The organism is Haemophilus sputorum CCUG 13788 (genome assembly GCF_000238795.1).
Classification (GTDB): domain Bacteria; phylum Pseudomonadota; class Gammaproteobacteria; order Enterobacterales; family Pasteurellaceae; genus Haemophilus_A; species Haemophilus_A sputorum.
Window position 1 is genome coordinate 1 of record NZ_AFNK01000003.1, and the last position, 86,057, is coordinate 86,057.

At 38.5% G+C, this 86,057-nt stretch carries 72 protein-coding genes, 3 tRNA genes and 1 pseudogene; 54 read left to right on the top strand and 22 right to left on the bottom strand.

Annotated elements, in window-relative coordinates:
* Positions 1-49 precede the first annotated feature (49 nt).
* From HSP_RS0100530 to HSP_RS0100545, 4 genes are all read left to right on the top strand, one after another.
* Positions 50-125: transfer RNA gene (locus HSP_RS0100530), tRNA-Val, on the top strand.
* A gap of 64 nt (positions 126-189) precedes the next feature.
* Complete coding sequence (locus HSP_RS0100535) at positions 190-807, top strand: HI_0552 family protein (protein WP_010128144.1); 618 nt, start codon at positions 190-192, stop codon at positions 805-807.
* Positions 808-936: 129 nt separating this feature from the next.
* A tRNA-Leu gene (locus HSP_RS0100540) sits at positions 937-1,023 on the top strand.
* 17 nt (positions 1,024-1,040) lie between these two features.
* Positions 1,041-1,116: transfer RNA gene (locus HSP_RS0100545), tRNA-Gly, on the top strand.
* A gap of 110 nt (positions 1,117-1,226) precedes the next feature.
* Here HSP_RS0100545 and HSP_RS0100550 read toward each other — a convergent pair.
* Positions 1,227-2,087 (bottom strand): phosphoribosylaminoimidazolesuccinocarboxamide synthase, encoded by an 861-nt coding sequence (locus tag HSP_RS0100550; RefSeq protein WP_196794385.1) that lies wholly within the window; start codon positions 2,085-2,087, stop codon positions 1,227-1,229.
* A 231-nt stretch (positions 2,088-2,318) separates the two neighbouring features.
* On the opposite strand from HSP_RS0100550, the gene HSP_RS0100555 reads away from it, so the two are divergent.
* From HSP_RS0100555 to HSP_RS0100575, 5 genes are all read left to right on the top strand, one after another.
* Entirely contained in the window at positions 2,319-3,914 is a 1,596-nt protein-coding gene (locus HSP_RS0100555) for a lactate permease LctP family transporter (RefSeq protein WP_007522941.1), read from the top strand.
* Between the two features lie 156 nt (positions 3,915-4,070).
* Complete coding sequence (locus HSP_RS0100560; RefSeq protein WP_007522949.1) at positions 4,071-4,808, top strand: (Fe-S)-binding protein; 738 nt, start codon at positions 4,071-4,073, stop codon at positions 4,806-4,808.
* Positions 4,808-6,217, top strand: coding sequence for a LutB/LldF family L-lactate oxidation iron-sulfur protein (locus HSP_RS0100565; RefSeq protein WP_007522943.1), 1,410 nt, complete (start codon positions 4,808-4,810; stop codon positions 6,215-6,217). The genes HSP_RS0100560 and HSP_RS0100565 overlap by 1 nt, the downstream gene beginning before the upstream one ends.
* 23 nt (positions 6,218-6,240) lie before the next feature.
* Entirely contained in the window at positions 6,241-6,939 is a 699-nt protein-coding gene (locus tag HSP_RS0100570) for a LutC/YkgG family protein (protein WP_007522936.1), read from the top strand.
* Positions 6,940-7,004: 65 nt separating this feature from the next.
* Entirely contained in the window at positions 7,005-7,664 is a 660-nt protein-coding gene (locus HSP_RS0100575) for an MOSC domain-containing protein (protein ID WP_007522917.1), read from the top strand.
* On the opposite strand, the gene HSP_RS0100580 is transcribed toward HSP_RS0100575, so the two are convergent.
* The 3 genes from HSP_RS0100580 to prfC all read right to left on the bottom strand — a co-directional run bounded on the left by HSP_RS0100580 (position 7,661) and on the right by prfC (position 11,374).
* Positions 7,661-9,289 (bottom strand): DNA recombination protein RmuC, encoded by a 1,629-nt coding sequence (locus HSP_RS0100580; protein WP_007522950.1) that lies wholly within the window; start codon positions 9,287-9,289, stop codon positions 7,661-7,663. The two genes, HSP_RS0100575 and HSP_RS0100580, sit on opposite strands and share 4 nt — an antisense overlap.
* Position 9,290: 1 nt before the next feature.
* The gene (gene psiE, locus HSP_RS0100585) at positions 9,291-9,710 is read right to left on the bottom strand and encodes a phosphate-starvation-inducible protein PsiE (protein WP_081466967.1); all 420 of its coding nucleotides are present in this window, start codon (positions 9,708-9,710) and stop codon (positions 9,291-9,293) included.
* Between the two features lie 74 nt (positions 9,711-9,784).
* On the bottom strand, positions 9,785-11,374 hold the full coding sequence (gene prfC, locus HSP_RS0100590) for a peptide chain release factor 3 (RefSeq protein WP_010128149.1): 1,590 nt from the start codon (positions 11,372-11,374) through the stop codon (positions 9,785-9,787).
* A gap of 303 nt (positions 11,375-11,677) precedes the next feature.
* Here prfC and HSP_RS0100595 point away from each other — a divergent pair, with 303 nt between their 5' ends.
* Both HSP_RS0100595 and HSP_RS0100600 read left to right on the top strand, forming a co-directional pair.
* Positions 11,678-12,268 (top strand): DUF805 domain-containing protein, encoded by a 591-nt coding sequence (locus tag HSP_RS0100595; RefSeq protein WP_010128151.1) that lies wholly within the window; start codon positions 11,678-11,680, stop codon positions 12,266-12,268.
* Between the two features lie 27 nt (positions 12,269-12,295).
* Complete coding sequence (locus HSP_RS0100600) at positions 12,296-12,943, top strand: DUF805 domain-containing protein (protein ID WP_007522931.1); 648 nt, start codon at positions 12,296-12,298, stop codon at positions 12,941-12,943.
* Between the two features lie 90 nt (positions 12,944-13,033).
* On the opposite strand, the gene HSP_RS0100605 is transcribed toward HSP_RS0100600, so the two are convergent.
* On the bottom strand, positions 13,034-15,328 hold the full coding sequence (locus tag HSP_RS0100605) for a TonB-dependent hemoglobin/transferrin/lactoferrin family receptor (protein WP_010128152.1): 2,295 nt from the start codon (positions 15,326-15,328) through the stop codon (positions 13,034-13,036).
* Between the two features lie 155 nt (positions 15,329-15,483).
* On the opposite strand from HSP_RS0100605, the gene HSP_RS0100610 reads away from it, so the two are divergent.
* The 4 genes from HSP_RS0100610 to asd all read left to right on the top strand — a co-directional run bounded on the left by HSP_RS0100610 (position 15,484) and on the right by asd (position 18,546).
* A complete protein-coding gene (locus tag HSP_RS0100610; protein WP_010128153.1) occupies positions 15,484-16,473 on the top strand; it encodes a transferrin-binding protein-like solute binding protein in 990 nt (329 codons plus the stop codon).
* A gap of 24 nt (positions 16,474-16,497) precedes the next feature.
* The gene (gene hutX / locus HSP_RS0100615; RefSeq protein ID WP_007522906.1) at positions 16,498-16,992 is read left to right on the top strand and encodes a heme utilization cystosolic carrier protein HutX; all 495 of its coding nucleotides are present in this window, start codon (positions 16,498-16,500) and stop codon (positions 16,990-16,992) included.
* Between the two features lie 20 nt (positions 16,993-17,012).
* Positions 17,013-17,540, top strand: a complete 528-nt coding sequence (gene hutZ, locus HSP_RS0100620) for a heme utilization protein HutZ (protein ID WP_007522908.1) — start codon at positions 17,013-17,015, stop codon at positions 17,538-17,540.
* Positions 17,541-17,652: 112 nt separating this feature from the next.
* Entirely contained in the window at positions 17,653-18,546 is an 894-nt protein-coding gene (gene asd / locus HSP_RS0100625) for an archaetidylserine decarboxylase (protein ID WP_007522944.1), read from the top strand.
* A 45-nt stretch (positions 18,547-18,591) separates the two neighbouring features.
* Here asd and HSP_RS0100630 read toward each other — a convergent pair whose 3' ends face one another.
* The gene (locus tag HSP_RS0100630; protein WP_010128155.1) at positions 18,592-19,440 is read right to left on the bottom strand and encodes an alpha/beta hydrolase; all 849 of its coding nucleotides are present in this window, start codon (positions 19,438-19,440) and stop codon (positions 18,592-18,594) included.
* A gap of 55 nt (positions 19,441-19,495) precedes the next feature.
* Positions 19,496-21,577 (bottom strand): TonB-dependent receptor domain-containing protein, encoded by a 2,082-nt coding sequence (locus HSP_RS0100635; RefSeq protein ID WP_007522933.1) that lies wholly within the window; start codon positions 21,575-21,577, stop codon positions 19,496-19,498.
* Positions 21,578-21,800: 223 nt separating this feature from the next.
* Between HSP_RS0100635 and gshAB the strand changes: the two genes are divergently transcribed.
* The 3 genes from gshAB (at position 21,801) to HSP_RS0100650 (ending at position 25,354) form a co-directional block, all read left to right on the top strand.
* Entirely contained in the window at positions 21,801-24,074 is a 2,274-nt protein-coding gene (gene gshAB, locus HSP_RS0100640; RefSeq protein WP_010128156.1) for a bifunctional glutamate--cysteine ligase GshA/glutathione synthetase GshB, read from the top strand.
* A 102-nt stretch (positions 24,075-24,176) separates the two neighbouring features.
* Complete coding sequence (locus tag HSP_RS0100645; RefSeq protein ID WP_010128157.1) at positions 24,177-24,551, top strand: transposase; 375 nt, start codon at positions 24,177-24,179, stop codon at positions 24,549-24,551.
* Positions 24,548-25,354, top strand: a complete 807-nt coding sequence (locus tag HSP_RS0100650; RefSeq protein WP_167535273.1) for an IS3 family transposase — start codon at positions 24,548-24,550, stop codon at positions 25,352-25,354. The genes HSP_RS0100645 and HSP_RS0100650 overlap by 4 nt, the downstream gene beginning before the upstream one ends.
* Positions 25,355-25,394: 40 nt before the next feature.
* Here the strand turns inward: HSP_RS0100650 and HSP_RS0100655 are convergent, their stop codons facing one another.
* From HSP_RS0100655 to HSP_RS0100665, 3 genes are all read right to left on the bottom strand, one after another.
* Entirely contained in the window at positions 25,395-27,350 is a 1,956-nt protein-coding gene (locus tag HSP_RS0100655; RefSeq protein WP_010128159.1) for a site-specific recombinase, read from the bottom strand.
* 115 nt (positions 27,351-27,465) lie between these two features.
* Positions 27,466-30,039: a GDYXXLXY domain-containing protein gene (locus tag HSP_RS0100660; RefSeq protein WP_482793275.1), complete on the bottom strand. Its 2,574-nt coding sequence runs from the start codon at positions 30,037-30,039 to the stop codon at positions 27,466-27,468.
* Positions 30,006-33,464: an acyl-[ACP]--phospholipid O-acyltransferase gene (locus tag HSP_RS0100665; protein ID WP_007523326.1), complete on the bottom strand. Its 3,459-nt coding sequence runs from the start codon at positions 33,462-33,464 to the stop codon at positions 30,006-30,008. The genes HSP_RS0100660 and HSP_RS0100665 overlap by 34 nt, the downstream gene beginning before the upstream one ends.
* 301 nt (positions 33,465-33,765) lie before the next feature.
* Here HSP_RS0100665 and metE point away from each other — a divergent pair, with 301 nt between their 5' ends.
* Together metE and metF are read left to right on the top strand one after the other, a co-directional pair.
* Positions 33,766-36,048: a 5-methyltetrahydropteroyltriglutamate--homocysteine S-methyltransferase gene (gene metE / locus HSP_RS0100670; RefSeq protein ID WP_007523333.1), complete on the top strand. Its 2,283-nt coding sequence runs from the start codon at positions 33,766-33,768 to the stop codon at positions 36,046-36,048.
* A gap of 219 nt (positions 36,049-36,267) precedes the next feature.
* Positions 36,268-37,146: a methylenetetrahydrofolate reductase gene (gene metF / locus HSP_RS0100675; protein WP_007523366.1), complete on the top strand. Its 879-nt coding sequence runs from the start codon at positions 36,268-36,270 to the stop codon at positions 37,144-37,146.
* A gap of 55 nt (positions 37,147-37,201) precedes the next feature.
* On the opposite strand, the gene HSP_RS0100680 is transcribed toward metF, so the two are convergent.
* Positions 37,202-37,846, bottom strand: a complete 645-nt coding sequence (locus tag HSP_RS0100680; protein ID WP_010128166.1) for a MerR family transcriptional regulator — start codon at positions 37,844-37,846, stop codon at positions 37,202-37,204.
* A gap of 166 nt (positions 37,847-38,012) precedes the next feature.
* On the opposite strand from HSP_RS0100680, the gene HSP_RS0100685 reads away from it, so the two are divergent.
* The 3 genes from HSP_RS0100685 (at position 38,013) to HSP_RS0100695 (ending at position 40,835) form a co-directional block, all read left to right on the top strand.
* Entirely contained in the window at positions 38,013-39,215 is a 1,203-nt protein-coding gene (locus tag HSP_RS0100685) for an aromatic amino acid transporter (protein ID WP_007523390.1), read from the top strand.
* A gap of 77 nt (positions 39,216-39,292) precedes the next feature.
* Positions 39,293-39,790, top strand: coding sequence for a ribonuclease E activity regulator RraA (gene rraA / locus HSP_RS0100690; RefSeq protein WP_007523353.1), 498 nt, complete (start codon positions 39,293-39,295; stop codon positions 39,788-39,790).
* A 157-nt stretch (positions 39,791-39,947) separates the two neighbouring features.
* Positions 39,948-40,835 carry a DUF4189 domain-containing protein gene (locus HSP_RS0100695; RefSeq protein ID WP_007523323.1) on the top strand — a complete coding sequence of 296 codons (888 nt, stop codon included), beginning with the start codon at positions 39,948-39,950 and terminating at the stop codon, positions 40,833-40,835.
* 269 nt (positions 40,836-41,104) lie between these two features.
* Here HSP_RS0100695 and znuA read toward each other — a convergent pair whose 3' ends face one another.
* Positions 41,105-42,043, bottom strand: a complete 939-nt coding sequence (gene znuA, locus HSP_RS0100700) for a zinc ABC transporter substrate-binding protein ZnuA (RefSeq protein WP_010128169.1) — start codon at positions 42,041-42,043, stop codon at positions 41,105-41,107.
* Positions 42,044-42,187: 144 nt separating this feature from the next.
* Positions 42,188-43,171, bottom strand: coding sequence for a DUF3298 domain-containing protein (locus HSP_RS0100705; RefSeq protein WP_010128170.1), 984 nt, complete (start codon positions 43,169-43,171; stop codon positions 42,188-42,190).
* A 384-nt stretch (positions 43,172-43,555) separates the two neighbouring features.
* Here HSP_RS0100705 and rne point away from each other — a divergent pair, with 384 nt between their 5' ends.
* Both rne and HSP_RS0100715 read left to right on the top strand, forming a co-directional pair.
* Positions 43,556-46,540 carry a ribonuclease E gene (rne, locus tag HSP_RS0100710; RefSeq protein ID WP_010128171.1) on the top strand — a complete coding sequence of 995 codons (2,985 nt, stop codon included), beginning with the start codon at positions 43,556-43,558 and terminating at the stop codon, positions 46,538-46,540.
* Between the two features lie 104 nt (positions 46,541-46,644).
* Positions 46,645-47,139 (top strand): hypothetical protein, encoded by a 495-nt coding sequence (locus tag HSP_RS0100715; protein WP_010128172.1) that lies wholly within the window; start codon positions 46,645-46,647, stop codon positions 47,137-47,139.
* A gap of 69 nt (positions 47,140-47,208) precedes the next feature.
* On the opposite strand, the gene HSP_RS0100720 is transcribed toward HSP_RS0100715, so the two are convergent.
* Entirely contained in the window at positions 47,209-48,927 is a 1,719-nt protein-coding gene (locus HSP_RS0100720) for a protein-disulfide reductase DsbD (protein WP_007523374.1), read from the bottom strand.
* Positions 48,928-49,164: 237 nt separating this feature from the next.
* Here HSP_RS0100720 and artP point away from each other — a divergent pair, with 237 nt between their 5' ends.
* From artP to artM, 4 genes are read left to right on the top strand one after another with little or no spacing between them, the layout of a single operon-like run.
* Positions 49,165-49,899, top strand: coding sequence for an arginine ABC transporter ATP-binding protein ArtP (gene artP, locus HSP_RS0100725; RefSeq protein ID WP_007523332.1), 735 nt, complete (start codon positions 49,165-49,167; stop codon positions 49,897-49,899).
* A 29-nt stretch (positions 49,900-49,928) separates the two neighbouring features.
* Positions 49,929-50,654 (top strand): lysine/arginine/ornithine ABC transporter substrate-binding protein, encoded by a 726-nt coding sequence (locus HSP_RS0100730; RefSeq protein ID WP_007523403.1) that lies wholly within the window; start codon positions 49,929-49,931, stop codon positions 50,652-50,654.
* Between the two features lies 1 nt (position 50,655).
* Positions 50,656-51,330 (top strand): arginine ABC transporter permease ArtQ, encoded by a 675-nt coding sequence (gene artQ / locus HSP_RS0100735; RefSeq protein WP_007523367.1) that lies wholly within the window; start codon positions 50,656-50,658, stop codon positions 51,328-51,330.
* Positions 51,330-52,013, top strand: a complete 684-nt coding sequence (gene artM, locus HSP_RS0100740) for an arginine ABC transporter permease ArtM (RefSeq protein ID WP_007523348.1) — start codon at positions 51,330-51,332, stop codon at positions 52,011-52,013. The genes artQ and artM overlap by 1 nt, the downstream gene beginning before the upstream one ends.
* A gap of 49 nt (positions 52,014-52,062) precedes the next feature.
* Here artM and nagA read toward each other — a convergent pair whose 3' ends face one another.
* Entirely contained in the window at positions 52,063-53,205 is a 1,143-nt protein-coding gene (nagA, locus tag HSP_RS0100745) for an N-acetylglucosamine-6-phosphate deacetylase (RefSeq protein ID WP_007523330.1), read from the bottom strand.
* 181 nt (positions 53,206-53,386) lie between these two features.
* On the opposite strand from nagA, the gene pth reads away from it, so the two are divergent.
* On the top strand, positions 53,387-53,971 hold the full coding sequence (pth, locus tag HSP_RS0100750) for an aminoacyl-tRNA hydrolase (RefSeq protein ID WP_007523345.1): 585 nt from the start codon (positions 53,387-53,389) through the stop codon (positions 53,969-53,971).
* 35 nt (positions 53,972-54,006) lie between these two features.
* The gene (gene ychF / locus HSP_RS0100755) at positions 54,007-55,098 is read left to right on the top strand and encodes a redox-regulated ATPase YchF (RefSeq protein ID WP_007523369.1); all 1,092 of its coding nucleotides are present in this window, start codon (positions 54,007-54,009) and stop codon (positions 55,096-55,098) included.
* Between the two features lie 71 nt (positions 55,099-55,169).
* On the opposite strand, the gene erpA is transcribed toward ychF, so the two are convergent.
* Positions 55,170-55,511, bottom strand: coding sequence for an iron-sulfur cluster insertion protein ErpA (erpA, locus tag HSP_RS0100760; RefSeq protein WP_007523309.1), 342 nt, complete (start codon positions 55,509-55,511; stop codon positions 55,170-55,172).
* A 156-nt stretch (positions 55,512-55,667) separates the two neighbouring features.
* Between erpA and HSP_RS0100765 the strand changes: the two genes are divergently transcribed.
* The 12 genes and pseudogenes from HSP_RS0100765 (at position 55,668) to HSP_RS11395 (ending at position 68,645) form a co-directional block, all read left to right on the top strand.
* On the top strand, positions 55,668-56,456 hold the full coding sequence (locus HSP_RS0100765; protein ID WP_007523399.1) for an ABC transporter permease: 789 nt from the start codon (positions 55,668-55,670) through the stop codon (positions 56,454-56,456).
* Complete coding sequence (locus HSP_RS0100770) at positions 56,456-57,187, top strand: ABC transporter ATP-binding protein (protein WP_007523306.1); 732 nt, start codon at positions 56,456-56,458, stop codon at positions 57,185-57,187. The genes HSP_RS0100765 and HSP_RS0100770 overlap by 1 nt, the downstream gene beginning before the upstream one ends.
* Positions 57,188-57,235: 48 nt before the next feature.
* Complete coding sequence (locus HSP_RS0100775) at positions 57,236-58,990, top strand: glycosyltransferase (protein WP_010128174.1); 1,755 nt, start codon at positions 57,236-57,238, stop codon at positions 58,988-58,990.
* Between the two features lie 13 nt (positions 58,991-59,003).
* A complete protein-coding gene (gene glf / locus HSP_RS0100780) occupies positions 59,004-60,149 on the top strand; it encodes a UDP-galactopyranose mutase (RefSeq protein WP_007523343.1) in 1,146 nt (381 codons plus the stop codon).
* Positions 60,150-60,221: 72 nt separating this feature from the next.
* Positions 60,222-61,148 (top strand): glycosyltransferase family 2 protein, encoded by a 927-nt coding sequence (locus tag HSP_RS0100785; protein ID WP_007523335.1) that lies wholly within the window; start codon positions 60,222-60,224, stop codon positions 61,146-61,148.
* A 1-nt stretch (position 61,149) separates the two neighbouring features.
* On the top strand, positions 61,150-61,920 hold the full coding sequence (locus HSP_RS0100790) for a DUF4422 domain-containing protein (protein ID WP_007523382.1): 771 nt from the start codon (positions 61,150-61,152) through the stop codon (positions 61,918-61,920).
* An 11-nt stretch (positions 61,921-61,931) separates the two neighbouring features.
* Positions 61,932-62,999, top strand: coding sequence for a dTDP-glucose 4,6-dehydratase (rfbB, locus tag HSP_RS0100795; protein WP_007523351.1), 1,068 nt, complete (start codon positions 61,932-61,934; stop codon positions 62,997-62,999).
* 84 nt (positions 63,000-63,083) lie between these two features.
* Positions 63,084-64,502 carry an undecaprenyl-phosphate galactose phosphotransferase WbaP gene (gene wbaP / locus HSP_RS0100800; RefSeq protein WP_007523321.1) on the top strand — a complete coding sequence of 473 codons (1,419 nt, stop codon included), beginning with the start codon at positions 63,084-63,086 and terminating at the stop codon, positions 64,500-64,502.
* 163 nt (positions 64,503-64,665) lie between these two features.
* Positions 64,666-66,513 carry a translational GTPase TypA gene (gene typA, locus HSP_RS0100805; RefSeq protein ID WP_007523319.1) on the top strand — a complete coding sequence of 616 codons (1,848 nt, stop codon included), beginning with the start codon at positions 64,666-64,668 and terminating at the stop codon, positions 66,511-66,513.
* A gap of 60 nt (positions 66,514-66,573) precedes the next feature.
* Positions 66,574-67,449, top strand: a pseudogene (locus HSP_RS0100815) (DMT family transporter).
* Between the two features lie 102 nt (positions 67,450-67,551).
* On the top strand, positions 67,552-68,370 hold the full coding sequence (locus HSP_RS0100820; RefSeq protein ID WP_007523384.1) for a transferrin-binding protein-like solute binding protein: 819 nt from the start codon (positions 67,552-67,554) through the stop codon (positions 68,368-68,370).
* A 131-nt stretch (positions 68,371-68,501) separates the two neighbouring features.
* Positions 68,502-68,645, top strand: a complete 144-nt coding sequence (locus tag HSP_RS11395) for a hypothetical protein (protein ID WP_007523388.1) — start codon at positions 68,502-68,504, stop codon at positions 68,643-68,645.
* 64 nt (positions 68,646-68,709) lie between these two features.
* Here HSP_RS11395 and cysK read toward each other — a convergent pair whose 3' ends face one another.
* Positions 68,710-69,657 (bottom strand): cysteine synthase A, encoded by a 948-nt coding sequence (cysK, locus tag HSP_RS0100830; protein ID WP_007523329.1) that lies wholly within the window; start codon positions 69,655-69,657, stop codon positions 68,710-68,712.
* A 189-nt stretch (positions 69,658-69,846) separates the two neighbouring features.
* The gene (gene tyrS, locus HSP_RS0100835; RefSeq protein WP_007523328.1) at positions 69,847-71,037 is read right to left on the bottom strand and encodes a tyrosine--tRNA ligase; all 1,191 of its coding nucleotides are present in this window, start codon (positions 71,035-71,037) and stop codon (positions 69,847-69,849) included.
* A 209-nt stretch (positions 71,038-71,246) separates the two neighbouring features.
* On the opposite strand from tyrS, the gene ilvG reads away from it, so the two are divergent.
* From ilvG to HSP_RS0100885, 10 genes are all read left to right on the top strand, one after another.
* Positions 71,247-72,902 carry an acetolactate synthase 2 catalytic subunit gene (gene ilvG, locus HSP_RS0100840; RefSeq protein ID WP_007523385.1) on the top strand — a complete coding sequence of 552 codons (1,656 nt, stop codon included), beginning with the start codon at positions 71,247-71,249 and terminating at the stop codon, positions 72,900-72,902.
* A gap of 1 nt (position 72,903) precedes the next feature.
* Positions 72,904-73,122 (top strand): acetolactate synthase 2 small subunit, encoded by a 219-nt coding sequence (gene ilvM, locus HSP_RS0100845; RefSeq protein WP_007523401.1) that lies wholly within the window; start codon positions 72,904-72,906, stop codon positions 73,120-73,122.
* A 470-nt stretch (positions 73,123-73,592) separates the two neighbouring features.
* Positions 73,593-73,829, top strand: a complete 237-nt coding sequence (locus HSP_RS0100850) for a hypothetical protein (protein WP_007523376.1) — start codon at positions 73,593-73,595, stop codon at positions 73,827-73,829.
* A gap of 68 nt (positions 73,830-73,897) precedes the next feature.
* Complete coding sequence (locus HSP_RS0100855; RefSeq protein WP_007523341.1) at positions 73,898-74,503, top strand: hypothetical protein; 606 nt, start codon at positions 73,898-73,900, stop codon at positions 74,501-74,503.
* Positions 74,504-74,642: 139 nt separating this feature from the next.
* The gene (locus tag HSP_RS0100860; RefSeq protein ID WP_010128177.1) at positions 74,643-75,365 is read left to right on the top strand and encodes a hypothetical protein; all 723 of its coding nucleotides are present in this window, start codon (positions 74,643-74,645) and stop codon (positions 75,363-75,365) included.
* Between the two features lie 68 nt (positions 75,366-75,433).
* A complete protein-coding gene (locus tag HSP_RS0100865; protein WP_007523339.1) occupies positions 75,434-75,931 on the top strand; it encodes a hypothetical protein in 498 nt (165 codons plus the stop codon).
* Between the two features lie 183 nt (positions 75,932-76,114).
* Positions 76,115-77,953, top strand: a complete 1,839-nt coding sequence (ilvD, locus tag HSP_RS0100870) for a dihydroxy-acid dehydratase (protein ID WP_007523334.1) — start codon at positions 76,115-76,117, stop codon at positions 77,951-77,953.
* A 93-nt stretch (positions 77,954-78,046) separates the two neighbouring features.
* The gene (locus HSP_RS0100875) at positions 78,047-78,382 is read left to right on the top strand and encodes a glycosyltransferase family 25 protein (protein ID WP_007523357.1); all 336 of its coding nucleotides are present in this window, start codon (positions 78,047-78,049) and stop codon (positions 78,380-78,382) included.
* Between the two features lie 62 nt (positions 78,383-78,444).
* A complete protein-coding gene (locus HSP_RS11310; protein ID WP_029494962.1) occupies positions 78,445-78,765 on the top strand; it encodes a hypothetical protein in 321 nt (106 codons plus the stop codon).
* Between the two features lie 38 nt (positions 78,766-78,803).
* Entirely contained in the window at positions 78,804-80,039 is a 1,236-nt protein-coding gene (locus tag HSP_RS0100885) for a tetratricopeptide repeat protein (protein WP_007523364.1), read from the top strand.
* A 58-nt stretch (positions 80,040-80,097) separates the two neighbouring features.
* Here the strand turns inward: HSP_RS0100885 and ligA are convergent, their stop codons facing one another.
* Entirely contained in the window at positions 80,098-82,125 is a 2,028-nt protein-coding gene (ligA, locus tag HSP_RS0100890; RefSeq protein ID WP_007523337.1) for an NAD-dependent DNA ligase LigA, read from the bottom strand.
* Between the two features lie 63 nt (positions 82,126-82,188).
* Positions 82,189-83,088 carry a cell division protein ZipA gene (gene zipA, locus HSP_RS0100895; protein WP_007523392.1) on the bottom strand — a complete coding sequence of 300 codons (900 nt, stop codon included), beginning with the start codon at positions 83,086-83,088 and terminating at the stop codon, positions 82,189-82,191.
* Between the two features lie 109 nt (positions 83,089-83,197).
* On the opposite strand from zipA, the gene cysZ reads away from it, so the two are divergent.
* On the top strand, positions 83,198-84,070 hold the full coding sequence (cysZ, locus tag HSP_RS0100900; RefSeq protein ID WP_007523317.1) for a sulfate transporter CysZ: 873 nt from the start codon (positions 83,198-83,200) through the stop codon (positions 84,068-84,070).
* A 40-nt stretch (positions 84,071-84,110) separates the two neighbouring features.
* Here the strand turns inward: cysZ and HSP_RS0100905 are convergent, their stop codons facing one another.
* Positions 84,111-84,959, bottom strand: a complete 849-nt coding sequence (locus HSP_RS0100905; protein WP_007523362.1) for a DNA ligase — start codon at positions 84,957-84,959, stop codon at positions 84,111-84,113.
* A gap of 109 nt (positions 84,960-85,068) precedes the next feature.
* Positions 85,069-85,905: a DUF5718 family protein gene (locus HSP_RS0100910; RefSeq protein WP_007523324.1), complete on the bottom strand. Its 837-nt coding sequence runs from the start codon at positions 85,903-85,905 to the stop codon at positions 85,069-85,071.
* Positions 85,906-86,057 lie beyond the last annotated feature (152 nt).

Consider the following 86,057-nt stretch of genomic DNA (forward strand, 5'->3'; position numbering starts at 1 on the left):
TTAAGACTTATTCATAAACTTCAAATTATAGCCACTTGCTATATCAGAAGGGCGATTAGCTCAGTTGGGAGAGCACCTCCCTTACAAGGAGGGGGTCACTGGTTCGAGACCGGTATCGCCCACCACTTATTTCTATTTTCTCCTATTTAAATTTAGCTTATCATTATTTCTTATTTAAGGAGAAAATTGATGTTAACTGCTAAAAGCTGTGAATTATTTGATATTCCATTTTTCCAATTTGCACAATTAAAAAAATATTGCCCTGAAGAAATTCCTCGTATTAAAGCCGATTACAAGCATAATTGGGAAATTTGGAAAAAGCTTCATTTAGACGTTTCTCGTATGTTAGGAAATCCATTTGCCCCACCGCATATTGAAAAATGGTGCAATGGATGGCAAGTGCGGGCACATTTCTTTGCTTATTATAAGTATGAGTTTAATCGAGATTCTGCAGCAATTCTGTCTGTTTTATTAAATCGTCGTCGCTTACAAGTTTCACTTGATTGGCATTGCTATCGTGCAGATCGTTCTCAAATTAAATTGCCTCAATATAACCAATGGTTATCGGCTTTAGATCGTAAACAATATCAGGATTTTGATATTTGGCATGGTCAAGAGAGTGAATATGCAGATTTTCAAAGTGTGAAGTCATTCGGACAAAATGAATTTTTGCTAAATAATGAAGAAGATTTTTACTGTATTGGCAAAAATATAGAGAAATCTTCATTAGCTGATATTGATGCACCAGAGTTTATTTATCAGACTATTCGCCAATTATTACCGCTTTATGAGGCTTGTCATCGTTAAAATGAATCGAATTCCAACAAAGTGAATCAAAAATAGTCAATTAACTTTAAAAAAGCAATTTTTGTTTGACGAGTTCTGAAAAATCCTTATAATGCGCTCTCGTTGATTAAGCAAAATCAATAATGTGTTGCCCGAGTGGCGGAATCGGTAGACGCAAGGGATTTAAAATCCCTCGCCTTTCGGGGCGTGCCAGTTCAAGTCTGGCCTCGGGCACCATTTAAATTACCAAATATGCGGGAATAGCTCAGTTGGTAGAGCACGACCTTGCCAAGGTCGGGGTCGCGAGTTCGAGCCTCGTTTCCCGCTCCATTTTAAAAGATAGCACCATGAGGTGCTTTTTTTATATCTAAAATTTCCTAACCAATCTTTCAAAGAATGATAAAAAAATAGGCTAACCATTCATGATTAGCCTGCTGCTATTATTTAGTGAGTAAATTCAATGCTTCTTGGTATTTTTCTACCGTTTTCTTGATGACTTCGTCTGGAATTTTAGGCGCTGGTGCTTGTTTATTCCAACCGCTTTGTTCTAGCCAATCACGAATAAACTGTTTATCGAATGAAGGTGGTGTGGTACCTTCTTGATAAGTATTCACAGACCAAAAACGACTAGAATCTGGCGTTAATACTTCATCCATTAAGGTTAATGTCCCATTTTCATCTAAACCGAACTCAAATTTTGTATCACAAATAATGATGCCTTTAGTTAGAGCATATTTAGCTGCTTCAGTATAAAGTGCTAATGCAGATTCTTTAACTTTCGCAGCAAGCGCAGCACCAATTTGTTGTTCACATTCAGCATAAGAGATGTTGATATCGTGATCACCCACTTCAGCTTTGCTTGACGGGGTAAAAATGGGCTCAGGTAATTTGCTTGCTTCCACCAATCCTTTTGGTAATTCGAGACCGCAGATGGTGCCAGTTTTTTGATAATCTTTTAAACCAGAACCCGTTAAATAACCTCGTACAATGGATTCAATTTTCACAGGTGTTAAGCGTTTGCAAACTACAGCGCGATGTTTAATCGCTTTTGCTTCTTCTTCAGGTAAAACATCAAAAACGGAATCGCCAGTAAAATGATTTGGCATGATATGAGAAAGTTTGTTAAACCAGAAATTAGAAATTTGAGTCAGGATTTCACCTTTATGTGGAATGGGGTCATCTAAAATGACATCAAAAGCAGACAGACGATCACTTGCCACCATGAGCATTCTTTTGTCATCAATTTCATATAGGTCACGTACCTTGCCAGAATAAATTTTTTTTAAGCTGATTTGCATAATCAAATTCCTATTTGGTAAAAGATTTTCCAAATTATACCGCTTGTTTACCCTCTTGCGCAAACGATTGCGTAACTTTATTGGGCTTGTTCAAAAAAAATTTATTACTACTTTAGAAGTAAATAGTGTGACAGGGATCACAAATCGTTAACATTTTTCTATCTTTTTTTAGAAAACTCCCTAGAATGCGAGGCTCAATTTTGGAATTTTTTTTCATTTATTTTGAGGTCGTCTATGGCGCTGTTTCTTAGTATTTTTCCAATTGTTTTACTAATCTATTTAATGGTAAAACGTAATGCACTTCCATCTTATGTTGCGCTTCCTTGGATTGCAGCAGTAGTGCTTATTATTCATCTTATTTTCTTCGCAACTGATGTGACAATTATCAGTGCGAAAATTGCTTCAGCTGTTATTGATGTGTTAACACCAGTAACTGTTATTTTCGGCGCGATTCTCTTCAACCGTTTCTCAGAAGTTTCTGGTGTAACCAACACTTTACGTAAATGGTTAGGTAACATTAACCCGAACCCAGTTGCACAATTGATGATCATCGGTTGGGCGTTTGCGTTCATGATTGAAGGTGCGAGTGGTTTCGGTACACCGGCAGCGATTGCAGCGCCAATCTTAGTTGGTTTAGGTTTTAACCCAATTCGTGTAGCGATTCTTGCGTTAATTATGAACTCAGTACCAGTTTCATTCGGTGCGGTAGGTACGCCAACCTGGTTCGGTTTTGGCCCATTAAACCTTCCAGAAGATAAAATCTTAGAGATTGGTTCTATGACAGCAACTATTCACTCGATTGCGGCATTTATCATTCCTGTGATTGCGTTAAGTTTTATCGTAACGTGGAAAGAAATTCGTCAAAATATTGTTTTCATCTATTTAAGCGTATTAGCTTGCGTAGCACCTTATTTCTTACTTGCTCAAGTAAACTACGAATTCCCATCATTAGTAGGTGGTGCAATTGGTATGTTCTTATCAATCTTCTTAGCAAATAAAGGCATTGGTTTAGCGAAAGTAGAAAATACTTTAGATAACACCGCCGTAACAGGTAAAGAAGTTGCAAAAGCATTGTTACCAACAGGTTTATTAATTGTTTTCTTAATCTTAACTCGTGTTAAACAATTACCATTCAAAGCAATGATGAACGATGCAACAGAGTGGTTCGGTGCACAATTAGGTTCATTAGGTCACTTTGAAATTAGTAATGGTTTAATCTTCAGCTTGAAAAACATCTTCGGAACAGGCATGAATGCAAGCTATAAATTGCTTTATGTACCAGCGTTAATTCCGTTTGTAATCACTGTATTAATTGCAATTCCTGTATTCTCAATGTCTGCAAGCAATGTGAAAGGTATCTTCTCAACTAGTTTCAAACAAGTTCGTAACCCATTCGTCGCATTGATTGGTGCGTTAATCATGGTGAACTTAATGTTAGTGGGTGGTGATGAATCAATGGTTAAAATCATCGGTCGTAGCTTTGCACATGCAACAGGTGAATACTGGACTGTGTTTGCTTCATACTTAGGTGCAGTAGGTGCGTTCTTCTCAGGTTCAAATACAGTATCTAACTTAACTTTCGGTAGTGTTCAATTATCAACCGCTGAAATTACGGGTATCTCTGCATCATTAGTACTTGCGTTACAATCAGCAGGTGGTGCAATGGGTAACATGGTATGTATCAACAATATCGTGGCAGTAAACTCAGTATTAGGTATTGAAAACCAAGAAGGTGCAATCATTAAGAAAACTGTCGTGCCAATGTTTATCTATGGTGTGATTGCTGCAGTGGTTGCTTTAACTGTGATTCCATTATTCTTTAATGTATAATTTGGTAAATTCTCAAGCGGTCTGATTTGGTCAAAGTTTTGCAAAAAATGACCGCTTGCAAAGTCATTTAAAAAGGAAGCGATAAGCTTCCTTTTGTCATTTATGGCTTTTTAAATACGATTATTTCTTATTTTTATTTAGACGTGGGATATTCCAATGAACGTAAATTTTTATGTAACCTGTATCGCTGATATTGCAAAAAGCAATGTGGCAAAAAACAGTGTTTTACTGCTTGAAAAACTCGGTTGTAATGTAATCTTCCTTGAAAAACAAGGTTGTTGTGGACAACCTGCAATTAACAGTGGCTATGCAAAAGAAGCTGTTGCAGGGATGAAATCTTTAGTTGAAACCTTTGAAGTGAATGATTACCCAATCGTGGCGCCAGCAGGTTCTTGTGTTTATGCAATTAAAAACTATCCGGAATACTTTACCCGTTTCGGTGAGCCTGAATGGGCAAAACGTGCTGAAAAAGTGGCAGCGCGTTTCTGTGATTTAACGGATTTTATTGTTAACAAATTAGGTAAAACAGATGTGGGTGCGCGCTTAAAAGGTAAAGCGGTTTATCACCCATCTTGCAGCTTAACCCGTAAATTAGGGGTTGTTGATGAGCCTTTAGCGCTATTAAAAAATGTAAAAGGCTTAGAGTTAATGCCAATTCACAACCAAAATACTTGCTGTGGTTTCGGTGGAACATTCTCTGTCAAAATGGCTGAAATTTCAGGTGAAATGGTAACAGAAAAAGTAGTTAACATTTCTGAAGTTGATCCAGATTATCTTGTAGGTGCAGACGTAAGCTGCTTGTTAAATATTGCAGGCCGTTTAAGCCGTGAAGGCAAAAATGTGAAAGTTATGCATATTGCTGAAGTATTAATGCAAGAAGAAGGAGAAGCCTAATGTCGCATTTACAAACCAGTAATTTACCGTTTAAACAGCGTGTAGAACAACAAGTTAATAACGAAATTATGCGTAAAGCGGTGGTAAAAGCACAAGAAACCATCGGCGCAAACCGTCAAAAAATGGTTGATGAGTTAGGTAACTGGGAAGAATGGCGTGATCTTTCTAAACAGTTCCGTAACCACGTATTAGCAAACTTAGATGCTTACCTTTATCAATTAAGCGAAAAAGTCACGCAAAACGGTGGTCATGTTTATTTTGCAGAAACTGCAGAAGAAGCGACCGCTTACATTCGTAAAGTCGCACTTGAGAAAAAGGCGAAAACCATCGTGAAATCTAAATCAATGGTAACCGAAGAAATCGGTATGAACCATGTTTTAGAAGCAGAAGGCATTAAAGTCGTTGAAACCGACTTAGGGGAATATTTACTACAAATCGTAGGCGATAAACCATCTCACATCGTTGTGCCGGCAATTCATAAAGATCGTCATCGTATCCGTAAAGAATTACATGAAGTATTAGGCTATGAAGGAACAGAACAGCCAGAAGAAATGAATGCTTTTGTGCGTAAAACCTTACGTAAAGATTTCTTAGAAGCAGATATTGGTATCTCAGGTTGTAACTTTGCCGTGCCAGAAACTGGATCAGTTTGTTTAGTGACTAACGAAGGTAACTTACGTTTAGCAACTACTGTGCCAAAAACGCATATTGCAGTCATGGGAATGGAGCGTTTAGCCCCAACGTTTAAAGAAGTGGATGCTTTAATTACAATGCTTTGCCGTAGTGCAGTAGGCGCGAAATTAACAGCTTATAACACTTGGTTAACCGGCCCGCGCTTAGAAGGCGAAGTGGATGGTCCTGAAGATTTCCATTTAGTTATCGTAGATAATGGTCGTTCAAAAATTTTAGAAAGCGAGTTTGAAGAAGTTTTACGTTGTATCCGTTGTGGTGCATGCTTAAATATTTGCCCAGCGTATCGCCAAATTGGTGGTCATGGTTATGGTTCAATTTATCCGGGCCCAATTGGTGCAGTTATCTCGCCATTATTAGGTGGTTATGATGAGTTCAAAGAGTTACCGTATGCCTGTTCATTATGTAATGCGTGTAACAGCGTATGCCCAGTGAAAATTCCACTTGCGCAGCTTATCTTAAAACACCGTGAGAAAATGGTGGAAGCAGGCATTACACCTAAATCAGAGCAACTTGCAATTAAAGGCTTTACCTTCGCAAATGCTCGCCCTTCAGTTTGGAATGCAAGTGTGAAGATCGGTGCGAAATTAGCAGGTAAGTTCATTAAAAACGGTAAAGCACCTATTCATTTCGGTGCATTAGGCGAATGGACAAAAGCACGTGATTTACCTTCAATAGAAGGCGAAAGTTTCCGTGAATGGTTCAAAAACCGTAAATAATGGCAAGCAAAAAGGATAAAACAATGGATCAACAAAACAGAGAAAATTTCTTAAATAAACTTGCCGCAAAAATGGGGCGTGCGCGTAAATTAGTGCCAGACCAAATGGAAGAGCAAGTTAACCACCATCCAACGACGCGTTTAACACACTTATCGCAAAATGAACTTTGTAACGAGTTTATGAGCTTTGCGAAAGTATTGTTAGTTGATGTGGTAGAAACAAAAGAAGCTGATGTGGCGCAAGCAGTGTTAGATGTTTGCGAAAAATATGGTGGCGGTAACATCGTATTAAACAACGATGATCGTTTAAACCAATTAGGTATTACTGATGCAGTAAAAGCGAAATATGATAGTTTCGTTTGGGATTTCAACCTAGATCGTGAAAACATTGCAAAATCAGCGGAAGCAAACATAGGTATTGTTCATGCAGAATATGGTTTAGCTGAGTCTGGCGGTATTGTGTTATATGCAACTAAAGACAATGGCCGTTCAACCAGCTTATTACCAACAACATCTGTGGTGGTTGTGCGTAAGAGCAAAGTATTGCCACGCGTGGCACAACTTGCGCAAGTGTTACATGAGAAAGCACAAGCAGGCGAAAGAATGCCATCTTGTATTAACATTATCTCAGGCCCTAGTGCAACTGCAGATATCGAGTTAATCAAGGTTGTTGGGGTTCATGGTCCAGTGTCTAAAATTTACGTTGTGATTGACGACCTATAATTTCTCCGATTTAATGCCCAATATTTATTGGGCATTTTTATTTTTTCAATTTTAAAAGGACAAACATGGCAGCAGAAATTCTTACCATTAAAATTGGATTGGTTGAATCCGTTACTTTTGCAGATGGCACCACGCTAGAATCGGCGATTCGTAAAAAGCCGGTTGAACAGGTGCGTATTCATGAATTAGGTGCTGAAGGGAATGATGTCGGCTTAAAGGCACATCATGGTGGGCCAGATAAAGCATTGTTTTTTATGGCAGATCAAACCTTTGAAAAACTCACTACGCTTATTGGTAAGGATTTTGACTGGCAAGGCACTGCGATTTATGGTGAGAATTTTATCGTTTCAGAATTAAATGAAACAAATGTTTGTGTTGGGGATCGCTATCAAATTGGCGAAGTTATTGTAGAAGTTTCTCAACCGCGTAAACCGTGCGAGCGCTTATCAAAAAATAGTGAATGCGAAGCAACCCAAAGCCTTGTTCGGGAAACGGGTTTAAGCGGTTGGTATGTGCGAGTTATTCAAGGGGGAATTTGTAAAAAAGGAGATAAAATTGACCGCTTGCAACGGCCTTATCCTGATTTGAATATTCTGCACTTAAATCAACTGTTAGCACAGAAACCTTCAATTAAGATCAAATCTGATTTAGAGCGCGCTTTAGCTTGTGAAGTTTTAGCAGAAGCCTTTAAGCGCTCTCTCCGAAACCAGCTTTCGAGAATTTAAGCCGAAGATTTCGGTTTTTCTACCACGGACTCTAATCGCATTGTTTCGTGGTCATTGCTGAGCAACTCAACTTGCGGAGTTGCTTGGCTAGCCTTAGTGGAAAGTTGTTGGAATCGCTCAACTTTACCAATTAAACCTTGGCGACCGACTAAGGACGTGACGGTTTGATTATATTGATTGCTGACAGTGTTGAGCGTATTTCCAAGTTTACTTAATCGTTCTGCCACCACACAAACTTGATTATAAATCTCTCCTGCTTTTTCACTGATTTCTCGTGCTTCATGATTACCACGTTCAATTCGCCAAAGATTGGCGACAGTGCGTAAAATCGGCATCAGTGTCGTATAAGAAACTAAAATCACATTACGTTCATAGCCAAAATTAAATAGCTGTGGATCATGTTTCATCGCTTCAATATAAGCAGGTTCAATAGGCACAAACATGAGTACAAAATCAGGGCTTGTAACGCCAGGTAAGTTGGCATAATTTTTCTTAGAAAGCCCCTCAATATGCGCTCTTAATGATTTGCAGTGTGCTTCTAATGCTTGGTTCATGCTGAGATTATCTTCGGCTCGTACTGCCTCATCATAAGCAAGCAACGAAACTTTGCTATCTAAAATTAACTGTTTATTATCGGGTAAGTGCAAAACAAAATCGGGGGCTAAACGTCGTCCTTCTTGATCGCGAAAACTTTCTTGTGAAACGTAATGTTCTCCAGCCAATAAACCAGCGGATTGCAGCGCAGATTCTAGCTGTACTTCGCCCCAGTTCCCTGCAATTTTGTTATTTCCTTTTAAAGCTGTCGCAAGATTTTGCGCTTCTTCTGACATTGAGGCGCCAATTTTCAGTACTGCTTTAATTTCTGCAGCTAAGGTTGCTGTGCCTTTTAGGGATTCACTATGCACTTCATTGACGCGTTTTTGAAAGCCTTCAATTTGTTCTCTAAATGGTTTCAGTAAAGCATCTAAGCTAGCTTGGTTTGTTTGATCAAAACGTTGACTTTTTTCTTCCAAAATCTGTTGTGCGAGATGTTGGAATTCAACATTCAGTTGCTGTTTGACTTCCACAAAATTGCGTTGTTGCGCTTCAAAATTAGCTTGTTTTTCATGAAGTGTAGTGCGAAGCTCAGTCAGCTCATTTTGAACCTGTTGATATTGTGCCGTAAGTTGTGCCTGTTCTTGTGCTTTTTGCGAGAGTTGTTGCAAGCTATGTTGCAGTTGCTCTTCTAGGCCTTCAGCTTTTGCTTGTGATGCGCCAACGCGTTCTTTCAGCGCGTTGATATAGCGCTCAAGCTCGTTTTCGTTATCTTCGGCAAGCACAAGACGTTGTTGCAAGCGGTCTAATTCTGTTAATTTTTCGCTAATTCGTTCCGCATAGGATTCAGCTTGCGTACGAAATTGCACGGCTGATTGTTCCGCTTGATGCTTTTCTTGGGTCAGCAAGGCTACGCTTTGTTGTGCTTGAGCTAGCGCTTGTTGGCGTTCAGTTAAGTCCTGTTGTAAATTCTCCATTCCTTGCTGATAGCGGTTTTGCTGAATAAACCAATAAATCGCAAGCCCACCTAAGCTAATTAGGAGAGCAACAGCCAGATAGAGCCAAAGCGGATCGAAAGTTAGCGTCATCATATTAGATATTTTTTACTTTATCAGAATAGAGAATAATGCATAGAGCAATAACCATTACCAATATTGAGCAAGCAAATAACAAGGTACTGGTTGCACTTTCATGATCGACAATGATTAAACGAACCATGGCAGTAATGCCGGTGTAAATAAAATATCGAAGTGGAAAATGGTAACCACTGCGGAAATATTGTGCAATAAGCCCTAAGAAACCGAAGTAGAGGAAGAAAACTAAAATTTGTTCGGCTAATTGATTGGGCACAATTGGCGCAGGACCTAGTGCCATCATAAATAGTTCGTAACTGATTTTTGCCAAAGCGACAATTAACACCGCAGCTAACCCTAATAAGAACATAATTAAAATCATTTTAAGCACTCTAGGAATAATGTTAGAAAGATGAGTTGAAATATTTTGTATAGTCATAATTTGATTTTGAGATTTTTAGAAAAATAAATAAGCCTTCAATGAATGCCCCTCTTTGAAAAGAGGGGCATTTTTTAATGTTCTCTAGTTTTAAAGAATGTTACATCAGGGTAGCGTTCCTGGGCTAAGTTGAGATTCACCATAGTTGGTGCGATATAAGTTAAGTTATCGCCACCATCTAAGGCTAGGTTTTGTTCATTTTTGCGTTTAAATTCTTCGAATTTTTTCACATCATCACATTCAACCCAGCGTGCGGTAGCAACATTAACGTTTTCATAAATAGCCTCAACGTTATATTCCGTTTTAAGGCGAGAAACGACCACATCAAACTGTAACACCCCTACTGCGCCTACGATTAAATCGTTATTCATGAGCGGGCGGAATACTTGCACAGCCCCTTCTTCTGAAAGCTGAACCAAGCCTTTAAGCAGTTGTTTCTGCTTAAGGGGATCTTTTAAGCGAATTCGGCGGAATAATTCTGGCGCAAAGTTTGGAATGCCCGTAAATTTCAAGATTTCACCTTGCGTGAAAGTATCGCCAATTTGAATAGTGCCGTGATTGTGCAGGCCGATAATATCGCCTGCATAGGCTTCTTCCGCATGCGCACGATCGCCCGCCATAAAGGTTAGTGCATCCGAGATCACCACATCTTTACCAATACGAACGTGTTTCAGCTTCATGCCTTTTTCATATTTGCCTGACACTACGCGCATAAAGGCAACGCGGTCGCGGTGTTTTGGATCCATATTTGCTTGAATTTTAAATACGAAACCAGAGAATCTTTCTTCGCTGCTTTCAACCGTACGAACATCCGCTTCACGTGCTTGCGGTTTTGGTGCCCATTCGGTTAAACCATCTAAGAAATGATCTACCCCAAAGTTACCTAATGCAGTTCCAAAAAATACTGGAGTTAATTCGCCTTTAATGAACGCCTCATGGTCAAATTCGTTACTTGCACCTTGTACGAGTTCTAATTCATCGCGCAGTTGTTGGGCTAAATCATCGCCTACGGCAGCATCTAATTCAGGACTATTTAAGCCTTTTACAATACGGACTTCTTGAATGGTTGAACCTTGCCCAGATTGGTAAAGGTAGGTTTCATCTTTTGCTAAATGATAGACACCTTTGAATAATTTACCGCAACCGATAGGCCAAGTAATTGGCGCACAACGAATTTTGAGTACACTTTCTACTTCGTCTAATAATTCCATTGGATCGCGAATATCACGGTCGAGCTTGTTCATGAACGTTAAAATTGGTGTATCACGTAAGCGTGTAACTTCCATCAATTTAATTGTACGTTCCTCAACCCCTTTGGCAGAGTCAATCACCATTAAGCAGCTATCTACTGCAGTTAATGTACGGTAAGTATCTTCCGAGAAGTCTTCGTGCCCTGGGGTATCAAGCAAGTTCACCAAGCAATCGTTGTAAGGAAATTGCATTACAGAGGTGGTAATCGAAATTCCACGTTGTTTTTCCATTTCCATCCAGTCTGATTTTGCATGAGCTGCTGAGCCTTTGCCTTTTACTGAACCTGCCGTTTGAATGGCATTTCCATAAAGTAATACTTTTTCAGTAATGGTCGTTTTACCGGCATCGGGGTGGGAAATAATCGCAAAGGTACGGCGCTTATTCACTTCTTGAGGGTATTGGTTAGTTGACATAAATAATCTTGTGTAAATAAAAAAGTCATAAAAAATAAAGGCGACATTATAACACAAGACAAGCGGTCAAATTTAACGAAATTTTTGCAAATTGGCGAAAACCAATATGGTGAAGATCCTAAAGCAAAAGAGAGAGCATTGGTTAATTCTTATGCTGAACATAGCGTGGAGAAAAACAACGAGAATAGTTAACAAGCGGTTGGATTTTCTCAAGATTTTGCAAAAATAAGGCGCATTCTTTAAGAGAATGCGCCTAACTTTTGTTATAATCCTGAAGTTTTTCAACGTATAAAAGGAATTGTCATGAATTATTTTCTTTATGCCCTAAAAAATAGCTTTAATATCAAAGGTAGAGCTAGACGCGCTGAATTTGGCTGGTTTACTTTAATCTGCATGTTAATCTCGTTTTCGTTGATGCTTATTGGCGGATTCGCTGATGGATTAGGTTTTCCCAAATTAGCTTCTGCACTTGAGATAATCAACTCATTATTTAGCTTACTTATTTTTCCTGCGAGTATTACGATTGCTATACGCCGTTTGCATGATTTAGGGAAATCAGGCTGGTGGTATGTTGCATATACTGTGATTGTTGTGGTTGTTATTGCATTTATCTTGGCCTCACTGATTTCAGCAGTCATCGTTCATCAAATGAATGAAGACGAAATTATTGAGTTTTTACTTTCAGGTAATATCTTGATTCCACTCGGATTGTTGTTAATTTTTGTTTATGGTGTGCTTTTATTCTTAATTTTCAAAGATGGACAACGTTTTACCAATGCATATGGTGAAGATCCAAAAGCGCCAATCACTGAAAAAGTTGAACCTGTTTTAAACAATGTTAGCAATGTGCAAGATGGAACAGAACAGTCTAAAATTGGGCATCAGGAATTCTAATTTTTTTATTTCACAAGAGGTCTTTTTATGAAATGGTTTATTTACGCAATTAAAAATATATTTAACTATCAGGGGCGTGCTAGACGTTCTGAGTATGGTTGGTTCCAGTTAGTCAATTATCTATTACAAATGGCATTTATGCTCGTGTTTTGGCTGATTATAGCTGGCGCTGCGGCTGGCAGTATGGCACTTGGTCGAAATGAAGAAACCATGCTAATGGGGGTTAGTATTGTAGCGATAGTAGTTTATGCTTTATTGCTCCTTTACCAAGTCGTGATTTTCTTAGTGTCATTGAGTGTGACAGCTCGCCGTTTACACGATTTAGGTTGGTCTGGTTGGTGGCAGTTAGTTTTATTTGTGTTACCGCTTATTATTATAGTGATTTTTATGATCAATATGCCAACCAATATGCCAAGTGAGCGTGATCTTGCTCAAGCCATGTTCTTTCCTTTCTTAATGATGGGGATTTATGCGCTTGTTGCATTTGTTGTCATGTGCATCTTATTGTTCAAAGAAGGTCAAATTGGTGCTAATAAATATGGTGAAGATCCAAAAGAAGAAGAGCGTGCATTGCTTCAACATATGCGAGAACAAATGGCTGCGAAAAAAATGCAAGAAAAAGCTCTCACTTCTCCGAATTCTGCTGAAAATACGGTAGAGCAAAATAGCAATTAACAAGCGGTCAAATTTGCGAAAAATTTTGCAAAAACAAGGCGCATTCCTTAAATAGGAATGCGCCTTTTTCATGACGAAATGAAAAGAAAATTAGAAGCGAATCTCAATTGCCCCAGCAAAATTACGTCCAGGTGCATAAAAACGTTCTAAACCTTTTCCATCTTTATCGACTGAGTCTGTGGTGCTTATTTTATTAATCCCACGTAAGGTATCCCAAGTATGATATTTACGATTAAACATATTATAAATACCGGCTCGTAGAGTGATGTTTTTATTCACTTTATAGAAGCCATATAGGTCGAATAATACAGCTGAACCATTAAGATATGGATAGGCTTTTACTTCTCTAACAAAGTTAGCGGAATATTGCACGACTTGTGCATCTTTAGCTTTTTTTGCACCTAGATAGCTACCTTTGAAGTTAAGCCCCCAAACATCATTTGGATCTTCATAACCAATGCCTAAAATCACTTTAATCGGCTGAATAGAAAGCAAGCTTGCTTCTGTACCCGTTAATTTTCCTTTTGCATAACCAAGATTAGCTAAGAATTTCCAACCTTGTGGAATAGCAGAAATGACCTGATCCAAATTAACTTTACTTGTTAATTCCACACCAGAAATACGTGCACGATCAATGTTGACAGCTTGTTGAGCAATTGTTGTGTAATAAGCTTGTTGCCCGTAGCTTGCACTGTACGGATTATAAAATGGGTTCCATTTTTTATAGGTTGATTCTTGTTCCGTTAAGAAATTTTTATAACGGGTATGATAAAGATTCAACCCAAAAGTACCTAACTGATGTTCCGCTTGAATATTGATAGATTGATTAAGTGCTTGCTCCGCTTTTAAGTCTGGGTTTGGAATCCAGTTACCTGCCGGGTGATTAAAAGAGAAATACATTTCTGAAGCGGTTGGAATACGGAAACCGGTAGAAATGTTATAGCCTACTTTCCAAATATCGTTAAGTTGAGCATCTAAGCCTAATGAACCACTTAAACTTTGGAAGGTGTTTGAAGCTGGTTTACGGCTACAAGCACGGCAAAACGCTTTCAAATCTTGTGGAACTAACTCATCCCAATCGTAGCGAATACCCAGTTGGCTAGAGAATATCTCGTTCCAAACCACGTTATCTTGTAATTGAGCAAAGAATGAACGAGTTCTTACAGGGTGTTGAATAGATTCGCTATCTTTTGCGTTACTACCGTCTGAATTGACGCCTGGGTATTCATGTTCATTACTGTTATCAAAATCTTTTTGTGAAATACCGGTTCTTAAGGTGAATTGATGGCTACCAAAACGAGTTTCCCATGGCATAAGATCCGCACGTAAAGAGGCTCGCATAAAACGACTGTTCATACTGGTATCTTGGATTTCAATTAAAGACTTTCCTGCATATGCGGTAAAATCAGCATTATAACGATAGCCACCTTTGTAGTTTTTAGAACCCACATTCGTTTTTTGCCAATCTAAATCTGTTTTTAGATAGCTTAACCAACTGCTATTTTCTGGGAAATACTCATAAGCAACGTTGGCATTATAACGTTTACTAATATCATGAGATTCACGCCAAAGCCCTGCAAGTTGATAAGATTTTTCATCGACAAAGTTATCGGCTTTTTGTGCATTAAATGAAGCACTAATACGGTGTGCTGGCGTAATAAAATAGCCTATTTTAGCTAAATAGCTGTGATTTTTGTGATGTGATGGGTCTGGAATTCCACGAGCACTCCCTAAAATATCTGCCCCAGTTCCACGGCTTTTCATTTCATGCCCGTTACGATAAGAGTAGAGAAGTGTTGCATCAAATTTATCGTCTTTATACGCAGTCCCTACGGTATGCGTCCATTCACGATTTTTGCTAGCATAGCCATTTTTAAGCAATACGCCCCATTTCTTGCCTGGCAGAATAATATCGTCTGCACCTAACGTGCGGTAGTTTACAGAACCACCTAATGAACCGCTTCCTGCATTAAAAGAATCAGCACCACGCATAATATCAATGCCTTGAACTAACTCAGGATCGATGCTTAAACGAGAACTGTTGAAGTTACCATAACGTGCATAAAGCGAGTTTTCTTCTGATTCAGGTAAATTCACGCCATCAATACTGATCCCAACACGGTTGCCTTCCACGCCACGCATTGCAAAACCTTTATTGCGGCGACCATTATCGCTAATACCCACATCGGTTGAATAACGCACTAAGTCATAATTATCAGCAATGAGCTCTTCTTGAATAGCTTTACGAGTTTTTTTTATCTGGTTTGCTTTAACCTCGGTGGCATTTACCGTCACCGTATCTAATGTGGTTTGTTCTTCAGCATAAGCTTGTAAGGCAATTGCCACACAAAGCGCGCTTAAAGAAAGAGGGAATTTGCGAGCCATATTTGTACCTGAAATTCAATTTAATTTAATAAAATTCAGCTCACAGTTTACAAAAGTTTAATAAAGCTGACAAGTATATTGCAAATCATTTTTATTTAGAGTAAATTACACAAAATTAGTTCATTTACCTAAACATAAACAATAAGGATTTTCTTATGGGGAAAATAAAACTTTCAATCATTGCTCTTTCTTGTGCAATGGCATTAAGCGCTTGTTCTTCTAGCTCTAAAGGCGGTACAGATAATACAGATCAAATTCGCCAGGCAGAAAGTGAATTAAGTCAAAAAATTACTGAAGCAAATAAGAAAGCAGAAGAAGCGGCAAAAAAAGCTGAAGCGGCAATTAAAACGGCAAAAGCTAACAGCCAGCAAACTGAAGCTGAGAAAAAAGCTGCCGAAGAAGCACAAAAAGTAGCAGAAGAACGCTTAAAACAGTTAGAAAATTTGCAAGCTAATGAAAAAGCACGTATTCCATTAAGTGATAAAGTCTTTGGTGGTATTAGCGGTGAAATGACAGATGCTATTTCAGGCGGTACTTTAGTTGGTGAACAAAATATTGCAAATCGCACATTAACTCGTGATATCCGTGATCTGACTATTATTGATGAAAGTGGTAAGTTAGTGGATATCAATATCCTAAGAAGAGCGGATGATATGGATCCATGGACTTATGAAGCATACGATGATCAGTATAATCTTCGCAAAGAAGGCCAAACTATTTTAAGTAATAGTAATTTAGAGTCTAGTGCGTTTGGTACTTATGTGGATAGATTAACGGGTAATCAATATTTCTATGCTCAAGGTAAGCCAACAGTAATGGCTCAAATTCCAACAGTTGGCAAAGCAGAATATAAAGGTGGCGCTGTTTATAAGAAAGATGGCGAACGAAATTATAGTGAGATCAGTGAAATGACTGCGACGGCTGATTTTGCAAATAAAGTGATTGATATCAATATCGCACAAAAAGCGAATGCCGTACCTAGTATGAACTTTGGCGGTAAAATCACTGGTAACAGTTTTGCTGGAGAAGTGAATGGTATTAAAACCCAAGGTGGTTTCTTTGGTGAAAATGCAAAAGAAATGACTGGTTTATATACTAATGAAGCAGATCAATCTCGCGGTGCATTTGGCGGGATTAAGCAATAACAAGCGGTCGAGTTTTAAATAAAAATGACAAATCTTACACAGCAAATTGAAGATTACCTTACTGAGCATCCACAAGCAATTACGCTTGATATGGCTGCATATTTTGGACTGCCAGAAGGTAAAATTTTAACCGCACTTCCCGCACGTTTCGTGCGGGTTTTTCCTGCACATCGTGCAGAAGAAATTTTGACATCTGTTGCCCAATGGGGAATTTTTACAACCATTATTGAAAAAGGTGGTTCAATTTTTGAAATTAAAGATCGTTTCCCAGAGGGGATTGTAGGCAGAGGTTACTACAATCTTAATATGAAAGGTGATCAAGGGGCATTACACGGGCATTTAAAGTTAGATAACATTGCGCAAATTGCCTTTGTGAGCTTACCGTTTCGTGGCAAAGAGAGTTATAACATTGCTTTTATTGCAGAAAACGGAGAAACCATTTTTAAAATTTATTTAGGTCGGGACGAGCAGCGTCAGCTATTTCCCGAACAAGTTGAACACTTCAACACCTTTCAATAAGAATTATTTAGGAGTTAAAAATGACAGATCGTCAAGAGGTCTTGCAAAATCGCCTTGGACCACAAATTCAAGAACTTAAAGCCCAAGCGAAAACTATTTTATTAGCGACATTAGATGAACAAGGCAATCCAAATGTGAGCTATGCGCCTTTTGTTATCCATAATGGTAAATATGTTGTGTTAATTTCTGAAATTGCGCGTCATGCTCGCAATTTACAACAAGTACCAAAAGTTTCACTTATGTTGATTGAAGACGAAAGCTTAAGCCGTCAAATTTTTGCGCGTAAGCGTTTAACTTTTGATGCGACAGCACAGGTTTTAGATAAAGACAGTGATGAAGGTAAGGCTTGTTTAGAAGCACTTGCTGCACGTCATGGCGAATTGATTTGGGATTTAGCAAAAAATGCGGATTTCAAAATTTTCGGTTTTGAACCAAGCCAAGGCTTATATGTCAAAGGCTTCGGACAAGCATTCCAAGTAAGCCCATCTGATTTAGTTGATTTTGTTCATTTAGATGTTGGACATATCAAAGAAGAAGAGCAAGCATAAAATTACAACAATGGGAAAAGGGAACGCTTGATTGAAACGTTCCCTTTTCTGTTTTTAGCGTTTTTGTTATAATCCGCCTCTATTTTATCTCTTATTTGCATAAGGAAACGAAATGGCACTAAAAGCTTACTCTACGCCAAGTTACTGGCAACGTGTAAAAATTGCCTTACATTATCTTTTACCACAGTTAGCGATTACGCGTGCTGCGGGTTGGTTAGCTGAGCGTCGTTGGGGTTCAGTAACACATTTCATTATTAAAGCCTTTGCTAAACAATATCAAGTTAACTTGGCTGAGGCAGAAAAATCTTCACCAAGCGATTATGCTACCTTTAACGAATTTTTTATTCGTCCATTAAAAGCTGGTGCGCGCCCGATAGAAGCTGCACCTGATTACTTGTGTTTACCGGCAGATGGACGAGTGAGTGAATCAGGCAAAATTGATGCTAACCGTTTGATTCAAGCGAAAGGGCATTTCTTCACGCTAGAAACCTTGTTAGCTGAAGATACTGAAATGGCAGCAAAATTCCAAGATGGCGACTTTATTACGACTTATTTATCGCCAAGTGATTATCATCGTGTGCATATGCCATGCGATGCAACTTTACGTAAAATGGTGTATGTTCCGGGCGAATTATTTTCGGTAAACCCATTCTTAGCTGAGCATGTGCCTAATTTATTTGCGCGCAATGAGCGTTTAATTTGTGAATTTGAGACTGAATTTGGTCCAATGGTGCAAATTCTAGTTGGCGCAACAGTTACCGCAAGTATGAGCACTGTTTGGGCGGGAGTGGTTAACCCACCGCGTCCAGATGAAGTGGTTGAATATCACTATAACACTGAAGGCGAAGGCGTTATTCGTTTGAAAAAAGGCGAAGAAATGGGCGCATTCCGATTAGGTTCAACGGTGATTAACCTCTTCCCGAAAGGCGCTGTTGTGCTAGAGCTTTACTTACAAGCGGGCGAAAAAACTCGAATGGGTGAAAAATTAGGACGCTTATTAAAATAACCACTTAACAAGAAATCGCATTTAGTTATTCTAAATGCGATTTTTTTATCTTTGAATTTGCTGCATTGTTGCGGCAATCGCTTCAGGAATTACTGCGCCATGATTTTTTCCTGTAATGAGCTGGAAGGTAGTTGGTACACCTTGTTGCTGTAATTCAGTAGCGAGCTGTTCTGCATTCATCCATGCCATTTTTTGTCGCTGTTGAATTTTTTCAAGCTGGGCTGGCGTCATCTCTGGATCACGTTCTGGGAATTTTTCAAATTCGCCTAGGCTAACCCAAACCGATTTAGGTGGTAAGGATACCCACGGTTTTTCTCTTTTCAAAAACTCACCATGGCCCCACCATAATGATGGGCTGGCGATGCTGTAATAATCAAATAATGTCGGTTGATGAAATAGCACATATAAGCCAAATAAACCACCAAATGAATGCCCAAAGAAATATTCTGGTGTGGTTTTACCATAATGTTCAACAACATAAGGTTTAACTTGATTTGCAAAAAATCGCAAAAAATCGACCGCTTGCCCGCCTTGTTTAAACGCTTCTCCCGTTGCTGGAAATGTGTAATCTCGAGTGCGTTGCTCAATAGCATAGGCTTTATCTGAAACATAGCCCACCCCAATAATTAAGGGTAACGGCAAATTCGGATCAACAGCATTTACGGCTAATGGAAACTGCGCGTTACCATCGAGTACATAAAGTGTGGCATGCGCTGGTTTTTTAGGTTCTGCAATAAACAAGCGATATGCTTTACCTTCAAAGTTTAGATCTTGTTGATGAAACTGATAATGAGCATTCATGGCGGGTTTGATGGTAGGAATTTGAAAATCGGGCGCGGCATGAGTGATTACCGGTGCCATAAGTAATGTTAAACAGAATAAAAAAATACGCATATTATGAGTCTGCAGTAGCGAACCACTGCAGACTTTTCCTTATTTACAATTTAACTTAGAAACTCAAATTCATATTTGCCCAGAAACGACGGCCATCTTCTACTGTCCAGCTACCGCCGTTAGTATCAACGCGGTCACCAATTTCGTTACCGATATTTAGCACAGCTAGGTTAAATGAAAGATGTTTATTCACTTGAATTGTTGAGCCTACATCAACCGTTGTGTAACCAGGGCGGGTGCGGTAAGCATTGCGATTATCGCCATTTCGAGGGTTTGCCCAAATTTGTTTACCTTTATAAGCAACACGCGTGTAAGCAGAGAAGGTTTCGTTTGGTGTCCAAGAAAGTTTCGCGCTAGCACTATGTTTTGGCGTATTGTCTAGTGGTAAGCCTCTTAAACTCACGCCAGAAGCAGAAATATCTTCATCTGATTTACGTTTTGAATGTTGATAGGTATAAGCTAAATCCATCGCCCAACGTTCATTAAATGCAAGATGCGCACTCATTTCAGCCCCTTTAATGTTCGCACGACCTACGTTGCTGTATTGGTATAAACGAACATTCGTGAGCGGATCAATTGTGCCTGAGTTGTGGCTTGTGAGTTTATTTTTGAAATCTGTGTTAAATAGCGTGAAGGTAGCATTCCAATCATCACGAGTATAAACCAAGCTTAATTCTTCGTTCACACTTGTTTCAGGTTTTAGGTTTGGATTACCGTAAATAACGCCAGCGCCACGTTCAGTTGAAGTTACATAACCTTCGCTAATTTCACGAATACTTGGTGCGCGGAACGCTTTTGCTACGCCACCTTTTAGGCTGAAGTTATCATCAAGATGATAAATGAGGTAAGCGCGAGGGTTCCAATGTGAGCCAAATTTTTGGTGATGATCGAAGCGTGACCCTAATGTGAGTAAGACTTTATCTGAGAAGTTGATTTCATCTTCTAAGAAGAAGGCGTATTGTTTCACTTTATTCGTTGTGTGCTCATAAATTGGGCGGTAAGAAGTTTGTGTTTTACCTTTTACCGTTTGTGAACGTGTTGCGACACTTTTCACTGAATCATCAGCTAATTTGGCATGTTGATGTTGCCCCCCAAATACAAAGAAATGGTTGGCAACTGGAAGCATAAATTTTGCATCAAATACGGTATTAGTAATTTCTGGTTGACGGCTATCCATCACGCCATTGATGATCGATTCACGTTTGGCTTTTTCTTGATAAACGCTTAATTCAGAGCGTATTACATCCCAATCAGCTTGATGACTCAAAGACCAATGATTTCGTACTGCACGCGTTTTGCTTGGATTATTATTGACGGTGCTTTGTCCACGTGTGGTCGTTAATGCGATAGATTTCCCTGGGGTTTCATCTTTTTCTAAGAAATGACGACCGCCTTCTAAAATAAAGGTTTGTTTTTCAGTTGGGGTAAAGGTCAGTTTTGTGTTGATATTACGGTTTTTATTTTTGTTAGATGCGCCAATTAAACTATCTTCCTGACGATAATTTCCGCCACCGTAAACTTGTAAACCAAGAACATTGTTGACAATAGGACCAGAAAGGAAGAAGTTTCCATGATAGCCATCACCAAACACTTTTCTGTCATGTAGCGTAAAGCCACTAGAAAGAGAGCCTGTCCACTCTTTGGTTGCATTTTTGGTAATGATGTTGACTACACCACCCATTGCATCTGAGCCGTAGAGTGAAGACATTGGGCCACGCACCACTTCAATACGCTCAATTGCATTCACAGGAGGCATAAAACCACCTTCAAAACCGCCATTACCATTTGGACGAGATTCACGGGTATTTTGGCGACGACCATCCACCATGATTAAGGTGTAATCTGCAGGTAAGCCACGAATAGAGACATCGCTTCGGTTGGCATTACTACCACTGATATTTACTCCAGGCACATCTTGTAACGCGTCTTCTAAGCGATTAACCGGATGTTGTTTGAGTTGTTGCTGATTTACCACGCTAATACTGGCAGGCGCATCTTTAAACGCTTGTTCGTTACCGGCAGCAGTTACCACAATTTCATCTAAATGAGCTGTGGTATTTTCTTCCGCAAGGGTCGCGAATGGAAAGATAGAAAGTATTGTTAGGGTTAATTTTGAAAGTTTATATGAGTGGCTCATTAGATATCCTTATAATGATTGAGAACTATTTTTATTATAATACGTCAAAATTTTTCTTAGGAATAGCGAAAGTTCAAGAATTTCAAAAAATTGAGTAAATTACTTAGTTTTAGTTAATTTTTTATAACTAATTTATCTATTTACTTCCAAAGAATAATTGCTTGAGTGAAAAAATCTGCTATTTTGGCAAACTAAATCTATTTTTAATTACCAAGGACTTGCAATGAAACTACAACAATTGATTAAAACGCACCAACTTGGACTCCTTTTTCAACAAGGGAAATTTGGCATCGAAAAGGAGAGTCAACGTATTGATGCCAACGGTAATATCGTGACTACTGCACACCCCGCTGTTTTTGGTAGTCGCACTTATCACCCTTATATCCAAACGGATTTTGCTGAAAGTCAGTTAGAACTCATTACACCACCGAATGAAAAACTTTCGGATACTTTGCGTTGGCTTTCAGCCATTCACGAGGTCACACTGCGTTCTTTACCTGAATCGGAATATATTTTTCCGCTGAGTATGCCAGCAGGTTTACCACCAGAAGATCAGATTCAAGAGGCACAATTAGAAAATAAATGGGACGTGGAATATCGTGAGCATTTGTCGAAAATTTATGGCAAATATAAACAGATGGTTAGCGGTATTCACTACAATTTTCAAATTTCTGATGAATTTGTGGAAAAGCTGTTCTCGCTTCAACAGACTTATTCTGATCCGATTGAGTTTCGTAATGCGCTTTATATGAAGTTAGCCAATAACTTCCTACGTTATCAGTGGATTTTAGTGTACTTGCTTGCCGCAACGCCAGAAGTGGAATCGCAATATTTTGGGGAAAAATCACCGCTTGCAGCAGGGCAATTAGTGCGTAGTTTACGCTCTAGCCCTTATGGTTATGTCAATGCAGCGCATATCGTGATTAACCACGATAGCCTCAAAGATTACGTTGAATCTCTAGAACATTTTGTAGCCAGTGGCGATTTATTGGCTGAAAAAGAGTTTTACTCTAACGTTCGTTTGCGTGGTGCGAAAAAAGCGCGTGAATTGCTAGAAAAAGGGGTGAAATATGCTGAATTTCGCTTATTTGATCTTAACCCATTTGCGCCTTATGGCATTACACTAGAAGATGCGCAGTTTATCCATTATTTCCTCTTAACTATGCTTTGGTTAGAGGAAACAGGCGGACAACAAGCGGTTGAACAGGGCAAAGCATATTTATACCAAGTCGCTTTAGAAGATCCGCGAGCACCAACGGCATTACAAACAGAAGGTGAAGCCATCTTAAAAACAACGTTAGAGATGCTTGAACAAATCCAAGCGGGCAAAGAGATTGAAGCGATCGTAAAAGCAAAATTGGCGCAATTTGCAGATCCAAGTAAAACGATTAACGGACGCTTACGCCAAGCGATTGAAAAAGCAGGAAGCTATAAAGCACTGGGTGCGCAATTAGCACAACAATACAAAGCACAAGCGTTTGAACGTTTCTACGCCCTTTCAGCATTCGATAATATGGAGCTCTCAACTCAAGCATTGTTGTTTGATTTGATTCAAAAAGGGCTAAACGTTGAAATTTTGGATGAGAATGATCAATTCTTGGCAGTGAAATTTGGTGATCATTTGGAATATGTTAAAAACGGCAATATGACGAGCCACGATCAATATATTTCACCGCTGATTATGGAAAATAAAGTAGTCACTAAAAAAGTACTAGCCAAAGCGGGCTTTAATGTGCCAAAAAGCGTGGAATTTACCTCAGTGGAACAAGCAGTAGCGCATTATCCGTTGTTTGAAGGTAAGGCGGTTGTAATTAAACCAAAATCTACCAACTACGGATTAGGGATTACTATTTTCCAACAAGGTTTAACGAATCGAGATGATTTCCGTCAGGCGATTGAAATTGCTTTCCGAGAAGATAAAGAAGTTATGGTGGAAGATTATTTAGTCGGTACAGAATATCGCTTCTTTGTATTAGGAGATGAAACGTTAGCAGTGTTGCTTCGTGTGCCAGCAAATGTGATTGGCGATGGCGTAAAAACGGTGCGCGAATTGGTTGATGCGAAGAATGCTGATCCATTGCGTGGCGATGGTTCTCGCTCACCACTTAAGAAAATTGCGTTAGGTGAGATAGAACAATTACAGCTAAAAGAGCAAGGGTTAACACCTGAAAGTGTGCCTGCAAGCGGTCAAATTGTGCAACTGCGAGCCAATTCTAACATTAGTACGGGTGGCGATTCGATTGATATGACCGACCAAATGCATGAAAGCTATAAAACGCTGGCGGTTGGTATTGCGCATGCAATGGGCGCGAAAGTGTGTGGTGTAGATTTAATTATTCCAGATCTTAGCCAACCTGCTCGCCCAAATTTAGATTCATGGGGCGTTATTGAAGCGAACTTCAACCCAATGATGATGATGCACATTTTTCCATATCAAGGAAAATCACGTCGTTTAACGCAAAATGTGATTAAGATGTTATTTCCTGAACTACCTTAATCTTTAACGGACAAGCGGTCAGATTCTGCAAAACTTTTGCAAAATTTGACCGCTTGTTGATCTGCACCCCAAAACCTGGACATCTAATTTGAGGTGCAGATTATGTCCTACTCTTATCAATTTCGTTTGAAAATTATCAAACTCGTCACCGAACAGGATTATGGTATCCGTGAGGTGGCTAAACTTCATAAAATTTCCCACGCTCTCGTCATTTATTGGCTAAAAGCATTTCGGGAAAGGGGGCTTGATGGCGTAAAATCGCCTCATACAAACCTTCAAACACCGAAAATAGTGAAGCCAAAGATGAAAAAGAAAGACATTGAAACTCCAGAAACTACAGACTTTTCACCTAAAGCGTTTAAAAAGTTACAACGAGAGCTCGCCTTGGCTCGAGCGGAGATTGCTTACCTAAAGGAGTTGGAGGTGCTCGACCGTCAAAAACAACGACAGAAAAAAGAAAAATCATTGAAAGATTGAAGCCAGACCACGCGTTAAATGATTTACTTCATGTGGCTAAAATGCCTCGCTCAAGCTTTTACTATAAAGAGATTAAGAGAAATTATCACGAGGTAAAAGAGGCTATCTTATCGCTGTATAAAAAGAACAGAAAGCGAGATGGTTATCGCCCCATGACGTTTAAATTACGCCAAATGGGTTTTAATTTGAATCATAAAACGGTGTTAAAGCTAATGAACGAGTTAGGTATTCATTCCATTTTACGCAAGAAAAGACATGGAAAACGTGGAAAAACATCGCATATTGCCCCGAATTTACTGAATCGTGATTTTACAGCAACAGCACTCAATCAAAAATGGGTAACGAATGTAACGGAATTTCATGTTGGGCAAGAAAAGCTTTATTTTTCACCGTTGATGGACTTGGCTAACCGAGAAATTATTGCCTATAACTTTGCGACACGCCCGAAGTTTTCATTGGTGAAAAAGATGTTAGAACAAGGACTTAGTCGAATTAAACCGATAGAATGCCCGATTATTCATAGCGACCAAGGCGTATTGTATGGCACGGCGGAATGGGTGAAAATGTTGGAGGGTAAAGCGGTTCAAAGTATGAGCCGCCGAGGAAATTGCTACGATAATGCGGTGATTGAAAGCTTTTTTGCAATATTAAAATCAGAGTGCTTTTACTCTCGGAATTATCATTCAATTGCTGAATTACAGGCTGAAATTGAAGAATATTTAGTGTATTACAACCAAAAACGAATTAAACTTGGTTTAAAAGGATTGAGCCCAGTGCAATACCGAGCTCAATATTTAAGTTAACTAACCTGTCCAACTTTTGGGGGGCAGATCACTTAGACGATTATTTATCTAATTGAACGGGAAGAAATAAGCTCAATGGTCGTTTTTTCACAATTTGGCAAACTTCATGCCAAATTGGCCACCAGCTATCAATTTCCGCATTCAAAGAACGCAGTGCAACCCAAAGTGTTAATGAAAAACTGACAATTAAATTCACTAAACCAATCAACAATACAAAACCAATGCATTGTAAAAGCAATGAATAGGTGAATTGTCCGCTCACAGCAATATAGCCTACATTCGCAGATGAAAATGCCACATGACGAATATCTAACGGAAGGTGCGTTAAGTAACCCACTACACCCGTAATCCCAAGCAACATACCAAAACAAAGGTTACCGATAAGCGAGCCATAATTCTCATGTATATAATTAGCAAATTTAACGCGAGATTTCTCAGACATTATTTTTTTCAATAACGGATGCTGGGTTAAACGCATACGCATATTCAAATAATTGCTGCGGTTATCAAAATAGCCCGAAATAATCCCCGAGCAGAATAACCATACTCCCGCAATGGCTGCAAACCATAAGGTTCCTGCGAAAGGATCAATGCTATGTAACTGATAAGCGATTTGATCGGCATTCATCAACGGCTCACCTGTTTTATATTGGTAACCAAACGCAATCAATGCCGCTAAGCCCATCGCAATGAGAACATTACCTAGCACCGCAATACTTTGAGAGCGAAATACATCCACTAATAACTGAGCTAATTTCATATTGACAGTTTTACCTTGGGGCGTTTTCTCGACGGCCTCAGCAAAACGGGCTGCTGTCATGGCTGGCTGTTTCGTCGCTACCGTAAAATGCAACATAAAGATCACCATAAAACCTAAGCCGTAATTTAAGCCTTCGGCAATCCCTTTCCAGACTTTATCATCAATAATGCTACCTAGATAGATTTTAAATAGCGCCATCAGTGCAATTAATACACCACCACCTGCCGCAGAATAAAACATTGCCCAGTACTCTTTTTTATCTCGAGTAATGTAATGCTCGCCGTGGTCTCCAGCATTCTGCGTAACACTACGAGCAATTAATCTTGAGCTTTGTTTCCATAATCGGGTGATGCTATGTTTTTCTGCTGCAGCGCGAGCAAAACAGCCGATTAATAACAATATTCGGCGTGGTAAATAGCGATTTGAAACAAAAATCGCCATCAAGGTTTCTAATCGTTCTAAAGTCTGAGAAAGACGCTCCAATAAATAAGCCGTATTTAAAGAAGAACCGACCACTGCCCCACGTTTTTGCAAACGCTCAACCAATTTTTTACATTGGCTAAACATTACCTGCAAATGACTATCATCAAAAACGGTTGATTGTCGGCGCGCCTGTAACCAATTCACCACTTCATGGTGTAATGCGACAAAAGGGGAATCAGCATTCAACAGAGAGGGCTCCATTCGCATCAGCTCAGGATCCATATCTTCAGCCGCAATCCAAATTGAAAGCATCTCTATGGCAAATAGCCCTTCACTTTCAATATGATTTTTTAAACGTTCACGATCTTTTTGTTCTGTATAACGAGTTAAAACGCCAAATAAGCCTCGCCACGTTTTTAAAGGAACGGCATCAATCCAGCGCGCATCATTTTTATCGCTAAACAATAAATAAAAAATATCACGTAAATCATTAATATCTTTAAAAGAGGGGTTAAAACGCTCATAAATACGCGTTTTCATTTCTTGCCCAAAACCGCCACGCGTAAGAATACCACTACTAATAAACAATGGGTAAAGACGTAAACCACATAACCAACCACATAATAATTTCGAAACAGAACAGCCTAATTCTTTATCGTTCTTTAAGATAAACTTAAAAAAATGCAAGGTTGGAGAAATTTTTTCTGTAGGGCTACTACGTAATAATTGACACAGCCCTTCCACAAGACCAAAAGCATCATTTTCCTCGACTTTATTACGCAAAAATTGCGGTAAAGTATCCAGTTTTATCATGCTTTCCTCCTTCAATCGTTTATATTCAAAGGGTAAATATTATACAGATCTGTTAGGGAAAATAAAAATGAAAGGAAAAGTGATCTGCCCCCAAAAATTTGACCGCTTGTTTTTTTTACTCTTCTTTCTCTTCCCCTTTTTCTTTTTCGGCTGTTACAGATTCCAGCGTTAAAGGTTTCAAGTGTTCATCTAATAAACGAGCCAGTAATAGCACACCGTCTTTAAAACGATATTCTGCGTAAGCCGCTGTGCTGTAATATTTCTCTTTGCCACTTGGGAAGAAATAATCTTGGCTTGGTAGGCGAGTTTGCCAGCCATCCGTTTTCAGTGGGAGATACACATTTGGCGCACAACCACTAAAATCGGTTGGGACGGTATCACTCATCCGACAGATATCTACAATGCCTTGTTCATTGCGCTGAATCAATGCGTAGAATTTTTTCGGAAAATCATCTTGGCGTTCAATGTTATTTAATATTGTATAGTTGAGCACCATGTAATCGCCTTGCAATAATGAACGCGGATCAATCGGTTCAATTTCTAAAATAACCGATTCTCCCTCATTTAGCACTGCGTTATATTGCATCATTTTCATATTTACACTGGTTAATACGCCACCAGTTAACACTAACAGCACAAGGTAAGCGAACTTCACTTTTCCTGATTTTATTGCGTTTTGTTCCTCATTGGTTTCTGTTTGTGGTGCTTCGCGTACCAGTAAATAACAAAATAGACTGACTAAACCTACTGCAAGGCACATCAGTGCTTTGTAATCAAATGGCAATGGCTCGTAGTAATAGAATCTCCATAGCCAATTATGCATGAGCATTAAGACACAAAAACCTAACAATGCGCGGCTTGGCATAAAATAGGCGATAAAGAGTAAATAGATTGGCCACCACACTCTGGTAATGAGTAAAACAACCGTAAGCAGCACCATTGCGAAAATCAATTTTGTTGCTTTAACGCCATCAAAACCTTGCTGATAGACTCGGTAGACTAACGCCACCAGACAACAGATAAAGATGCCCCAATAGAAGATAAAACTTATGGTGAAATCATTCCATTGGCTTGGCATAAAAAATCTAAACAGCATTTTAATGAAATCATCTTGTGAGAGTTCACTTAATTCCATTGAGCTGTAGTACATTAGATGGGTAGTCCAAATTTCGCTTGCGGCAAAATACAGTAATATCCCCCATGCAAGCGCCATAATACGACTTTGTTGGCGTGCTGAATTTAGAGATAACCAAATAAAACTCATGCAAATTATTAAGAGACAGGCGGTTATAAAATAAAAATTAAAAGATAACCACTCTAACTCTAATACTGCCAAGTGATATATTGTTGAGTAAAAGAAACAATAAATGCTCGTCGCTAATGAAAGTATGCGTAGCCATTGTGGCAGTGCGAAAATAAAGAAAAATCCAGTATAAATCACACTGACTAAAAGCATTGGCCCAGATACTTCACTCAATACACTCAGTTCCATCCCTAAAGTGGCAAACATAGCGAGAGCTTGCCCTAAGCCTAAGGAAACCGCATAAATATAGCCTTTATTGAAAAAGTATCTTGTTCCTAACGCAGTAAAAATGAATGCCCCTACCCATAGTGCATAAAAATCCTGAAATGCAAACCACATGAACACAAGCACAAGTATCGTGACGAACATCAAAATAATGCTAGACCCCAAATTAAATGCCCAGTGATCGGCTAATTCAGGTTGGCTTTTTAAGTAATAATTCCGTCCATAAACAATCAAAAGCCAAAACGCAAATAATGTGCAGAGAATTGCGCTAAGAAGCCCACCAGTAAAGTCGCTCGAACTCATGATTATCCATGTATCACCCATCCCAATCATACCAATGAAATAGAGTACGGCTAGTAAGATATCTCGGCGAACAAAGTAGTAAATAAAACCGATAGCATAAACCAGTATAGTGATAGCTAGAGTGTTTTCATCTATACCGAAAATGACAACTCTGCACCAAGAAAGGATTAAAGCAATGTTGGCAAATCTTGCGGTTGTACGGTGGTGATCGTTAAGCAGATGCCCCCAACGTTCACAGATAACAATAATTACAAGATTGAGTAAAGCTACTGGTAATTGAGAGACAAAGCGTACAGACCAATCTAGATTATTCGACCAACGTAAAGTCGGAATAAAGTTATATTCTAGGAAAAAGAGTAGAGCCAAATTCAGCGTGCAGATAAACAAAATTGCTGAACCAATATTGGCAAAGTAGAAAAGCAATGGCAGTTGTACGAGTGACCATAGGGCAAATAATTCCCAAATGTCAGCGCCAGTTTGATAGCTTTGTCCAAATAACGCAAATAGCCCACCAAAACTCACTGCCAACAGCAAGGACGAAAATTGACTCAACCAGTTTTTGTTGGCAACGAGATTATTACGTGAGCGATAAATGCCATATTGGGTAACTAACATTAACAGGACGACGAGTGCCTGTACGCTATATAATTTTTGGAAGATACTCCAGTGTTGCCAGTTTGCCGCCACCCAGCTAATTAGCGCCAGCCCTAACTGACCGACGCCAAATGCCAAGAAAATGATACTAAGATAGCGTTGCCAACTCATTTTAAATATCATGCTTTCTCCTTGTCTTTTTAAAAGACTTTTGCAAATTGCCTTAAAAATTAGACCGCTTGCGTTAATAATTTTTGTGCTAATTGTTTTGCCCCTTTGAAATCGACCTTGCCTGAGCCTAACAGTGGAATTTCTTCTACTAGCAACACTTCGCTTGGCTGCATAATCGGGACTAAACTAGAGGCTTTAATTCTCGCTTTAATCTCAGCTAAATCTAAGGTTGATTTCACCAATAAGACCACAGATTCGCCTTTTTTCTCATCACTAATGCTTGTGGCAGTAAATTGGGTTTCATCGCCGAAGACTTGTAAAAGTGCTTCTTCAACAGCACCAAGGCTAATCATTTCTCCGCCAATTTTAGCAAAGCGAGAATAGCGATCCACAATGGTAATAAAACCTTGTGCATCAATATGACCTTTATCGCCGGTTTTGTAATAGCGAACACCATCAATCTCAACAATGACATCATCGGTTTTCTCAGGATCATTTAAATAGCCTTTCATGACTTGCCCACCACCGATAAGAATTAAGCCATCTTCACCCGTTGCTAATTCTTCTAAGGTTTCTGGATTCACAATTTTAATAACCGTGCCAGGAAGTGGTAAGCCAACAGAGCCAGTTTTACTAAATGTAAAGCTATTTAGTGTATCTGGATCTAACATATTCGGCATGTTGACACAAGCAACCGGTGCGGTTTCTGTTGCGCCATAACCTTCATAAATCTCTAGCCCGAATTTAAGGCGGAAAGCTTCATGCACGTCAGATTTTAATTTTTCAGCACCTGCAATTACCATACGGACTTGTTGGAACATGAGCGGATCCAACTTTTTATTTTTGCTGTATAAGCGGAAGAAAGTCGAGGTACCAAACAAAATACTAACATGATGACGCGCCGCCATTTTGCCGATAGTTGCCCCATCGGTTGGATCTGGGCAACTAACCATTTTAACCCCTTCGCAAAGTGGCATTAACGTGGTGACCGTTAATCCAAAGCTATGGAAAATAGGTAAAGAGTTTAAAATCACATCATTGTGTTTGAAATTTAATAATTCGCTCACTTGCTTAATGTTGGTTAACAAGTTTTTGTGACTGAGCTCAATGCCTTTCGGATCCCCTTCACTTCCACTACTAAATAGAATAGTGGCGGTATCGTTAAGTGTGGTGTCTGCAAAATAGCAGAGTTTCATTAACGATGCTGGCATCAATAAGGCGGTAAGTAATGCACTGATTTTCGTACTGCGAGCGGTCATTTTTGCTAAATTTTCTGCAAAAATGGCTTTATCGCCTAATACTTCTGCAAAATCGAACCCTTTATCTTTCAGTTTATTTAAGAATTTCTCTGAAGTGATAATGTGGCTAATATTCGCTTTTGCTAAAGCTTTTTGCATACTTTCTTGGCTTAACGTGTAGTTTAGGTTAACTGGCACTTTACCCATGACAAATAGTGCCATGTTTACCATTGCCCCGACGGCAGAACTTGGTAATAACACCCCAACGTGTTTGTCATTTTTCAACACGTTTTTGAGTTTTTTCACAAATACCAATACACCAGTAATAAATTTCAGGTTATTTAGTTCCATGCCTTGTGCATCAGCCACACAGCTTTTAAGAAGCTGACTTTTCGCTTGATCTAACCAGTGATGTTGCAATGGTTTTTGGCGGTTAATAAAGCGTTCCCACGCGCTGAACGAGAGTTCAACGACTTTTTGTTTCATAGTTGCTGCATCGACAGAAGCATCCACAACTGGACCAAATGCGACCAAAATTTCGCGTTTACCTTGGCGTTTAGTCATGCGTTTGTAGAAGTTATCGGCACGAGAGAAGCTTGAGCCCCATAAACCGCGTAAGTAGAACGGCATCACTGCCACATTTTCAAGACCTTTTAAAATAAGTTCAAAGCCTTTTTGGAATTCGTTAATTTGTCCGTTATAGCTGATATGACCTTCAGGGAATAATGCAACAACTTCGCCTTTCTCTAAACAAGCACGAATGGCTTGAATCGATTCTTTGCTTGCGCCAGCACCAATTGGAATAACACGGAAGAATTTAAATAACCATTTCAAATACCATTTGTTATAAATTGGGCGGTACATTACAAAACGGATCGCACGTGGGCTGGCTGCTTGTAAGATCATCCAGTCAATCCAACTAATATGGTTGCCAAGCATTAACACGCCACCTGTTTGTGGAAGGTTACGTAAGCCATCAACATGGAAACGGTAGCTGGCTTTAACGATAGGTAGCATTAACAAGCGGGCAAATAAATGAGGTAATTGCAAAATAGCAAAGAAACTACCGATTAAACAAACTAATGCCGTAAAGAAGAATAGTCCGGTGGTAGAAACTTGTAAGCTGACTAACAGCATGCTCAATAGCAAAAAGCCAACCATGAAGATATTTTGGATGAAGTTATTGCCTGCCATAATGCGACCACTACTTTCTTCTTTGGCTAAGAATTGAATCGTTGCATTCAGTGGCACAATAAATAACCCACCAAAAAAGCCGAAACCAAAAGAGCATAATGATAAACCTGTATTCGTACCAGAAAGGGTTAAACCTAACAATGAGAAGAAGAGGCCTAATGCACCGATTGGAACAATACCATGTTCAATATGATAATCAGACCATTTTCCTGCAATGTAAGAGCCTAGAATTAACCCTACACCGCTAATCGCTAAAATACCTTGAATCACAAGCGCGTTATCTGAACCAAAATTCGCTTTATAGTGAGCTGGAAATGCTGCTACTACAACTTGAGAAACACCCCAAAACAGGCTTAACCCAATAATGCTTAACCAAATGTTACTATCGGCACGTAAAGCATTAACGTTTTCACGTAGATAGCTTAATTTTGCATATTTTTTCGCAGAAAAGACCGCTTGTTGTTCGGTTTCTTGTGGATAAAACGGAATGCGCCAAGCAAATAAAGCTTCTAAAGTACTGAGTACAACCAATGCCACTCCAATTAAAGAGACACTTTGAAGCACAACATTTGGGTCTGTTGAAGCCGCGTAGTCTTGCTCAAAATAGAAAGAGAAGGCAAAAGAGCTGAATAGGATTGCCACAATGGTAAGGGCTTGAATGACACCATTTGCCATCCCTAATTTTTCTGAACCGACAATAGATTTGATAATGCTGTATTTTGCCGGAGAGTAAATCGCACTTTGTGCGGCGAGCACTAATGTTAATCCAAATGCCCAATAAAATTGGCCACTGAAATAGCATAAACAAATCAGTGCGCTAATGACGACGGCGGCCACACTGCTGTAACGAATCACATTAGTGCGTGAAAATTTTTCATTTAAAAATGCAGAGGGCGAAAATAAAAAGATAAACGGCAACAAGATCATGGTATTGACCAGTGCAGTTAAAATCGTTTGGGTATCGCCTTCAAAACTCTTTAATAAAACGTTTTGAATCGTAATTTTATGGGCTAAATCGACGCTTGCGTTTAAAAACATAATCGCAAGGTAAGGCATAAAGCCAGTAATACGAAAAAGCTTTAACATAGAAACCTCGTGGTTTAGGGCAAGAAGCTATTTTTACTTCTTTACGGATACTGAACCACCCTTAAATCAGCTTAAGGGCGCTTTTAAAATATCGCTATTTTAAATATCTAATTTGAAAGTGTAAAGCTCAACTTTTCAGTTTAATAAAGATATTTTATATTTATGAATTTAATTCATGTTTAATTTGAAAATTATGAGTTTGCATAATATTGTAAAAAGTATGATTATCTCCTCAAGCCGTTTAGCGAAGTGCTAAACCTCTGTATTTTAGAAAATTATAAAGATCATAGGAGTTATCATCATGGGTACATTACATACTACTTCCCACATTTTAGGTTTTCCACGCGTTGGTGCAAAACGCGAATTAAAATTTGCACAAGAACGTTATTGGCGTAAAGAATTAGCCGAACAAGATTTATTAGATATTGCTAAAGTATTACGCGAGAAAAACTGGCAAAACCAAGCAGCAAGTCATGTTGATTTTGTGGCAGTAGGCGATTTTACTTTCTACGATCATATCTTAGATTTACAAGTTGCAACCGGTGCAATTCCTGCTCGTTTTGGATTCGATAGCCAAAATTTAACACTTGATCAATATTTCCAGTTAGCACGCGGTAACAAAGCGCAGTTTGCCATCGAAATGACAAAATGGTTTGATACCAACTATCACTACCTTGTACCAGAATTCCATGCAAATACTGAATTTAAACCAAATCCTACTCATTATGTCAACCAAATTCGTGAAGCAAAAGCATTAGGCTTAACTGTCAAACCAGTTATTGTTGGCCCATTAACCTTCTTATGGTTAGGAAAAGAGAAAGGGGAAGCCTTCAACCGCTTTGATTTATTAGCGAAATTAGTTCCAGTTTATCAGGCTATTTTAGCTGCGATTGTAGCCGAAGGTGTGGAATGGATTCAAATTGATGAGCCAGCACTGGCTTTAGATTTACCGGCTGAATGGGTGGCTGCTTACGAAGGCGTTTATGCGCAATTAAGCCAAGTGAATGCTAAAATTTTATTAGCAACCTATTTTGGTTCAGTTGCAGAACATGCGGCACTTTTAAAACGCTTACCAGTTGATGGCTTACATTTAGATTTAGTGAGAGCGCCAGAACAATTAAGTGCATTTGAAGATTACACAAAAGTTCTTTCAGCAGGCGTTATTGAAGGTCGTAATATCTGGCGTGCGAATTTAAACCAAGTTTTAGACGTACTTGAACCGTTAAAAGCGAAATTCGGTGAGCGTTTATGGGTTGCTCCAAGCTGTTCATTGCTTCATACCCCATATGATTTAGCAGTTGAAACGCAATTACAAGAGAAAAATCCAGATTTATATCGCTGGTTAGCATTTACTTTACAAAAAGTTGGCGAGTTAAATGTGGTAAAACAAGCTTTAAATCAAGGTCGTGATGCAGTGCGTGCTGAGTTAGATGATAGCCAAGCAGCAGCAGATGCGCGTGCAAGCAGCAAAGTGATCCACAAAGCCGAAGTGGCTGAACGTTTAGCGAATTTACCGGCTAATGCAGATCAACGTAAATCACCATTTGCAGAGCGTATTGCACAACAAAATGCGTGGTTAAATTTACCTGTTTTACCAACGACAACAATTGGTTCATTCCCACAAACCTTACAAATTCGTCATGCGCGTGCAGCGTTTAAGAAAGGTGAGCTTTCACTTGAAGATTACGAAGCAGCAATGAGAAAAGAGATTGAGTATGTGGTTCGTCAACAAGAAGACCTAGATCTTGATGTACTTGTTCACGGTGAAGCTGAACGTAACGACATGGTGGAATATTTTGGTGAATTATTAGATGGTTTTGCTTTCACAAAATTTGGTTGGGTACAAAGCTACGGTTCACGTTGTGTGAAACCACCTGTTATTTTTGGTGACGTTACTCGCCCAACGCCAATGACAGTACGTTGGTCTGAATATGCGCAAAGCTTAACTAACCGCGTAATGAAAGGGATGTTAACTGGCCCTGTGACAATTCTACAATGGTCATTTGTGCGTAACGATATTCCTCGTTCAACCGTGTGTAAACAAATTGCTGTGGCGCTTTCTGATGAAGTATTAGATTTAGAAAAAGCAGGCATCAAAGTGATTCAAATTGATGAACCAGCGATTCGTGAAGGGTTACCGCTTAAACGTGCAGATTGGGATGCTTATTTACAATGGGCTGGTGAAGCGTTCCGTTTAAGCTCAATGGGTTGTCAAGACGATACTCAAATTCATACACACATGTGTTATTCTGAATTTAACGACATCTTACCTGCGATTGCAGCACTTGATGCAGACGTGATTACGATTGAAACCTCACGTTCAGATATGGATTTATTAGATGCCTTCGTGAAATTCAATTACCCGAATGACATTGGCCCAGGTGTGTATGATATTCATAGCCCACGTGTGCCAACAGCAAACGAAATCGAACACTTATTGCGTAAAGCGTTAAATGTGATTCCAAAAGAACGTTTATGGGTAAACCCAGACTGTGGTTTAAAAACACGTGGTTGGACAGAAACCGTAGAGCAATTAAAAGTGATGGTAGATGTGACTAAAAAATTACGTGCAGAACTTGCCTAATTTCCACACGTTAGCAGGCCGAAAGGCCTGCTTTTTTATTCTGACAAGCGGTCGGTTTTCGCAAAAAATTTGCAAAATCAGACCGCTTGTTGTTTTATATGACTCATATTAAAGATTATTTAGTTGAATTTTATTCATGTAAAACGTGAAAAATATCAACTTGCATAATGCGGGCAAATAGACGATCATTTCATTATCAAAATTATTGGAGAAAAGACGATGAGTTATGCAAGAGAAATTAATATTTTGAACCAAAGTGTGGCAGATTTGAATGGACAAATTAATGTCTCCTTTGAATTTTTCCCACCTAAAAATGAGAAAATGGAAAACTTACTATGGGACTCTATTCATCGTCTTAAAACATTACATCCGAAGTTTGTGTCTGTAACTTACGGCGCAAACTCTGGTGAGCGTGAGCGTACGCACTCAGTGGTAAAACGTATTCAGGCGGAAACGGGCATTACAGCGACACCACATTTAACCGGTATTGATGCAACCCCTGATGAATTACGTGAGATTGCGAAAGATTATTGGAATAACGGGATTCGTAGTATTGTAGCCTTACGTGGCGATGAACCAGCAGGTTATGCTAAGCAACCATTTTATGCTTCTGATTTAGTTGCACTTTTAAAAGAAGTGGCGGATTTTGATATTTCGGTTGCGGCTTATCCAGAAGTGCATCCAGATGCGAAATCAGCACAAGCAGATTTACTCAATCTTAAACGTAAAATTGATGCGGGCGCTAACCGTGCGATTACACAGTTTTTCTTTGATGTAGATAGCTATTTACGTTTCCGTGATCGCTGTGCAACGATTGGTATTGAGGCAGAAATTGTGCCGGGGATCTTGCCAGTAAGTAACTTCAAGCAGTTACAGAAAATGGCAAAAATCACGAATGTGAAAATCCCTGCTTGGATGGGTAAAATGTATGAAGGGTTAGATGACGATCAAACCACCCGTAACTTAGTCGCGGCAAGCATTGCGATGGATATGGTAAAAGTGTTATCAAAAGAAGGCGTAAAAGATTTCCACTTCTACACCTTAAACCGTTCTGAGTTAACTTATGCCATTTGCCATGTATTAGGCATTCGTCCGTAAGTTTGAAATCAATTCAAATAAAAATGTGTGAGTTAAAATAACTCACACATTTTTTTTATGCACCTTTCGCTTGTTGTTGATAAGTGTTGAAAGTTTGTAAATTCAACACATAAGGTTTTAAGAGCAATAACATATCAAATAAGTGTTTTAATCGACCATCTTGATCTTCACGGTCAGCTAAAATATTCAAACCGATTTTGACTTCTTGTTGCGCTAGTTTTTTCGCTGTTTCTGCATAATCTTTTAATAATTGATATTCATCGCCATCACAACGGCTGATAATAGCAAGAATATCTCGCTCTTTTCCAGTATAAATGCCGTTACGTGGGTTAATTAACCCCATTTCAACTAATTCATGTAATTCAATTTCAGTGATACCAAATTCTTCACATAATTCTGATGCTAAGAATTTTTCACTTTCTGCGCCCATAATCAGATCTAATGAATAAGTCAGACTTTTATATGGATTGTTGATGTCAAAATCTGGATGCGAAAATAGCGCACGGATTTGTGAAATAGAAGCATTAAAGTTAGTTTGTAAATATTTAATAAATTCAATGAGTTGAATATTGCCTTCATCATATAGGTGAAAATTGGGTTTATCTTTGAATGGTTCTGGCAATAACCCTTCTTTAATATAATAAAGAATAGTCGATTTTGGGGTATTTGTCAGTTTGGAAAGATCGTTCATTTTTAACATAAGTTACTCCTTTCTAATAATATTCTCTTAAGTATAGCACAAAAGTAAGAAGTCAAACTATTAACTTTTATTCTTTGAAGCGGTTTATTTCAGAGAATGTTTCTGTAAATACAGAATTTATGGCAAAATCGAACAATTAGACTTCATTAATTCAAAAGGATTCATTATGAGTAAACAACCTTCTCTATTTGGAGGAGCTTCGATTATTGCCGGCGTGTGTGTTGGCGCGGGTATGTTAGCATTACCAACTGCAGGTGCAGGGGCTTGGACAATTTGGACAATTTTTGCCATGTTGCTTACCATGATCACCATGACACTTTCTGGTTGGTTATTATTAGACGTTTATAAAAGCTATCCATTACGTGTTTCATTTAATACGGTAACTAAAGATTTATTGGGTAGTGTGGTTAATGTGATTAACAACCTTGCCGTTTATTTCGTCGGTGGCATTTTACTTTATGCTTATACTACAGTGTCAGGTGGTATTTTTAGCGGGCTCACACAAAATTATGTAGATTTTGGTGCTAACAGTGCGGCAATTTGGTCTGTCATTATTGTAGGATTATTTTCTTTTATTGTTTGGCATTCAACTCGATTTGTTGACCGAGTGTCTGTTTTGCTAATTGTTTTCATGGCAATTACCTTTATATTGAGTATTTGGGGATTAGTCACAAACATCAATCTTTCAACGCTTTTTGATACACAAAAAATGGCAGAATCAGATTATGCTAAATATACGTTAGCCGTGTTACCAGTTGCGTTAACCTCATTTGGCTACCACCATTCTGTTTCCTCTATGCGTGATTACTACGGGGAAGAGCGCAAAGCAAAATGGGCAATTGCTGGTGGAACAACGATTGCTTTACTTCTTTATCTACTTTGGATTATTAGTATTTTCGGTGTGTTACCACGTAGTCAATTTGGCCCGTTAATTGCTAACGATAATGTTGCTACTTTATTAAATGCGGTAAGTGCAGTGGTTGAAACGCCATATATTAGCCAAGCGATCAATGCCTTTACCATTGCGGCAATTCTTTCTTCTTTTGTTGGTGTAGGTTTAGGTACTTTCGATTTCTTATCAGATTTCTTCAAATTTGATAACAGCAAAGTAGGTAGAACAAAAGCGTGGGCAGTAACTTTCTTACCACCATTAGCTTTCTCATTAGTTTCTCCGGAAGGCTTTGGGTTGGCTATCGGTTATGCCGGTGCAGTAGCAACCATTTGGACATGTATCATTCCAGCTGCATTAGCTTTCAAAGCGAAAAAAAGTAACATTGCTGCAATTAGCTTAATTCTGATTTTTGGTATTTGTACGGCAGTATTCCATTTTCTTGCAATGCAAGGAAAAATCCCGTTATTTAAAGGCTAATGAACAGAATGTTTTGCAAATAAGCCGGCTAGCGTTATACTGAAACCGATAAAAACAGTTTAAACAAGGAGCATATTATGCGTGTTGATACTTCTGCGCTTTGCGATATTTATTTAGATCAAGTCGATGTCGTGGAACCTATCTTTTCCAGCTTCGGTGGCGCGTCTTCTTTCTTTGGTAAAATTACTACCGTTAAATGCTTTGAAAGCAACGGGTTAATTGCACAAGTATTAGAAGAAGAAGGGGAAGGGCGCGTATTACTTGTCGATGGCGGTGGCGCAGTACGCCGTGCTTTAATTGATGCTGAATTAGCACAACTTGCATTAGATAACGGCTGGGAAGGGATTATTGTTTACGGTGCTGTTCGTCAATTAGATGTATTAGAAACACTAGATATTGGGATTCATGCACTTGCCCCAATTCCAGTAGGTGCAGAAGAGACAGAAATCGGTGAAGTGGATACACCTGTGAATTTCGGTGGCGTCACATTCTTCCCAGAAGATTATATTTATGCTGATCTGACGGGCATCATTCTTTCTCCTGAATTACTAGATTTAACCGAGTTAGAAGAATAATTCATTATCATTGATAAGCGGGCTTTTTAGCCCGCTTATTTTTTACATTTAATTCTTTTAGAACATTCATTTTATGATTCACAATCAAAAATTGATAATTTGATTAAAACACTATATTATTTTACTAAAGTATACTCTTTTAGTAAGGAAATGTATCATGCGCTCTCATAAGATTAAACTAATTTGTTTGGCTGCACTTGCAACCTTTTTAACAAGTTGCTCAACAATGTATAACCCATTAGACACTTTATACTGGCATGGTAAAGAAGACTATGAGTTTTTTGCTCGAAAACGTTTACCAGATGAATCTTATCAATGCTTTAAAGACAATGAAAAAAGTTATATTCACGCTTATCGACTTGCTCTTTATGATTTACAAACCTATGAAGTTGGCAGAAATTCTAGAACAATCTTTCTGACAACCGAAAAAGTCTATACTGGCGGTCATACATGGACTTATGTATTTACAGATGCAAACCATAAAATCACATCTATTAGAGATGCCACCGGGTTTGGTGACATTGAAAAAGAATTTGGTTGTGGTGAGTATCAAGAAGCAGTAAAAATTGCTACACCAGAAGAACTAAAAAAACGCAAAATTAAACCTAGATTATGGGCGGCTATTGCTCGCTCTCCAGAAATAAATCAAATGATGTGGGCTTCAGATGCCGCCTATAGCACGCTTGAGCAAGCCAAACAAGATGCACTAAAACAATGTCAAGAGTATGGTGGTAAAGACTGCCAATTAGCGATTGGCATAAGTAATATGTGTTTAGGGCTAGCTAGCGGTAGAGATAGTAGCGGTTTGAGAGATTACTTTGGAAATAGTATTATCCCTGAGCACGCAAAAGCAATGGCAGTTGAGAATTGCCAAGCAAAAGGAGGCTCATCTTGTGAACCAAGCCCAGCACCGTCGCTTTGTGCCCTACCGTGCGATATGCTTAAAGATAAAACTTGTAACTTCGATAGCCCTCAGGTCATCATGCCAGGGGTTAAAGGCGGAAAAGCATTTAATGTAGCATTAGATGGTAACGTAATTAAATAGCCTACTTCCAAAATTGATCTGCACTTAAAAATTAGGACACCTAATTTGAAGTGCAGATTATGTTTTATTCTTATCAATCTCGTTTAGAAATGATTAAACTGGTCATCAAGCAGGATTGTGGTATTTGTAAGCTAGTTAAATACAAGAATTTGGGATAGATTCCTAACATATCTAACTTTTTATGCGCAGATTAACAAGCGGCCAGATTTCGCAAAATTTTTGCAGAATCTGACCGCTTGTATGTTATTTGGCTAACGTTAGTCTATTGATTATTTTAAACACTGACTAAATTCATCTGCCATGCTTTGTAGGAATTGCGGATAAGCATCTGGGCCAAGTTCAATTTTTGCACCAAGTGGGTCAAGTTGTCCAACTTTGGTCTGAGTACCTTTACTTAAACTTTCAACCACTTTTGGTGTGAATTGTGGTTCTGCAAATAAACAAGCAGCTTTATGTTCTTTAATATCCGCTTTGATTTTACCTAGTGTTTTTGCACCTGGTGCTACAGTTGGATTGATTGTAAATGAACCAAGTGATTTAAGCTCATAAAGGCTTTCAAAATAACCGTAGGCTTCATGGAATGTATAGAAGCCTTTGCCTTTAACTGGCGCGAGTTGGGTTTTTAAGTGTGCCACTTTATCCGCCACATTCGTTTTAAATTTGGCTAAGTTTTCTTCGATTTTGGCTTTTTTATCTGGATATTGTGCTGTTAATTTTTCAGCAATTTGTTCAGCACTTAAAATGGCAATGTCTGAAGAAAGCCAAATGTGCCAGTCTCTGCTGTGATCGTGGCCATCATGGTCGTGCGCATGTTCGTGATGATGGTGCTCATCATGTCCGTGTTCATGCCCATGATCATGGTCATGATCTTCTTTGTGCGTTGCATCAACGAGTGTTTTGATTGCCGGCACTTTACCTAATGTTAAGACTTTTTGGCTATCTAGGTTGTTTACGCTTTTGGTTAAGAATGATTCCATTCCACCGCCAACCCAAACGACTAAATCGGCTGATTGTAATTTGCTCGCATCGGAAGGTTTTAGGCTGTAATCGTGTGGTGATGCGCTAACAGGAAGTAATACTTCCGTTTCAGTTACGCCGTCGGTAATTGCGGCAGCAATAAAACCAAGTGGTTTAATTGTTGTTAATACATTTGCTTGTGCGCTTGCAGCAGTTAATAGTGCTGCGCTTAATAGTGTTCTTTTTAACATAAATTTATCCCCTTTATTTTTTTATGGATGATTCAAGCGGTCGTATTTTATCAAAGTTTTACCAATTGACTATAATTTTTTTATGGATATTTAAATAAATAGAAAAAAAGCACAAAAATGATTTTGTGCTTTTGGAGAGTTAGATTAACGTAAATCTGATGAAGGAATTAAATCAAAGCCATCTTTTTTGGTACGTTGATATTCTTTTGCAATTAAGTTATTCACTTCATACCATGGTAGCGTTAACGTTTTTTCGCCGTCAGCAAATGGCCCAAGCTCATATGGTGCATAAGAGAAAACAATTCCATCGTTGGTAAAGTAGAACTGGTTACTGATATCAAAATCCGCTTTAGCGGTGAAAGGTTCTTGTTTACCGTTTTCATCCACTGGGCTTTCACGTAAATAGGCATCCCATAATAACGCTTTTGCTTTAGTTTGGTTGGCTTTGGTCATCAGTTTATCTAGAGTGATAATTGATTTCTTATCAACATCAATATTGATGTAAGTAGTCGCAAATAAACCGTGCGCACCGCCGCTGAAGCTATAATTGAAAACTGAGAAGCTAACAATATTATCGCGTTGTCCTAAGTAGCGAAGTTCAGCGCTGACTTCCATACCGCTAACTGGCCCGTCTCTCACTTCAGTTAGTGAGTCATTAAAATCTTTTTCAAAGGCTTTGAGTAATTGCGCTTTCTCATTACCTGTCACTTTGTCTGGGTCTTGTTTTGCATCTTCAGGTGAGTAATCAAGCCATAGTTTACGAATCACTAAATTATCTAACCATTCAAAACCGGTTTTAGGAATGCTAATAAAATAGTTGACTTGCCCTTCTTCAAAATAGGTTTGCTCTTTTGGTTTTACTTTTTGTGATTTAGAAAAGAGTGGCTCAATTTCGACTTTTAATGCAGGGAAAGCATTTTTTGTTTTTTCTAAATCGGCGAGTTTTTGATCGGTTTCAGCTTTATAAGCGGTGAAATCTTGCTGAGATTTAGCTAAGTCCTGATTTAATTGCGTGATGGTTTGTTCAGCTTTCTGTAATTTCTCAGTTAGTGCTTGAGTTTCCTTTTCATTACAGCCAGCCAGTAAAAAAATAGAGGCTGCAAATAAGGCGAGATAAGATTTTTTCATAAAAACTCCATGAAATTAGTGCGATTTTCATTATAAAGCATAACACGAACTTGTTGAAAATTCATGAAGATTTTGCTTCGTTTTTCTGCAAATTTGGCGCAAGGTAATTATAAAGAATCGCCTTGCTTTTCCTTGATTTAAAAGCCATAATGACTCGTTATTTTTCTGCTGGAAATTGTTATAAAATGAGTAAAATTTCGGCAAAAAACGACCGCTTGCGCATTAGGCAAGCCGCTTTCGCAGTTTATTCGAGACAAGAAGAATCTAACGTAAGACGAAACTTAACAGGTATTAGCGCAGAGACAATCGGGATGATTGCCCAATATGCAATAAGCAGGCCGCGCTAAGCTCTCAAACAATAAAAAATGAAATAAGAGAAACACAATGAAACGTATGTTAATTAATGCAACTCAAAAAGAAGAGTTGCGTGTTGCCTTAGTTGATGGGCAGCGTTTATTTGATCTGGATATTGAATCGCCAGGTCATGAACAAAAGAAATCAAACATTTATAAAGGGAAAATTACTCGTGTTGAGCCAAGCCTTGAAGCCGCATTTGTGGACTATGGTGCAGAGCGTCACGGTTTTTTACCATTAAAAGAAATTTCTCGCGAATATTTCCCGCAAGGTTATGTATTTAGCGGTCGCCCGAATATCAAAGATATTATCAAAGAAGGGCAAGAAGTCATTGTACAAGTCAATAAGGAAGAGCGTGGTAATAAAGGGGCAGCCTTAACCACTTTCATTTCTTTGGCGGGTAGTTATTTAGTTTTAATGCCGAACAATCCTCGTGCTGGTGGAATTTCTCGCCGTATTGAGGGCGATGAGCGTTTAGAGCTGAAAGAGGCATTAGATTGTCTCGATGTGCCAGAAGACGTGGGTTTAATCGTGCGTACTGCTGGTGTGGGTAAATCACCAGAAGAGCTACAGTGGGATTTAAAAGTTTTATTACACCATTGGGAAGCGATTAAAACGGCAGCAGAATCTCGTGCGGCACCGTTTTTAATTCACCAGGAAAGTGATGTAATTGTCCGCGCGATTCGCGATTATTTGCGTCGTGATATTGGTGAAATTCTGATCGATAACAAAAAAGTGTTTGAAAAAGCCAAAAATCACATTCGTTTAGTTCGTCCGGATTTTATTAACCGCGTGCGTTTATACGAAGGTGAAGTACCACTTTTCAGTCATTATCAAATTGAATCACAAATTGAATCTGCATTCCAACGCGAAGTACGCTTACCATCGGGCGGTTCAATCGTTATTGATGTTACTGAAGCATTAACTGCAATTGATATTAACTCTTCACGTTCAACGCGTGGCGGAGATATTGAGGAAACCGCATTAAATACCAACTTAGAAGCAGCAGATGAAATTGCGCGTCAGTTACGTTTACGTGACTTAGGTGGCTTAATTGTTATTGACTTTATTGATATGACACCAGTACGCCATCAGCGTGAGGTGGAAAGTCGCTTGCGTGAAGCGACTCGTCAAGACCGTGCGCGTATTCAATTTGCGCGTATTTCTCGCTTTGGTTTATTAGAAATGAGCCGTCAGCGTTTAAGTCCATCATTAAGCGAAGCTTCAAGCCACATTTGTCCACGTTGTCAAGGTACAGGTAAAGTCCGTGATAATGAATCTATCGCGCTTTCTATCTTACGTTTAGTAGAAGAAGAAGCGATTAAAGAAAATTCAGCGCAAATTCACGCTATTGTGCCAGTGGAAGTGGCTTCTTACTTGCTCAATGAGAAACGTAAAGCAATTTCTAACATTGAAAGTCGTCACGATGTTAACGTGCTAGTGGTTCCAAGCGAAAGTATGGAAACACCACATTTCGCGGTTTATCGTTTACGTGAAAATGAAATTCTACCAACCTTAAGTTACGATTTAGCGAAACACTATGCTGCGCGTGATGAAGACGATGTCTTTACCAGCCATAATCATACGGCAACGGCAGAAGAAGCGTTAGTGAGCCGTAACGAGCCGGTTATTACAGTTGAATCTGTGTTAAATAGCAGTGCGTTGAACATTCAACCAGCGCCAATGCCGACCGAAGCCGAAAAACCTTCGCTCTTTAGTCGTATTGTTGCGAAGTTGAAATCATTATTTGCTTCTGAACCAGAAAAAGCAGAAGAAAAACCGGCAGCGAAAAAACGCCCAACACGTGAGCGTAGAAATAATCGTCAACGTAATAATCGTCAAGAGCGTCGTCAAACTCCTGCATTATCGCAAGAGGTGAAAGAGGAAGTTAAGGTTGAAAAAACAAAACAGCCTCGTCGCCAAATTGTTGAAGAAACAGCGGGTAGTTCAGAGCTCCCTGAGCAAAAATCTCAACAAGTGGCAGAGCGTCGTCAACGTCGTGATTTACGTAAAAAAGTACGTGTGGAAAATGATGTGTCTGTAGTACCTGTAGTAGCAGTTGAGAAAGTTGATGCGCCAGTTGTCACTGAAAAACCAGTTCAAGCAGAGAAATTGCAAAATGAGGCGCCAATTCGACCGCTTGTAGGCAATGAGCCAGCAACTGAAACAGTCTTTGAAAATAACGAAAATGCGGAAAATCGTGAAAATGGACGTCAACGTCGTTTACCTCGTCATTTACGTGTAGGTAATCAACGCCGTCAAAATCGCGATAATCGCCAAGTGAAAGCGATGGCATTAGCGGCAGCGGTGGTTTCACCTGAAGCTGCAAGCGGTAAGATTTTGTTATCAATTAACGTGAAGGGACAAAAAGCAGCATCTCAAGAAAAATCTCGCTTCTTGTCTGTAGATGAAATGTTGGAGCAACAAAATCAAGCACCACAAGCTGAACAAGTTGAATTAGTTCAGCCTGAAGTTGTAAGAGCGCACCCGAATAAATCGGCAACTTCTACGGTGCCATTTGGTGCGGTAGTTAGCCAGCATTCAGATCGTGATTTAGTCAAAGAAAAACACGAACGTGCTCATCATGAAGCAGAGCAGCCTTCAGTAGAAAGTAAACCGAGTAAAACTGTTGAGCAAGTTGTGCCGTTTGGTGCAGTAGTCAGCCAGCATTCAGATCGCGATTTAGTGAAAGAAAGACATGCTCGTACACAGCGCTATAAGGCACAGCCAACACAGGCACAAGCGGAAGAAAGTGCGCCGATTGCTATTGTTGTTCCACAATCAACTTATCAAAGTGAATATACCTTTAACGGTAAAATTGGGACATTCTCTCGCGTAGAGCATACCAAAGCGCAAATGACACAAGCGAAAGCGCCTGAAGCAATGGAAGATGCATTTGAGATTACTGAATGGAAACATTCACGCTATTACTTCCATGGTAAAGGATATGGTGGCCACACAAGTGCAGTGAGCCATGTATATACAGCACCGAGAGTTGCAACATTAGATGCATAAGATGAAATGGGCAAGAAATTGCCCATTTTTATTTGAACTTTTATTTTGTAGGTGTAGACTAACTAAACACATCTTACATATACATTCTTTAATGGAGTTCTATCATGAAAAAATCATTATTAGCCCTTGTTTTTGGTTCTGCATTAGCGTTAACCGCTTGTGATAACGCACAAAAAGCGGCGGATAAAACACAAGCTGCAGTCGCTGAAGTAAAAGAAGCTGCAACTGACAAAGCAGTAGAAATGAAAGATGCAGCAGTAGCGAAAGCGGCTGAAGTAAAAGAAGCTGCAACTAACAAAGCAGTAGAAATGAAAGATGCAGCAGTAGATAAAGCGGCTGAAGTAAAAGAAGCTGCAACTGACAAAGTAGTAGAAATGAAAGATGCTGCGGTAGAAAAAGCGGCTGAAGTAAAAGAAGCTGCAACTGACAAAGCAGTAGAAATGAAAGATGCTGCGGTAGAAAAAGCAGCTGAAGTAAAAGAAGCTGCAACTGACAAAGCAGTAGAAATAAAAGATGCTGCGGTAGAGAAAGCGACAGAAGCAAAAGAAGCTGTAACTGAGAAAGCAGCTGAAGTAAAAAGCTCAGTTGAATCTAAATAATCTTTTAGAGAAAAAAGAAAACCTGAATACGTTGGTATTCAGGTTTTTTTATATTTGCATTTAGCAAGATTAATGTTGATTTAGCCAATTTAAAAAAGCTGAAGCTTCTAAAAAACCAGTAATGCGAGCATTGGTTTGTTCATTCCCGTTTTCATCAAAAAAGAGAATTGTTGGTAAACCAAGAATTTGGAAATGTTGCATCAAGGCGCTATTTTCAGCTGAATTTTTGGTCATATCCATTTGTAGTACAACCATTTCTGCTAATTTTCGCTGTACGGCCGCATCACTGAAAGTATATTTTTCAAACTCTTTACAAGCAACACACCAATCAGCATAGAGATCAAGCATCACTTTTTTGCCTTTAGCTGTTGCAAGTTTTTCATTGAGTTCAGCTAAAGAGCTCACTTTCTCAAAGGTGACATGTGTTGTCTCGTTCTGTTGTGTTTGTGGTGCTTGCCAAATGAGTTGGCCAACAGGATAAGCTGAAACTGCAAATGCAAAAAATAACCCAATTCTGACCGCTTGTTTAAATAAACCTTGTGCTGGAATCACGCTAATCAGCCAACCCAAGAATACCATTGCTAACGCCGACCACATGAGTGCTTCATAATGTGCAGGCAGTACGCGAGAAAGTAAAAATACCGGTAAAGCTAACATCACAAAACCAAAAGCGGTTTTCACTTTAAGCAGCCAGTCGCCAGATTTTGGTAAGATTTTATTGCCAAATAGCGTAATTAGGACTAATGGCGTTCCCATACCAAGCGCAAGTAAATAAAGTGCTAATCCACCCGTAAACAGATCGCCATTCTGCGCCACATAAAGTAGTGCACCAGAAAGCGGCGCAGAAGTACAAGGTGAGGCAACTAAGCCTGCAATCATTCCCATTACAAATACACCACCAAATGCGCCACCACTTTGTTTTTGGCTAAGGCTATTTAATTTTTGTTGCCAGCTATTAGGTAAGCGAATTTCAAATAAACCGAACATAGAAGCCGCAAGCAAGGTAAATAGCACAGATAACGCAATGAGCACCGCAGGACTTTGTAGCGCAATTTGGAATGGTAAGCCAATCGCTGCAACTAATAAGCCTAATAAAGTATAAGTGACCGCCATCCCTTGTACATAGCTAAAGCTTAATAACAAAGCACGTAAACTGTTCGGGCGATCTTTTTGCCCGATAACAATTGCAGAAAGTAGCGGTAACATAGGCAATACGCATGGCGTAAAAGCTAAACCGACACCTAATAAGAAGAACCAAAAGACAGCTAATTGATTTTTGGCTAAATTATCTGCCAGTTGATTTTGCTCTGCTTGCGGCGCATTAGTATTTGCAATTTTTTCTACAGAATTGACCGCTTGCATAGGTTGGCTGTTGCCAGATAAAGACACACTAATCGTTTCAGGCGGATAGCAAAAGCCGTGCGTACAGCCTTGATAACGAATTTCTACTTGGCTTTTTTCATTAGCTTCACTAAATGGTACATTTAATTGCAGCTGGTTGCGGTAAATTTCAACTTCGCCAAAAAATTCATCTTGATAGCTTTCAGCCTGCGGAAAGTGAATTTCACCCAGTTTGACATCTTGCCCGCTAACTTTTACTTCTTTTTGATAAAGGTAGTAGCCATCAGCAATTTGCCAATGGAGTTGTAGTTCATTGGCTTGGTGTTGTGTCGTCAGCGCAAACGCTTCTTCACTTTTTAAGAATGTAGGTTTTTTATCAAATAAGCCTGCCAGTGCAAAGCCTGAAAATAGGCAAAGGATAAGGAAGGCAGAAAGTTTTTTAAACATAATTGTTGAGGAAAGGTAAATTCGAAAAGGTTGACAGTATAGGCGAAATTAACGGAAGAATCATCAACCGATAGCAGCGATTGGTAAATCATTATAAAAATTTGACCGCTTGCATAAAAATTGCATATTTTTTTACTGGACTAAAACATTTTCAAGTAATAAAATAAAAACAGCTTGCATATTTATGCACAAAAATTTAATATTCATTCAGTTTTAATAATATAGGAATCAACACGAATGGCAATTCGTATCAGTGATGTCAATTTCTTTTATGGCAATAGCCAAGCCTTGTTTGATATCAACTTAAACATTGAAAAAGGCGATACTGTTGTATTGCTTGGGCCTTCTGGCGCAGGAAAAAGTACCTTAATTCGTACTTTAAATTTATTAGAAGTCCCGCAATCTGGTGTGTTAGAGATTGCTCAGCATAAATTCAACTTAAACGGTAAGACAAATGCAAAAGAAGTCGCATTATTACGCCGTGAAGTAGGAATGGTGTTCCAGCAATACCATTTATGGAATCACTTAACCGTATTAGAAAACCTCATTGAAGCACCAATGAAAGTATTGGGTTTATCAAAAAGTGAAGCAATTGAGCAGGCAAAAGGGCATTTGGCTCGTTTACGTTTAGCAGAATTTGCTGATCGATTCCCGCTCCAACTTTCAGGTGGTCAGCAGCAACGTGTGGCAATTGCGCGTGCGTTGATGATGCAGCCGCAAGTATTGTTGTTTGATGAACCAACCGCGGCGCTCGATCCAGAAATTACCGCGCAAGTGGTTGAGATTATTAAAGAATTGCAACATACCGGAATTACGCAAGTTATTGTGACTCACGAAGTCGGCGTTGCGCGTAAGGTAGCGAATAAAGTGGTCTATATGGAACGTGGAAAAGTGATTGAGCAAGGTGGCGCAGATTGTTTTGAGCATCCAAAAACAGCAGCTTTTGCAAATTATCTTTCTCATTCCGAATAAATTATGCATTTACATTAAGGATTATTAACATGAAAAAATTACTTACCCTTTCAGCATTAGTTTTAACAGCATTTTCTAGCGTGCAAGCTAAAGAAATCAAATTTGCGATGGAGCCAAGCTATCCACCGTTTGAATTTACCGATCAAAAAGGGGAAATTATCGGCTTTGATGTGGATATTGCGAATGCAATTTGTAAGGAAATTCAAGCGACTTGTAGCTATTCTGGTCAAGCTTTTGATGGTTTAGTGCAAGCGATCAAACAAAAACGTGTTGATGCAGTGATTTCTGCAATGGATATTACCGAAGCGCGTAGCAAACAAGTACTTTTCTCTGATGCGTATTACGATAGTTCAGCCAGCTTTATTGGTGTGAAAGATAAAGTCGATTTAACGAGTGCAAAAAATGTGGGTGTGCAAAACGGTACAACCTTTCAACAATATGTTGTTGCTGAAGGTAAACAATATGCACCGAAGGCTTATGCTTCATTACAAGATGCAGTTTTAGATTTAAAAAATGGTCGTATTGATTTAATTTTTGGTGATACAGCAGTATTAGCAGATATGTTAAGCAAAGAAGCGGGTTTAGCTTTCGTAGGTGAGAAAGTGACTAATCCAAAATACTTTGGTAACGGTTTAGGTATTGCTGTGAATAAATCCAATGCGGAATTAGTGGCTGAACTTAACAAAGGTTTAGCAACAATTAAAGCAAATGGCGAATATCAAAAAATCTATGATAAATGGATGACAAATAAATAAGATGAACTTTGTTGAGTATTTGCCGCTAATTTATCATGCCACCCTAATGACTTTAGGGTTGGCGGTAGCATCCCTGATTGTGGGGATGCTGCTTGCGATTATTTTTGCGGTATTAGAAGGCAGTAAATGGCGTTGTGTACGTTTGCCGGCATCAGTATTTTTTTCGCTTTTACGCGGCTTACCTGAAATTTTGATGGTGTTTTTAGTGTTCTATGGTTCTTCTAATTTAGTTGAAATGCTAACAGGGGAATTTGTAGAATTCAGCGCCTTTTGGTGCGGGGTATGGGCATTGTCTTTGATTTTTGCCTCTTATGCCTCTCAATCGCTCCGTGGTGCGATTCAAGCCATTCCAAAAGGACAATGGGAAAGTGCCGCCGCGCTAGGACTACCTAAAGCCCATACATTTGTGCAGATTATTTTGCCACAGGTTTGGCGCCATGCTTTACCAGGGTTAAGTAATCAATGGTTAGTGTTACTGAAAGATACGGCGTTAATTTCTCTCATTGGTGTGAGTGATTTAATGCGCCAAACTGAATTGATTAACACAAACGAGCACCAACCATTTACTTGGTATGGTTTTGCTGCACTGATCTATTTAGCGATTACTTTAATTAGCCAAGCGATTATTCGTCGCTTAGAACTGCGTTTTACCCGCTTTGAAAGAGGAGAGGCTTAATGTTTGAAGAATACTTCTCCGTGATTGCACAAGGCATTCCAACCAGTTTAGGTTTGACAGCTGTTTCGTTAGTGATTGCCTTTTTAATGGCGATTGGATTTACCTTTGTGTTATCCATGGAAAATCGCTGGTTTAAAGCGATTGTTAATGGTTATTTAACACTCTTTACGGGTACGCCGCTGTTGGTACAATTTTTCTTAATTTACCATGGGCCGGGTCAGTTCCAATGGTTAGTAGATAGCCCGTTTTGGCATTTGTTCTCTGATGCGTGGTTTTGCGCAGCGCTTGCCCTAGCACTCAATAGTGCCGCGTATTCTACCCAACTTTTCCATGGTGCAGTGAAAGCTATTCCAAAAGGGCAGTGGGAAACTTGTGCTGCATTAGGCTTAAGTCGGTTACAAACGCTAAAAATTCTAGTGCCTTACGCGCTTCGCCGAGCATTGCCATCCTATAGCAATGAAATTATCTTGGTCTTTAAAGGCACTTCGCTTGCTTCGACCATTACGATTTTAGATATTATGGGATATGCGAAGCAGCTAAATGGGACAGAATATAATGCTTTAGCGATTTTCGGTTTGGCTGGTGCGATTTATTTAGTGATAACTGGTGTGATGACGCTAGTTTTACGCCAAATTGAGAAAAAAGTACTCGCATTCGAAAATCCGATGCTAAGCACAAAATAATTAAAAGGTTTGAGCAAATGGTTATGCTCAAACCTTTCTTTTTATTAGCTTAATGCCATTGTAATTCGCCGTTAACAGCCGTCGCTTTGACTTTAAACTGCTGATCAAAAATTGCAAGATTTGCCACTTTTCCGACCGCTATTGAGCCCAGTTTATCATCTACACCAATCGCTTTGGCTGGGTAAAGCGTACACATTCTTAAAATTTCATCAAGGCTTAAATCGGTGTGATGAATTAGGTTTTGAATTGATTCAATCATGGTCACAGAAGCCCCACCTAAGGCGCCGAATTCATCGTAGCATTTTCCTTCTTTAACGGTCACTTTTTTGCCTACAAAGATAAATTCACTAATATCTGCACCCGCTGCAGCAGTAGCATCAGTAACGACCACTAATTTATCGCCTTTAGCTTTTTTCGCTAAACGAATATTGCCCCAGTGTACGTGTAGCCCATCACAAATAATGCCTGTGTAAACATCACTATCTAACACTGCACCAACAACCCCCATTTCTCGACCAGAGCTAATTGGTGACATTGCATTGTGTAAGTGTGTCGCAAAACTCGCGCCTTCAGCAAAACGTTGTTTAGCTTGTTCATAAGTCGCATTAGAGTGCCCGATAGAAACAATAATACCTGCTTGAATAAAGCGTGAAATATATTCAGCCGTTGGATTTTCGGCAGCAACAGTTAATTTGGTAATCACATCTCCGTTTTGACAGAGAAAATCTAACATTTCTGGTGAGATTTCACGAATGTATTCGGGACGATGCACACCTTTTTTCGCAACGCTTAAATAAGGGCCTTCTAAGTGTAGTCCTAAAGCTTGGTTTTGATGTTTGGAAAGGTATTCACGCATGACTGCAACGGCTTGTTTCATGCCTTCATCGGGGGAGGTAATAAAAGTCGGTAGGTAGCTAGTGGTGCCAGATTTTAAATTAGTCGCTTGCATAATTTCTAAGGTGTTTACGCTAATATCTTCATTAAACATCACACCACCACAGCCATTAAGTTGCAAGTCGATAAATCCTGCTGAAAGATTCGCGCCGTCTAAGTCAACCGTAGGCATCTCTTTTGCAAGATCTTTCTCTAAAATGACCGCTTGTATAAGGCCGTTTTCAATCACAACCGCGTGTTCGTAAAGGACTTTTTCACCGGTATAAATGACAGCGTTGGTTAAAGCATATTTTTTCATAGGGAATCCTTTTTATTATCATAAATCACAGGTTATGAATTATAGCAATATTGGAGTAATCATTCATAAATAATCTTCAAAAATAAAGTAAATTTTCTAACAACTGAATTGCTGACAATTCCTTGTAGAAAGTGCGCTTTTTCTCTACAATAGCCTATTTTTAGGCGCAAGAGAGGCAAGTGTGTCGCAAATTAAATTGATTGTTGGGTTAGCAAATCCGGGGGCGAAATATGAGTCGACCCGCCATAATGCTGGCGAATGGTTAATTCAAAAGCTAGCGGATGCTTACCGCGTTCAACTCAGCGAGAATAGCAAGTATTTTGGTAAAACCGCCAAAATCAATACAGCACAAGGCGAATTTTGGTTATTAGTGCCGACAACCTTTATGAATTTAAGCGGAAAATCTGTCGGAGCATTAGCCAATTTCTTTCGCATTCAACCAGAGGAAATTGTGGTTGCACATGATGAGCTAGATTTACCATGTGGTGTTGCAAAAATTAAACAAGGTGGCGGACACGGTGGTCACAACGGTTTAAAAGATATTATTGCAGCATTAGGTAATCGTAATAATTTTTATCGAATCAGAATCGGTATTGATCACCCGGGTTCAAAAGAATTGGTTGCAGGTTATGTATTAGGTAAAGCGCCAAGTGCAGATCAAGAAAAAATGGATGCAGCAGTAAATGAAGCCGCTCGAGCAATGGATATTTGGTTCAAAGATGGCGTGACTAAAGCAACCAACCAATTAAATGGCTTTAAAGCCTAATCGTAAACTTTTATTTTAATGAGATAGGAATAAAAATGGGATTTAAATGTGGAATCGTCGGTTTACCAAATGTAGGTAAATCAACACTTTTTAATGCATTAACGAAAGCGGGTATTGAAGCAGCAAACTATCCGTTTTGTACGATTGAACCAAATACTGGTGTAGTGCCAATGCCAGATCCGCGCTTAGATGCATTAGCGGAAATTGTAAAACCAGAACGTGTATTACCAACTACGATGGAGTTTGTAGATATTGCAGGTTTAGTAGCAGGGGCAAGCAAAGGCGAAGGGCTGGGAAACAAATTCTTAGCAAATATTCGTGAAACGGATGCAATTGGGCATGTGGTGCGTTGTTTTGAAAATGACGATATCGTTCACGTTTCAGGCAAAATTGATCCCGCAGATGATATTGAAGTCATCAACACTGAATTAGCGCTTGCTGATTTAGATAGTTGTGAACGTGCAATTCAACGTTTACAGAAACGCGCAAAAGGTGGCGATAAAGATGCTAAATTTGAGCTTTCTATCATGGAGAAAATTCTGCCAACCTTAGAAGCTGGCGGCATGATTCGTTCAATAGATTTAGACAAAGATGAGCTACATGCAATTAAAGGTTATAACTTCTTAACTTTAAAACCAACCATGTACATTGCAAACGTGAACGAAGATGGTTTTGAAAATAACCCATATCTTGATCGTGTGTGTGAAATTGCGGCAAAAGAAAATGCAGTTGTTGTACCCGTTTGTGCAGCTATTGAAGCAGAAATTGCTGAGCTAGAAGATGATGAAAAAATCGAGTTCTTACAAGACTTAGGCATTGAAGAGCCAGGTTTAAACCGTGTAATCCGTGCAGGTTATAAATTATTAAACTTACAAACCTACTTTACGGCAGGTGTAAAAGAAGTTCGCGCATGGACAGTGTCTATTGGTGCAACAGCACCGAAAGCGGCAGCAGTCATTCATACCGATTTTGAGCGTGGCTTTATTCGTGCTGAAGTGATTGCTTATGATGACTTTATTCAATTTAAAGGCGAGAACGGTGCGAAAGAAGCTGGAAAATGGCGCTTAGAAGGAAAAGATTATATTGTGCAAGATGGCGATGTAATGCACTTCCGTTTTAACGTGTAATTAGGTCTTTGCAAAAAATCCATAAAAATAGCCCGCTTGTAAACACAAGCGGGCTATTTGTTTATCCCAGTTTAAATGCTGAAAGAAGAACCGCAACCGCAGGTTGAACTCGCATTTGGATTTTGCACCACAAAACGTGATCCATCTAATCCTTCGGTATAATCGACTGTTCCACCGATTAAGTATTGTAAGCTCATCGGATCAACCACCAAACCCACATTTTGGTTTTCGATAGTGAGATCACCATCGTTGATTTGATCGTCAAAGGTAAAACCATATTGGAATCCACTGCAACCCCCACCGGTAATATACACACGTAAACGGAGGTTAGGGTTATCTTCCCCTTCAATTAAACTTTTCACCTTTTTGGCCGCTGCATCAGTAAAGATTAGCGGAACTTGGATGTCGTTCATGTTGTTCCTCAAAAATAGAGATAATTAGTATATTATCCCCTAATATAGGTTGTTGAGCAAGAGCGCAAGTAAGAAGAGTTGACCTTAAATCTTTTGGCAAGAAGATGAAAAATTGATATGATATTCCTCTATTTTATATAAAAAGTGATGTAAATAATGAAGACAATTGTAAGTGGGTTTCAGCGTTTTTTGGCTTTTGATGAGCTACTTAAGCAGCTAGTTATTCGCGATGTAAAACTTAAATATAGACGAAGCTATCTGGGTTATTTGTGGAGTATTTTAAATCCACTAATGTTAATGATGGTGTTAGTGGTTGTTTTCTCAAACATATTTCGTTTTGATATTCCAAACTTTCCACTTTATATGATTGCCGGTCAAACAATGTTCAATTTTATGATTGAGGCAACCAATAATGCAGTTTGGTCTATTACTGGAAATGCTTCATTGCTTAAAAAAACCTATGTACCGAAATATATTTTTACCCTTTCTAAAGTAGGAAGCTCATTAGTTAATCTTGTCTTTTCTTTGGGCGCCTTAGTGCTAGTGATGGTTTTTACTGGTGCTGAGTTTTCTTGGAACCTTTTATACTTTCCTATTATTATCTTGCAAGTGCTGATTTTTAGCTTAGGTATTAGTTTATTTTTAGCGGCAGCAACAGTTTTCTTCCGAGATATTCAATATCTTTGGGGAGTGTTTACTTCCATGTGGATGTATCTAACTCCCTTGTTTTATCCAGTAAACATCATTCCAGAAGAATATCGTTGGGCATATATGAATTTAAACCCAATGTATCGTTATATTGAGCAATTCCGAGATATTGTGTTATACGCTAAAGCACCAGATTTTAATTCCATGCTAGTTGGATTTATTGTCGCTTTTGGATTTTTGATTTTAGGTGCTTGGTATTTTAATAAAAAACAAGACGAGTTTATTTTATATATCTAATGAATACAGAAACTGTTATTAAAGTCACTAATGCTACCGTTCGTTTTAATAAAGCAACCGAACAATACAATGGCTTAAAAGAGTATGTGATTAAGATGCTAAAGGGCGAACTTATGTTCCAAGAGTTTTTAGCATTAAGAGATGTAAATCTTGAAGTAAAGAAAGGCGAATCGTGGGGGCTAATTGGTACCAATGGTTCAGGTAAGTCAACGCTTCTAAAACTCATTTGTGGTATTTTAAAACCCTATAAAGGTACGGTAGAAGTACACGGTAATATTGCACCGTTGATTGAGCTAGGTGCAGGTTTTGATGGCGAACTTACTGCAAGAGAGAATATCTATCTCAATGGTGCTCTGCTTGGGCATAAGAAAGCTTTTATGGAGCAGCATTTTGATGAAATTATTGAGTTTGCGGAACTGCAAGATTTTGTGGATGTGCCACTTAAAAACTTTTCATCAGGAATGGCAGCACGGTTAGGCTTTGCAGTGGCAACGATAGTGAAGCCAGAAATTTTAATTGTGGATGAAGTATTGGCTGTAGGTGATGCAGCATTCCAAGAAAAATGTAAGCAACGGATGGAAAAAATGTTGGCTGGTGGCACAACGCTTTTATTTGTTTCTCACTCTATCGACCAAGTTAAAGAGCTTTGTCAGAATGTTATTTGGATTGATAAAGGTGTTGTGAAGGCAATAGGTAAAGCGGAAGATGTAATTCCACTATATGACAGATAAATTTTAGTTTTTTAGTACAAAATAACAGTATTTAATACAGGTATATTTATGCATACTTTACAAAGAGCGGTATTTCCTAGTTTTTCATTATGTTCGCAAACGGAGTTATATTTTAGATATAACGAATTTGTAGATTTAGATATAAATAATCGTATATTAAAGTTGGCTAAGTTTGGTGTTTTTTCTACAGATACTTATTTTAATAGTATTAGTGTTGGTAAGTGGAAAAGACATACTAATGTTGATAGCCTTCAATTTTTAATTAAATTTAAAGGTAAAATAAAGATTGTTTGGAATTTAAAACAGTTGCATTTTAGTGACCGAATTTTGAGTGAAGAATATCTTGATAGTGATGAAGTAACAACATTGCATATTCAACTTCCTTTTTGGGAAAATATTGAAGATGGGATGCTTTCTTTTGATATTGAAGCTTTCTCTGATGCGGAAGTGATGGATTTCTCTTATTTAACAGAGTGCAATACTCAAAATGTTATAAAATTAGGAATTGTCATTACTCATTTTAATCGTCAGAATTTTGTATTGCCAGCCGTTGAGCGATTAAATAACCAATTATTAAAAGAACCTGAATTTAATAATAAGGTTGATTTATATATTGTTGATAATAGCCAAAATTTACCAGAAATTGAAAATGTAACTATCATTCCTAATGAAAATTTAGGTGGTTCAGGTGGTTTCACTCGAGGTTTAATGCATCTTAAGGAAAGCGGTAGTTATACTCACTGTTTGTTTATGGATGATGATGCTTCGTGTGAGGTTGAGGGTATTAAGCGTACAATATCTTTCTTAGAGCATGCTTTAGATCATAAGACTGCATTAGCAGGGGCGATGCTTAGAGAGGCAGAAATGTTCCGTCAATTTGAAAATGGGGCAAAATTTGATGGCGTCTGTAAAGCGGTTAAACCAAATCTAGATCTAAGAGAGGTTAATTCTTTATTAATCAATGAACAAGAAGAACATATTGATTATGGTGGTTGGTGGTTCTTTGCATTTCCATTATCAGAAGTAAAACATTATGCTTTCCCTTATTTTGTGCGTGGAGATGATTCGGGATTTAGCCTAGTTCATGATTTTAAAATTTTAACATTAAATGGTATTTCTTCATGGCAAGAAGATTTCTCATTAAAAAATGGACCATTACCACATTATTTAGATACTCGTTATCACATTATGCATTATTTACATAATTTGGTTCGAGGAAATGCAAAAGATGTGATAAAAACAACCGCTAGAATGTGCTTAAAAAATCTATTGTCATATCAATATGAAACAGCATTGGCTTCTATTTTAGCGATGGAAGATGTAATGAAAGGAAAGTCTTTTTGGGAACAGAATGTTAGTATGTCTGAAAGACGACCTGAAATTCAAAAAATAATTTCTGCTGAAAAAGTTATAGATATTCCTTATGAGGTTTCGTCCAATGTTATTTGGGGAAAACCAGAAGAAGGACGTCTTGCTCGATTATTCCGTTGGGCTACATTAAATGGGCATATTTTACCAAAAGTATTCTTTAAAAAAGGTATGGTGTGGCAACCTAAAGGATTTGGCGGTAATTTAAGAGAAGTTTATCGCTATAATAAGGTGCTTTATATCCATTGGCCAACTCAAAAGGGATTTATTCTTGAGCATGATAAGAAAAAATTCTTTAGTTATTTAATTAGATATACTAAAGCTGCGTTTAATTTATATAAGAATTATGATTCTCTTAAAAAAGAGTATCAATCATCTTATGATGAGTTAACCAGTGCAGAATTTTGGAAAAAACAATTCAAGCAAGATAAATAAAAGGTAAGTATTTATGAAATTTTTATTAGTCGGCGCAGGTTTCTCCAATGCCGTTATCGCTCGCGAATTAGCAGAGAAAGGTTATAAAACGGTTGTTATCGATTCTCGTAGCCATGTAGCAGGTAACTGTCACTCTGAACGTGATGCTGAAACAAATGTAATGGTGCATGTTTATGGCCCACATATTTTCCATACTGATAATGAGCGAGTATGGACTTATGTGAACAATTTTGGTGAGTTTATGCCATTTGTTAATCGTGTAAAAACAATTAGTCAAGGTGCGGTGTATTCTCTCCCAATTAACTTGCATACGATTAACCAATTCTTTGGCAAAACGTGCTCACCGAAAGAGGCAAAAGCTTTAATTGAGGCGCAAGCAGATTTGTCTATTACTGATCCGCAAACTTTTGAAGAGCAAGCGATGCGTTTTGTTGGTAAGGATTTGTATAAAGCGTTTTTCTATGGTTACACCAAGAAACAATGGGGTGTTGAGCCAAAAGAGTTACCGGCAAGCATTTTAAAACGTTTACCTGTGCGCTTTAACTATGACGATAACTACTTTGCACATAAATTCCAAGGTATGCCGAAAGAGGGATATACACAGATTGTGGAAGCGATTTTAGATCATGAAAATATTGAAGTGCGTTTAAATACGCCATTTGCTGAATCGATGAAGGCAGAATTTGATCATATTTTCTGGTCGGGTCCTTTAGATGCGTACTTCGGATTTGAGTTAGGTCGCTTAGGTTATCGTACCTTAGATTTCGAAGCATTCCGAGATGAAGGCGATTTCCAAGGTAATGCAGTAATTAACTACGGTGATGAAGAAGTACCATATACTCGTATTTCAGAACATAAACACTTTGCACCATGGGAACAACACGAGAAAACAATTTGTTATCGTGAATTTAGCCGTCTATGTGGTGAAAATGATATTCCGTATTACCCGATTCGTTTAGTGAAAGATAAAGCTCTTTTACAACAATATGTTGAAAAAGCGAACAAGGAAACGCAAGTTACTTTCGTCGGTCGTTTAGGTACTTATCGTTATTTAGATATGGATGTGACGATTAAAGAAGCTTTAGAAACAGCTGATGTTGTAAAAGAATCATTAGAAAAACAGACCGCACTTAAACCATTCTATGTGAATATGGATTAAGTATAGCGAGCCTATCATCAAGCCATATACGATTTCGTGTATGGCTTTTGTTTAAATAAAATTGAGTCAATTATGCATACTGAAAAATCAATTTGTGCAGTGGTTGTGACATTTAACCGCAAAGCATTATTATTAAATTGTTTAAATGCACTGAAAGCCCAAACACATCCTTTAACTCATATTGTGGTGATTGATAATACCAGTACTGATGGCACAGCTGATTTTTTAGGTGAGCATGGTTGGACAAATAATGATGCTTTTACTTTGATCACCTTGCCCGAAAATATGGGAGGGGCAGGCGGATTCCATGAGGGAATCAAGTATGCTTTTGAGCATGGCTTTGATTATATTTGGCTAATGGATGATGATGGTGTTCCTGCGAATGATTGTTTAGCGAGATTATTCCCATTTGCGACAGAAAATAATTATTTAGGCCCATTAGTGCTTGATATTAAACAACCCAATAAATTTTGTTTTCCGATGCGACTACCTTCAACCTTGAAAAGGTTAGATACGTTAGCTGATCTGAGAGCATTAGAAATCAAAGAAAAAATAGACGGTATAGTTATTCCATTTAACGGTATTCTGCTTTCATCGAAAGTGGTTGAAAAGGTCGGTTTCCCTTTAAAAGAGTATTTTATTTGGGGGGATGATATGGAATACACGGCAAGAATGAAAAAATATGGTGTAGACATTGCTTCTATTGTAGATGCTTATTTTTATCATCCTAAAGATGAATCATTAGGTACGCCGATGTTTTTTAATAAACTACATTTTAACGATACACCATCGAAGTTGAAACTTTATTGCATGTGTAGAAATGCTATATCCAATCATAAAAAATATAGTGGCTATTTGCATGTTTTGGCATTTATATTTAAAGTTTTATGGTTCTATTCATTGACCAAACCTAGTTTTTCTAAATTGAGTATCGCTGCCAGAGGAATTTTTCATGGCATAATGAGGGACTTCTCTCATCATAAGGATTACTTAAAATAATATGCAAAAGCTTACTGTATTAGTGATTACGCATAAAGACTATGAATTTCCTCATTCAGCATGTTATCGTCCGCTGTTTGTAGGGGGTGTTGCAAGCGGTCTAAAAAATGAGGACTTTTACCAAGATAATTCAGGTATAAATATTGCTGAGAAAAACAGTAGTTTTTGTGAACTTACCGGGCTTTATTGGGCTTGGAAAAACGGTGTGTTTGAAAATAATCAATATGTTGGGTTGGTACATTATCGCCGCTATTTTTCGGGTAAAGCATTATATTTGAAAAAAAAACAAATTGCTTCAGAGTCAGAGCTGTTAAGCATTTTAGATAAATGTGATGTAATTTTACCGAGAAAACGGAATTATTTTATCGAATCAATTTACTCTCATTACCAACATGCACATCATATCAAAGATCTTGATATAACAAGGACAGTTATCACTGAATTGCAACCTGAATATTTAAAGAGTTTTGATACCGTGATGCAAGGTCGTAAACTTCATCTATACAATATGTTTGTAATGTCATCAGAAAAAGCATCAGAATACTGCCTCTGGCTTTTCTCTATTTTGTTTGAATTAGAGAAGCGCCTAGATATTACTCAGTATGATAATTATCAAAAAAGGGTCTTTGGGTTTATTGCAGAACGTTTGTTTAATGTTTGGGTGCTACATAATCAATTGAATGTGAAGTTTCTTCCTGTAGTAAATTTAGAGGGAGAGAATTTATTGAAAAAAGCGTTTGGTATGATTAAGCGCAGAATAGTTAAAAAATAGAAAGAAATAAAATGCCTAAAAAATTGTTAATTACAGGTGGGGCTGGTTTTATCGGTTCTGCTGTAATTCGTTATATTATCGAAAACACACAAGATAGCGTAGTCAATGTTGATAAATTAACCTATGCGAGCAATTTAGATTCTTTAGAGTCGGTTAAAAACAATCCGCGTTATGCTTTTGAGCAAGTAGATATTTGTAATATAAAAGAATTGTCTCGAGTATTAGAACAACACCAACCTGATGCAATTATGCATTTAGCGGCAGAAAGTCATGTTGATCGCTCTATTGATGGCTCAGCGGTATTTATTGAGACAAACATTGTAGGCACTTATACGTTATTAGAGGCTGCTCGTGTATATTGGGATAATTTGAGTGATGAGAGAAAAATGGCATTTCGCTTTCATCATATTTCAACGGATGAGGTTTATGGCGATTTAGCCCTACAAGATAGTTTATTTACCGAAACTTCTCCTTATTCCCCAAGCAGCCCCTATTCGGCTTCTAAGGCATCAAGCGACCATTTAGTGCGAGCATGGGCTCGAACTTATGGTTTACCAATTATTGTTACGAATAGTTCAAATAATTACGGGGCTTTCCAGTTCCCTGAAAAATTAATTCCTTTGATGATCTTAAATGCTTTAGCTGGAAAGCCACTACCAATATATGGTAATGGCCTACAAAGACGAGATTGGCTATTTGTAGATGATCATGCACAAGCACTATATAAAGTTGTCACGGAAGGAAACGTTGGCGAGACTTACAATATTGGTGGGAAAAATGAAAAAGCGAATATTGATGTCGTACTTGCAATTTGTCATTTGTTAGAAGAGCTTGCACCAAATAAGCCTAAAAATGTGGCGAAATATGAAGATTTAATTTCGTATGTCAAAGATCGACCAGGCCACGATTTGCGTTATGCGCTTGATATCACAAAAATTGAACATGAATTAAGCTGGAAACCAAAAGAGACATTTGAATCAGGTATTCGTAAAACAGTAGAATGGTATTTGAATAACAAAAAATGGTGGAGCCGTGTGTTAGATGGTTCATATCACCGCGGATATTTGAGTGTTAAATAATTTACAAGCGGTGAAATTTTATGTGCTTCTTGCAAAAGTGCAAAAGCATATAAAATCGTATGCAGAGTTAACAAGGGAAATAATATGGTAAAAACTTATCGTTCAGCGCCTTTTATCAATAAGCTTAGCCTTATTGGTACAGACTTTTTCTCTTATATTTTCTCGATCTCTGTGGGTTACTGGCTTTCTCCATTAAATGATTTTTCTAATGATATTTTGGAAATTAAAGGTTCTATTTATCGCGCGGGTTCTTTTTTACTTGCCATGCTAGCCAGTATTGGCATTTTATGGGTGGTTTATCGACATTACACCTATCGTAAACCTTTTTGGGATGAGTTAAGAGATCTTTTCTTCACGCTTTTTGTTATTTCATTGGCTAATTTGGCATTACTGGTTTTTGCAAAAGTTCCGGAACCACTTGAAACCTGGATAAGCGTTTATGGCGTGCTTTTTGTTTGCTTTCCTATTTTCCGTTTGCTGTGTAAAAAAATATTGAGCCTGAAAGGAATGTGGGAGATGCCAAGTGCCATTATAGGTACGGGCAGGAATGCTTTTAGAGCGTATAAAGCGATTCAAGCAGAAAAAAATCTCGGTTATCAAGTCACCGCTTTTGTTGCAAAACAAGATTGTGGCCTTTTAGCCAAAGATTTGGAGTTTATCACCGAGCAACAATTTTTTAAGCAAATAGGAAAATTTGAGAAAATCTTTATTGCATTAGAGCATGATGAGGCGGAGTTGCTGGCTTATTGGGTAAAGAAGCTATCTCGCCTGAATTTCCGTAATGTATCTATCATTCCTTCCTTGCAAGGCATTCCGCTTTATGGGGCAGAGGTTTCTCACTTTTTTAGTTCAGAAACTATTGTTTTGCGGATTCCGAATAATTTAGCCAAGCGCTCAACACGTTTTGTTAAACGGACTTTTGATATTATCGTGTCTAGTTTGCTCTTAGTTTTTCTTTCTCCACTTTTTTTAGGAATATGGCTAATTATTAAAAAGGATGGCGGTTCTGCGGTATATAACCAAGTTCGAGTAGGGCGCAATCGTAATGTATTTAAGTGTTATAAATTTCGTACGATGGTACCTAATTCACAAGAAGTGTTAAGAGCGCTACTAGAAAAAGATAAAGAAGCGCGTAAGCAATGGAAGAAAGAGTTTAAATTAAAAAACGATCCGAGAATTACACAAATTGGTCATTTCTTACGTAAAACTAGTTTGGATGAATTGCCTCAGTTATGGAATGTGTTAAAAGGGGATATGAGCCTTGTTGGGCCTAGGCCTGTAACACGCCAAGAACTTAAATATTACGGTGACGATATTATTTATTATCAGATGGTTCGCCCAGGATTATCTGGTTTATGGCAGGTTAGTGGGCGTAATGATATAGATTATGCCACACGTGTTTATTTAGATGCTTGGTATGTCAAAAACTGGTCGCTATGGAATGATATGGTGATTTTAGCCAAAACCGTGAATATTGTGCTAAAGCGTCAAGGTGCTTATTGATACATAATTTGCAAATTTTTCTACAAATTAACCCGCTTGTTTCATAGCCAATGCTGAGAATTTAGCGTATAATTTGACCCCTCAAAATTCCGTAGGGTGGTCTTGGTTCTGCTAGGGAACGAAGTCCACCCTTTTCTTTCAATTTAGTATATTAAGAATTTCAATGCAAAAATTAGATATTTCAAAATTGCGTAACATCGCAATTATTGCGCACGTTGACCATGGCAAAACGACTTTGGTAGATAAATTATTACAACAATCAGGTACATTAGGGGAAACTCGTGGTGATGCAGATGAGCGTGTAATGGACTCAAATGATATTGAAAAAGAACGTGGCATTACCATTCTTGCAAAAAATACCGCAATTAACTGGAACGATTATCGTATTAATATCGTAGATACGCCAGGACACGCAGACTTCGGTGGTGAGGTTGAGCGCGTGCTTTCAATGGTGGATTCTGTATTATTAGTTGTTGATGCGTTTGATGGCCCAATGCCTCAAACTCGCTTTGTAACGCAAAAAGCGTTCGCTCACGGTTTAAAACCAATCGTTGTGATCAATAAAGTTGACCGCCCGGGTGCTCGTCCTGATTGGGTGGTTGACCAAGTATTCGATTTATTCGTTAATTTAGGTGCAACAGACGAACAATTAGATTTCCCAATTATTTATGCATCAGCATTAAATGGTGTAGCTGGTTTAGAGCATGAAGAATTAGCACCAGATATGACGCCATTATTTGAAGCGATTGTAAAATACGTTGAGCCGCCGAAAGTAGAATTAGATGCCCCGTTCCAAATGCAAATTTCTCAATTAGACTACAATAATTATGTAGGGGTGATTGGGATTGGTCGTGTTAAACGTGGTTCAATTAAACCAAACCAAAGTGTCACAATTATTGATGCAGATGGTAATTCGCGCAATGGTAAAGTTGGTCAGGTATTAGGCCATTTAGGGTTAGAACGTTATGAAGCGCAAGAAGCTTTCGCGGGCGATATTATTGCGTTGACTGGTTTAGGTGAGTTAAACATTTCAGATACTATTTGTGATATTAACAATCCAGAAGCTTTACCAGCATTAACTGTTGATGAACCAACAGTAACCATGTTCTTCTGTGTAAATACTTCACCATTCTGTGGTCAAGAAGGTAAGTTTGTGACTTCTCGCCAAATCCTTGAGCGCTTAAACAAAGAGCTTGTGCACAACGTAGCATTACGTGTGGAAGAAACAGAAAACCCAGATGAATTCCGTGTTTCTGGCCGTGGTGAATTGCACTTATCGGTGTTAATTGAAAATATGCGTCGTGAAGGTTATGAGTTAGCAGTATCTCGTCCGAAAGTAATCTACAAAGAAGAAAATGGAAAAAAACAAGAGCCATTTGAACAAGTAACGATTGATATTGAAGAGCAACACCAAGGTGCAGTTATGGAAGCATTAGGTATCCGTAAAGGTGAAGTGAAAGATATGATCCCAGATGGCAAAGGTCGTACACGTTTAGAGTATGTGATTCCAAGCCGTGGTTTAATTGGTTTCCGTAACGAATTTATGACCATGACTTCGGGTACAGGGTTACTTTATTCAAGTTTCAGCCACTATGATGATGTAAAACCGGGCGAAATTGGCCAACGTAAAAACGGTGTGTTAATTTCTAATGCTACGGGTAAAGCATTAGCTTACGCCTTATTCGGTTTACAAGAGCGTGGTAAATTAATGATCGACCACGGTGTGGATGTATATGAAGGTCAAATTATTGGTATTCATAGCCGTTCAAACGACTTAACCGTTAACTGTTTACAAGGTAAAAAATTAACCAACATGCGTGCTTCAGGTAAAGATGATGCGATTGTATTAACGACACCTGTGCGTATGTCACTAGAACAAGCGTTAGAGTTTATCGATGATGATGAATTAGTGGAAGTAACACCACAATCAGTACGTATTCGTAAACGTTTATTAACGGAAACAGATCGTAAACGTGCAAGCCGTACGACAACAAGTACTAGCACACGTTAATATATCAAACCAAAAGGCGGACGAAAGTCCGCTTTTTTATCGGTGTTTAATGGGGAATCTATGACTACCAATCGTAATTATGCCGCACCTATGTTAGTGGTGGGGTGTGTGTTATTTGGTTTAGGGAGCCTTATCGTCAAATTTGTGCCAGTAGGTGGCTATGCAATTGCTTTTTGGCGCTTATTGATCGCATCATTTGTTTTTTATGGCTTAATGAAATGGAAAAAGCAAACTTTTCCCAAAAATCGAAAAGCTTGATGGTTTGGTATTTTTTCTGGCATTTTTTTAGCATTTGATTTAGCTTTTTGGCATGAAAGTATTTATGCTGTCGGCCCGGGAATTTCTACTTTACTCAATAGCTTGCAGATTTTCTTTCTTGCGACTATTGGCTTTTTCTTTTTTGCAGAACGCCAAAGTAAATTGCAATTATTAAGTCTTCTTCTGGCTGTTGCTGGCGTGGTAATGATTACTGGAGATGAACTGCAACATAATATGGCTGGCATATATGGTGTTATTATTGGCTTATTATCTGCAGCTATGCTTGCAGCTTCAATGGTAATGATTAAGCAAGTTCACCAAACTGAAAAAACATCACTATTCCCACTGATGTTTATCATTAGTTTAAGTGGCGCAGTTGCGTTAATTTTCCCTTCCGTATTCTTGAATGCAGAAAACTTTTATCCAATCTCTTGGCAAGATTGGGGGCTTATTCTGATTTATGGGGTAATTATGCAGTGTGTGGCATGGGGAATGATTGCCTATGCGATTCCTTATTTGTCGCTTAGTTTAACCGGCTTATTGCTTCTTTCTGAACCAGTTATTGCTTTAGTTATTGATGCATTTTATTTAGAGAAAGCAATTACACTTTGGCAATGGAGTGGCGCGGGCATCACGTTATTATCCATTTATTTAGGATCACTAAAAAGTCGCCACTAATAACGCGATACAAGCGGTTAAAAATTCGAGTGATTTTGCAAAATAGATAAAAAGCATTAGAATGATATATTAGGAAACAATCATTTATGGAGAGAGGTTCTCATGAAAACACAAAAAGTCTTTAGTCTCACATTATTAACCTTAGCTTTAGCTGCTTGTGGTAGTGGCGGAGGTAGCGGTGGCGGTGATAATCATCCAACACAGCCTGCTCAACAACCGGCAACGCAAACTACGAAACCAACAACATCAGAAACAAAACCATCCCAACCAACGGAAGAAAAACCGAAAAATACCATTACGGGGCATTATTATAATGGTTTCTTTGGGTTTGCAAGCAATATCTCAAGCAATGATATCAATGCAATTAGTGTGTGGGGAACCGATATCCAGCTGATTGATCCAGCAATGAAATCAGCTAACGGTTGGCTTTCTGATTCTGTAGATAATCGTTCAAATCGTATTGTGAGTGATTTCTTAAATCATGCTCGTGTAGGGCTAGCAATCAGACAAAGTGATGTAGTTGCCTTTGCTCAAGGTAAGGAAACTATTGCTGAAAATGTACCAACTGTGGGTAAAGCGCACTATAAAGGCCAACATATTTTAACAATAGAGCATTCTAAAGAGGTTCAGCAAGAGACTAAAGCGAAATACGGTTCATTCCGTGGTGATGCATTATTTGATGTCGATTTCGCTAATAAGAAAATAACAGGTTCTTTAGAACTCCCAACATTAGAAGGGCAGACTGAGACAGCTTATTTACCTATTTCTGCGACGATTAACGGAAATACTTTTGAAAAACGTGGATTCATTGATGATGTTAGTGTGAAAGGTAAATTCTATGGTGAAAATGCGAGTGAAATGGCGGGTGTTTACCAAAAAATGAATAAATTCACTGGTGCGTTTGGTGCTAAAAAACAGTAATAATGTTATTTAATTAGATTCATTAGAATAAAGGCTAAGTTTGTATCTTTTACAGCTTAGCCTTTTTCATTGAACTTAATTATTCAATGCATACCTAATTATCACTAAAATGAAACTAATAAGGATAAATTTTGCATCAAATTTTAAGGAAAATTTGTGCGGTATTATTTGCAACAAGCTTGTTAAGCAGCTGTTTGGTGACGTCAGTCGTTAGTGGTGTGGTTGGTACGGCGGTGGATGTAGTTGATACGGTTACGCCAGATATTACGGATTAAAGAAGAAAAGCGCTTATTAGCCTAAGCTGATAAGCGCTTTTGTGTGGGAGTGATTTAATAAAGATTATTCAATGCCTTCAAATAAAACAGTGCTTAAATAACGCTCTGAAGCAGATGGAAGAATGGCTACAATAACTTTATCTTTATTTTCAGGGAGCTTTGCAATCCGATCAGCTGCTGCTACCGCTGCACCAGAGGAGATACCCACTAAAATCCCTTCTTCTGCCATAACACGGCGGGCAGTTTTAATTGCTTCCTCACTAGAAACACGTTCTACACGGTCGATAAGTGATAAATCTAAGTTTTTCGGAATAAAGCCTGCACCAATGCCTTGAATTTTATGTGGGCCTGGTTTCACTTCTTCACCGTTTAAGGTTTGTGTAATGACTGGTGATTCAGTTGGTTCAACGGCAACAGAAGTAATTGCCTTACCTTTGTCTTGTTTAATAAAACGTGAAATACCTGTAATCGTACCGCCTGTTCCGACACCAGCAACGATAAAATCTACATTGCCATCTGTTGCTGCCCAAATTTCAGGGCCGGTAGTTTGCTGGTGAATCGCTGGGTTTGCAGGGTTTTCAAATTGTTTTAACATAACATAATGGCTTGGGTCGCTCGCAACAATTTCTTCGGCTTTAGCAATCGCCCCTTTCATTCCTTTTGAGCCTTCAGTTAAAACTAAATTCACACCTAAACCACGTAATAAACGTTTACGCTCGGTACTCATGGTTTCTGGCATCGTTAATGTAATTTTATAGCCACGAGCTGCCGCAACATAAGCAAGTGCTACGCCTGTGTTACCACTGGTGGCATCTACAATTTCTTTGCCAGCGGTTAAGATACCGTCTTTTTCTGCTTGCCAAACCATATTGGCTCCAATACGGCATTTCACACTAAAACTTGGGTTACGAGATTCAACTTTTACTAATAAGTTGCCGTTTTGACCAAAATGTTTTAATCGAACAAGTGGCGTATTTCCGATAGTGTATGAGTTGTCTGCATAAATTGTCATGGCTGAATTCCTTTTATAATTTCAGTAATAAGTGCTGAGAAATATAGCGCGTTTGAGCGAAATTGGTAGTAAAGAAAAATCATTTTATATAATTGAAAGGCATAAAAACGGAATGCAAGCGGTCAGTTTTGGTTAAATTTTTGCAAAAAATAAGGCGAGCTATACTCGCCTTATCTCAATGAGAATAAATTATTTTACCGTAATACGTGCAAATTTACGTTTACCAACTTGATAAACAAAAGTCCCTTTTTGTGCAGTTTGTTTCACATCTTCTACTTTTTCGCCATCAATTTTTACGCCACCTTGTTGTGCAGCGCGAATGGCTTCTGAGGTTGATGGCACTAAACCTGCTTCTTTTAAAAGCGATGCTAAGCCCATTTCACCTTCAAAGGTAAATTCTGGCATTTCATCTGGAATGGCACCTTTTTGGAAACGGTTGATAAATTCCTGTTCGGCTGCATCTGCTGCGACTTCATCATGGAAACGTGCAATAATTTCTTTAGCTAATAAAATCTTCACATCGCGCGGGTTTTTACCATTAGCCACATCAGCTTTTAATTGTGCAATTTCTGTTAATGGACGGAATGAAAGTAGGTTGTACCAATCCCACATTAATTCATCTGAAATTGACATGATTTTACCAAACATTTCGCTAGGTGCTTCAGTAACCCCAATGTAGTTCCCTAATGATTTAGACATTTTTTTCTCGCCGTCTAAACCCACTAATAATGGTAAAGTCATTGCGACTTGTGGTTTTTGACCGTCAGCTTTTTGTAATTCACGACCAATTAATAGGTTGAAGGTTTGGTCTGTACCGCCTAGTTCTACGTCAGCTCTTAAATGTACTGAGTCATGACCTTGTAATAATGGATAGATAAATTCGTGAATCGCAATCGGTTGTTGGTTTGAAAAGCGTTTTTTGAAGTCATCACGCTCCAGCATACGCGCAACCGTATAGTTAGATGCAAGGCGGATCATACCTACAGTACCTAGCTCACCTAACCAATCTGAGTTGAATACAATTTTGGTTTTTTGTGGGTCAAGAATTTTGAAAATCTGTTCTTTATAAGTTTCAGCATTACGCAGTACATCTTCACGAGAAAGTGGCGGACGAGTTGCATTTTTGCCTGATGGATCGCCTACAGTCGCAGTAAAGTCACCGATTAAGAAGATGACTTCGTGTCCAAAGTTTTGGAATTGACGAAGTTTATTTAATACCACGGTATGACCTAAGTGAATATCTGGTGCAGTTGGGTCTGCGCCTAATTTAATGCGTAATGGGCGATTTTCTTTAAGTTTCTCAACTAAATCAGCTTCTGAATAAACATCTTCTACACCTCGTTTCAGTTCTGAGATGATCTGATCGATTGATTGCGTCATTGCGGTATCCTTTTATTTAATATCAAAAATGCGCTTATTATAACGGGCTAAATCTAAATTGACACGGAAAACTCCGTCAAATCAGTACAATTTCTCTCAAATTGGAAAATGTTCGACAATTTTATTCGGGCTTTATCTTTTAATATAGATTAAATTGTGCTATCAATATGCCCTTATTTTACAGGAAAGAAAAAAGGACATAACAAATTATGAATGGTGCAGCTTTAATCATTGAAAGCTTAAAAGCACAGGGGGTAACGCATTTATTTGGCTACCCAGGCGGGGCAATCATGCCAACCTACGATGCAATTTATGACTCAGGTCTTGACCATCTCCTTTGCCGTAATGAACAAGGTGCTGCAATAGCCGCAATTGGTTATGCGCGCTCTACGGGTAAAGTTGGCGTTTGTGTCGCAACGTCAGGCCCAGGTGCAACCAACTTAGTAACAGGTTTAGGCGACGCCTTTGCTGATTCTGTACCTATCGTGGCGTTTACTGGTCAAGTAGCAGCACCACTTATCGGTACAGATGCTTTCCAAGAAGCCGATGTTTTAGGTTTATCCCTTGCGTGTACCAAACACAGCTATATTGTTCAATCTGTTGAAGAACTCCCTGAAATCATTGCTTCCGCTTTCCAAATTGCACAAAGTGGCAGACCAGGCCCTGTATTAATTGATGTACCTCGCAATATCCAAGTCGGCGATGTACCCGAACATATCAAACCCATTGTAAAACCAACCGTAAAACCAACCGCACTTTCAGAATTAAAATTAGCGGAAGCCAAAGCGTTATTGGCACAAGCGAAAAAACCGGTGCTTTATGTCGGTGGTGGCGTAGGTATGGCAAACGCAACGCAAGCGGTCAGAAAATTCCTACAAATTACCAAAATGCCATCTGTTTCGACATTGAAAGGTTTAGGCTCAATTGACCCAACCGATCCCGTTTATATGGGCATGATTGGTATGCACGGCACAAGACCAGCAAACATTGCCGTACACGAATGTGATTTATTGTTAGTGTGCGGTGCGCGTTTTGACGACCGCGTGACGGGTAAATTAGACAGTTTTGCGCCACAAGCTAAAGTCATTCATTGTGATATTGATGCGGCAGAAATCAACAAACTCCGTGTAGCAAATGTCGCCCTTCAAGGTGATTTAATTCAAGCCTTAGAAGCTTTAAGTATCCCGCTTGCGATTGATGATTGGCGTGCACATATTCAAGCGCTGAAAGCTAAACTCGATTTTACTTATATCGACAATGCAGGTAATCGACCAATTGACCCTTGGTCATTACTCAACACACTTTCTCAGCGTAAACCTCAAAATGCGGTGATTTGTACCGATGTTGGCCAACACCAAATGTGGTCTGCGCAACATATGCGTCATTTTGCACCAGAAAACTATATTACCTCCGCGGGGTTCGGCACCATGGGATTTGGTTTACCTGCAGCGGTAGGTGCGAAAAAAGCACGACCTCATGATGAAGTGATTTTGGTGACAGGCGATGGTTCATTGATGATGAACATTCAAGAATTAGGCTCAATCAAACGCGGCAAATTACCCGTGAAAATTTTACTGTTAGATAACCAACGTCTTGGTATGGTGCGTCAATGGCAAGACCTTTTCTGGAACAAACGCCGTTCAGAAACCATTCTAGAAGATAACCCTGATTTCGTGATGTTAGCGAAAGCCTTTGATATTCCAGCTGAACGCATTGAGCGCGCTGATGACGTGGAGGAGGCACTTAATCGTTTATTAAATAGTGAAACTGCCTATTTATTGCAAGTATGCATTCCACCTGAAGAATGTGTATGGCCATTAGTGCCACCAGGCGCATGCAACACAGATATGCTGGAGGAAATTTAAGATGAACCAATATACTTTTGACTTGATCGCTCAACATCGCCCAGAAGTTTTAGAACGTGTATTACGCGTTATTCGTTTACGCGGCTTCACTGTGACTAATATGGAGATGGCATTGGTAGAAACCAAAGTGCAGTTAAAAATCACTGTAAAATCTGACCGCACTTTTGATTTGTTGGTGAATCAATTGGCGAAACTGCCGGATGTTTTAAATATTATTTAAAAAGAATTTGAAGGACAATACGATACAAAACAAATGGTTTACAAGTGCGTAGATATAGCTAATGGAGCAATTTAGTTTAAATGTAATTAAAAACTACTATTAAATCTGACCGCACTTTTATTTTAATTGGTAGGCTCTTTATCTAAATAATCGCATTTATAAACTTAATTTTATCAAATAATTTCTTCGTATTATCTTCTGCCAAATCTCCCCTATCCCTCTTTGCTAAAGAGGGGGAAAGAACGAGCGAGATTCTATATCATTGTTCTACTTTGATATGGCAGATATAAATTAGGCAGATGACAGCAAATTTATAAAGAAAATCCCCTCTTTAGCAAAGAGGGGTAGGGGAGATTTGGCAGTATCAATTAACGAAGAAATTAAAGAACATAATAAACTTTAACAAAAATTTACTTAGAGAGATTATTTATGCCAAAACTACGTTCAGCGACCAGTACACAAGGTCGTATATGGCGGGGGCGCGTGCCTTATGGCATGCAACAGGGATGAAAGAAAATGACTTTGGTAAGCCGATTATGGCAACAGTGAACCGATATTATGGTAGTAAAGTTAATAGCTCTTCGTATTCTGATGATAAAACTATTAACCCACTAGCTATTTTAACCGCACTATTGTGGTTTCCAGTTGCGATGATAGATTGTCTGAATGAACGAAGTGGATTCATTGATTTATGTCCGTTTCGTTAAGTTATCTCATTAATGAATTTATTCACAATAAATGAATAAAACTAGATTATTTTAAATAAGGAAAATATATGAAAAAACTATTTTTATTACTTAGCACATTGTTTCTTTTAGCTAGCTGTACGAGGGATTATTTGCAACTCAGCGAAGAAAAGGTAGGAAGTAAACCTGAAACTATACGCTCTTTCTTTATTGCCAACGATAAACTTTATGCGATAGGTGAACAGAATAGTTATGAGTTTAAAGATAGAGATACCGCAATCTTAATAGCCACCCTACAAGGCCCTAGAATGAAATTGTTTAAATCTGCGGAAATACTATCTCTTCACCAAAATATTGAGAATAATAAGGTTTATTCTGAGATAATTCTTGATTTCAATAAACCTGAGCCGACTCCATTTAGTAGTAAGAGTAGTTTTTACCTAGAAGGACAGACAATTAAGCTTCAAAACCAAAATGAAATTTTAGCTAAAAAAAGCTTAACTAAACCATTAACTACGGAACTAGTAGAATATAGAATTACACGAACAACTAAACGCAAATTTAGTAAGCAAGATACGAAAGAAGGTGCGACTATTGGCGCTTTAATGACTGGAGCAGCAGTTGGTGCGGTGCTATTTATTCCAGTTGCTATAATCGCAGCACCTTTTGGACTTTTAACTGGGAATGAAAACTAATTTAATAGCCTAGGAAGCGGTTAAGCTTTGCTAATATTTTGCAAATATTAAAATAAATTTACTACTTGGAGAGATTATTTATGCCAAAACTTGGGTAGACCAATAAGATGCATATATAATTTCCAAGAAGGAATACTTAATGAAAAAACTATTATCATTCATAATGCTATGTTCATTATTTTGTTTGTCAGCATGTTCTGTAGATAAAAATACAGAGTCTCATGTCACGTCAAGTAAAGAACCAATTCAGATGTTTATGTTTAGCCAAGATGGCAGGCTTTTTGTTTTTACTGATAAAGATAATTTTGAATTTAAAGGGCAAGATGTTTCTAATTTATCGACATTCCTTAATAGCCCCTATGCAAAATCAATAGAAAAAGTATCACCTGAACTTTATATATATTTGGATGAGGATAAAAAGCAATGGGCTTCATCATTCTTAAAAGTGCTTGTTAAAGCAGATAAATTAACGAAAAAACAACAGGATGAACTAATCAGTCAATTTAACTTTACACAAGCATCTCAAGCAAAAGACAAGGTTAAACAAGGGATAAAAGAAGATTTTGGTATTTCATCTCAACTTGATGTTTTTTATATTAAAACGTACAAGGCAGATGGCATTATCCAAGAATATAAAAATCGTGATGAATTACTAGCAAAATATAAACTGACAAAGCCTATTATGGCGACAGTTTATCGTACGACTTATACCACCAGTAAATCATATAGCCTTTCGGACACTGGTGAAAATATACTTACGGCGCCACTAATAATCTTAACGGCTCCATTGTGGATTCCGGTTGCGATGATAGGTTGTCTGAATGAACGAAGTGGATTCATTGATTTATGTCCATTCCGTTAAGTTATCTCATTAATGAAGTTATTCACAATAAATGAATAAAAATAGATTATTTTCAATAAGGAAAATATATGAAAAAAAGTACTTTATTCATGTTATCACTCTTATCTAGTGCGCTATTAACAAGCTGTATGTTACCTCATATCATTAAGCCAAGAACAGTGACGATGGATGAGATTCGTGCACTGGATTATGGTGCTGTTCCTAGAAACTATGAAAAAGTTATCGCTCAGCACTTATATGGTTCGCTTATTGATCCTAAATCCTTAATGATTGATAGCATTTCTAAACCAAGAAAATTTGTAGAGATAAAGCTTGACGAACGTAATACTCAGCCAAATGATGAATATTATAAAATCAACTTTAAGCCTAGCTATTTAGTATGCATTCGCTTTAATGCTAAGAATACCTATGGAGGATATGTAGGATGGGAATGGCAAGGATATTATTTTAAAAATAATGAGCTTATTCAAGTTATAAGCAGAGAATATCGTTGTGAAATCGATAAGGACGTTATTGTTTATAATCCACATATTTCTGATGAAGTTAACCTTGTAGGTTATGAATAATTTTTTAGTTCCCTCTGTTTTTTCTTAAACTTTGGTGGTAGGTAAAATTCGTTCTTTTCTATTGCTAATGATTTTAACTAAAAAGAGATTCGCTAAACCATTAACAGTTAAACTAATAAGCGGTTAAACTTTGCTAATATTTTGCAAATATTAAAATAAATTTACTACTTGGAGAGATTATTTATGCCAAAACTACGTTCAGCGACCAGTACACAAGGTCGTAATATGGCGGGTGCACGTGCCTTATGGCGTGCAACAGGGATGAAAGAAAATGACTTTGGTAAACCGATTATTGCGGTGGTGAACTCTTTCACCCAATTCGTACCAGGACATGTTCATTTAAAAGATATGGGACAACTGGTTGCTGCTGAAATTGAAAAAGCCGGCGGCGTAGCAAAAGAATTCAATACTATTGCGGTGGATGACGGTATTGCTATGGGTCACGGTGGGATGCTTTATTCCTTACCAAGCCGTGATTTAATCGCAGATAGCGTGGAATATATGGTTAATGCTCACTGTGCTGATGCGATGGTGTGTATTTCCAACTGTGACAAAATCACCCCGGGAATGTTAATGGCAGCAATGCGTTTAAACATTCCAACTATCTTCGTTTCAGGCGGTCCAATGGAAGCGGGCAAAACGAAATTATCTGATCAGCTTATTCGCTTAGACTTAGTAGATGCGATGATTGAAGCGGCAGATCCGAATGTAAGCGATGAGCGTATTGATGCGATTGAGCGAAGTGCTTGCCCTACTTGTGGTTCTTGCTCAGGCATGTTCACCGCTAACTCAATGAACTGCTTAACCGAAGCATTAGGTTTATCTTTACCAGGTAATGGCTCGATGTTAGCGACCCATGCTGACCGTAAAGAATTATTCTTAAAAGCTGGCCGTCAAATTGTTGAGCTTTGCAAACGCTATTATGAACAAGATGATGAAAGCGTCTTACCGCGTTCAATCGGTACCTTTGAAGCCTTTGAAAATGCCATGAGCTTAGATATTGCGATGGGTGGTTCAAGTAACACTGTTTTACACTTATTAGCGGCAGCTCAAGAAGCAGGCATAGATTTCAAAATGGAAGATATTGACCGCTTATCACGCGTTGTCCCTTGCTTAAGCAAAATCGCGCCAAACACCAATAAATACCACATGGAAGATGTGCACCGTGCGGGTGGGATTATGGGTTTATTGGGTGAATTAGATCGTGCTGGTTTAATCCATCGCAACACTAAAACCGTGTTAGGAACAACACTAGAAGAACAATTAAATCAATACGATATTATTCGTAACAAAGACGAAGAATTACACAAATTCTTCCGTGCCGGCCCTGCTGGTATTCGCACCACACAAGCCTTCTCGCAAGATTGCCGTTGGGATAGCGTAGATGATGACCGTGTAGGCGGTTGTATTCGTAACAAAGAAAATGCAATTTCTCAAGAAGGCGGTCTAGCGGTATTGTTTGGTAACATCGCTAAAGACGGCTGTATCGTAAAAACGGCAGGTGTAGATGAGTCTATCTGGAAATTCACTGGACGTGCTATCGTATTTGAAAGCCAAGAAGATGCAGTAGCTGGCATTTTAGGCGGTAAAGTGAAAGAAGGCCATGTAGTAGTAATCCGCTACGAAGGTCCAAAAGGCGGCCCAGGTATGCAAGAAATGTTGTATCCAACCAGCTACTTAAAATCGATGGGCTTAGGTAAAAAATGTGCTTTATTAACAGATGGTCGATTCTCTGGCGGTACATCTGGTTTATCTATTGGTCATGCCTCTCCTGAAGCCGCTTCTGGCGGTGCCATCGGTTTAGTACATAATGACGATATTATCGAAATCGACATTCCAAATCGCTCCATTAACCTTAAAATCAGCGATGAAGAATTAGCAAAACGCCGTACCGAGCAAGATGCCAAAGGCTGGCAACCAGCTCACCGTGAACGTGAAGTATCCTTTGCATTAAAAGTATTTGGTCACTTTGCGACATCTGCGGATAAAGGTGCAGTGCGTGATAAAAGTCTATTAAAGTAAAATTTTCATAAACTAATGAGATGCGTGGATTTAATATCTACGCATCTTTTTAGATAAGAGAAATTTGTTTTTATAAATTTTTAAGGATCTACAATGAAAGGATATGTAATAAATTTAGATAGGCAGCCTGAAAGACTCACTCATTTTTACCAACAACCAGGAAGTGAAATTTTTCAAAAAGTGTCTGCTGTTGATAGGAAGGTGTTAGATATTATTGGCAATAAAGAATTCTTTTTTGATGTGGCAACATTTACCCGAATGATACCTCGTGGCCCAACAATGGGAGAAATTGCTTGTACTCTTTCACACATTAAATGTTGGCAATTAATTGCTTTAGATGAATCTATTGACGAAGATGAATTTTGTTTAATTGCTGAAGATGATGTTACATTGTTACCGATTGAAAAAATACACCATCAACATTTTTAAGTGTAGTATCAGATATTACTAAAGTTCTTGAAGATACACATGTTGAATTAGTTAAATTACAGATGTTGTCTTATCGTGAGAGTAATTTGTTTACAGGAAGTGGAAATATTTCTTTAAGTAAATCAATAGCTACGGGATTGGATGCTTCTTATAATAATACAGGTTCCGCTTTATATTTAATAAGAAAATCACTTACACAAGCCATTATGCAAAAACTAAAAACCAAAAAACCATATTGGCTAGCAGATGGGTTTACTAAATTTTGTAATCCTGAAAATATGATGATGTGTTTGCCATTATTGGGTTATGTTCAAGATAATTTTCCTTCTGATCTAGAAGAAGAAAGAGAGATGCAAAGACAGGGATGTTCTGAAGGAAGTTAATGCTATCATGTTCAGTTTACTAAGGTTATTATTTTCTTATGAAGGATATTGAAATTCAAAATACACTTGAAAAAAATTATGTTTCTTTAATTAAAGAACAAGATTATGAGGGGGCATTAAAGCTAGCAGAAACACTATGCCTTCTTGATCCCCAGAATCCTGAGTATTCACATAAAATTGCATATGTTTATCTTCAGCAATTAAAGTGGGAAGATGCTATTAATGCTGAATTAGAAACATTAAAGTTAAATGATAGTTATATTCCAGCCTTAGATTTACTTGCTCATGCCTATGGCGGTATATCGAATTGGGAACGAGCAGGTTTTTATGGACACCTTTCTTTAACGCTCAAGGATAAGGCAATACCTGTACCTGACCAGGAAATGATACCAGCTTCTTGCCCTAAAGGCAGTAAACGTATTATTTCTTTTTCATTATTTGGGAATAATTCAAAATATGTGGAACCAGCCATATTAAATACGCAAGTTTCCCCAATTTTATTTCCAGGCTGGATCTGCCGTTTTTATGTGGATGACTCGGTTTCAGAGACAGCTATTCAAAGACTAAAAAATAATGGCGCTGAAGTCATCAATATTAGTGAGCCGTTAGATAAATGGCCTGGCCCAATGTGGCGTTTTATTGCTATCAATGATCCGGAAGCGGAATATGTTATTTTTCGTGATGCGGATTCGGTGATTTCCCATCGAGAAGCTATGGCTGTTGCAGAATGGATAGAAAGTGGCCGAGCATTTCATACTATGCGTGATTCTGGTTCTCATACAGCGTTGATTCTTGCAGGAATGTGGGGAGCAAAAGCAGGAGCTGTACCAGATATGCAACAGAGAATTCAACGTTTTATTGATAGAGGATACGATTCTAGCCATTTTGCAGATCAAGATTTCCTTGCAGAAGAATTATGGGGATATATTCGCCAAGATTTGTTAGCGCATGATAGAGTATTTAATTTCTGTAATCCTAAACCTTTTCCAGGTCATTTTGAACCAAGCTATCAAATTGCACATTGTGAGGGGGCTTCTGTATTTAATGCAGAAACTTCTTATAAAGATCGAAGTAAGATCAGATGGACACTATATTCTCAAGTTTCACCTTTAGTAAATCCTGATTATTCATTTATTCGTGTGCCTGAGTTTAAAGTGTGTAGTTATGAAGATAGGGTTAAGAATGGAAGCTTCAATGCTTCAATTCCAAGACGTTATGGATTTGCGTTTTCTCAGGGATTAGCAAGAATTGATATTGAACAAATTATAGACTAACTGTAAACATATAGAACAAGTGAAATATCTGATTTCCTTGTTCTATATGTTTTAATGATTAAGCTTTAATTAAATTCACAAAATCTTGCTCACTTAATACTGTAATGCCTAATTCTTGCGCTTTAGTCAGTTTTGAGCCAGCCTTTTCTCCTGCAATGAGATAATCTGTTTTGCTAGAAACTGAACCAGAAACTTTGCAGCCTAAGCTTTGTAATAAGGCTTTGGCTTCATCACGGGTAAGTTGAGTCAGTGTGCCTGTTAATACCACGTTTTTATTTTTGAGTGGATTATCTGCAATTTCAACTTGTACCACATCCTGCCAGTGAACGCCTTGCTTGATTAGATCTTCAACAACCTCAACATTATGCGGTTCTTGCCAGAAGCGGAAAATATGATTTGCGACAACTTCACCAACATCTTGCACTTGAATCAGCGTTTCAAGATTTGCTTCTCGAATGGCTGCTAAAGTACCAAAATGATTAGCTAAGTTCAGTGCAGTTGCTTCTCCCACTTCGCGAATTCCTAATGCATAAAGAAAGCGTGCGAGGGTGGTGCTTTTTGATTTTTCTATGCTATTAAGTGCATTTTGGGCCGATTTTTCTCCCATACGTTCTAAGCGCATTAGACTAGTTAAATCAAGCTTGAAGAGATCTGCTGGGGTATGAATAAGCTCTCTCGCCATCAACTGTTCAATTAGTTTTTCGCCTACGCCATCGATATCCATCGCTTTACGTGAAACAAAGTGTTTAAGGGCTTCTTTGCGTTGCGCAGCGCAGAATAATCCTCCTGTACAGCGCGCAACAGCTTCACCTTCAATCCGAATAACAGCGGACTGACAAACTGGACAAGCGGTCGGAAAATGAATTTTTTTTGCATTTTCTGGACGGCGTTCTTTCACTACCCCGATAATTTGTGGAATAACATCTCCCGCACGGCGAATAATGACGGTATCACCAATTACCACGCCTAAACGCTCAATTTCATCACCGTTGTGTAATGTGGCATTGCTAACCGTGACTCCTGCAACAAAAACAGGCTCTAATTTTGCTACAGGTGTAATGGCGCCAGTGCGTCCAACTTGGAATTCTACATCGTTAAGCACCGTCATTTCTTCTTGTGCAGGGAATTTATATGCAATTGCCCAGCGTGGTGAACGAGATATAAAACCAAGTTGTTCTTGCAAGGCAATATCATTGACTTTCAGCACAGTACCATCAATATCATAGCCTAAATTTGGACGCTTACTTTGGATTTCAGCATAAAACTTAAGCAACTCTTCACGTCCTGTTGCTAAACGAATTTCTCCATTTACTGGGATACCAATGCTTTTTAACCATTGAAGACGATCATAATGGGTAGAAGGCAGTTCATCATCAGATTCATAAATACCAATACTATACGCATTGAGCTCTAATGGGCGTTGGCGTGTCACTTTTGGATCTAATTGACGTAAAGAACCAGCTGCGGCATTACGAGGGTTTGCAAAGGTTTTTTCTCCTTTTTCAAGAGCACGTTCGTTTAAAATATTAAAACCTTTCTGTGGCATGAAAACTTCGCCACGTACTTCTAAACGTGCAGGAGGATTTTCCAAATTAAGCTTAAGCGGAATGTTGCGAATAGTACGAATATTCGCCGTAATATCTTCGCCTGTTGTGCCATCACCACGAGTTGCTGCTTGCACTAATGAACCATTCTCATAGAGAATGCTGACGGCCAAGCCATCTAGCTTGGGCTCACAACAGAACATTATTTTTTCCGGATCTTGTGCAATCAGGTTTTCAATACGGCGTAAGAAGCTATCAAGTTCTTCATCTGAAAAAGCGTTGTCTAGAGAGAGCATTGGTAATTCATGCGTAATTTGTGCAAAGCCTTCTAGTGGTTTGGCACCAACTCGTTGTGTTGGAGAGTCTGGCGTAATCCATTCTGGATGTTGCCATTCAAGATTTTTCAGTTCATTCATTAGCCGATCGTATTCGGCATCTGGTACGAGTGGATTATCTAAAACATGGTAATGATATTCGTATTTGCGTAAGGTTTGGCGAAGGGTTTCTAAGTCGCTAAAATCTACTTTTTTTGAAGCTGTCATAGTTAAAATTCCGATAAAAAAGACCGCTTGCAAGCGGTCTAATTTGAAAACACTTTTGCAAAATTATTGCACGCATTTCAAGTAAGCATGGCGCGCATTTTCATCAAAAAGATTTTGATGTTCGTCTAATACAAAACCACCTAATAATTGTGCTAAGCCTTCGGCTGCGCTAATCATTGATTTCATTTTTGCAATATCAGAAGGCAGATGCATAAACATAACAAGCCCTACAGTCATAAAACGATCGAGTTTATTTAGATCAAAAGTCCCTGGTGCAGTCATATTCGCAACGCTAAACATAATTGGACTGTTAATGTCATCTGCGTGTTGGTGACGATGGAAAATATTATATTCGCCATATTGGAAACCTAGTGTTTCTAGGTGTTGTACGATGTAGTGGCCGAAGAATTGTTGCCCTTCAGGTGCAACCACAAAGAGGCTAGCGATACCATTTTCTGCTACACGATATTCAGGCGCTTGTTCAGCAATTGGTTGCATTTCTGGTGCCGTTTCAGGTTGCGAAGCAGGTGTAATACTTTCTGGTATGCTTTGTTCAAAAGTTGGCTGCATCGTTGTTGCATGCGTAGAGTGGTATTGCGTTGGCTGAGATTGCATTTGCGGTTGTGCCTCAGTTTGGCCAGGAATGTTAATTTTAATGGCACTTACCGCATTTTCTACTTCTTCTTGAGGATAGCTTTCTTGCTGATAGTTTTGTTGTGTATAGTATTGATCAGTAGCTGGCGCTGGTTCATTCTGTGCAACTGGCTGGTACTGATTATTGATATTAAGGCTTGCTGGAATATCACCAATTGGATCTTGCTTGATCGGTTGCGCTGGTGGGCGTGTTGAAAAAGTATTGGAAAAAACACGCGATTTCTCACGGCGTGCCGACCAAACACTAAAGCCGAGCAAAATTGCAATTAAAATGCCGGCTAAAATAAAGAAAAGAATATGAAGCTCCATAATGTCCTCTTACGAATCTCTACAAAAATTTAATCTTCGTTATTTGCGAAAAAAACGTACATAGCTTACCATATTTTCATTCAAAATTTAGATAATTTAAGGATCTTTAATGTCTTCGGCTTTTTCTAAAACACAAAATCAGATTGGAATGGGCTTCCATTATTTTGTGCATGGCTGGCAGTTATTGTGCCAACGTCAGTTTTTGCCGTTTGTAATTTTTCCTGTTCTAATCAATATGATCTTAATGATTGGGTTAGTTTGGGTATTTTTTGCTAACGTTGGCGATTGGCTAAATCTGTTGCTGCCTTCTTGGTTAGAGTGGTTAAGCGTAGTATTAGTACCGCTGATTTTTGTACTGTTATTGATGGGCTTTTATTTTGCATTCACTACCATGGCAAACTTTGTTGCAGCGCCATTTAATGCCCTTTTAGCTGAGAAAGTGGAACTGCAATTAACTGGTGAAAGTTTAGGCGAAATGAGCTTTCAAGAGGTAATCAAAGATGTGCCGCGTATGCTCAAACGAGAATGGTTAAAAATGCTATATAGTCTTCCTCGTTTAATTGCCATATTTCTTTTAGGCTTTGTGCCATTATTAGGGCAAACCGTTGCACCGATTATTGCTTTTATTTTTAGTGCTTGGATGATCGCTATTCAATATTGCGACTATCCATTTGATAATCACAAAATTGCGTTTTCTCGTATGCGCAATGCGCTTGCTCAGAATAAATGGATGAATTACAGTTTTGGTACGTTAGTCACGCTATTTACGATGATTCCTTTTCTGAATTTAGTTGTGATGCCCGTTGCCGTTTGTGGTGCAACAGCAATGTGGGTTGCAGAGTATCGAAACTTCTTTTTAAATAATCCAACCGATGAGTTTACTGGTGCAGATTATACTTTCTCAAAAGCGAAAGGAAGTGCTGTTAGTCCTCATGTGAAGGGGCGAGAGGTTCGCCAAAGCAGCAACGATATTCGTTCTTAATTTTCAACAAGCGGTGGAGTTTTGCGCATTTTTTGCAAATTTATTCAGAAATCTGACCGCTTGTTATTTTCTCTTCTCTTATTCTGACAAAGGTCGCAAACCGAGGTTTACCTTGATTGGTTAATCCACGATATTGATAAGTGATGACTGCTCCAATCGGTGGCGGATTTTCTCTTTCTTTATCTTTAAAACCTGAACCAATACGAAAACGTCCACGCTGGTTTTCACAGCTAATCGCGCCCAGTTTATCTGCATATTTTCCTTTCCCTATATGATGTGCAATTACCGTACATTCTTCATCATGGACAGGTTTCAATTTAAGAATTTGAGCTGAACGACCATGAATATAGCCCGCTTGCGGGTTACGCATTACAATTCCTTCGCCTTGTTGAGTTAATATAGATTGATAAAACTGTTGTAAGTGTTGCGTATTTTGAATCGGAATTTGCGGAATAATTTGAATATGTGTGGCTGGATTAGCCATTAAGTATTGTTCTAAACTGGCTAGTCGTTCAAATAAATTTCCTTGCGCATTTGGCACATCAAAAACGTACAATTTTAGTTTATACCATCCTTTAGGCTCAGCCGAGCGGACAATGCTAGAAATTTCTTCAAATTTTCCTCGCTCACTAAAAAGCTCGCCATCAATTGCAAAAGGTGGAAAATGTTGGAGAAAATAATCAGGGGGATTGAAAGGATTCCCTTGACGGCTGATAAGTTGCTTACCATCCCAGTAGGCACGAACACCATCAAGCTTCTCACTCATCACCCAGCCGGAAATATCCTGATTTTTGTATTCTTGTAAAAGCATTAAATCAGGTGCTTTGGCAATCGTGATAAGCGGTATAAAAAGAAGAGAAAAAAGAAAATGAAACGACCATTTAAACATAGTGCCTCCAAATGGAAGCACTATAAAAGAAGTCATCACGAAAATCAGATTACATCACGAAATTTTCGAATGAGATCGCAAAAATCATCAGAAAATTGACCGCTTGTGACTAAACCACTTTTTGAACTAAAGCTGAGATCCCCACTTCAGAAAACACTTCTTTCTCTGCCATTTCAACAATTTGGTCGTGGGTATATTTCATTGCATCATATACAACCACAATACTGGTATCACCAACTTGTAAGAAATTGGTTTCACCAAATGGAGTATAACGGGTTGCCCCAATACTAATAATTGCATGAGCAGGTTGATGAGATTGCTTAATCAACTCTGCAATATGATTCATCGGACCTTGATCAGGTTGATGATTCATTTTATCAATAATCCAATTTAATAATTTTTGATGAAAATAACTATAACTTGCTGCAGGGCTATCTTCGCCATAAGTATTAAGTACGCCATTGCGTTTATGGAAGCAAGCAATATGATAATTATCTAATACGCCACCTTGCTCAAATTTATCTAAAGCAATCTGTGTGGCAGAAATTCCTTTAGAATTTTCTCCCCAGTTTTTCTTTTCACAAATTTTACGTGCATTCGGACGGCGAATAGAGCAGTCATTATAAGCGGCAAAATGGGTTGGTTTGAGTTCGCGAACTTGTCCATCTTGATAATGAATTTCACAAATAAGAGCGACTTCAGGTTCTATTTGCAAATTATCTGCATCTTGAGGGAAGGCGATGGTATCGTGAGATAAAGGATAAGTAGAAAGAAATTGTTCAGTTGAAGAAAGTGTTTCACTTGGAACATAGAAAGGGAAGATAGCTTTGGGCTGAATTGCTTCTTCAGTTTTGACTTGTAGAAAGTCAGCAGCTTCACCTGCTTGTTCTAGATGACCTGCAAAATTGCCTGCCACGCCTAATCCAATGAAATTTTTAGGAATCATAAATTACCTCAAGTAGTTTTAAACGATAGCTGCTACTTTAATAGTTATAGTTTAGAAAAACAATCCGAAAGCATCATTAAAGGAAAGTGATGAAGAAAATAGCAAAAAATGATAGCAATTTAATCGAGGCGTTTAGAAAATCAACAAATGGT

Excerpts from the sequence above, each read along its gene's own strand:
- HSP_RS0100865 (WP_007523339.1), top strand. The coding sequence starts at position 75,434 with ATGAAAAAAAGTACTTTATTCATGTTATCACTCTTATCTAGTGCGCTA.
- HSP_RS0100535 (WP_010128144.1), top strand. The coding sequence starts at position 190 with ATGTTAACTGCTAAAAGCTGTGAATTATTTGATATTCCATTTTTCCAA.
- HSP_RS0100635 (WP_007522933.1), bottom strand. The coding sequence starts at position 21,577 with ATGAGCCACTCATATAAACTTTCAAAATTAACCCTAACAATACTTTCT.
- HSP_RS0100565 (WP_007522943.1), top strand. The coding sequence starts at position 4,808 with ATGTCGCATTTACAAACCAGTAATTTACCGTTTAAACAGCGTGTAGAA.
- HSP_RS0100560 (WP_007522949.1), top strand. The coding sequence starts at position 4,071 with ATGAACGTAAATTTTTATGTAACCTGTATCGCTGATATTGCAAAAAGC.
- HSP_RS0100875 (WP_007523357.1), top strand. The coding sequence starts at position 78,047 with ATGAAAGGATATGTAATAAATTTAGATAGGCAGCCTGAAAGACTCACT.
- HSP_RS0100850 (WP_007523376.1), top strand. The coding sequence starts at position 73,593 with ATGGCGGGGGCGCGTGCCTTATGGCATGCAACAGGGATGAAAGAAAAT.
- HSP_RS0100685 (WP_007523390.1), top strand. The coding sequence starts at position 38,013 with ATGAGTAAACAACCTTCTCTATTTGGAGGAGCTTCGATTATTGCCGGC.
- HSP_RS0100790 (WP_007523382.1), top strand. The coding sequence starts at position 61,150 with ATGCAAAAGCTTACTGTATTAGTGATTACGCATAAAGACTATGAATTT.
- HSP_RS0100645 (WP_010128157.1), top strand. The coding sequence starts at position 24,177 with ATGTCCTACTCTTATCAATTTCGTTTGAAAATTATCAAACTCGTCACC.
- glf (WP_007523343.1), top strand. The coding sequence starts at position 59,004 with ATGAAATTTTTATTAGTCGGCGCAGGTTTCTCCAATGCCGTTATCGCT.
- ilvM (WP_007523401.1), top strand. The coding sequence starts at position 72,904 with ATGAACCAATATACTTTTGACTTGATCGCTCAACATCGCCCAGAAGTT.
- gshAB (WP_010128156.1), top strand. The coding sequence starts at position 21,801 with ATGAAACTACAACAATTGATTAAAACGCACCAACTTGGACTCCTTTTT.
- HSP_RS11310 (WP_029494962.1), top strand. The coding sequence starts at position 78,445 with ATGTTGTCTTATCGTGAGAGTAATTTGTTTACAGGAAGTGGAAATATT.
- HSP_RS0100720 (WP_007523374.1), bottom strand. The coding sequence starts at position 48,927 with ATGTTTAAAAAACTTTCTGCCTTCCTTATCCTTTGCCTATTTTCAGGC.
- hutZ (WP_007522908.1), top strand. The coding sequence starts at position 17,013 with ATGACAGATCGTCAAGAGGTCTTGCAAAATCGCCTTGGACCACAAATT.
- cysZ (WP_007523317.1), top strand. The coding sequence starts at position 83,198 with ATGTCTTCGGCTTTTTCTAAAACACAAAATCAGATTGGAATGGGCTTC.
- asd (WP_007522944.1), top strand. The coding sequence starts at position 17,653 with ATGGCACTAAAAGCTTACTCTACGCCAAGTTACTGGCAACGTGTAAAA.
- HSP_RS0100785 (WP_007523335.1), top strand. The coding sequence starts at position 60,222 with ATGCATACTGAAAAATCAATTTGTGCAGTGGTTGTGACATTTAACCGC.
- HSP_RS0100905 (WP_007523362.1), bottom strand. The coding sequence starts at position 84,959 with ATGTTTAAATGGTCGTTTCATTTTCTTTTTTCTCTTCTTTTTATACCG.
- erpA (WP_007523309.1), bottom strand. The coding sequence starts at position 55,511 with ATGAACGACATCCAAGTTCCGCTAATCTTTACTGATGCAGCGGCCAAA.
- HSP_RS0100910 (WP_007523324.1), bottom strand. The coding sequence starts at position 85,905 with ATGATTCCTAAAAATTTCATTGGATTAGGCGTGGCAGGCAATTTTGCA.
- artP (WP_007523332.1), top strand. The coding sequence starts at position 49,165 with ATGGCAATTCGTATCAGTGATGTCAATTTCTTTTATGGCAATAGCCAA.
- HSP_RS0100855 (WP_007523341.1), top strand. The coding sequence starts at position 73,898 with ATGAAAAAACTATTTTTATTACTTAGCACATTGTTTCTTTTAGCTAGC.
- HSP_RS0100570 (WP_007522936.1), top strand. The coding sequence starts at position 6,241 with ATGGATCAACAAAACAGAGAAAATTTCTTAAATAAACTTGCCGCAAAA.
- HSP_RS0100715 (WP_010128172.1), top strand. The coding sequence starts at position 46,645 with ATGAAAAAATCATTATTAGCCCTTGTTTTTGGTTCTGCATTAGCGTTA.
- HSP_RS0100665 (WP_007523326.1), bottom strand. The coding sequence starts at position 33,464 with ATGTTAAAGCTTTTTCGTATTACTGGCTTTATGCCTTACCTTGCGATT.
- hutX (WP_007522906.1), top strand. The coding sequence starts at position 16,498 with ATGACAAATCTTACACAGCAAATTGAAGATTACCTTACTGAGCATCCA.
- nagA (WP_007523330.1), bottom strand. The coding sequence starts at position 53,205 with ATGAAAAAATATGCTTTAACCAACGCTGTCATTTATACCGGTGAAAAA.
- HSP_RS0100770 (WP_007523306.1), top strand. The coding sequence starts at position 56,456 with ATGAATACAGAAACTGTTATTAAAGTCACTAATGCTACCGTTCGTTTT.
- HSP_RS0100860 (WP_010128177.1), top strand. The coding sequence starts at position 74,643 with ATGAAAAAACTATTATCATTCATAATGCTATGTTCATTATTTTGTTTG.
- HSP_RS0100575 (WP_007522917.1), top strand. The coding sequence starts at position 7,005 with ATGGCAGCAGAAATTCTTACCATTAAAATTGGATTGGTTGAATCCGTT.
- HSP_RS0100775 (WP_010128174.1), top strand. The coding sequence starts at position 57,236 with ATGCATACTTTACAAAGAGCGGTATTTCCTAGTTTTTCATTATGTTCG.
- ychF (WP_007523369.1), top strand. The coding sequence starts at position 54,007 with ATGGGATTTAAATGTGGAATCGTCGGTTTACCAAATGTAGGTAAATCA.
- HSP_RS0100730 (WP_007523403.1), top strand. The coding sequence starts at position 49,929 with ATGAAAAAATTACTTACCCTTTCAGCATTAGTTTTAACAGCATTTTCT.
- rfbB (WP_007523351.1), top strand. The coding sequence starts at position 61,932 with ATGCCTAAAAAATTGTTAATTACAGGTGGGGCTGGTTTTATCGGTTCT.
- rne (WP_010128171.1), top strand. The coding sequence starts at position 43,556 with ATGAAACGTATGTTAATTAATGCAACTCAAAAAGAAGAGTTGCGTGTT.
- psiE (WP_081466967.1), bottom strand. The coding sequence starts at position 9,710 with ATGACTATACAAAATATTTCAACTCATCTTTCTAACATTATTCCTAGA.
- HSP_RS0100885 (WP_007523364.1), top strand. The coding sequence starts at position 78,804 with ATGAAGGATATTGAAATTCAAAATACACTTGAAAAAAATTATGTTTCT.
- HSP_RS0100610 (WP_010128153.1), top strand. The coding sequence starts at position 15,484 with ATGGGGAAAATAAAACTTTCAATCATTGCTCTTTCTTGTGCAATGGCA.
- artM (WP_007523348.1), top strand. The coding sequence starts at position 51,330 with ATGTTTGAAGAATACTTCTCCGTGATTGCACAAGGCATTCCAACCAGT.
- zipA (WP_007523392.1), bottom strand. The coding sequence starts at position 83,088 with ATGGAGCTTCATATTCTTTTCTTTATTTTAGCCGGCATTTTAATTGCA.
- typA (WP_007523319.1), top strand. The coding sequence starts at position 64,666 with ATGCAAAAATTAGATATTTCAAAATTGCGTAACATCGCAATTATTGCG.
- HSP_RS0100630 (WP_010128155.1), bottom strand. The coding sequence starts at position 19,440 with ATGCGTATTTTTTTATTCTGTTTAACATTACTTATGGCACCGGTAATC.
- HSP_RS0100580 (WP_007522950.1), bottom strand. The coding sequence starts at position 9,289 with ATGATGACGCTAACTTTCGATCCGCTTTGGCTCTATCTGGCTGTTGCT.
- HSP_RS0100595 (WP_010128151.1), top strand. The coding sequence starts at position 11,678 with ATGAATTATTTTCTTTATGCCCTAAAAAATAGCTTTAATATCAAAGGT.
- HSP_RS0100655 (WP_010128159.1), bottom strand. The coding sequence starts at position 27,350 with ATGATAAAACTGGATACTTTACCGCAATTTTTGCGTAATAAAGTCGAG.
- tyrS (WP_007523328.1), bottom strand. The coding sequence starts at position 71,037 with ATGACGCAATCAATCGATCAGATCATCTCAGAACTGAAACGAGGTGTA.
- HSP_RS0100765 (WP_007523399.1), top strand. The coding sequence starts at position 55,668 with ATGAAGACAATTGTAAGTGGGTTTCAGCGTTTTTTGGCTTTTGATGAG.
- cysK (WP_007523329.1), bottom strand. The coding sequence starts at position 69,657 with ATGACAATTTATGCAGACAACTCATACACTATCGGAAATACGCCACTT.
- ilvD (WP_007523334.1), top strand. The coding sequence starts at position 76,115 with ATGCCAAAACTACGTTCAGCGACCAGTACACAAGGTCGTAATATGGCG.
- HSP_RS0100820 (WP_007523384.1), top strand. The coding sequence starts at position 67,552 with ATGAAAACACAAAAAGTCTTTAGTCTCACATTATTAACCTTAGCTTTA.
- metE (WP_007523333.1), top strand. The coding sequence starts at position 33,766 with ATGGGTACATTACATACTACTTCCCACATTTTAGGTTTTCCACGCGTT.
- HSP_RS0100600 (WP_007522931.1), top strand. The coding sequence starts at position 12,296 with ATGAAATGGTTTATTTACGCAATTAAAAATATATTTAACTATCAGGGG.
- metF (WP_007523366.1), top strand. The coding sequence starts at position 36,268 with ATGAGTTATGCAAGAGAAATTAATATTTTGAACCAAAGTGTGGCAGAT.
- HSP_RS0100705 (WP_010128170.1), bottom strand. The coding sequence starts at position 43,171 with ATGAAAAAATCTTATCTCGCCTTATTTGCAGCCTCTATTTTTTTACTG.
- HSP_RS0100605 (WP_010128152.1), bottom strand. The coding sequence starts at position 15,328 with ATGGCTCGCAAATTCCCTCTTTCTTTAAGCGCGCTTTGTGTGGCAATT.
- ilvG (WP_007523385.1), top strand. The coding sequence starts at position 71,247 with ATGAATGGTGCAGCTTTAATCATTGAAAGCTTAAAAGCACAGGGGGTA.
- rraA (WP_007523353.1), top strand. The coding sequence starts at position 39,293 with ATGCGTGTTGATACTTCTGCGCTTTGCGATATTTATTTAGATCAAGTC.
- HSP_RS0100555 (WP_007522941.1), top strand. The coding sequence starts at position 2,319 with ATGGCGCTGTTTCTTAGTATTTTTCCAATTGTTTTACTAATCTATTTA.
- artQ (WP_007523367.1), top strand. The coding sequence starts at position 50,656 with ATGAACTTTGTTGAGTATTTGCCGCTAATTTATCATGCCACCCTAATG.
- prfC (WP_010128149.1), bottom strand. The coding sequence starts at position 11,374 with ATGTCAACTAACCAATACCCTCAAGAAGTGAATAAGCGCCGTACCTTT.
- znuA (WP_010128169.1), bottom strand. The coding sequence starts at position 42,043 with ATGTTAAAAAGAACACTATTAAGCGCAGCACTATTAACTGCTGCAAGC.
- wbaP (WP_007523321.1), top strand. The coding sequence starts at position 63,084 with ATGGTAAAAACTTATCGTTCAGCGCCTTTTATCAATAAGCTTAGCCTT.
- HSP_RS0100680 (WP_010128166.1), bottom strand. The coding sequence starts at position 37,846 with ATGTTAAAAATGAACGATCTTTCCAAACTGACAAATACCCCAAAATCG.
- ligA (WP_007523337.1), bottom strand. The coding sequence starts at position 82,125 with ATGACAGCTTCAAAAAAAGTAGATTTTAGCGACTTAGAAACCCTTCGC.
- HSP_RS0100695 (WP_007523323.1), top strand. The coding sequence starts at position 39,948 with ATGCGCTCTCATAAGATTAAACTAATTTGTTTGGCTGCACTTGCAACC.